General features: G+C 54.2%; 105 protein-coding genes and 1 pseudogene (1 of these 106 running past the window's edge). 16 read left to right on the top strand and 90 right to left on the bottom strand.

Annotation, left to right across the window (positions count from 1 at the left end):
• The 3 genes from PVA01S_RS09755 to PVA01S_RS09745 form a co-directional block, all read right to left on the bottom strand.
• A protein-coding gene (locus PVA01S_RS09755) for a helix-turn-helix domain-containing protein (protein WP_127607191.1) crosses the window boundary here: on the bottom strand, nucleotides 1-311 show its 5' end (the start). It extends 1,906 nt beyond the left edge of the window; the window shows 311 of its 2,217 coding nt (coding positions 1-311); its start codon is at nucleotides 309-311; the stop codon falls past the left edge of the window.
• 130 nt (nucleotides 312-441) lie between these two features.
• Nucleotides 442-2,202 carry an acyl-CoA dehydrogenase family protein gene (locus PVA01S_RS09750; RefSeq protein ID WP_054797134.1) on the bottom strand — a complete coding sequence of 587 codons (1,761 nt, stop codon included), beginning with the start codon at nucleotides 2,200-2,202 and terminating at the stop codon, nucleotides 442-444.
• Nucleotides 2,203-2,222: 20 nt separating this feature from the next.
• Nucleotides 2,223-4,364, bottom strand: a complete 2,142-nt coding sequence (locus tag PVA01S_RS09745) for a (Fe-S)-binding protein (RefSeq protein ID WP_127607189.1) — start codon at nucleotides 4,362-4,364, stop codon at nucleotides 2,223-2,225.
• 138 nt (nucleotides 4,365-4,502) lie between these two features.
• Here PVA01S_RS09745 and PVA01S_RS09740 point away from each other — a divergent pair, with 138 nt between their 5' ends.
• The 4 genes from PVA01S_RS09740 to PVA01S_RS09725 all read left to right on the top strand — a co-directional run bounded on the left by PVA01S_RS09740 (nucleotide 4,503) and on the right by PVA01S_RS09725 (nucleotide 7,771).
• The gene (locus tag PVA01S_RS09740) at nucleotides 4,503-5,084 is read left to right on the top strand and encodes a TetR/AcrR family transcriptional regulator (RefSeq protein WP_127607187.1); all 582 of its coding nucleotides are present in this window, start codon (nucleotides 4,503-4,505) and stop codon (nucleotides 5,082-5,084) included.
• 25 nt (nucleotides 5,085-5,109) lie between these two features.
• Entirely contained in the window at nucleotides 5,110-5,877 is a 768-nt protein-coding gene (locus PVA01S_RS09735; protein ID WP_127607185.1) for an electron transfer flavoprotein subunit beta/FixA family protein, read from the top strand.
• A gap of 23 nt (nucleotides 5,878-5,900) precedes the next feature.
• Nucleotides 5,901-6,875: an electron transfer flavoprotein subunit alpha/FixB family protein gene (locus PVA01S_RS09730; protein ID WP_127607183.1), complete on the top strand. Its 975-nt coding sequence runs from the start codon at nucleotides 5,901-5,903 to the stop codon at nucleotides 6,873-6,875.
• Between the two features lie 80 nt (nucleotides 6,876-6,955).
• Nucleotides 6,956-7,771: a methyl-accepting chemotaxis protein gene (locus PVA01S_RS09725; RefSeq protein WP_127607181.1), complete on the top strand. Its 816-nt coding sequence runs from the start codon at nucleotides 6,956-6,958 to the stop codon at nucleotides 7,769-7,771.
• Nucleotides 7,772-7,978: 207 nt separating this feature from the next.
• Here PVA01S_RS09725 and PVA01S_RS09720 read toward each other — a convergent pair whose 3' ends face one another.
• From PVA01S_RS09720 to PVA01S_RS09640, 17 genes are all read right to left on the bottom strand, one after another.
• Entirely contained in the window at nucleotides 7,979-8,929 is a 951-nt protein-coding gene (locus PVA01S_RS09720) for a 3,4-dihydroxy-2-butanone-4-phosphate synthase (protein ID WP_127607179.1), read from the bottom strand.
• Nucleotides 8,930-8,962: 33 nt separating this feature from the next.
• Entirely contained in the window at nucleotides 8,963-9,496 is a 534-nt protein-coding gene (locus PVA01S_RS09715) for an NADPH-dependent FMN reductase (RefSeq protein WP_054797129.1), read from the bottom strand.
• A 90-nt stretch (nucleotides 9,497-9,586) separates the two neighbouring features.
• On the bottom strand, nucleotides 9,587-10,225 hold the full coding sequence (locus tag PVA01S_RS09710; protein ID WP_054797128.1) for an alpha/beta hydrolase: 639 nt from the start codon (nucleotides 10,223-10,225) through the stop codon (nucleotides 9,587-9,589).
• A 21-nt stretch (nucleotides 10,226-10,246) separates the two neighbouring features.
• Entirely contained in the window at nucleotides 10,247-11,209 is a 963-nt protein-coding gene (locus tag PVA01S_RS09705; RefSeq protein ID WP_127607177.1) for a ring-cleaving dioxygenase, read from the bottom strand.
• Nucleotides 11,210-11,378: 169 nt separating this feature from the next.
• Nucleotides 11,379-12,185, bottom strand: coding sequence for an alpha/beta fold hydrolase (locus PVA01S_RS09700; protein ID WP_127607175.1), 807 nt, complete (start codon nucleotides 12,183-12,185; stop codon nucleotides 11,379-11,381).
• Nucleotides 12,186-12,198: 13 nt separating this feature from the next.
• Nucleotides 12,199-13,461 carry an LLM class flavin-dependent oxidoreductase gene (locus tag PVA01S_RS09695; protein ID WP_127607173.1) on the bottom strand — a complete coding sequence of 421 codons (1,263 nt, stop codon included), beginning with the start codon at nucleotides 13,459-13,461 and terminating at the stop codon, nucleotides 12,199-12,201.
• 214 nt (nucleotides 13,462-13,675) lie between these two features.
• Complete coding sequence (locus PVA01S_RS09690) at nucleotides 13,676-16,447, bottom strand: AfsR/SARP family transcriptional regulator (protein WP_127607171.1); 2,772 nt, start codon at nucleotides 16,445-16,447, stop codon at nucleotides 13,676-13,678.
• Nucleotides 16,448-16,592: 145 nt separating this feature from the next.
• On the bottom strand, nucleotides 16,593-17,306 hold the full coding sequence (locus tag PVA01S_RS09685; RefSeq protein WP_127607169.1) for an ABC transporter ATP-binding protein: 714 nt from the start codon (nucleotides 17,304-17,306) through the stop codon (nucleotides 16,593-16,595).
• Nucleotides 17,293-18,054: an ABC transporter ATP-binding protein gene (locus tag PVA01S_RS09680; protein WP_054797121.1), complete on the bottom strand. Its 762-nt coding sequence runs from the start codon at nucleotides 18,052-18,054 to the stop codon at nucleotides 17,293-17,295. Before PVA01S_RS09680 ends, PVA01S_RS09685 begins: the two co-directional genes overlap by 14 nt.
• Nucleotides 18,051-19,070, bottom strand: coding sequence for a branched-chain amino acid ABC transporter permease (locus tag PVA01S_RS09675; protein WP_127607167.1), 1,020 nt, complete (start codon nucleotides 19,068-19,070; stop codon nucleotides 18,051-18,053). The genes PVA01S_RS09680 and PVA01S_RS09675 overlap by 4 nt, the downstream gene beginning before the upstream one ends.
• Nucleotides 19,067-19,936, bottom strand: coding sequence for a branched-chain amino acid ABC transporter permease (locus PVA01S_RS09670; protein WP_127607165.1), 870 nt, complete (start codon nucleotides 19,934-19,936; stop codon nucleotides 19,067-19,069). Before PVA01S_RS09670 ends, PVA01S_RS09675 begins: the two co-directional genes overlap by 4 nt.
• 52 nt (nucleotides 19,937-19,988) lie before the next feature.
• Nucleotides 19,989-21,227, bottom strand: a complete 1,239-nt coding sequence (locus PVA01S_RS09665; protein WP_127607163.1) for an ABC transporter substrate-binding protein — start codon at nucleotides 21,225-21,227, stop codon at nucleotides 19,989-19,991.
• Between the two features lie 14 nt (nucleotides 21,228-21,241).
• On the bottom strand, nucleotides 21,242-22,129 hold the full coding sequence (locus tag PVA01S_RS09660) for an SDR family NAD(P)-dependent oxidoreductase (RefSeq protein ID WP_218029633.1): 888 nt from the start codon (nucleotides 22,127-22,129) through the stop codon (nucleotides 21,242-21,244).
• Nucleotides 22,130-22,250: 121 nt separating this feature from the next.
• Entirely contained in the window at nucleotides 22,251-23,453 is a 1,203-nt protein-coding gene (locus PVA01S_RS09655; RefSeq protein WP_127607161.1) for a thiolase family protein, read from the bottom strand.
• Between the two features lie 18 nt (nucleotides 23,454-23,471).
• Nucleotides 23,472-24,125 (bottom strand): 3-oxoacid CoA-transferase subunit B, encoded by a 654-nt coding sequence (locus tag PVA01S_RS09650; protein ID WP_127607158.1) that lies wholly within the window; start codon nucleotides 24,123-24,125, stop codon nucleotides 23,472-23,474.
• Nucleotide 24,126: 1 nt separating this feature from the next.
• Nucleotides 24,127-24,807: a CoA transferase subunit A gene (locus PVA01S_RS09645; RefSeq protein ID WP_127607156.1), complete on the bottom strand. Its 681-nt coding sequence runs from the start codon at nucleotides 24,805-24,807 to the stop codon at nucleotides 24,127-24,129.
• Nucleotides 24,808-24,838: 31 nt separating this feature from the next.
• Nucleotides 24,839-25,474, bottom strand: a complete 636-nt coding sequence (locus PVA01S_RS09640) for an MBL fold metallo-hydrolase (RefSeq protein ID WP_412760932.1) — start codon at nucleotides 25,472-25,474, stop codon at nucleotides 24,839-24,841.
• Between the two features lie 332 nt (nucleotides 25,475-25,806).
• Here PVA01S_RS09640 and PVA01S_RS09635 point away from each other — a divergent pair, with 332 nt between their 5' ends.
• Nucleotides 25,807-26,784, top strand: a complete 978-nt coding sequence (locus tag PVA01S_RS09635; RefSeq protein ID WP_054797155.1) for an aldo/keto reductase — start codon at nucleotides 25,807-25,809, stop codon at nucleotides 26,782-26,784.
• 209 nt (nucleotides 26,785-26,993) lie between these two features.
• Here the strand turns inward: PVA01S_RS09635 and PVA01S_RS09630 are convergent, their stop codons facing one another.
• Both PVA01S_RS09630 and PVA01S_RS09625 read right to left on the bottom strand, forming a co-directional pair.
• Complete coding sequence (locus tag PVA01S_RS09630) at nucleotides 26,994-27,941, bottom strand: NAD-dependent epimerase/dehydratase family protein (protein WP_127607154.1); 948 nt, start codon at nucleotides 27,939-27,941, stop codon at nucleotides 26,994-26,996.
• A 233-nt stretch (nucleotides 27,942-28,174) separates the two neighbouring features.
• On the bottom strand, nucleotides 28,175-29,020 hold the full coding sequence (locus PVA01S_RS09625; RefSeq protein WP_127607152.1) for a DUF429 domain-containing protein: 846 nt from the start codon (nucleotides 29,018-29,020) through the stop codon (nucleotides 28,175-28,177).
• Between the two features lie 140 nt (nucleotides 29,021-29,160).
• Between PVA01S_RS09625 and PVA01S_RS09620 the strand changes: the two genes are divergently transcribed.
• Complete coding sequence (locus PVA01S_RS09620) at nucleotides 29,161-30,024, top strand: hypothetical protein (protein WP_127607150.1); 864 nt, start codon at nucleotides 29,161-29,163, stop codon at nucleotides 30,022-30,024.
• Between the two features lie 122 nt (nucleotides 30,025-30,146).
• Here the strand turns inward: PVA01S_RS09620 and PVA01S_RS09615 are convergent, their stop codons facing one another.
• The 5 genes from PVA01S_RS09615 to pdhA form a co-directional block, all read right to left on the bottom strand.
• Nucleotides 30,147-30,905 carry a GNAT family N-acetyltransferase gene (locus PVA01S_RS09615; RefSeq protein ID WP_127607148.1) on the bottom strand — a complete coding sequence of 253 codons (759 nt, stop codon included), beginning with the start codon at nucleotides 30,903-30,905 and terminating at the stop codon, nucleotides 30,147-30,149.
• Between the two features lie 134 nt (nucleotides 30,906-31,039).
• Nucleotides 31,040-32,458 carry a dihydrolipoyl dehydrogenase gene (gene lpdA, locus PVA01S_RS09610; protein WP_127607146.1) on the bottom strand — a complete coding sequence of 473 codons (1,419 nt, stop codon included), beginning with the start codon at nucleotides 32,456-32,458 and terminating at the stop codon, nucleotides 31,040-31,042.
• Between the two features lie 6 nt (nucleotides 32,459-32,464).
• Nucleotides 32,465-33,835 carry a dihydrolipoamide acetyltransferase family protein gene (locus PVA01S_RS09605; RefSeq protein WP_127607144.1) on the bottom strand — a complete coding sequence of 457 codons (1,371 nt, stop codon included), beginning with the start codon at nucleotides 33,833-33,835 and terminating at the stop codon, nucleotides 32,465-32,467.
• A 32-nt stretch (nucleotides 33,836-33,867) separates the two neighbouring features.
• Nucleotides 33,868-34,848 (bottom strand): alpha-ketoacid dehydrogenase subunit beta, encoded by a 981-nt coding sequence (locus tag PVA01S_RS09600; RefSeq protein ID WP_127607142.1) that lies wholly within the window; start codon nucleotides 34,846-34,848, stop codon nucleotides 33,868-33,870.
• An 18-nt stretch (nucleotides 34,849-34,866) separates the two neighbouring features.
• Nucleotides 34,867-35,937, bottom strand: coding sequence for a pyruvate dehydrogenase (acetyl-transferring) E1 component subunit alpha (gene pdhA / locus PVA01S_RS09595; protein ID WP_054798678.1), 1,071 nt, complete (start codon nucleotides 35,935-35,937; stop codon nucleotides 34,867-34,869).
• 224 nt (nucleotides 35,938-36,161) lie between these two features.
• Here pdhA and PVA01S_RS09590 point away from each other — a divergent pair, with 224 nt between their 5' ends.
• The gene (locus PVA01S_RS09590; protein ID WP_127607140.1) at nucleotides 36,162-36,887 is read left to right on the top strand and encodes an alpha/beta hydrolase; all 726 of its coding nucleotides are present in this window, start codon (nucleotides 36,162-36,164) and stop codon (nucleotides 36,885-36,887) included.
• Here the strand turns inward: PVA01S_RS09590 and PVA01S_RS09585 are convergent.
• From PVA01S_RS09585 to PVA01S_RS09575, 3 genes are all read right to left on the bottom strand, one after another.
• A complete protein-coding gene (locus PVA01S_RS09585; RefSeq protein ID WP_127607138.1) occupies nucleotides 36,870-37,757 on the bottom strand; it encodes a lipoate--protein ligase family protein in 888 nt (295 codons plus the stop codon). The two genes, PVA01S_RS09590 and PVA01S_RS09585, sit on opposite strands and share 18 nt — an antisense overlap.
• A 90-nt stretch (nucleotides 37,758-37,847) precedes the next feature.
• Nucleotides 37,848-38,402, bottom strand: coding sequence for a GDYXXLXY domain-containing protein (locus tag PVA01S_RS09580; protein ID WP_230875898.1), 555 nt, complete (start codon nucleotides 38,400-38,402; stop codon nucleotides 37,848-37,850).
• Nucleotides 38,395-39,624, bottom strand: coding sequence for a DUF2157 domain-containing protein (locus PVA01S_RS09575; protein WP_127607136.1), 1,230 nt, complete (start codon nucleotides 39,622-39,624; stop codon nucleotides 38,395-38,397). Before PVA01S_RS09575 ends, PVA01S_RS09580 begins: the two co-directional genes overlap by 8 nt.
• A 232-nt stretch (nucleotides 39,625-39,856) precedes the next feature.
• Here PVA01S_RS09575 and PVA01S_RS09570 point away from each other — a divergent pair, with 232 nt between their 5' ends.
• Nucleotides 39,857-40,900, top strand: coding sequence for a metallophosphoesterase family protein (locus PVA01S_RS09570; RefSeq protein WP_127607134.1), 1,044 nt, complete (start codon nucleotides 39,857-39,859; stop codon nucleotides 40,898-40,900).
• A gap of 87 nt (nucleotides 40,901-40,987) precedes the next feature.
• Here PVA01S_RS09570 and PVA01S_RS26560 read toward each other — a convergent pair whose 3' ends face one another.
• On the bottom strand, nucleotides 40,988-41,149 hold the full coding sequence (locus PVA01S_RS26560; protein ID WP_164751785.1) for a hypothetical protein: 162 nt from the start codon (nucleotides 41,147-41,149) through the stop codon (nucleotides 40,988-40,990).
• A gap of 183 nt (nucleotides 41,150-41,332) precedes the next feature.
• On the opposite strand from PVA01S_RS26560, the gene PVA01S_RS09565 reads away from it, so the two are divergent.
• Nucleotides 41,333-42,616, top strand: a complete 1,284-nt coding sequence (locus PVA01S_RS09565) for a sensor histidine kinase (RefSeq protein WP_127607132.1) — start codon at nucleotides 41,333-41,335, stop codon at nucleotides 42,614-42,616.
• Here PVA01S_RS09565 and PVA01S_RS09560 read toward each other — a convergent pair.
• The 17 genes from PVA01S_RS09560 to cymR form a co-directional block, all read right to left on the bottom strand.
• On the bottom strand, nucleotides 42,610-44,433 hold the full coding sequence (locus PVA01S_RS09560; RefSeq protein ID WP_127607130.1) for a peptidoglycan D,D-transpeptidase FtsI family protein: 1,824 nt from the start codon (nucleotides 44,431-44,433) through the stop codon (nucleotides 42,610-42,612). The genes PVA01S_RS09565 and PVA01S_RS09560 overlap by 7 nt on opposite strands.
• Nucleotides 44,434-44,611: 178 nt before the next feature.
• Complete coding sequence (locus tag PVA01S_RS09555) at nucleotides 44,612-46,633, bottom strand: methyl-accepting chemotaxis protein (RefSeq protein WP_230875897.1); 2,022 nt, start codon at nucleotides 46,631-46,633, stop codon at nucleotides 44,612-44,614.
• Between the two features lie 443 nt (nucleotides 46,634-47,076).
• The gene (locus tag PVA01S_RS09550) at nucleotides 47,077-48,372 is read right to left on the bottom strand and encodes a peptidase U32 family protein (protein WP_054797866.1); all 1,296 of its coding nucleotides are present in this window, start codon (nucleotides 48,370-48,372) and stop codon (nucleotides 47,077-47,079) included.
• 29 nt (nucleotides 48,373-48,401) lie between these two features.
• A complete protein-coding gene (locus PVA01S_RS09545; RefSeq protein WP_127607128.1) occupies nucleotides 48,402-49,343 on the bottom strand; it encodes a peptidase U32 family protein in 942 nt (313 codons plus the stop codon).
• A gap of 36 nt (nucleotides 49,344-49,379) precedes the next feature.
• Nucleotides 49,380-50,396: an endolytic transglycosylase MltG gene (gene mltG / locus PVA01S_RS09540; protein ID WP_244932930.1), complete on the bottom strand. Its 1,017-nt coding sequence runs from the start codon at nucleotides 50,394-50,396 to the stop codon at nucleotides 49,380-49,382.
• A gap of 129 nt (nucleotides 50,397-50,525) precedes the next feature.
• The gene (locus tag PVA01S_RS09535) at nucleotides 50,526-50,837 is read right to left on the bottom strand and encodes a DUF1292 domain-containing protein (RefSeq protein WP_127607124.1); all 312 of its coding nucleotides are present in this window, start codon (nucleotides 50,835-50,837) and stop codon (nucleotides 50,526-50,528) included.
• 24 nt (nucleotides 50,838-50,861) lie between these two features.
• Nucleotides 50,862-51,188: a DUF1292 domain-containing protein gene (locus tag PVA01S_RS09530; protein WP_054797870.1), complete on the bottom strand. Its 327-nt coding sequence runs from the start codon at nucleotides 51,186-51,188 to the stop codon at nucleotides 50,862-50,864.
• Nucleotides 51,189-51,195: 7 nt separating this feature from the next.
• The gene (gene ruvX / locus PVA01S_RS09525; RefSeq protein WP_127607122.1) at nucleotides 51,196-51,618 is read right to left on the bottom strand and encodes a Holliday junction resolvase RuvX; all 423 of its coding nucleotides are present in this window, start codon (nucleotides 51,616-51,618) and stop codon (nucleotides 51,196-51,198) included.
• 35 nt (nucleotides 51,619-51,653) lie between these two features.
• A complete protein-coding gene (locus PVA01S_RS09520; protein WP_054797872.1) occupies nucleotides 51,654-51,917 on the bottom strand; it encodes an IreB family regulatory phosphoprotein in 264 nt (87 codons plus the stop codon).
• Nucleotides 51,918-51,995: 78 nt separating this feature from the next.
• Nucleotides 51,996-54,620 carry an alanine--tRNA ligase gene (alaS, locus tag PVA01S_RS09515; RefSeq protein WP_127607120.1) on the bottom strand — a complete coding sequence of 875 codons (2,625 nt, stop codon included), beginning with the start codon at nucleotides 54,618-54,620 and terminating at the stop codon, nucleotides 51,996-51,998.
• Nucleotides 54,621-55,113: 493 nt separating this feature from the next.
• The gene (locus tag PVA01S_RS09510) at nucleotides 55,114-55,404 is read right to left on the bottom strand and encodes a hypothetical protein (protein ID WP_127607119.1); all 291 of its coding nucleotides are present in this window, start codon (nucleotides 55,402-55,404) and stop codon (nucleotides 55,114-55,116) included.
• Between the two features lie 15 nt (nucleotides 55,405-55,419).
• Nucleotides 55,420-56,700 carry an ArsB/NhaD family transporter gene (locus PVA01S_RS09505; RefSeq protein WP_127607117.1) on the bottom strand — a complete coding sequence of 427 codons (1,281 nt, stop codon included), beginning with the start codon at nucleotides 56,698-56,700 and terminating at the stop codon, nucleotides 55,420-55,422.
• Between the two features lie 191 nt (nucleotides 56,701-56,891).
• Nucleotides 56,892-57,962 (bottom strand): AI-2E family transporter, encoded by a 1,071-nt coding sequence (locus tag PVA01S_RS09500; protein WP_127607226.1) that lies wholly within the window; start codon nucleotides 57,960-57,962, stop codon nucleotides 56,892-56,894.
• Between the two features lie 252 nt (nucleotides 57,963-58,214).
• Nucleotides 58,215-58,412 carry a hypothetical protein gene (locus PVA01S_RS09495; protein WP_014371928.1) on the bottom strand — a complete coding sequence of 66 codons (198 nt, stop codon included), beginning with the start codon at nucleotides 58,410-58,412 and terminating at the stop codon, nucleotides 58,215-58,217.
• Between the two features lie 10 nt (nucleotides 58,413-58,422).
• Nucleotides 58,423-58,944, bottom strand: a complete 522-nt coding sequence (locus tag PVA01S_RS09490) for a PRC-barrel domain-containing protein (protein WP_127607115.1) — start codon at nucleotides 58,942-58,944, stop codon at nucleotides 58,423-58,425.
• Between the two features lie 26 nt (nucleotides 58,945-58,970).
• Nucleotides 58,971-60,122, bottom strand: a complete 1,152-nt coding sequence (locus tag PVA01S_RS09485) for a cysteine desulfurase family protein (RefSeq protein ID WP_127607224.1) — start codon at nucleotides 60,120-60,122, stop codon at nucleotides 58,971-58,973.
• Between the two features lie 38 nt (nucleotides 60,123-60,160).
• Nucleotides 60,161-60,583 (bottom strand): cysteine metabolism transcriptional regulator CymR, encoded by a 423-nt coding sequence (gene cymR, locus PVA01S_RS09480; protein WP_054800160.1) that lies wholly within the window; start codon nucleotides 60,581-60,583, stop codon nucleotides 60,161-60,163.
• 168 nt (nucleotides 60,584-60,751) lie between these two features.
• On the opposite strand from cymR, the gene mnmA reads away from it, so the two are divergent.
• Complete coding sequence (gene mnmA, locus PVA01S_RS09475) at nucleotides 60,752-61,834, top strand: tRNA 2-thiouridine(34) synthase MnmA (protein WP_127607113.1); 1,083 nt, start codon at nucleotides 60,752-60,754, stop codon at nucleotides 61,832-61,834.
• A gap of 146 nt (nucleotides 61,835-61,980) precedes the next feature.
• Here mnmA and PVA01S_RS09470 read toward each other — a convergent pair whose 3' ends face one another.
• From PVA01S_RS09470 to PVA01S_RS09445, 6 genes are all read right to left on the bottom strand, one after another.
• Nucleotides 61,981-63,321 carry a TrkH family potassium uptake protein gene (locus PVA01S_RS09470; RefSeq protein WP_127607111.1) on the bottom strand — a complete coding sequence of 447 codons (1,341 nt, stop codon included), beginning with the start codon at nucleotides 63,319-63,321 and terminating at the stop codon, nucleotides 61,981-61,983.
• 248 nt (nucleotides 63,322-63,569) lie between these two features.
• Nucleotides 63,570-64,130 (bottom strand): cell shape determination protein CcmA, encoded by a 561-nt coding sequence (locus PVA01S_RS09465; protein WP_127607109.1) that lies wholly within the window; start codon nucleotides 64,128-64,130, stop codon nucleotides 63,570-63,572.
• 191 nt (nucleotides 64,131-64,321) lie between these two features.
• Nucleotides 64,322-64,552, bottom strand: a complete 231-nt coding sequence (locus tag PVA01S_RS09460; RefSeq protein ID WP_127607107.1) for a hypothetical protein — start codon at nucleotides 64,550-64,552, stop codon at nucleotides 64,322-64,324.
• 60 nt (nucleotides 64,553-64,612) lie between these two features.
• Nucleotides 64,613-65,248, bottom strand: a complete 636-nt coding sequence (locus tag PVA01S_RS09455; RefSeq protein WP_127607222.1) for a YhbD family protein — start codon at nucleotides 65,246-65,248, stop codon at nucleotides 64,613-64,615.
• 106 nt (nucleotides 65,249-65,354) lie between these two features.
• Complete coding sequence (locus PVA01S_RS09450) at nucleotides 65,355-66,698, bottom strand: hemolysin family protein (protein WP_127607105.1); 1,344 nt, start codon at nucleotides 66,696-66,698, stop codon at nucleotides 65,355-65,357.
• A 112-nt stretch (nucleotides 66,699-66,810) separates the two neighbouring features.
• On the bottom strand, nucleotides 66,811-67,329 hold the full coding sequence (locus PVA01S_RS09445; protein ID WP_127607103.1) for a PCYCGC motif-containing (lipo)protein: 519 nt from the start codon (nucleotides 67,327-67,329) through the stop codon (nucleotides 66,811-66,813).
• Nucleotides 67,330-67,523: 194 nt separating this feature from the next.
• On the opposite strand from PVA01S_RS09445, the gene PVA01S_RS09440 reads away from it, so the two are divergent.
• Entirely contained in the window at nucleotides 67,524-68,780 is a 1,257-nt protein-coding gene (locus tag PVA01S_RS09440; protein ID WP_127607101.1) for a replication-associated recombination protein A, read from the top strand.
• Between the two features lie 32 nt (nucleotides 68,781-68,812).
• Here the strand turns inward: PVA01S_RS09440 and PVA01S_RS09435 are convergent, their stop codons facing one another.
• From PVA01S_RS09435 to isdC, 13 genes are all read right to left on the bottom strand, one after another.
• On the bottom strand, nucleotides 68,813-69,283 hold the full coding sequence (locus PVA01S_RS09435) for a hypothetical protein (RefSeq protein ID WP_127607099.1): 471 nt from the start codon (nucleotides 69,281-69,283) through the stop codon (nucleotides 68,813-68,815).
• Between the two features lie 6 nt (nucleotides 69,284-69,289).
• Nucleotides 69,290-70,072, bottom strand: coding sequence for a hypothetical protein (locus PVA01S_RS09430; protein ID WP_127607097.1), 783 nt, complete (start codon nucleotides 70,070-70,072; stop codon nucleotides 69,290-69,292).
• Between the two features lie 122 nt (nucleotides 70,073-70,194).
• Nucleotides 70,195-70,947, bottom strand: coding sequence for a tRNA threonylcarbamoyladenosine dehydratase (locus tag PVA01S_RS09425; RefSeq protein ID WP_054799938.1), 753 nt, complete (start codon nucleotides 70,945-70,947; stop codon nucleotides 70,195-70,197).
• 29 nt (nucleotides 70,948-70,976) lie between these two features.
• Nucleotides 70,977-72,761 (bottom strand): aspartate--tRNA ligase, encoded by a 1,785-nt coding sequence (gene aspS / locus PVA01S_RS09420; RefSeq protein WP_127607095.1) that lies wholly within the window; start codon nucleotides 72,759-72,761, stop codon nucleotides 70,977-70,979.
• A 106-nt stretch (nucleotides 72,762-72,867) separates the two neighbouring features.
• A complete protein-coding gene (hisS, locus tag PVA01S_RS09415) occupies nucleotides 72,868-74,127 on the bottom strand; it encodes a histidine--tRNA ligase (RefSeq protein ID WP_127607093.1) in 1,260 nt (419 codons plus the stop codon).
• A 655-nt stretch (nucleotides 74,128-74,782) separates the two neighbouring features.
• A complete protein-coding gene (gene srtB / locus PVA01S_RS09410; protein WP_127607092.1) occupies nucleotides 74,783-75,613 on the bottom strand; it encodes a class B sortase in 831 nt (276 codons plus the stop codon).
• A 161-nt stretch (nucleotides 75,614-75,774) separates the two neighbouring features.
• Entirely contained in the window at nucleotides 75,775-80,022 is a 4,248-nt protein-coding gene (locus PVA01S_RS09405) for an NEAT domain-containing protein (RefSeq protein WP_127607090.1), read from the bottom strand.
• Nucleotides 80,023-80,159: 137 nt separating this feature from the next.
• Nucleotides 80,160-80,552: a hypothetical protein gene (locus tag PVA01S_RS09400; protein WP_054799933.1), complete on the bottom strand. Its 393-nt coding sequence runs from the start codon at nucleotides 80,550-80,552 to the stop codon at nucleotides 80,160-80,162.
• A gap of 566 nt (nucleotides 80,553-81,118) precedes the next feature.
• Complete coding sequence (locus PVA01S_RS09395) at nucleotides 81,119-81,889, bottom strand: ABC transporter ATP-binding protein (RefSeq protein WP_127607088.1); 771 nt, start codon at nucleotides 81,887-81,889, stop codon at nucleotides 81,119-81,121.
• A complete protein-coding gene (locus PVA01S_RS09390; RefSeq protein ID WP_127607086.1) occupies nucleotides 81,879-82,862 on the bottom strand; it encodes a FecCD family ABC transporter permease in 984 nt (327 codons plus the stop codon). Before PVA01S_RS09390 ends, PVA01S_RS09395 begins: the two co-directional genes overlap by 11 nt.
• An 85-nt stretch (nucleotides 82,863-82,947) precedes the next feature.
• A complete protein-coding gene (isdE, locus tag PVA01S_RS09385; RefSeq protein ID WP_412760967.1) occupies nucleotides 82,948-83,850 on the bottom strand; it encodes a heme ABC transporter substrate-binding protein IsdE in 903 nt (300 codons plus the stop codon).
• Nucleotides 83,851-83,968: 118 nt separating this feature from the next.
• Nucleotides 83,969-85,504, bottom strand: coding sequence for an NEAT domain-containing protein (locus tag PVA01S_RS09380; RefSeq protein WP_127607084.1), 1,536 nt, complete (start codon nucleotides 85,502-85,504; stop codon nucleotides 83,969-83,971).
• Nucleotides 85,505-85,543: 39 nt separating this feature from the next.
• A complete protein-coding gene (gene isdC / locus PVA01S_RS09375) occupies nucleotides 85,544-86,326 on the bottom strand; it encodes a heme uptake protein IsdC (RefSeq protein WP_127607082.1) in 783 nt (260 codons plus the stop codon).
• A 518-nt stretch (nucleotides 86,327-86,844) separates the two neighbouring features.
• Between isdC and isdG the strand changes: the two genes are divergently transcribed.
• Nucleotides 86,845-87,183, top strand: a complete 339-nt coding sequence (isdG, locus tag PVA01S_RS09370) for a heme oxygenase (protein ID WP_127607080.1) — start codon at nucleotides 86,845-86,847, stop codon at nucleotides 87,181-87,183.
• Nucleotides 87,184-87,269: 86 nt separating this feature from the next.
• Here isdG and PVA01S_RS09365 read toward each other — a convergent pair whose 3' ends face one another.
• From PVA01S_RS09365 to PVA01S_RS27625, 12 genes are all read right to left on the bottom strand, one after another.
• The gene (locus PVA01S_RS09365) at nucleotides 87,270-89,225 is read right to left on the bottom strand and encodes an FAD-dependent oxidoreductase (RefSeq protein ID WP_054797608.1); all 1,956 of its coding nucleotides are present in this window, start codon (nucleotides 89,223-89,225) and stop codon (nucleotides 87,270-87,272) included.
• Nucleotides 89,226-89,495: 270 nt separating this feature from the next.
• Complete coding sequence (locus tag PVA01S_RS09360) at nucleotides 89,496-91,040, bottom strand: coproporphyrinogen III oxidase (protein WP_127607078.1); 1,545 nt, start codon at nucleotides 91,038-91,040, stop codon at nucleotides 89,496-89,498.
• A gap of 104 nt (nucleotides 91,041-91,144) precedes the next feature.
• Nucleotides 91,145-91,321 (bottom strand): hypothetical protein, encoded by a 177-nt coding sequence (locus PVA01S_RS26555; RefSeq protein ID WP_155613771.1) that lies wholly within the window; start codon nucleotides 91,319-91,321, stop codon nucleotides 91,145-91,147.
• Nucleotides 91,322-91,405: 84 nt separating this feature from the next.
• On the bottom strand, nucleotides 91,406-91,855 hold the full coding sequence (dtd, locus tag PVA01S_RS09355) for a D-aminoacyl-tRNA deacylase (RefSeq protein ID WP_054797607.1): 450 nt from the start codon (nucleotides 91,853-91,855) through the stop codon (nucleotides 91,406-91,408).
• A 27-nt stretch (nucleotides 91,856-91,882) separates the two neighbouring features.
• The gene (locus tag PVA01S_RS09350) at nucleotides 91,883-94,081 is read right to left on the bottom strand and encodes a RelA/SpoT family protein (RefSeq protein WP_127607076.1); all 2,199 of its coding nucleotides are present in this window, start codon (nucleotides 94,079-94,081) and stop codon (nucleotides 91,883-91,885) included.
• A 142-nt stretch (nucleotides 94,082-94,223) separates the two neighbouring features.
• Nucleotides 94,224-94,397 carry a hypothetical protein gene (locus tag PVA01S_RS26550; RefSeq protein WP_164751784.1) on the bottom strand — a complete coding sequence of 58 codons (174 nt, stop codon included), beginning with the start codon at nucleotides 94,395-94,397 and terminating at the stop codon, nucleotides 94,224-94,226.
• A gap of 223 nt (nucleotides 94,398-94,620) precedes the next feature.
• Complete coding sequence (locus PVA01S_RS09345) at nucleotides 94,621-95,133, bottom strand: adenine phosphoribosyltransferase (protein WP_054799929.1); 513 nt, start codon at nucleotides 95,131-95,133, stop codon at nucleotides 94,621-94,623.
• Nucleotides 95,130-97,583, bottom strand: a complete 2,454-nt coding sequence (gene recJ, locus PVA01S_RS09340) for a single-stranded-DNA-specific exonuclease RecJ (RefSeq protein ID WP_127607074.1) — start codon at nucleotides 97,581-97,583, stop codon at nucleotides 95,130-95,132. The genes PVA01S_RS09345 and recJ overlap by 4 nt, the downstream gene beginning before the upstream one ends.
• 26 nt (nucleotides 97,584-97,609) lie before the next feature.
• On the bottom strand, nucleotides 97,610-98,515 hold the full coding sequence (locus PVA01S_RS09335) for a cation diffusion facilitator family transporter (protein WP_127607072.1): 906 nt from the start codon (nucleotides 98,513-98,515) through the stop codon (nucleotides 97,610-97,612).
• 111 nt (nucleotides 98,516-98,626) lie between these two features.
• On the bottom strand, nucleotides 98,627-99,550 hold the full coding sequence (gene secF, locus PVA01S_RS09330) for a protein translocase subunit SecF (RefSeq protein ID WP_127607070.1): 924 nt from the start codon (nucleotides 99,548-99,550) through the stop codon (nucleotides 98,627-98,629).
• On the bottom strand, nucleotides 99,540-100,772 hold the full coding sequence (secD, locus tag PVA01S_RS09325) for a protein translocase subunit SecD (RefSeq protein ID WP_127607068.1): 1,233 nt from the start codon (nucleotides 100,770-100,772) through the stop codon (nucleotides 99,540-99,542). The genes secF and secD overlap by 11 nt, the downstream gene beginning before the upstream one ends.
• 166 nt (nucleotides 100,773-100,938) lie before the next feature.
• Nucleotides 100,939-101,535, bottom strand: coding sequence for a post-transcriptional regulator (locus PVA01S_RS27625; protein ID WP_306439340.1), 597 nt, complete (start codon nucleotides 101,533-101,535; stop codon nucleotides 100,939-100,941).
• Nucleotides 101,536-101,705: 170 nt separating this feature from the next.
• On the opposite strand from PVA01S_RS27625, the gene spoVB reads away from it, so the two are divergent.
• Nucleotides 101,706-103,274, top strand: coding sequence for a stage V sporulation protein B (spoVB, locus tag PVA01S_RS09315; RefSeq protein ID WP_127607066.1), 1,569 nt, complete (start codon nucleotides 101,706-101,708; stop codon nucleotides 103,272-103,274).
• A 19-nt stretch (nucleotides 103,275-103,293) separates the two neighbouring features.
• Here spoVB and PVA01S_RS09310 read toward each other — a convergent pair whose 3' ends face one another.
• Nucleotides 103,294-103,977 carry a DUF421 domain-containing protein gene (locus PVA01S_RS09310; RefSeq protein WP_054797604.1) on the bottom strand — a complete coding sequence of 228 codons (684 nt, stop codon included), beginning with the start codon at nucleotides 103,975-103,977 and terminating at the stop codon, nucleotides 103,294-103,296.
• Nucleotides 103,978-104,129: 152 nt separating this feature from the next.
• On the opposite strand from PVA01S_RS09310, the gene PVA01S_RS09305 reads away from it, so the two are divergent.
• Complete coding sequence (locus PVA01S_RS09305; RefSeq protein ID WP_054797603.1) at nucleotides 104,130-104,489, top strand: TIGR04086 family membrane protein; 360 nt, start codon at nucleotides 104,130-104,132, stop codon at nucleotides 104,487-104,489.
• A gap of 108 nt (nucleotides 104,490-104,597) precedes the next feature.
• Here the strand turns inward: PVA01S_RS09305 and yajC are convergent, their stop codons facing one another.
• The 8 genes from yajC to PVA01S_RS09265 all read right to left on the bottom strand — a co-directional run bounded on the left by yajC (nucleotide 104,598) and on the right by PVA01S_RS09265 (nucleotide 112,774).
• A complete protein-coding gene (gene yajC, locus PVA01S_RS09300) occupies nucleotides 104,598-104,918 on the bottom strand; it encodes a preprotein translocase subunit YajC (protein ID WP_372813111.1) in 321 nt (106 codons plus the stop codon).
• A 44-nt stretch (nucleotides 104,919-104,962) separates the two neighbouring features.
• Nucleotides 104,963-106,096, bottom strand: a complete 1,134-nt coding sequence (gene tgt, locus PVA01S_RS09295; protein ID WP_127607062.1) for a tRNA guanosine(34) transglycosylase Tgt — start codon at nucleotides 106,094-106,096, stop codon at nucleotides 104,963-104,965.
• Between the two features lie 17 nt (nucleotides 106,097-106,113).
• Entirely contained in the window at nucleotides 106,114-107,166 is a 1,053-nt protein-coding gene (gene queA, locus PVA01S_RS09290) for a tRNA preQ1(34) S-adenosylmethionine ribosyltransferase-isomerase QueA (RefSeq protein ID WP_127607060.1), read from the bottom strand.
• Nucleotides 107,167-107,183: 17 nt separating this feature from the next.
• Nucleotides 107,184-109,316: a SpoIID/LytB domain-containing protein gene (locus PVA01S_RS09285; protein WP_236595820.1), complete on the bottom strand. Its 2,133-nt coding sequence runs from the start codon at nucleotides 109,314-109,316 to the stop codon at nucleotides 107,184-107,186.
• Nucleotides 109,317-109,418: 102 nt separating this feature from the next.
• Nucleotides 109,419-110,423 carry a Holliday junction branch migration DNA helicase RuvB gene (gene ruvB / locus PVA01S_RS09280; RefSeq protein WP_054798585.1) on the bottom strand — a complete coding sequence of 335 codons (1,005 nt, stop codon included), beginning with the start codon at nucleotides 110,421-110,423 and terminating at the stop codon, nucleotides 109,419-109,421.
• Between the two features lie 51 nt (nucleotides 110,424-110,474).
• Entirely contained in the window at nucleotides 110,475-111,125 is a 651-nt protein-coding gene (ruvA, locus tag PVA01S_RS09275) for a Holliday junction branch migration protein RuvA (RefSeq protein WP_127607058.1), read from the bottom strand.
• Nucleotides 111,122-111,625, bottom strand: a complete 504-nt coding sequence (gene ruvC / locus PVA01S_RS09270; RefSeq protein ID WP_054798592.1) for a crossover junction endodeoxyribonuclease RuvC — start codon at nucleotides 111,623-111,625, stop codon at nucleotides 111,122-111,124. Before ruvC ends, ruvA begins: the two co-directional genes overlap by 4 nt.
• 432 nt (nucleotides 111,626-112,057) lie before the next feature.
• Nucleotides 112,058-112,774: a BofC C-terminal domain-containing protein gene (locus PVA01S_RS09265; protein ID WP_127607056.1), complete on the bottom strand. Its 717-nt coding sequence runs from the start codon at nucleotides 112,772-112,774 to the stop codon at nucleotides 112,058-112,060.
• A 129-nt stretch (nucleotides 112,775-112,903) separates the two neighbouring features.
• On the opposite strand from PVA01S_RS09265, the gene lepB reads away from it, so the two are divergent.
• Nucleotides 112,904-113,452 (top strand): signal peptidase I, encoded by a 549-nt coding sequence (gene lepB / locus PVA01S_RS09260; protein WP_054798587.1) that lies wholly within the window; start codon nucleotides 112,904-112,906, stop codon nucleotides 113,450-113,452.
• 90 nt (nucleotides 113,453-113,542) lie between these two features.
• Here the strand turns inward: lepB and PVA01S_RS27490 are convergent, their stop codons facing one another.
• Complete coding sequence (locus PVA01S_RS27490; protein ID WP_258313386.1) at nucleotides 113,543-113,677, bottom strand: hypothetical protein; 135 nt, start codon at nucleotides 113,675-113,677, stop codon at nucleotides 113,543-113,545.
• A gap of 127 nt (nucleotides 113,678-113,804) precedes the next feature.
• Here PVA01S_RS27490 and PVA01S_RS09255 point away from each other — a divergent pair, with 127 nt between their 5' ends.
• Nucleotides 113,805-114,050 (top strand): hypothetical protein, encoded by a 246-nt coding sequence (locus tag PVA01S_RS09255; RefSeq protein ID WP_127607054.1) that lies wholly within the window; start codon nucleotides 113,805-113,807, stop codon nucleotides 114,048-114,050.
• Between the two features lie 196 nt (nucleotides 114,051-114,246).
• On the opposite strand, the pseudogene PVA01S_RS26545 reads toward PVA01S_RS09255, so the two are convergent.
• Nucleotides 114,247-115,343, bottom strand: a pseudogene (locus tag PVA01S_RS26545) (hypothetical protein); the annotation flags it as partial.

Below are 115,343 nucleotides of genomic sequence, written 5' to 3'. Positions count from 1 at the left end.
CAATTGTCTTCTTCTTTAATCAAATCAAACGTACAGAGCGGCTCGCCATAAACGCGGGGCAAACAGGCTTCACTGCTCAATGGAAAATGCTGCTCAAACTGAGGGGCCTCGCCCTTCTTCGCTTTAATCTTCAGCGTATGCCCGTCCTTGATAATAATCGCCATATAGTTGCAAGCGAACTGCTCGTGAAACGAATCGATTAAGTAATGCAGCGTTTCGTCCAGCGTATCAAACTGAACCATCCGCCTTGCCGTTTTTCGAAGATGGTGATCGATTTTTTCTAATAGGTGTTTTTGTTTCTGGGTATCCAACCGTTCGCTCCCCTTTCGAATTCATCGCTCATCCACATTTTCTGCCAATAAAGAAAAATAATATCTTTATTATAGTTAGAAAATCGCCTCATGGAAAGTAATGCAATTAGAGAGGAGAGCCGACCTGCCATTAAACGACGTATTTTTCCGCGTCGATCACTCGCGAAGCGACGCTCCTTTTCAAATCAATAAGGTTGACGGCGGGTACGGAGGCCGTTGCCTTGGTCAACGCCGCCAACGCGGCAAGCAGCGCATCGCCGGAAAGGACGGCGCATATCATTTCCTTGGCCCAGGATGCGATCCTGTCGACGGTTTCATGCACGAAGGCGATCGTCATCTGAATGGCATGGCGGGCTTGGTCTTCACGAGTCCGCGCCATCATTTTCTTCGTCCGAAGCAGCACGCTCTCCATGGCGTAGATGGAAATGACGATATCGGCCAAGTTGCCGGCGATCTCCTGTTCCTGGCTCAGCTTCTTGTCATATCTTTGTACGGCTTGCGCCAGCAGCCATTGGAACGTATGCTTGGCGTTTGCAATTAGCCGTGCTTCGAGTTCCAACGTTTCGCCGGCAGAGGAGCTGGGCACGGATTGCAGCTCGCCCGGCTTCTCCAATAAAGGCAGCTCGCCTTTGAACGCCCGCTTCACCAGGGTATCCGGAATCAGCATCCGGTTAATTTCATTCGTTCCCTCAAAAATGCGGAATATCCGCGAGTCCCGGTACATACGCTCAATCCGGTATTCCTGAATGTACCCATAGCCCCCATGAATTTGCAATCCTTCATCCACGACAAAATCGAGAACCTCCGAGCCGAACACTTTATTGATCGAGCATTCCAGCGCATATTCGGAAATCGCTTTGGCCGACAAGGAATCGACATTCGGATGGCTGTGATCGAGGACGCTCAAGCCCTCGTCGAGCAAGCCGGCCGTTCGGTAAATCATACTTTCAAGCGCGAAGGTCCGGATATTCATGTCGGCCAGCTTTTTGCCGATGAGCGGGAAGGAAGCAATGGGCCGGTCGAACTGCTTGCGTTCATTCGCATAGGCAGCCGAAATTTCGATCGCCGCCTTGGAGAGCCCCAGGCCTCCCGCCGCCAGCTTCAATCGCCCGAGATTCAAAATATTGAACGCGATCAGGTGGCCCTTGCCGACCTCTCCCAACAAATTTTCAACCGGAACCTTCACATCCTCCAAAGTTAACGAGCAGGTGGAAGAGCCTTTGAGTCCCATCTTCTTCTCCTCCGGTCCGATATGCAGCCCGTCGAACGACCGTTCCACGATAAACGCGCTGAAGTCCGTCCCGTTCACCTTCGCAAAGACGATGAACACATCCGCAAAGCTCGATCCGGAAATAAATTGCTTCGTTCCGTTCAATATATAATAAGCGCCATCGCCGGATAATTTAGCATGCGTCTTCGCTCCCAGTGCGTCCGTCCCGGACGAGGCTTCCGTCAGCGCATAGGCGGCCAGCTTCTCTCCGGCTGCAATACCCGGCAAGTATCTCCTCTTTTGCTCGTCGTTGCCGAAAAACACGATCGGCAGCGAACCGATGCCCGTCTGACCTCCATACGAGATAAAGAACGAGGTCGCTCTGACGATCTTCTCATTGATTAACAGCGCGCTGACTTTATCCACATCGAGGCCTTCATACCGCTCCGGCACTTCTGCGCTGAGCAAGCCCAGTTCACCCGCGGTCCGCAGCTTTTCCTTTGTTAACTCGACGTTCAATTGATGTTCCATTTCCTCTTCCAGCGGCTCTAATTCATTCGTTACAAAATCGTCCGCCAATTGCGCGATCATACGCTGCTCTTCCGTGAAATCCTCCGGTGTGACGATTCGATTCAAATCCGCTTCTTGCACCAGAAAGCTGCCGCCCACAATTTTATTCATCTTACTCTCCCCTTCATCATTTAGTTCAATCCGAAGACGGATTGTTCCAATATTTCGGCAATATCCTTCGCTTTCACCCGGTCTTCCATTTCCTTCATTTTCGTACCGTCCTCCATCATCGTCAGGCAGTACGGACATGCGCTGCTAATGACCGTCGGATTGACCTGCAGAGCCTGCTCTGTACGGGCTACGTTAACCCTTTTGCCTGCCGTTTCCTCCATCCACATCATCCCGCCGCCGGCACCGCAGCACATCCCGTTCTCGCGGTTTCGTTCCATCTCGACCAATTCGACGCCCGGAATCGCTTTCAATATGCGGCGGGGCTGTTCGTAAACGTTATTGTAGCGGCCCAAATAACAGGAATCGTGATAGGTGATGCGTTCTTTTATTTCATACTGCGGGTTCAGCTTTCCTTCGCGGACCAGCCGATCCAACAGCTCGGTATGGTGAAGCACTTCCACATTCTCCAGCCCGAATTCCGGGTATTCGTTTTTCAACGTATTGTACGTGTGCGGGCAAGCGGTTACAATCTTTTTAACCCCATACTTTTGGAAGGTTTCGATGTTTTCCTGACAAAGCTGTTGAAATAAAAATTCATTCCCCATCCGCCTCGGCGTATCCCCGGAGTTTTTCTCCTCGTTGCCGAGAATGGCGAAGCTGACTCCGGCTTCATGCAGCAATCTGACGAAAGCCCGGGAAATTTTGCGGCTGCGCAAGTCATAAGAGCCCATCGATCCTACGAAGAAAAGAATGTCAAAATCCGGATTGTCCTTCACCGTCGGCACAGCCAAGCCTTCGATTTCCCCCGTCCACTTCTCGCGGTCGTTCCGGCTTAAGCCCCATGGATTGCTTTGTCTTTCGATATTTTGCATCGCACGCTGGCCTTCAGCCGGTACACTGCCCTGCATCAAGACGAGCTGCCTGCGCAGGTCGATGATCTTGTCGACATGCTCGTTGCCGACCGGACATTGATCCTCGCAATTGCGGCACGTGGTACACGACCAGATTTCGTCCTCCGTCATGACGTCTCCGATCAATTCGAGCTCTTCCGCCTTGCGCTCCTGCACAGCCCAATGGCCTTTCTGCCATTCGAGGGTCGGCCCAATATCGGTCACTTCCGGCGAATCCCAGTTGGTTCCGTTCGCGCTGATCCCGGACATCGCATGCACGCCGGACGAAGAGAAAGCAAATCCGGGCACCCAGGGCGATTTGGACGTAATCGCGGCGCCTTTTTCGGTTAAATGATCCCGCAGCTTCATAATCATATGCATCGGAGACAGCGCTTTCCCCGTATTCGACGCAGGACACACATTCGTGCATCTGCCGCATTCCACGCAAGCGTAAAAGTCCAGCATCTGCTTTTGCGTAAAATCTTCGATTTTGCCTACCCCGAAGTTATCGGCCTCTTCATTGTCCAGATCCAGCTTCTTTAACCGGCCTGCCAGCTCAGCCCGGCGAAACCAAATGTTGAGCGGTGCGGTCAGGAGATGAAAGTGCTTGGATTGCGGGATATACACGAGAAAAGCGAGAAGAATCAGCAAGTGCGCCCACCAAAACATATAAAACGCGGCTTTCGCAGCCGTTTCGGACATTCCGCTGAAGACCGCAGCGATCAACGATGAAAGCGGAGCGTACACGGATGCCTCGTGCATGAGCCAGATCCGTTCGAACCCGAGAGAGAACAGGACCGTCATCATCAGGAAAAAAATTAAAAACAGCACCAGGCTCGGCTTCCAGCCTCTTTTCAAGCGGGGCAGTTTCTCCACATATCTGCGGTATGCGGCATAACCCGCCGCCACAAGAATAACGAACACCGTTATTTCCTGCATCAAGCTGAATGCATCATAGCCTGGAATCGGCAAAGCGCCCCCGCCTGTCAAACCTTTCACTATTAAATCCAGGGCGCCGAATTGCAGAATGATAAAGCCGTAAAAAATGACGATGTGCATCAAGCCGCTCTTCGGATCTTTCATCAGCTTCTTCTGGGCAAATACCTGTGATACAAATTCCTGAAGCCGTCCGCCCTCCAGACTCGAATGAAATTCGGCGGGCTGGCCGAGCTTTACATATAAATATCGATGAAACACAGCTTTGTAAAACAGATAGAGTCCATACCCGACTACCGCCAAAAACAAGATGAAGTTAATCCACTGCCACGTCATGCATCGTTCCCTTCCTTCCTTGGTCTGCAAGCTATCTTCCGGTTCTTGCAAGCATTGACAATTCATATGGCGTCATCTACAATAATTAATGAATGGAGATTCATTAATTGTGAGTTATTCTATCATGACGGAGGTTTCATGGCAAGAAAGAAAATTGACAAAACGGATGCCATCTTACAGGCAGCTTTAAAGGTATTCGCTGAACACGGCTTTAACGGAGCGCAAATATCCAAAATTGCCAAGGAGGCAGGTGTTGCCGACGGTACGATCTATTTATACTTCCAGAACAAGGAAGACATCCTGACGACCGTGTACCGCACAACGTTAACCGGTTTTACCCAGCTCTTAACCGATCGTCTGAAGGAAACCTTGAATGCGGATGCAGCGATACATGCCATATGCGAGATTTTATTTACGTTCATGGAAGAAAACGTCCATATCGCCTACTTAAACATCGTAGAGCTGCGCCAACATCCGATGGAACTACGCAAAGAAATCAGCCAGTATACGAGCCCGTTCTTCAGGCTCATCGAAGATGTGCTGCAGAAAGGTAAGGAGGAGGGGGCATTTCGCCCTAACCTTGAAGTCAAGCACGCCCGGAGGCTGTTGTTCGGGGCCATGGATCAAGTCATTTCCTCTTGGCTGATATCGGGCCGAAAGTATTCCCTGACGTCGCTTATTGAAAGCACCACTGAATTTTTAATCAAAGGTTTAAAATAATACATCCAAAGCAGGAGGGATTCCGATGAATATTTATGCCATCCTCAAGCAAACCTTCGATACCGAGGAAAAAATCGTAATCGAGAACGGGAAAATAGCCGACAACGGGGTCAAATTCATCATCAACCCGTACGATGAATATGCGGTGGAGGAGGCCATCCGGTTAAAAGAGCAGCACGGCGGCCATGTCGTTGTCGTATCCGTCGGTCCGGAGCGTTGTGCCGAAGCGCTAAGAACCGCTTTGGCCATGGGGGCCGACGAAGCGGTTCTGATCTCGGACGAGCGCATCGGGAATGACGAATTTAGCGTCTCCAACGCTTTAGCCGCTTATTTCGGCAAGCAATCGTTCGATGTTATCCTTGGAGGAAATTTCTCCGTAGATCACGGTTCAGGCCAAGTCGCCGTACGGCTGGCTCAGCTGATCCATGTTCCACACGTATCCTCCATTACGAAGCTGGAAATTTCGGGTGACAAAGCGGTCGCTCTTCGCGATGCCGAAGGAGATACGGAAACGGTGGAAATCTCGCTCCCGGCACTCTTTACCGCCCAACAGGGCTTGAACGAGCCCCGTTATCCTTCTTTGCCCGGCATTATGAAAGCCAAGAAAAAGCCGTTCACCCTCATCGGTTTGGATGAGCTCGGGTTAACGCCGGCACAGATCGCCGCCAAAACCGTTCAGGCCTCCCTTTCCCTTCCGCCGGCCCGAGGCGCCGGAAAGCTTCTGCAGGGGACCCCGGCAGAACAAGCCCATCAATTGGTACAACTGCTTCGCACGGAAGCGAAAGCCATCTAACATTCAATCGAGGAGGAATACCTATGAGCCTAACCTATATCGTTATCGCCGAAGCACGTTCCGGCAAGCTGCGTCAAGTTACTTTGGAAGCGCTTCACGCTGCGAAAATCGCTAAAAATGACGCGGATCGCCTCGTTGCCGTTTTTCCCGGGCATCAAATCACTTCTTTGGCCGAAGAACTGGCCCAATACGGCGTAGAGTCCGTCCACGTGCTGGATCATCCCAGTCTGGAAAATTATAATCCGGATACTTATTTTCCTGCCATAGCCGAGCTCATCGACGGCATCCGCCCGGATGCGGTATTCCTCGGTCATACGGGCATCGGGCGCGACCTGGCTCCGATGCTGGCAGCCCACTTAAACGCAGGACAAATCTCCGATGTCACGGCCATTGAGAAGTCCGGCGCCAACGTCTTGTTTACACGTTCCCTCTATGCCGGAAAAGCGTTGGAACAGAAACGGTTTGTTCAGGGGCCGTCGATCGTTACCGTTCGCCCGAACAATGTGCCTCCCGCGGAGAAAACCGGCTCCCTGGCCCCGATCGTTCCCGTAAGCTACAGCCCTCCCGCAGCGCTGCGCTCCATCGTGAAAGACGTCGTGCGCAAGGCCTCCGGGAAGGTCGACTTAACCGAAGCCAAGATTATAGTGGCCGGCGGCAGGGGAGTAAAGAGCGCAGAAGGCTTTAAACCTTTGGAGCAACTGGCCGAGGCGTTGAACGCGGCGATCGGCGCCTCTCGCGGCGCTTGCGACGCAGGCTACTGCGACTACTCGATGCAAATCGGACAAACCGGCAAGGTCGTTACGCCCGAAATTTATATTGCGTGCGGCATTAGCGGCGCCATCCAGCATCTGGCCGGCATGAGCCAATCCCGGATTATTATCGCGATTAACAAAGATCCGGAAGCTCCGATTTTTCAAGTGGCCGATTACGGCATTGTCGGCGATTTATTCGATGTGGTGCCGCTATTGACCGAAGAATTTAAAGTAACGCTCACCTAGCGCCTTCACCGCAAATACCCCGAGAGCCGCAATTTGTTACGGTTTGCACATACTATGAACAAGTTAAGGAGGGCTTCGCTTTGAACAAACTTGAGCAACTGGCCGGCCTGCTGGATATTATCCAATTGGCTTTTCCCGAGGATGTCAGACTAACGGTGTTCAATAAAGAGAAAGTAATCGCGGAGCTGCCTGGGGGAACCCTGGATTGGCCGACTAAAATCGGGGAGCCCATGGCAACATTCAAAGGGACGGTCACTTCCAAGGCCCTGGAGGAACAACAGGTTTTCCGGGAAGAACGCGGGCCCGAAAGATTTGGAGTCGCATACATTTCTACGGCGGTGCCTGTATTTGAAGAGGGCGAGCTGCTTGGCGTGCTGACCGCGCTCGTTTCCACGCATAGACTCGAAATGTTAAGAAACGGGACCTCCAAAATATCGAACGCTCTTGAAACGATGGCGATTTCCACGCAGGAAATAAGCCAGACCTCAACTGACTTGGCCACGCAAATTCAAATCATTCAGGGGCAATCCGAAGAAATCATCAAGGATGTGGAGCGGAGCTATGCGATCTTGAATTCCGTCCAGGAAATTGCCGAGAACTCCAAGCTGCTCGGTCTGAACGCTGCGATTGAAGCGGCACGACTCGGGGAACAAGGCCGGGGATTTGAAGTGATCGCATCGGAAATTAGGAAAATGGCCGATTATTGTAAACAGTTTGCGCAGGATGTTCAATTCCAGATGGATAAAATTCAAAAGAACGTGTCCATGATGCATCATTCGATTGAGCATGTAGCGGCCTTCTCGGAGGAACATACGGCCGGCTTGCAAAAAATCAACACGGTGTGCGAGGGCATTCACGTTACGTCGGAAGAATTGCTGGCCTCCGCCAAAGTTTGAAGCAATTTGTGCTCCAAACGAATTCCTACGAAACGACAAGGATGCCTCCATACATCGTGTGCCTGCGGGGAGCAGGTTCACGATGTATGGAGGCATCCTAAGGCTTCAACATGAACACGAGATGAGCCCCTTCCTGAAGGAGGTGCGCATGTCAGGTGCGGCGCTATTTCTGCGGGGATGGGTTTCTTAATGAGACTTTCCTTCCTTTCACAGGTTGAGAGTCCTCCTGTTCAATAGATCGTTGACCGTAAATTCGTCCAGCTTTGGGACTAACCCTCTGTGGCCAAACTTAAGCTTTCGGTTATTTTCCCGATTGCTTCCATCGACAAATTGGAGAAACCGAAGCACGGTCTTTCTTCGTTCTACAATGTCAACATGCCCTTTCTTGTAAAACCAGGATTCGATGGTATTGTAAATTCCTTTATTGACGCCAAATTGCTTCTCGCAATAATCGACGAACAAAAGATCGGTGAAATGGACGATTTGATCTTCGGAATAATTTTTCCTCGGCTTGCCGGAAGTTTCACGCTCCGCATAACGAACCATGCTTAACCGGCAATGCTCTTCCAATTTCTTGCGGATCAGCTCGCTCAACCAAACAATAGGAACATCATGCCGGCGAGCCAGCTGTTCGATTTCCGTTATGCTTGCTATTTCCCCGTTATCATCTAAAATTTCGCACATATAGCCGACCGGCTGGCCGGATATCTCTTCGGATAATTCGAGAACGCCTTCAACAATGCTTTGCCGCTCAAGCAGCCCGTTTGCTTTGCCTACCAAAGGAAAGATATGCCCCGGCCTTCTATAATCAAGCGATTCGGTTGCATCGTCGGCCAAAGCTTTAATGGTATCCGCCCGTTCATAGGCGGAAATACCGGTAGAGGTCGTTTTATAATCAACGGAAACTGTAAAATTTTTAGTTGATCCGCTGCTTCCATGGCTCGTCATGAGAGGAAGGTTTAATTGCTCTGCCTTCTCCTCGGTTATGCATACATAGACTAGCCCTTTGCCCGTTTTGATCATAACATTCACTTGCTCCGGGGTCGCGTATCGGGCCGCCCCCATCCAATAACCCGTTTTTTGCTCTACATCGTCCACAATAATCAAGGGTTTGTCATTCGATCCATTCCCCTCCTGATAGCCGCTTTTATGACCCATGATCGAACATCCCCTTTCCCATAATGGTGCAGCCTATTTGAGCGCTTTTTGCATCATGATCAATTCTTCAGCCAAATACGAGATTCGATCGAGCACATCCCGGTCCGTAATCTCATTGGCCGCATTAAAGTGATCGTTATGAACATAGACGTAGCTAGGCGCCGTATATGCGCGAAAATAACCTGCAATCGGCTTCAACTGATTTTCTATCACCAGGTAGTGCTGGTAGGTTCCGCCGGTCGCTATGAAGCCCATCACCTTGTGTCTGAACGCGGAAACGGGTGCCAAATCAAAAAGATTCTTCAGGACTCCCGTAATGGAGCCTTGAAAGATCGGGGTGCCGATAAGAAAACAATCCGCCGAGCTGACCATATCGATCACTTGTTTCGTATCCCCTGTGTAGGCGTCCGGAGAGCGCCCGTCGCAAAACTGCACATCGTATTGCTTCATGTCCAGCAGCTGGATTTCAATGGCCGGGTCGCCGTTCTTCACTTCTTCCAGCACCTTGTTCAGAACAGCGAGCGTTTTCGATCCGGTTATCGTCCCGCAGATCGCCAATAATTTCATGTAGTCACAGTCTCCTTCCATACAACTTCGCGAACCATAGAGAAAGGGGCAACCTCTACAATTGCCCCTTCCCGACGACCAACCTGGCGCTTAGGCCGATTGCACCTGCCGGATGAGCGCTCTTGCAAATGCAATTTCATCGTCGTTGACAATATGGTCCATATCTTTATAAATCCGGGCTACCGTATCCGCCCCCATCTGCTTATAGAGAGCTGCCGTTTCAAGCACACGCTGCTCGGGCACCCAACCGTCGATGTCGCTTGACCCCAGAAAAACCGGCGTGTCCAGGAACGATCCTTCAACGTTCCGCTGCATGCCTTCGGGACCGATCACACCGCCTGTGTACAGCACGATCCCCCCATATCGGCCAGGCCGCCGCACGGCATATTCGGCCGTCAAGCAGGCTCCCTGCGAAAAACCGAGGAGGACCAGCTTGGTTACGGGAATCCCCTGCTCGAGCAGCTCGGAGATCCGCGTATGGTAACAGTCCAGCGCGAAGCTCAAGTAAGGTTCATTGTCGTTGAGCGGGGACATAAATCCGTTCGGATACCAGCTGTTGCCGGCCGCTTGCGGCGCAACATAATGAACGTCAGGAAGGCTGATTCGGTCCGCAAGCTCAAGGATATCGTTCGTCGTTTGATTACGTCCGTGCATCATCATAACTACCGCGCTGCTCTTATCTAGTGGCACACCGCGCGTAACGACAGGCTGCTGCAAATGAATATTCATCAACTGTATTCCCGCAATCTTCTAGACGGCCTGCGGATTTGTAATCGGTTCAAGCGTAGCGAGAACCTCTTGACGACGATGCTCGAACCAGGGCGGGAGCAGCAAGCTTCGTCCGAGCCCATCCAATGGCTCATCCGTTGCAAAGCCGATATCGCTGGTCGCAATTTCGCACAGGATGCCTCCGGGGGAGCGGACGTAAACCGAGTGGAAGTAGTTGCGGTCTTTCACCTCGGAAGCATCCGTGTACCCCAAGCCTTCGAGATGCAGCTTGAGCTTCGTCGCTTCTTCGTCATTCTGGACGGCAAATGCAACATGATGTACCGTCCCTTGACCAAGAATCCAGCTGCCTTGCGGAACATCCGGCTCATGGAGGAGGAATACCGTGTTCTTCGCCCCGCCCTCTCCGATTTCGAAGCGATGATACGGACCTTCCTCTCCGGTCTTCTTGAAGCCGAGCCCTTCGGTAAGGAAGCGTTCCTGTTCCGGTACTTCGCGAACCGACATCGTGACGCTGTGGAAGCCGCGAACCGCTTCCGACTCGGAAATTTCGTCCGTAATCCAGCCTTCGCGCGTATCGTTATCGTCGCCGACGATTTCGAACTCGAGGCCGCTCGGGTGAACGAAATGAACCCGCTTCTGACCGAAACGCGTTTCTATCGCGCCGTGCTTCACACCATGCTTGTCAAAATGCTTTTGCCAAAATTCAAGCGACGATTCAGGAGCGGTATACGAAGTAATCTTGACCTGCCCGGAGCCTCTCCGGGCGAGAACGCCGGCCTGCTTGTAAGGAAAGGTTGTCATGACGGTTCCGATCTCGGCGTTGCGGTTCGCATAATAAAGGTGGTAGATGCTGTCCGCGCCGTCAAACAGAATCGTCTGCTTGACCATGCGCTGGCCGACGATTTGCGTAAAGAAGTCGACATCCTCCTGTGCGCCGGCGACGCCGGCCGTAACGTGGTGAATACCGGTGATAAAATTTGTCATATTTCTTTTCCTCCTTCTTATTGTCGCGATGGTATCGCTTACATGAATGTGTTTAGCTTCTGCATCCTTAGAATAAAACGCATACCTAACTGTATTCTTACAGGATCTTTATCATTTCTAACATACGGCAATCCGGGCCGCCTTGGCTTCGCATATCCTCATGATTCACCTAACTTGACGAGCCTACTTCCTCATACCTTTCAGGAGCCAGCAAGGTTAAGGTCGTTCGGAGAACTTCCGGCAATTGCTCTAACTGCGGGAAGTGGGACGACTCTTCAAAGACCGCGAGTTGCGAGTCCGGAAGTTCTTTCTGGAATTCATAAGCATACGCGACAGGAATAACTTTGTCGTGCTTGCCCCACACCAAGCACGTATTTGCCCGGATACGATGCAGCCGACGGCGCAAACCTTTATCGGGAATCGGCCATAAGTAGCGGTTTGCTTCCGCCATTGCAAGCTGTTGATCCATAAAAAATTTCATCCGTTCGTCCGGATCTTCCGGGACCGCCATGGCGGCTTGGGCTACGGGCGATTGGGCATCGTAGTATAAATCCTCAGGGAAAGATGCCTGCGGCATGGGAATATCTTCGTTCCACAATCCGGCTGCGCAGATGAGAAGCAGGTTGTTGACTCTTCTCGAATCGGTTGCCGCTAATTCTGCGGCCAGCATGCCGCCAAAGGAATGCCCGATAAGATCAATGCGCTCCAATCCTAATAAATCGAACAGATCGTAATAATACAGAACAACATCCCATAAGTTCCGGAGATCAAGCTCATTGCTGCCTGACGTTCCTTCCAAGCCGGGGAAGAAGGGAGCATACACTTTATATGTTTTCGCCAGTTCGTCTAAATAGGAATCCCATTTCAAACCACCGGCACCGTGCAAGAAGACCACCGGTTTTCCTTCCCCTGCTACAAGCACCTTGGCTATATGACCATCTCGTATCGGAATAGCCGTCAATTGAGGCGTCGCCATATTCCCTTCCCCCTTAAGATAAAACTGCAGCTTTGGACGAGGCTGCTTTATTGATGTCGTTATGAGCAACGTCCGGCCATCCCACAACAGGCCATTGATCGTCCCAAATGCCTTGCAAGTGCGGCATGACTTCTTTGGTGAACAGTTCGATGTTTTTTACGGCCAGATGGTGCGGCATAGATCCGACATTCAGGTGCGCCGTAATACTTCCGACGCGAAGTGTTTTAATTAAGTGCTTGAGTCTGTCGCGAACGGTTTCAGGCGAACCGGCAATGACATTGCCGGCTTCAACCAGCTCCTGCCAGCTGATATCCTGTTTTCTCGCATACCGGCTCTTGCCGTGTACGGCAAACTGACTCACCGCGCTCTGGGCCACGCTTTTGGCGCTGCGATACCCTGGCGCTTCCGCATACTTGCCGGGTATATGCATGAGCGTTCTTATAAAATAGCGATAATGCTCTTCATAGTCTTGCTGCGCTCGTTCATCCGTTTCGGAAACGAAGATCATTTGATTGTAGCCGAGCCAATAAGGATTTAAATCCTTGCCGGACTTTTGACGGTGCTCCCAGAAGGATTCCGCAAATTTCTTGCCCGCTTCAAAGCCGCTGTAACTGAGATGATAATAGGGGTGATCGTTCCGGATACAATAGTCCCAAGTTTCCACACTTCCGCTGCCGGGAATCCAAATCGGAGGATGCGGGTTCTGATAAGGGCGCGGCCACAAGTTGACATGCTTGAGCTGGGTATACTTCCCGTTAAAAGAGAACACCTCGCTTCGGCTCCAGGCTTGTTTAATGAGATCAAGCGCTTCATAAAACCGGGGTCTTAATTCGGCCGGCGGAATTCCATATACGAAATTCGTATCCATGGAGGTTCCGCTTGGAAAACCGGCAACGACGCGGCCGCCAGTCACGGTATCCAGCATAGACAGCTCTTCAGCCACGCGGATCGGAGGATTGTATAAAGCGATGCTGTCTCCTACGAGCACAAGACACGTTTTCTCCGATTGGCGAACTTTCCCCGCCAGCATAGCCGCCATAATGTTCGGAGAATTATCCAATCCATAGGCGTTGCTATGATGTTCATTAAAGCCAATCGCATCGAAGCCCCCGTCAACGGCAAGCTCATATTGTTTGATGTACTCGTTAAAAATCTGATGGCCTTTCCGGGCATCGTATAATTCACTCGGAATGGTGATCCATACACTTTCATGATTTTCTACGAAGTCCTCGGGCAAATCCCGATACGGCATGATGTTTACGAAAACAAATTTCACGGCTTATCCCTCCCAAGTCTTGGTTACATCATTAGCATAAACTGCAAACCTAACTGAGTTCTTACACGATCTTTACAAGTTCTAACAATTTCAGTGATAACGGTCGGCCCCCGTGTCAATTGGGGAACGGAGCAGCTACGGAAGCACAAAAAAGCCCAAGCCTCTTTTCATCGGAAGAGGCTTGGGCGTATGGTTTCCTGCAGCGTCAAGAGACTTACGTGGAATGAAACATTTTTTGCAATTTGGCCTGGACAGGAATACCCAGTTCTTTTTCAATATATTTTTGATACAGTTCGGATACTTTCTTGGCTTGCAGAACCAGATTGGCTTTCATCAACCGCTCCATATATTCCAAATATACGCTTTCTTCATAAGGCTCCTTACGCAGCGCTTTCTCAAAGTAAGAAATGCCTTGCTCGTAATCGGCTTGATCCCAATAATATACAGCTAATTCCTGCAGCACTTTTAAATAATAAACACGAAATTTTTCCCGAACCAGTTCAAGGAAGCTGACATAAGGATATTCCTCGAAATAATCTCCCCGATACAAAAGCTCCGCTTTTTTTAATTTGCCGAGATGCTCCAGCGAGGAGTATTCCCCTTTATGAATAAGCTGCGTGAATTGATGAATATCCAGATCCATATGATCCAAACTTAACGTATAATGTTCGCCGGACTGCTTAATGAATAAGGAATCCCGGCCCGATTTTAATTGAGGCTCCAACGTTTTTCTAAGATACGACAACGTTACATAAAATTGATTATTCACCGCTTCAAACGAGCCTTCGGGAAAAATTTCATCGATGATGCTGTCTTTCGTCAGCTTGCTTTCCCGATGTGTAATGAAAAATTGCAGCAGCCTTAAGCTCGATTTTCTTTTTAAGGTGACGATCTGATCCCCCGATTGAATCTCAAATTTACCCAAGACGCGTATCGATATTTTGGCATGTTCGGGTTCCTGCACGACCAGCGGACGGTGCGCTTCCAATTGGGGTGTCGGGGCGGCCATGTCGACGGCCGATGTAGAAGATCCCCTTTTTTCCGAAAGGGCTTGCTGCATTTGCTTGACTTTATTGGATAAATAAATATTGTGTGTAAAAGACAGGCTCGATTTCGATAAATACAGCTCCGCCTCTTCCCATTGTCCGGTTTCCATGTAGGCGGCAACCATCTCTAAATAAACATTGCCAAGATCGTAATCCAAATGGAACTGAACCCCGATATCCTCGGCTTTCCTGAACCAGGCAAACGCTTCTTGATAGTCCCCTTGCAGACGGTAATATTTGCCCATCAACCGGTAAGGAAACAGGATGGCACAGTCAAAGCGTTCTTCCGATAGCTTCAGTGTTTCTTTGATCAAAGAATCCGCTTTCAACAATTTGTTTTGATCTAGATAAATTTCCGCCAATACGCACAATGACATGTGATGAGGATGATAATTACTATACGTGCCCCGGTACGATAACGCTTCTTGAGCGCATTGCACCGCTTCCTCCTGCCTCCCGGTTTTCATGCAAAGCATCGCTTGCAGCGATAAATTTTTACAAATCATCTCTTGATCCTTGATGCTCAACGATTCGTTCAAGGAATTGCTGCACAATTGCTCCGCCTTGTTCATTTCACCGACAAAATAATAGATGGCTGCAAGCTGATGCTGAAAATGAACCGATAATTTAGGGTTCATATTGCCATTCATACTTTTGAAATTGATTTCGAGCGGCGTGATTAAATCTTTAATCATATCTAATGGGATGCACCTGAACAGGAACAGGCTGATACTGGCGAAAGTAAGATCCGGGGAGAAATTTTCCGATAACTTATCGATCAGTGTTAGAAACTGGGAACGGGTGAAGCGCTCTTTCATGCTTTTCATTAAAGTCGCGGCGTTAATGAATTGACTGCCCATCACCGAATGGACAAAAGCATGAATAAAATCCGATTTCTTTTCATAAATAAGCGAAAGCTTCTGGTGAAACTCGTCGATTTCCGTGCTACTGTGCCGCTTGGATAATTCCCGGTACAAAAATGACCGGAACAGCTTGTGATATTTAATCATGCCCAAATTGTTTTTATATATAAACAGATGATTTCGAAGTAAATGTTCCAGAATTTCGTCCGCATTATGAATGCCGAGAAACTTGTTAATCACATTGGAGTTGATATCCGTAAGCAGACACGTTTTATACAGAAAGTCGCGAATCTCTTCCGATTGGGAAGCCAGTATCTCGGCACTTAAGTAATCGTTGATGTCAGGGGTTCCGTTGAACTTCAGCCAAAATGAAGGACGGTCGGCATCATTCACTTCTTTGATCAAATCCTTCAGAAGCTGCAGGCTGGTCACCCAGCCTTCCGTCTTATGATAGATGAGATCTATTTCATTCTCCTGCAAGGCAATACCGTGCAAATCAACGAAAAACATACCGATTTCATCTTTGGTAAACGCTAACTCGTTGGTGTGCAACTCAGCCAGGCGGTTCTGCAATTTTAAACTTACGAGCTGCAAGCTGGGGCGGGTCCGGCTCGTGATAATAAAAGTAACCGATGGGGAAGCGTTTTCAATCAATCTGGTCAAGATGTGCTGGATCTCTTCGCATTGATCGACGGATTGGTATTGGTCCAGGATGATGATCAGCCGGGTCGGCCAAGTTGACAGCAAGGCGGAGAGATGGTCAAGCTCCTCATCGATTTGTTCCGGTCTGACGTCGTAAATCATTTGTTCACCGGAAATTCTACGCAAGATGGCCGTCTTCATATAGGAGAGAAAGGTATGCGGGTTTCGGTCCTGCTGCGATAACTGATACCAGACGGCCGGAAGCTTTTTTTCCTTAACAAAACTTGAGATTAGCGTTGTTTTGCCATACCCTCCATCGCTGGTCAAACAAATGAGCGAACGATCAAGATGATTTTCAATAAACGATAATAAACGATTTCTAACGAGGTAAAGAGAGTAATTAGGCACGCGAAGTTTAGATTCAAGGATAATCACGGCGTTCCTCCCTGTATAATATCGAAAACTTATGATATTCAAAATTTTACAGGAATTTGGTGATCTTGGCAATTACAACTCATGGACGCCTCATACGAGCGGATGCGATGAGACGCCATGGAATGCCGGCGCCGGTCCGAATTTCTTACACACCCAGATAGCGGTGCTGAATATCGTTATCCGCCAGCAGTTCTTTGGGACTCCCTTGCCACACAATTTGCCCTTTATTCATGACCATCACTTCATCCGCAACACCGCATGCCAAGAAAAAATTTTGTTCCACCAGGAGAATCGATAAACCCTTTTGCTTCAAAGTTCTAATAATTTCGCCCACCTGCCCGATAATAACCGGTGCAAGACCCTCGGACGGTTCATCCATCAGCAGGAAATGGGGATTGGTCATAAGCGCTCTTCCGATAGCCAGCATTTGCTGCTGCCCGCCCGAAAGCTGGTTGCCCATATTGGTTTCCCGTTCCTGAAGAACCGGAAACAGCTCGTATACTTTCTCCAAAGTCCACGGGTCCAGCTTCGTATCCCCTGAATTTTGCGGCTTCCTTGCAGGCATCGTCAAATTTTCTCTGATCGTTAACGATGGAAAGATACGTCTTCCCTGCGGGACCAAACCGAAGCCCAGCTTGGCAATACGATAAGGAGCTTCGCCTAATATCTCCTTATCCCCGTATCGGATGCTTCCTTTACGGGGAGGAGTCAGACCGGCGATGGAATGGATCGTTGTCGTTTTGCCCGCACCGTTGCGGCCGAGCAGCGCAACACACTTGCCTTTCGGAATTTCGAACGAAACGCCTTGCAGAATGTGGCTGTTCCCATAGTACGTATGAACGTTCTCAAGCTTGAGCATGTTCCCGTGCACCTCCGCCGAAATAAATCGCCTTCACTCGTTCGTCTCCGCTTATTTCATCAGGGCTGCCGGTTAAGAACACTTCCCCATGATGCAGCACGGTAATGCGGTCCGCAATCGAAAATACGACTTCCATATCGTGTTCGATGACCAATAGCGAAATGGAGCGGGGCAAGCCTTGAATCAGCTTCGTTGTCTGGACCGTTTCGGCCGGCGACATGCCTGACGTCGGTTCATCCAGCAGCAAAATACGCGGTTTCGAAGCGATCGCAAGCATGATCTCCAGCAATCGCTGCTCCCCGTATGACAGCTCGTTCACCACACGTTTCCGGCGCTCCCACAGATTCCACTGGGTCAGCAGCTCTTCCGCTTCTTCCATCATATCGCGATATTGGTTCAGCGGTTTAAATAAACGGTTCCGATAAGGCTTGCAGGCCGTAATGGCTAAGTGCAAGTTCTCCTCAATCGTTAATTTGCCGAACAAATTGTTTTTCTGAAACGTTCGCGCCATGCCGGCCGATACCCGGGTATGGGAAGGCATCCGGCTTACATCCTGGCCATGAATTCTCACGATTCCTTCATTCATGGGCACGACTCCCGTAATACAGTGAAACAGCGTCGTTTTCCCCGCTCCGTTCGGCCCGATGATCACATGCCGCTCCTCGGGCTTCACCTCCAGATGAACCTGCTTGAGCACCTGCAAAGCTTTATACGATTTCGATAAACGTTCCACCTGCAGAAGACTCATGGCCGGTTCCCTCCTACGCTGTCGCTTTCCGTAACTTTGGGCATTGCATAGGACGGCTTCTGATTATCCGCGTCAACGTCCGTGCGAGGCAGGGTCAGCTTTCTCCACAGGCCGATCAGCAAATGAGCCACGCCACCGCGTCCTAGCAAAACAAGAATGAGAAACAGAGCGCCCATAATAATCGGCCATCGTTCCGTATAGGAACTAATATAGCTTTGCAGGACGACGAACACCGCAGCTCCGATCGGAGGTCCGAGCAACGTTCCCGAGCCTCCGATAATGACCATGATCAGCGCTTGTCCGGACAGCCCCCAGCTGATGATTTCCGGACTGGCGAACTGGTTGGAGAAGCCGTATAACGAGCCCGCTAATCCCGCCATCATTCCAGAGAGCGTGAAGGCAAGCACTTTATAGCTTTCCGTGTTATACCCCAAAGCCCGCATACGGGAAGTGTTCTCTTTCACGCCAATCACAATTTTGCCTGTCGGAGAATTGATGAAATAGTGCAGCACGATATAACATAAGATAAAAATGACAGCCATTACATAATACCGGCCTATCGGAGTCGTAACAGGACCGAAACCAAAGTCAGGTCTTACGCTGATCGACATGCCGTCCGCGCCTCCGGCCAAGCTTTTAAATTTATAGAAAAACACGTAAAGGAGCTGGTTGAACGCAAGCGTCAGCATGAAAAAGTAAGATCCCGTTATACGCACGAACATAAGTGCAGCAATCCAGGCAAGCAGCCCGGTAATCACAATGGCAGCCATGATCAGCACATACGTGTTGGTCACAAACTGGCTCAATATCGCGACCACATATACGCCCGTTCCGAAAAAAGAAGCATGTCCGAACGATGTAAGTCCTGCATATCCCATGAGCAGGCCCAAACTGAGGGCAAAAATGGACATGATGAACAGCTCGCCCGCCAACCGGATGCCATAGGTGGAAAGTATGAATGGAAGGGCAAGAATTGCCGCTACGGCAACAATCGCAAGGACCTGATTTTTATTCATGCTCCCACTTCCCTTCCAAACAATCCGGTCGGTTTAACAATTAGGATGGCGATCATAAAGATGAAAATAAGCGCCATGGAAACGGAAGGGAAATACACCTGACCCATGCTTTCGATCAAACCGATCAAAATCGCAGCGATAAACGTTCCTTTCCAGGTTCCCAGTCCGCCGATAACGACAATGACCAGAGAAAGAATTAAAACTTCAATATCCATCCCGTTATATAAGCTCAGGATCGGTCCGGCCAATACGCCGCCGAATGCCGCCAAAGCTGCCCCAAAAACAAATACGCTGGCAAACACGAATTTCACGTTGATCCCTAGTGCGCCCAGCATCGTCCTATCATCAACGCCCGCCCGAATAATCGCGCCGGTTTGAGTGTGATTTTCCATATACCACAGAACGAAAGCCAGCAGGATTCCGATGATAATGACGAACAGCCGATACGACGGAAACATGACAGGTCCCATCGAAATGGAAAAGTTAAGAATGGGAGGCACGCCTAACGTTAGCGGATTGGAGCCCCACATCCACTTCATCAAATCGGCAATAATAAACATGAGTCCAAAGGTCATCAGAACTTCTTTATCATGCGATCCGTAAACAGGGGCCAGCAGCACGCGTTCAATAAACAGGCCGATCCCGCCAACCACAATGACAGATAAAATCAACGAGACCCAAAATCCGAAGTGCTGACTCGTAAATGTATAGGCGAGATATGCACCGAGCGCAAAAAATGTACCATGAGTCATATTCACCACATTCATTAAGCCGAATATAATAGACATTCCCGATGCGATCATAAACAAGAGCATTCCATAAGCCAAGCCTGTTAGAAGTTGTAGTAATAATGTGGATACATTCAAGTTATCTCCTCCAATGAATGCGCTTACAAACACATTCCTTTACGGGTGTGATTTATTTTTTGAATGGATTTTTTTCAGGCATCCCTACATCTTTCATCGTATCCAGATACTCGAATCCGAGCTTTCCGTCTTTCACTACAAATTTCTGCACAAAAAAGTCGGATATCGGATTGTTTGTTTTAGGATCCATTTGAAATTTACCGCGAGGACTGTCGAGGCTAATGTTCTTCATCACTTGAATCAGATCCTCTGCCTTTGTGCTTCCGGCCTTTTCGATCGCTTTGTCGGCCAGCATAGCGGAATCGTATCCCATAATTTCAATGTTAGGCGGAATGTTAGGATGCTTCTTCGTGAAAGCTTCCATAAACTTTTTAGTCGCCGGATTGTCCAAGGAATCTTTGAAAATTTTGATCCCGTATACGCCATCCAGAGCGGCGATCATTTCCGGCGTCGTGGCCAAATCCGTCGGCACTGTAGAAATTAACGCGATTTTATCCTTCAAACCGAATTCCTTGAATTGAACAGCAAACCTCATCCCGTCCGTGCTCGGTCCCATATTGTACACGACATCCGGCTTGGCTTGGGCGATTTGAGTCATGAACCCGGCAAAATCGTTCGTGCCTACTTTAGGAAATTCCATTTGCATCACTTGGCCGCCCGCAGCTTCATAGGCGCTCTTGAAAGCTTCAGCCTGCTCGCGACCCGCAGGATTGTCATATGAAACGATATACGCCTTCTTCCCGACATTCTTGGCTATATAATCGGAAATCGCAGCACCTTGCTGATAGTTGGAAGCGGCTGCTCTGTAAATGTAGTCGCTCTTCTTGTCCCACGAGCTGTCGTTCCCGCCCGCATTGGCAACGATCAGAGGCTTCTTATCCCTGTCAATCTGGTCCCTCAGAGCGTATAAAGTCGTACTGGTCGTCATCCCGATAAGCAAATCAATCTTGTCTTCGTCAACCAGCTTGTGATATTTACGCAAGGCCACTTGCGGATTGTTCTCGTCATCTTCATAAACAAGCTCTACTTTTTTGCCGCCCACCGTATGGTTATTTAACTCGAAATAAAGCTCCAGCCCGCGCTTCAAGCCTTCTCCGACCGTTGCGAACGGACCGCTGAAGGTCAGCAATACGCCGACTTTAACCGAATCTGCTTGATTGCCAGCCGGCTTTTCCGTACCTGAGCTTGCCGGCGCGCTGCCTCCATTGCTTCCACAGGCAGTCAGAAATAGGAGAAAAGCTGCTATGACAACAGCGAGTGATCTTTGCATACCTTTGTTTGTTAATCTCATGAGAATCCCTCCGGCTACAGGTTATGGTTGCTCTTACTATGCTTGTTCATCGTCTCAACGCGCTTGATCGCATCCGGGTCATTCTCGGGAAGCGGCATCGCATCCAGCACCACGTTGTGCAAGCGTGTCAACAGCCCGCGGAATTCCGAATAAGGAATAATGTAAGGGGCATTGTTCTCGACCGCCTCCAGCACCTTCTCGCCTAATTTGACGGGGTCCATCCCGCCCTCGCTGAACGCTTTCATTCGATTCATCGTTTCGGCATCCACCTGGGTCTTCGTGTCGGAAAGCTGCTGCGGACGGGTGACCACCGACTCGTGAATATTCGTATTGACCGCGCCTGGACAAAGCACCGATACGCCAATACCACGGGGCTCCAGATCGAGGCGGAGCGCCTCGCTCATCCCCCGTACCGCGAATTTCGACGTCGTATACACGGTGCTGCCTTGAATCGCGTAAAAAGCGGACATGGATGCGGTGTTCACGATGTGTCCGCCCTTGCCGTACTCGATCATGCGCGGAACGAAGGTTTGAATCCCGTTGATGACGCCGTTCAGATTAACGTTCATTAACCAGTCCCAATCATCGTAGGTCACCTTCTCGATGTGGTTCAGCAGGTTGACGCCGGCATTATTGCATAAGAGCTGCACCTTGCCGAATACGCGCTCCGCTTCATCCGCCGCCTCGGCCATCGCCTTCCGATCCGTAATATCGAGATGAATGGCATGAACTTGAGCGTTCCGTTCGTTGAAATACGCCATCGCCTGATCCAGATGATCCTGACGAATGTCGGCGATGACCACGTTCATGCCGGCGGCCGAGAACACTTTCGCCATGCCCAGCCCTACTCCGCTTCCCCCGCCGGTAATAAATGCGACCTTGCCTGCTAGATCCTTCATCATCGTTTCCTCCATATTTGCGGTGCGTATCGATAGCATGATCTAATCCCTATATCACTATATCAATAACATGCACACGCTTTCAATTTGTAATATAAAATTTACTTCGCATAATGAAATGTATTCATGTATTTCGAACCGCGCGGAATATCGTGGAAATCCCCTGACCTCCGGCAATGCATAGGGTGGCGAGGCCCCAGGTCACCTGTCTTTTCAGCATCGCATGGATCAAGGTCACACTAATTCTTGCACCGCTGTTCCCAATCGGATGTCCCAGGGCGATTGCCCCTCCGTTCACATTCGTCTTGTCCAGCGGTAAGTTCAATTCCTTGATAACGGCTAACGCTTGAGCGGCGAATGCCTCGTTCAGTTCAATCAGATCCAGATCCTGGAGCGTCAGACCGGCCATAGCCAATGCTTTCTTCGTAGCCTCTACCGGTCCGATCCCCATCCGCTCCGGCTGCACGCCCGACACCCCAAGGCCCGCTACTTCAGCCAGCGGCTCCAATTTATACCGCTTCAACATCTCTCCGGAAACCAGCAACAGCAAGGAGGCGCCGTCATTTAAACCGGAAGAATTGCCGGCGGTCACCGTTCCATTCTTCTTGAAAACCGGCTGCAGGCTTGCCAGTTTCTCCAAATCCGTTAGTCTTGGATGCTCGTCAGTATTAAAAATGGAAGATTTTCCTTTTGGCTGCGGTACGGCAACCGGGACAATTTCGTCCTTAAAATCATTTCCTTCTATGGCGGCACGAGCCTTGATCTGGCTATCGTAAGCAAAACGGTCTTGTTCTTCGCGGGAAATCGAGTACTCCTCGGCCAAATTTTCCGCCGTCATGCCCATGACGAGACGGCCATACTTTTCTTCCGGCTGCGAGCCCGGCTGACTTTCTTTATTGGGGTCCAAAATCTCGCTGTTTCCGGAAAGAAAGCCAAATCGGGCGTTTCGGATATAATAGGGGGCGTTGCTCATACTTTCCACCCCTCCTACGACATAGGCGTGTCCGGTGCCGGCGCGGATGGACAAATACGCATTATGGATAGCCTGCATGCCGGAGCCGCATTGACGATGGACCGTATACCCGGGAAGCGATTCCGGAAAGCCTGCCTTTAGCAGAGCCATTCTTGCAATATTCGATTGATCCTGACTTTGCTTCGCTTGGCCGATAATGACTTCATCGATGGCTTCGTCGGGAATCAGGTTTTTCTCCTTCAAATTCTGGAATAAAGGGAGCAGCAGAGCATCCGGCTGCATATCCTTAAGCGCTCCGCCTAATTTGCCCACCGCTGTCCGATGAGCGCTTACTACATATACGCGGTTATCCATTTGTTCGGGCACCTCCGTTCATTGTGTGACAGAGTCGGCGATTTCAAAGGATGCCTCCGTCTTGTCCTTCACTTCGTTCAGGTCGGCTCCAGGCATCAGCTCTGTCAATACCAACCGCTCGTTCCGATAGGCAAACACGGCCAGCTCGGTAATAATGACATCCACTTTCCGTACCGAGGTGATCGGATAGGTGCACGATTTCACGATTTTGGCAGCTCCGTTCTTGGCGGTATGGTTCATCGTGATCACGACCTTCTTCACCCCGCTCAGCAGATCCATCGCTCCCCCGACTCCCATAATGCTTTGTCCGGGTATGGCCCAATTGGCGATATGCCCGTGTTCGTCGATCTGCAAGGCGCCTAGAAATGCCATGTCCACATGCCCCCCGCGAATCATGGCGAACGACTCCGCGCTATTAAAGTAAGAGGCGCCGATTTGCTCAGCGATCGGCAGCTTCCCGGCATTGACCAAATTCGGGTCGAGCTCCTCTTCGCTCGTCAGCTCCTTGACACCCAGCATCCCGTTCTCAGTATGGAAATAGCCGCCGTCCGGCTTCACATATTTGGCTATTAACGTAGGAATGCCTATCCCCAGATTAACTATCGAATAAGGCTGAATTTCCACCGCAGCCCGCTTGGCAATCAACTCTTGGATCTCCTGATTCGAACGCATATTAAGATTCAACTCCTTCTTTTCCCAACACCAGCGTGCTCTTCACAATGGCGTCTACAAATAAATGAGGAGTTACAATTTCTTCAGGCGAAAGCTCTCCCGCTTCGACGATTTCATCAACCTCTGCGATCACGTAGTCCGCCGCCGTCGCCATCACCGGGTTAAAATTGCGCGCGGTCTTGTAATAAACCAAATTTCCGAGCGTATCGGCCTTCGCCGCTCTAATTAAGGAGACATTCGCCCACAAGGGCTTCTCCAGCACATATAACTGGCCGTTGATTTCCTTTACTTCCTTGCCTTTGGCCAATTCCGTGCCTACACTCGTCTTGGTGTAGTAACCGCCGATACCCGCGCCTCCGGCCCGGATCGATTCGGCCATCGTCCCTTGGGGCAACAGCTCGATCTCCAGCTTGCCTTCGTTAAAGCGGTCTCCTACTTCCCGGTTGCTTGTGAAATAAGACCCGATCGCCTTCTTGATCTTGCCTTGTCGCAACAAGAGGCCCAGGCCTTTTCCCGGTTCGCCCAGGTTATTGCTGATCACCGTCAGCTGTTCGGCATCATGACGGGTCAGGGCGTCGATCAGGCTTAAAGGAGCGCCCACCAAGCCAAATCCTCCGACCATGATGGTGTTGCCGGATGTAATGACGCGTATTACCTCATCGGCCGCTTTCCGTTTTTGCATCCTCATCCCCTCCTAAAGACTGCATCCGGTGTTACGTGTTTGCCAGCATGGCAAGACGCTGCTTCACCTCATGCCGGCAAATCCCCCCATGGTAGCAAACCACCGTCTCGATGTCGTACGACAATAACTTGGAGAGCGAGCGGATCGCTTCATCCATATCAAGCGTGTGCTGCTGCGCCGGTCCGAGCAACCGACCCTGAACGGCGATGGCCGCGTCACCGGCGAGCAATGTTCTATATGCGTGCACGTAGAAACTGGTGTGATCCGGCGTATGCCCCGGAGTCGATATCACCGTGATTCCTCCGCAATAGGGCAATACTTCGCCATCCTTAAGCACGGTATCCACCTTCGCAGCAGGGGCCGGCGCAGCGGCAGGCAAGCGGATCAGCCGTTTGTCGCCTTCCAGATACGGCTTCGTCATTTCGTGCGCCAGCACTTCAATTTTGTGGTCAGCCGCGCCGAGCAATTCCGGCAAGCTGCCGATATGATCCAGATCTTGATGGGTTACGATAATTTTAGTGAGCTTACGAAAAGGTACCCCCAGTTTTTCCATTTCATTCCGGATCGCTTCCAATTGTCCGGGCGTGCCGGTATCCACCAAAATAACATCTTGTTCGTCCCAAATCAGTGCAGGATGAATGATCTTGCGATCTCCGCCAAATACCATCGTTAAGTCAAGAGCTGCCAGCCCGGCTGCCTGCATATCACCATTCTCCTTGTGAAAATGATCTTCGATGGGTAGTTTCTTATTCATCGCAACGTCTTCCGTCATCAGCCTGGTCAATGAACTGTGGCTCACCTCGTTTCTCCGAAGCGTTTCTTGCGGCTCATACCCCGTTACAAGAGTAAAACAAAAATCTAACTGGATCCTTACAGGTTCATCTGAATATCTTACAAATCTATGCCTATAACGAAGAGTTTCAACGATTTTATCCCTTTTGTTAAGCCGGCAGATCGGCTATGATGGATTTGTTAGTGTACATCATGAAGGAGGATACGATGAAATCACAACCGTTATCGCATTGGGGCTTGAATACGAGCAGGCTCGTGCTGGGATGCATGGGGCTTGGCGGAGGCTGGAACCGCGACCCCATTACGAATGAACACCTGAAACATGCCGAGTCGGCGGTCGAAGCGGCGCTGGAGGCCGGCATTACGATGTTCGACCACGCCGATATCTATACGATGGGGAAAGCGGAGACCGTCTTCGGACAAGTGTTGAAAAAGCGGCCGCAGCTTCGCGACAGTATCGTCATCCAGTCCAAATGCGGCATCCGATTTGCGGAGGGCGACGTGCCGAGCCGGTACGATTTTTCAAAATCGCACATTTTGAATGCGGTGGACGGCATTCTGCAAAGGCTCGGGATCGAGACGCTGGATATTTTGCTGCTGCACCGGCCCGATCCGTTAATGGAGCCTGACGAAGTTGCGGAAGCGATCCATTCGCTGAAATCGTCAGGCAAAGCGAAGCGGTTCGGCGTTTCCAATATGAGCGCCGGGCAAATTCGTTTCCTGCAGCAGGCGTCGTCCGAGCCGATCATCGTCAACCAGCTCGAAATGAGCTTGGGGCATTTGCACTGGCTGGAGCAGGGCATTCTCGTCAATCAGCACGCAGGCACGAGCGTCAACTTCGCCGAGGGCTTGTTGGAGTTCTGTCAAACGGAACGCATCCAAATCCAAGCGTGGAGCCCGCTCGCCCGCGGGGTATTCACCGGACGTGCGGCGGACAGCGAGCCGGAGCACATCCGGCAAACGGCCGCGCTCGTCGCCAGGCTGGCGCAGCAGAAGGAAACGACGCCGGAAGCCATCGTCCTCGGCTGGCTGATGAAACATCCGGCGCGCATCCAGCCCGTAATCGGCACCGCCAATCCGAAGCGGATCGCCGCCTGCCGCGATGCGGAGCGCCAAGCGGAGCTGATGACCCGCGAGGAGTGGTATCAGCTGTATGTCAGCGCCAGAGGCGCGAACATGCCATAAGAGGCTAAAAAAAGTTCGGCCTGCAGGGGGCCGAACTTTTTTTGGGCCTTTCACGAACATGGATGTCCAGCATGCTCCTTGCCGAAGCGCGGAACATGCATGCGGACATTCCCCAGGAAATAAGTGCCCGTAACGAAGAACGGGCAGACGGCGTCCTTCGCTTCGTTCATTGGAGCGCCCGCCCGCCTGGCCTCAGGGGCTCCCCGGCTCTAGACGTGTTCGGGACGGCTTCGCGCCCAAGCGATCGAGCGGGCCAGCCCTTCTTCGATGCTCACCTTCGGACGATAACCGAGCAGCGCTTCCGCCTTGGACGTATCGGCCCACGTCATCTTCACGTCGCCGACCCGTTCCGGCTTGCGCACAATTTGCAGATCGGGAAAATACGATTGCAGCCCGTCCAGCAAACGATTCATCTCAACCGGCCGCCCGCAGCCCAAATTATACACGCCGACATCCTCCGGACTGTTCAGCGCCGCCTTCAGCCCGTCCGCAATGTCGTCGATATACGTGTAATCCCGCGCCGATCCTTCCCCGAACACTTCGATCGCCCGGCCGTTCATCGCGCTGCGGATGAATTTGGCAATCGCCATGTCCGGACGTCCCCAAGGCCCGTACACGGTAAAAAAGCGCAGTATCGTCATCCGGTACCCATACAAATACTTGTACGTATGGCACAGCGACTCGCCCGCCACCTTCGACGCCGCATAAGGGGAGATGACGCGGCCGTTGGCGGCTTCTTCGCGAATCGCCTCGCCTTCCCGTTCCCCGTATACAGAGGACGAGGAGGCGAACAGCACATGATTTACGCCCGTTTCCCCGGCTGTTCGCAGCACATTGATCGTCGCATGAATGTTATGGTCGACATAACCGTGCGGATCGGCGATCGACGGCGTCACGCCGGGAACTGCCGCCAGGTGATACACCGCATCGAAACGTCCCGCCTCCATGATGAGGCGCAGTCCTTCCTCATCGCGCAAATCCGCCTCGATCCAGCGGCAAGCCCCGCTTCCGACCACTTCCTCCAGATGAGCCCGCTTTCGTTCGGGCGAATAGTAAGGATGCAGCATATCGACGATCGTCACGTCGTGCTCGGCGAGCAGCTTGGCCGCCAAATGACTGCCGATAAAGCCAGCCCCTCCGGTAACTAAGATGTTCATAACGCGTTAGCCCCCGTCCCTTCTTCCTAAGTCAGTTTCTACCATCATACCGCTAACAACCCGTTTCCCGCCATAGACAATCGCTTCGCCAAACTTGACGACAGCAGCCCCTGCCCGAGCGCGCAAGCCTTCTTTCACGCGCTGATGAGCGAATCAGAGCGCTCCGGGTACGGCGATTCCCAGCCACGTCTTCAACAGCGCCATACAGCCTCAGGGGATGCCGGGAGTCTCGTTCAAAGAGGCGTCGGAATTTCCGCCCAGCCGGGCTTTGACCTGCGGACCCGATCGACAAAGGAAATCGTCCGCCGCAAACCGGCGCGATCCGTGTCGCCCGTCTCGGGCAGCTCGTCCGGCGTCCCGCCGCACAGCCGTGCGGCAGCGGCCAGGACAAGCGCGTCAACGATATCGTCGCGCCGTACCGTACGCCTCGGGTAACGGGCGAGCGTCTCCTCTACGATCCAGCCGGAGGACGGGAATACGCTCTGTAAGAGGCTCATCCTCTCCGCATACCCGTCTTCCGTTTTTTTGCCGTGTTCCATCGGCCGGCCGGACAGTCCGGCGAAGACAAGCTCCGGGTGCGCTTCGCGGAACGCTTCCCGCGCTTGCGGGTCGCGCCGCAGCAGCTCGTCGAGCTCGCGGATTTTTCCGACCAGCCCCCAGGATTGCCGGGACAACCCGCGTCCGCTTACTTCCCGCTGCACACGGTTCGCCTCCGCGTAATCGGCGGCTTCCAGCACTTCGCGAACGGGCGCAGGAAAAATACTTGATGCTCGTCCGGGCTTTAGCCGCTCCCTGGCGAGCGCATCGCACCGCCGGTCCAGCGGCCCGTCCGCCAACCCGATCGGCATGTCGATCAGCAGCAGCCGGGCATGCCCATAAGCGGCCCACAGCTCTTCGACGGTCGCATACAACGATGTCAGCCAGCCGCCGTCTTCCCCCGTCAAGGCGACGGCGAACCAACCGTCCGGACATCCGTCGATGCCGACATATACCGCCGCGCTTCCTTGCTTTTCCGGAATATGTTGCAAACGATTCGCCCCCGCTTCTTCCCATAAATGGGTATATTCCGATTGTATCATACAGGCCGCCGCATTCCCTTACGGCTCGCGTGAGGAGCCCGATATATGCGGGCAGGGACAGCCGTACAAGCGGAAATTCAGCCGCTGACATACGTTGTAACGGATTGAACCGGACTCTTGACGAAAGGGTAGGATGTAAGATGGGCAGAGACGTCGTCGATGTGTTGATTTCCGACCGGCGGAACGAGCATGAAATCACGCTTGTCGTGGAATGTTACTGCAAAGTTGCGCATGACTTGGAAGATCTGTACAACCGAACGAACGTTATTTTAATAAACGAAGGCGCGGAACGGATGGTGCAAGTTCATAGGGAAGACGGCGACGAGTGCGCGTACCCGTATATCGAAGTCGGTCCGCAAACCGCACTGGCGCTCGGACTGCAGGATCAAAGCCGCTATCTGATCGATTATAACTCGCTGCTGAATGCGATCACTTTGACCCGGATTACGTTAAGCAGCGGTGAAGCCGTGCTCGGGACGGATCGAAAGCGCGGCCGGGAACCTCGCATTACGCTCGGCCCCGCGCTGATTGCCACCCTTGGAATGGGCGGGCACACGAACTCCAGACTGACCGTGAGCAAAAACGGCGTGAAACTTAAGGCCAAGCTCGTCATTCCCGAAAACCAGTTCAGCGATGAACTCCTTCTGTCGCCTCACTTAATCAGGAAGCTCCGCCTAAGCGAAGGGAAACAGGTGCCGCTTTCATATCATCAACGAACCAAAACGTTATACATGGGGAAATTTACGGCTTCCAGCCCCGGAATGCCAGGCAATGACGAACTCCGCCCCGATGCTTCATCCCGAGCGCCTGCTTCCGCCATACGAACGGCCAAGCCACGCAAATCATCCGCTGGAGGCGTGCGGAAACCATTCAAGACCGCCTCCTCCTTGGCAAAGCCGGCATCAACCACCGTCACCGGATTCGGATTCGGACTCGTGGATCGCTCCATATCTATCGTCAAAGCTGCGCTGGCTTACTGGTTAAGACAGAAAGGCTCCAGATAAAAGCTGATGCCGGGCCTAACGAATGACGGTTGTATCCTTGTGGCGAAAGGCCGCCAGGTCGGAGCAAGCCCTGCAGCAATCCCATGCTCGAGCTTGACGAACGTTTCGTCCTGTTTTTCCTCCTAAGGCTTTATCCAGTACCGGTGACCTGAAATCCTGTCAAAACCAAGCTGCCGATACAGCGTCACCGCCGGCGCGTTGTCGTCGATCACCTGCAAATACAAGCGGTCGGCTTCGTGGTCCTGCGCCCATACGGCGAGCGCGCGAAGCAGCTGCTGGGCTATGCCTTTGCGCCGATGCTTCGGGTCCACGATAATATTGCTGATCCCTGCGAAGCCCCGCTCCGCTACAACCGTGCCGAGACCAACCGTTGCGCCGTCCTCCAGGACACGTACGAACGACTTCTCCGGCCCGACGGCCGAAAATATATGACGATACCCTGCGAACCGTTCCTGAGGAAAAGCTTCCAGCCGCATGAAATCGTGAATCCAGGAGTCATCGGCTTCCTCGGCACAATCGAAAGTAAACCGGCCTCCGTCCGTTACCCGCTCCAGCACCTCCCCCGTACGTCCGAGCATGAGCGAGCAATCCATCTCCAGCCGGTAGCCTTGTCCGGCCAGCTCCGCATCCAGCCCATCCGGTGACACGTCACTGACATAGAAACAAACGGGCAGTCCGCGTCTTTGGTAGAACCGCTCGATCCGGCGCAGCCAATCCGCATCTTCCGGCATCGGACCGACCGTGAACACGCTGTTTGCCCGTTTGGTCGTTCCGAAGGTCGCCCTCAGTTTCCAAGCGCCGTACGATTGCTGCGTGTAAGCCGGCCAAGCGTTCGCGACCAGCTCTTCGATTAATGCGACAATCCGAACGTCAGTTCCCATATACCATTCGCCTCCTTTCCAGTTGAACGAATTATAGTCGAATCTGCTTGCGTGCAATTGTCCCAGCTCGACAAAAAAGGGCCTTGCCGCGGAGGCAAGCCCTTCTCTGTGCTGCTTCTTCTTCTCGATTCGGTTTACGCTTTACCCAACTGATGAATCGGATGGCCGAGCGCGCCTTCGGCGGCGTCCATCGTAATTTCACCAAGCGTCGGGTGCGCATGAATCGTAAGCGCAATGTCCTCGAGCGTAGCGCCCATCTCAATTGCAAGCGTAAGCTCGGAGATCAGGTTCGACGCTTCCGCGCCGACGACGAATCCGCCGACGAGCAGGCCGCTGTCTTTATCGCCGACCAGCTTAACGAAGCCGTCGGTTGCGTTCATCGATTGTGCGCGGCCGTTCGCCCCGTACGGGAACTTGCCGACTACGACGTTGATGCCTTTCTCTTTCGCTTCGGCTTCACTGAGGCCTACACCCGCAATTTCCGGGTCGGCGAACACGACGGCCGGAATGGCTTTGTAATCGACGACGCTAGGCAGTCCGGCGATCGATTCCGCCGCGACCTTCGCTTCGTACGACGCTTTATGCGCCAGCGCCGGACCGGCGACGATGTCGCCGATCGCGTAGATGTGCGGCACGTTCGTTTGGCACTTCTCGTTCACCTTGATCAAGCCGCGTTCGCCGACTTCGACGCCCGCGAGCTCCAGCGACAATTCGCCGTCGGTGTTCGGGCGGCGTCCGACCGTAACGAGCACGTAATCGGCCGTCACTTTCTTCTCTTCGCCTTTGACTGTATACGTCACCGTCACATCGTTCTCCGTCCGCTCGCACGATTGCGCCAGCGCTTCGGTGACGATGTCGACGCCGATTTTTTTCAAATTGCGCTCGACGAGTCGAGTCAATTCTTTCTCAAAGCCCGGCAGGATGAAATCGGAACCCTCCAGCACCGTAACCTTCGTACCGAACTTCGCGTACGTTTGGCCAAGCTCGATGCCGATATAGCCGCCGCCGATGACGATCAGGCTCTTCGGCACTTCGGACAGCTTCAGCGCTTCCGTCGACGAGAGAATACGTCCGCCGTAAGGGAACGCCTTCAGCTCGATCGGACGGGAGCCTGTGGCGATGATGCAGGCGTTGAAACGGTAACGGGCCGTTTCGTTATCGTTAAACAAGCGCGCTTCGTGTTCGTTGATGAACAACGCTTCGCCGTTGAAATATTGAATTTTATTGCCCTTCAGCAGCATGCCGACGCCGCCGGTTTGCTTCTTGACGATTGCGTCCTTCCATGCTTGCACTTTGCCGAAGTCGACCTTGACGTTCTCAGCCGTAATGCCGATGGACTCGGCATGGCTGACAACCTCGTATTGATGCGCCGCGGAAATCAGCGCCTTGGACGGAATGCAGCCGCGGTTCAAGCACACGCCGCCGACTTCCTCTTTATCGACGACGAGCACGCTCTTGCCGAGCTGCGCCGCGCGAATCGCCGCCACGTAACCGCCGGGTCCTGCGCCGATGACCAATACGTCAATTTCTACCGATGCGTCACCTACTACCATAGCGGGTTACACCTCCATTACAAGCAGTTCCGGATCGGAAAGCAGCTGCTTGATGTAATTCATAAAGTTTTGCGCCGTCGCGCCGTCGATAATGCGGTGGTCGAAGCTGAGCGAAAGCGCCATAACCGGAGCAATCACAATCTCGCCGTTCTTCACGACAGGCTTCTCGGAGATACGGCCTGTACCCAGGATCGCCACTTCAGGGAAGTTGATGATCGGCGTGAAGAACATGCCGCCCGCGGAGCCGATATTCGTAATCGTCAGCGTGGAGCCTCTCAGCTCGCTGCCGCTAAGCTTGCCTTCGCGGCCGCGAGTCGCCAAATCTTTGATCGCCGCTGCGATTGTCCAAATGTTTTTGCGGTCCGCATCCTGGATTACCGGTACGATCAGGCCGTTGTCGGTATCCGTAGCAATGCCGATATGATAGTACTTTTTGTACACAATTTCTTGCTTCTCTTCGTCGATCATCGCGTTCATCGCCGGGAATTGACGAGCCGCTGCGACCAAAGCCTTCACGATGAAAGGCAGGTAGGTCAGCTTGACGCCCTTCTTCTCGGCAACCGGCTTCGCTTTCTCGCGCAGCGCGACCAGACGCGTCACATCGACTTCGTCCATCAGCGTTACGTGCGGAGCCGTGTAGGCGCTCTTCACCATCGCGTTCGCGATCGCTTTGCGGATGCCCTTCAACGGCACGCGCTCTTCCTCGCGGTCGCCGCTGACAGCGCCCGCTGCGGACGAAGCCGCGCCAGGTGCCGCTGCAGCTGCCGCCGGCGCTGCTGCGCCAGCCTCAGCCACAGGCGCAGCAGCAGCCTTGCCGCCGCCAGCTGCAAAGCCGAGCACGTCTTCCTTCGTGACGCGGCCGTTCTTGCCTGTCGCCGGCACGTCGGCGATGTTCACGCCTTTCTCGCGCGCCAGCTTGCGCACGCTCGGCGTCGCCAGCACTTGGCCTGCCGCCGCTGCCGGCGCAGACGCCGGGCTTGCCGCAGGAGCGCTGCCCGCCATCGGCGTGTCGATCTTCGCCGCCGCAACATTGGCCGCGATCGCGCTGCCGACCGGCTCAACCGCCGCTGGAGCAGGCGCCGCTGCCGGAGCCGCGGCTGCTTCGCCGTGGCCGTGGGCTTGCTGAGGTACTTCGCCGACAACATCGATGATCGCGATGACGTCGCCAATCGTACATACAGTACCTTCGGAAACTTTCAGTTCGACGATTTTGCCTTCTACCGGAGAAGGAACCTCTACTGTCGATTTATCGTTCTGCACATCCATCAATATCGTTTCATCGTTTACGGAATCACCGGGCTTTACATGCCATTTGACGATCTCGCCTTCATGAATGCCTTCGCCCAGCTCCGGAAACCGGTATTCAAACGTTGCCATCGATCACTCACCGTCCTTGTCGCTTCATCGTTTTAGAAATCGAGCACTTTATTCAAGCCGGCAACGATTTTCGCCGGGTTCGGAAGCCATTGATCCTCGACTTGCGCAAAAGGATACACCGTATCCGGCGGCGCCACGCGCAGTACCGGGGCTTCGAGGTGCAGGATCGCTTTTTCGTTAATTTGCGCGATCACTTCAGCCGCGATACCGGACGTTTTTTGCGCTTCTTGCACGACGATAGCACGGTTCGTTTTCTTGATCGACTCGACGATCGTATCGATGTCAAGCGGCATCAGCGTACGCAGGTCGATCACTTCGACTTTCGCGCCGCGCGTTTTCTCGATTTCTTCCGCTGCTTTCAAGGACGTATGCACCATCGCGCCGTACGTGATGATCGTGGCGTCCGAGCCTTCGCGAACGACGTTCGCTTTGCCGATCGGCACCGTGTACTCGCCCTCCGGCACTTCCGCGCGGAACGAACGGTACAGATTCAAGTGTTCCATGAAAAAGACCGGGTCGTTATCGCGAATCGCCGAAATCAGCAAGCCTTTGGCATCGTAAGGGTTCGAAGGCACAACGACCTTGATCCCCGGCGTTTGCACCAGCAGGCCCTCAAGCGGGTCCGTATGCAGCTCGGCTGCTTTCACGCCGCCGCCGAAAGGCGTTCGAATCGTGATCGGAGCCTGGTAACGGCCGCCGGAACGGTAACGCATCCGTGCCGCTTGCACCGCGATTTGGTCGAACGCTTCGAAAATAAAGCCGACGAATTGAATTTCCATAATCGGACGGAAGCCTTGAATCGCCATCCCGACAGCCATACCGCCAATCGCGGACTCGGCCAGCGGCGTATCGAATACGCGCTCTTCGCCGAATTCGCCCTGCAGCCCTTCCGTTGCCCGGAACACGCCGCCTACTTTCCCGACGTCTTCCCCGAAAATGACGACGTTAGGATCGCGCTGCAGCTCGACGCGCATCGCGTCTTTTATCGCTTGAATCATTGTCATTTGAGCCATGGCTGAAAGTCCTCTCCTTTACGCTAAATAATCCGCTTTTTGCTCTTCCAGGTGCTGAGGCGTCGTCTCGAACATGCTGTCGATCAAGCCCGCAACCGTCATTTTCTCGGTCGTTTCCGCCTTCTTGATCTGCTCGGCTACCGTATTTTTCGCGTCTTCCACGACAGCCGCTTCTTCTTCCTCCGTCCAGAGGCCTTTGCTCGTCAAGTAGAGGCGGAAGCGGTTCAGCGGATCTCTAAGCTCCCATTCAGCCGTTTCTTCTTTGGTGCGGTATTTGGACGGGTCGTCGCCGGACATCGAGTGCGGCAGGAACCGGTAGGTGATCGCTTCAATCAACGTCGCGCCTTCGCCGCTGCGGCCGCGTTCGGCAGCGTCCTGTACGGCTTTGACAACCGCAAGCACGTCCATGCCGTCCACTTGCACGCCTTCGATACCCGCAGCTACCGCTTTATGAGCAACGGACAAAGCCGCCGTTTGTTTCGAGAATGGCGTGGTAATCGCATAACCGTTGTTTTGCACCATAAAGATCGCCGGCAATTTGAACGCGCCCGCAAAGTTCAGCGCTTCGTAGAAGTCGCCCTCGGATGAACCGCCGTCTCCCGTATACGTGATGGAGACGCGTTTCTCGCCGCGCTTCTTGAACGCCATCGCTACGCCCATCGCATGCAAATATTGAGCGCCGATGATGATTTGCGGCATGAGCACATGCACGCCTTCCGGAATTTGTCCGCCGTGCTGGTGGCCGCGGGAATACAGGAACGCTTGGTACATCGGCAAGCCGTGCCATACGATTTGCGGCATATCCCGGTAGCCCGGGCAAATGAAATCGTCTTGATTCAGCGCGAATTCGCTGCCGATCATCGTCGCTTCCTGACCGGATACCGGCGCATAGAAGCCGAGACGTCCTTGGCGTGTCAAGTTCACGGCACGTTGGTCCCACGTTCTGGTGAATACCATGCGCCGCATCAGCTCGCGCAATTGCTCGTCTGTCAATTTCGGCATCGCTTCCGGATTGACCACTTGGCCGTCGGAACCGAGAACGGATAACGGCTGCACTTCTTGTACGCCAACGATATATGGCTTACTCATCAGATAAGTCACCTCTTACAGTTAATGTTGGAACAGGGGCAATATCGAAAAAACACAAATTCTGTTATAGTAGTATTATAAACCTGTTTTTGCAAATAACACAAGAACTATCCTGATAAATATGATTTTTTTCACAAATACTAACTATAACAGTTTCACAAAATGAATAGTACAGTGGGTGAAAATTGTGAAAACTATTATAATACAAACGGAGGTATCGACCGATGGAAGAAGACGTCTACTATAAACGAACGATCGTCAAAGAGCTTGTCCCGTCCACATATTTAGGCGAAAACCGCGCGCTGCGCATCTATCTGCCGCCCGGTTACAATGAGCTTCTGTCCTATCCCGTTATTTACTGCCAGGACGGCGAAGATTTTTTTAATTTCGGGCGAATCGCCACCGCCATGAACCGGCTGATCTACGATCACAACGCCGATCCAGCGATTATCGTCGGCGTCGACGTCGACAAAAGCGTTCGGACGAGCGAATATGCGCCGGGCGGCGAACGTTTCGCGGCCTACTGCCGGTTTTTCGCAGAAGAGCTGCTGCCCTTCACTGAACATCATTACCCGGTACGCACCGATTCAAACGAACGGATACTTGCCGGCGACTCGCTGGGCGGAACGGTCTCGCTGCATCTTGCCTTAGATTATCCTAGCCTATTTAAGCAAGTTATATCCTTATCCGGAGCATTTTTGCAGTCAACCCAGGCACGGATCGCCGAAGAGCGCGATTTGTCCTGGCTGTCTTTGTCCATGCTCATCGGCACGGAAGAAACAGAGGTCTCCACCGGCCGCGGCACGTTCGACTTCCTCGAGGCAAACCGCATAACAAAACAGCTCCTCGTCGCGAGGAGCTGCCAGCTTGAATATATGGAGAAGCCCGGCAAGCATCTGTGGGGCTTCTGGCAGCAGGAGCTGCCTGCGATGTTATTGCGGTTTCTCTAGAATGCCGTAACGCGCGCGCATCTGTTCGGCCATCTCCCGCACCTCGGCGGCTTGCGGAAGCCACAGCTTGGCGGAAGCCGCGGCCAGCCCGGCCTCGCTTTGCCGCTCGCGAACGACGCGTTTCACCGCATCGGCGAACGCCGCGGCGCCACCGAACCGCTCGCCGAGCAGCTCGGTCAGGCTCGCCATGCTGTCCTCCGTCACCCGCGGATAGGCCGCATCGGCCGCTGCGCCTTCGGCCGCCCGCTCGTAGAACGCACGCGCGAGCCGCGCTTTAGCGGCACCCGCGCCTTCGGCCACTACGAACGCCTGCACGACATACGCGTGCTGCTGTCTCCGCTGGGCGATGCCGCAAAACTTGCGGCCGCCGATGCTGAGGTCGAAATCGCCGGGACAGTACGCTCCGACGATTTCGCCCTTATCGACGCCGCCCCCGGCTTCGCGGAGCGCAGTCGCGATCAATTCGTACATCGTCTCGAAATCGTCGCGGAAATCAAGGTCTCCCTTTCTCCGCTTGGCACGGATGAACGAGACGTTCACCACCCCAAGATCCAGGGGCACAGCCGCCCCGCCGGAGTTGCGCACCGCGACGTTGTAGCCCTGAGCCTGGAGCCAACGGGTCGCTTGCGGCGCCCCCGGCAGCCGGCTGTCGCGCAGCCCCATCACGAACGCTCGCGGATGCCGCCACAGATGGACGATGGAAGGCCCTCCTTCGCCCGCATAACGGCAAAGCAATTCCTCAAGCGCGAACGGATACAGCACGTCCGCTTCGCCGAGCTCGTCGGTGCGGTCCAGGACCAGCACGCCTTCCCACCCGCTCGGCTGATGGCCCGTATCGTCTTTGTTCAGTGGTTCGTATGCGCGTTCCATGCCCGTTCCCCTTTTCCCCATCTTGTTCCTCTCATTGTAAAGAGGATCCTCTTGGGATTCAAGGGAAGCTTACCAGAAATCTGTGCCGCATCAGCTTGTCGCGTCTTCCAGCCCTTCGATCTTCGCCTGTCCCCAAGGGGCCACTTTCACATGCACGATCAGCTGCGCGGCTTTTTCCTCAAGCTCTTTGCCCGTATTCTCCGGGACGTAATACTTCTCAATGCCGTAGCTCACCCGGAAGCCGCCTTCGTATCTGTTATCCCACGTGTACAGGGCGCGCGCTTTCAGCGTCACCTCGCCCGCTCCGACCGGCGGCTTCGCATCGTAAGCCGCCACGGGCTCGTATACGCCGTCGGCCCCCGGCTTCACGACGACGTATACGGCGTCCCCGCGCTTGACCTGCCGGTCCGAGCCTTTCCACATCGCAGGCGTAACCGTATTGATATCATATGCCAGCGTGACGTAATCGCCGTACAACAAATCGCGCGGGTCGACGGGTACGGTGCGGATCCGGATGTCCTGGCCGTACCAGCCGACGGCGTAGTACGAGATCGCGATGCCGGCGAGCACAAGCGTTTGCAGCAAGGCGAACAGCGCGACCAGCCGCGACCGTCTTTTCTTCAAGTTCATCGCCCCGTTAGGCATCCCGGTTCCCCTCCCCCGCATCGTGTAACACCTGTTTGTTTTTTCGGTTCAAGAACCAGCTCAAGCCGATCAGGAGAACGCCCCCGATGATGAAAAAGAGCGATTTGTCCATAAAGTCCCACGTCAGCTTGCCGTAAGCGACGAGCGTGCTGCAAATGAACAGCGCCGTCCCGAAGTTGATTTTGAACCGCCAGCTTTCGGCATAGCCCCGCCACAGCACGTACAGCGAGAAGAAGAACAGCGACAGCAAATACATCACGTATATACCGGCGCTCAAGTAGAAGAACGGAACGAACAGCACCCATTCGTATGCGGTCGACAACCGCCCCCGCATCGATTTGCCGGCCAGCGAAGCAGCGAACAGCACGCCCAGCGCGCTCAGGTAGGCCAGCGGCTCCGGACTTAGCCCTTCGCGCAGCGAACGTTCGCTCCACTCGCCGCCGATCAGCACCATGAACACGCCGAACACGAACGCGGCGGCGAGCGGCGCAGCTTGAAGCGCGTAGGCGCCGCGGCGCTCCTTCAACCAGTCCCCCAACACATACAGCGCAAGCGCCGGGATAAACATCCACATGAATTTATACTCTTCCGACAGCACCCACATGAGCGCATGCGCCGTGACACTTAAGCTGAAGCACCATACGAGCAGATCGCTGCGGAACTTCCAGCCGTAATAGCCAAGTCCCGCCGCCATGAGAAGAAAGGCGGTATAGCTGAAGCTGCCGAACGAAGCGACGCTGTAGACCTGCGCCGCATCGAACAACAGCAGCGCCAGCAAGTACAAGTAACGGCTGCGGTACATGTACGCGGCCAAAGCACCCGCCGCCGCCCATAGAATGAACGACCCGGCATTGTAAGCGACCAAATGGAACATTTGACCGATCAGGATGATGCCGCCGCCGAAGCTGACGACCCCGAGACCGGCGAGCGCAATCCCCAGCTTCTGCGCGCCTCGCCGCGTCGCCGCCTCGCCGCCAGCGTAAAATCCGCACATGACGAGCACGATCAGCAGAAGCCGGAGCAGTTGGGGAATATCCTGCCAGTTTGCTGCAATAAAGCTCAAAATACCGAGACCGACCAACACGCTTCCCAAAATCGGAAGCAGGCCGACCGCATGCTTTTTATCCTCATAGAGTCCGATAATCCGATCGGCCTGCTCACGGGTGACAATTCCTTGATCGACCCAGGCCGACGCTTCGCGTTCCACCCATTTTTTGCTCAAGCGTATCACCTCTTGTCCGGACCGCATTCCAGTATGCCGTCCTGATACTTTCAGTATAGCGAAGAACGAGGCCGAGAACAGTACTAACTTCGGCTAGTACCTGCCCATTTTTCCATCAGTGGGTGCAGGAAAACTCCGAACTATCTTATTCAAATTTACCCTCTGCTACATTATAATGAATCTAGCTTCTTATTTTTCTATTTGGCGTTGCCCCCGGAGGGATTGTTCCTATATGATGTCCAGAAGACTTTTTGTCAAGCAATTGCTTGGCCTGCTTGCCTTAATGACCGGAGGCGCAGCCGCTACCCGGTTATTCGGAAAAGCCGCCCCCGGCGATCCAGCCGCTCCGCCGGTGCAGCCCGAGCTGCCGGTCCCGGCCCCTGCGAGCCAACCCGCAGCTTCCGGCGCGCCGCTGCTGTCCTTCTTCCTGCTCAGCGATCTGCATATCAGCGCAGCCGATTCGAGCATAGGCGATAAGCTGCACCTCGCGTTGAAAGACGTGAGCAATTTCGAATCAAGCGTCGATACGATCGTCTTCGGCGGCGACTTGACCGACTTCGCCCGCGATATCGAGTACAATCAGCTGAAAAAAATATTGGGCGCCTACAAGCTGCCTCCTTATTACGCGAATATGGGCAATCATGACTATTACGATATTTGGTTGACGGACCGCGGCGCTTTCTCCACCGAGACGATGCCCAACGGCAAGACGGATGCAATGGCGCGGGAGCGGTTCATGCGCTTTTTCGGGTATAAGGATAAACCGTATACAGACGTATGGGTGAACGGCGTACACCTCATCTTGCTCTCACAGGAGGCGTACGTGCAGGAGAAGCCCGATGTCGGCGAGGGCGCCTGGTATTCGGACGAACAGCTCGCCTGGCTGGAGGATAAAATGAAGGCGCACGCGGACGGCAAACCGGCGCTCGTGTTCATCCATCAGCCCCTGCCCGCACCCGGAACCGACGGCGGCACGCACCGGCTCATTCGCGCCAAACGGTTCCGCGCCATTCTCGAACCGTACCGCAACGTCTTCGTGTTCTCCGGACATTCCCACCGGACCTTTGTGAACGAGAACCATTACAATCAGGAGAACACGTTCCACTGGTTCAACAACGCCTCCGTCGGCAAAACCAGGGGCGGCACGAGCGGCACGCCGACCGTTCAAGGCATGTACGTGCAGGTGTACCCGCACCAAGTCGTCGTGAAAGGCCGGGAGTTCACCGACCGTTCGTGGATTCCGGGCGCGGAATGGACCGTGCCGTTGCGCGTGTAGACGAAGCGGGCGCGGTGTTCAAGGCGATCAACGCCTCCAACGCTTTCGACACAAAATGGGCTTCGCTCCTTCGAGCCAGCCCGTCATCTATTCATGCAATCGATCATACCCGTAAACCGCATCCCCGTGCACATACTTGAGCTTGGCGGCTTCGTTCCGGCCTGACGGATCCTCCGCCGGCGTAATGACCGAGAAAACCGCAAGTCCCTTCTTCTGCTCCCGGGCCAGCCATCCTACGCGCTCTTTCATCGCGGTTGGTTCACCCGGCTGGGGAAAAAGCGGAACGGTGGTTGTAAGCCTGCTTCTGGAATCTGTCCGATCTTCGGATAGATTCTTTTTTTATCCATGTAGGAAATAGGCAAATGTTGTCGAATGTAAATATGAATTGAACTATCGATGTATCGAATTTGTTGCAAAAGGTGATGAACGGTCGTGGATTTTGTTACCCAATTACTATTGAATATGCTCCTTGTCGTAACTCCGGTCATGATGTACCCCTTGTTCTGGATCGATCGTCTGCAGCACATCGACGACACCGGAAACCGGTGGGCCGCCGCCGCTCTCGCCGCCCTCTCGGCCGTGCTCAGCATGACGTATCCGGTTCAACTGGCCGACGGCTTCCAATACGACATGCGCTTTATCGCGCTTACCGCCTGTTTCATGTATACAGGAACGCTTCCTACGCTGGCGGTCTTCGCCGTCGTTGTGCTCTACCGGTTTATGGAGGGGGGCGCCGGCGCTTACGTTTCGCTCGCCATCACCGCAGTCGTCTTCCTCTTCTTGTGGGCCGTGAAGCGCAAAATTCATCCGTCCGCGCTGCTGCAAAAGCCGCTTGTCGCGGGATGGATCGGCCTGGCCGTTGTCGCCATTACCGCGGTCTTATCGATACCGTTCGCGGGACTCGGCCGCATGGTTTATAGTCCGGAAATCGCGCTTTTTTTTGTCGCCTATGCGCTGACTTATATGGGGACTTCGGTCATTATCGTATGTATCGTCCGGCAAATTCGCATCAATCTCGATTTGCGCAAGCAAATCCAGCAGCGCGACAAAATGAACCTGTTGAGCGAGCTGGCCGCTTCGTTTGCCCACGAAATCCGCAATCCAATGACGGTTGCGCGGGGATTCGTGCAGATGATGAAGCAGCGCGAGCTTACCGAAGAGAAGCGGCAGGTCTACAACCAGATGGTGCTTGACGAACTGGATCGCGCCCAGTCGATCATCAACGACTACTTGTCGTTCGCCAGACCGCAAATGGAAGCGCTGGAGCTGCTGGACGCCAAGCAGCTTGTGCTTCGGGCGCTGGAGCAGCTCGACACCTTCGCTCAACTGCGGAACGTCCGCATCGAAGTCGATCTGCAGGACAAGCTGATGATCAGCGCGAACGCGGACAAATTGACCCAGTGCATCGTCCACTTGTGCCGGAACGGCATCGAATCGATGCCGGGCGGGGGCATCCTGCGCATCATCGGGTCCGTGCAATCGTCCCGCGTCAGCATCGACATCATCGACCAGGGCATCGGGATGACCGAGGATGAAGTCGGACGTCTCGGCACTCCTTATTACACGACGCGGGGGAAAGGAACCGGACTCGGCATGATGGTGACCTACCGCGTCATTCAGAACATTCAAGGCCGTATCGATGTCACGAGCGAGCAGGGGAAAGGCACCTGTTTTACAATCACGCTCCCTTCGCTGCAGCCGAGCAGCTATCATTGATCAGCCTCCGCCAGTATGTCCATCGCTTCTTGAAAAAGAAGGATGGACTTATTTTTCGTTCCTGCCGGCACATGCCGAATGAGGACGGCAACGGCGTATTTCGGATGGTCCGCCGGTCCGTATCCGATAAACCAATGATTCTCGCCGGGCTTGCCGCCGGCCAGCTGCACTTGCGCCGTCCCGGACTTGCCGGCCACCGGCCACTTGGCGGCTTGCAGCGCGCTGCCGGTGCCGTGGTCCACGACTTGCGTCATCCAGCCCAGCATCGTCTTCGCCGTCGCCTGATGAATGGACGGGAACGCTTCCGCATCTGCTGCATGACGCGAATCGAACCGCTCGTATAACCTTTCGTTCCGGAACCGAACCTCTTGCACGACCCGCGGCGACAGCACCTGGCCGCCGTGGAACAGCGTTACGACAAGATTGGCCGCCTGCAGCGGGGTGAGCAGCACGTCACGTTGGCCGATCGCCGTCTGGACGAGCGCCCCCGCGTCTTTACGGTCGGTCGATGCGGCATACACTTGACCGGCTTCTTCCCCGTCCAGCTGCCGGAATCCCGCCGCCGCTGACGTATCCCCGAGCCAGCCGACCCGGTTCGTCAGGCCAAGCGATTGCGCATAGCGCTCCAGTCGTTCTCCGCCAAGCCGCTGCGCGACTTCCGCGAACACGATATTGCACGACTGGGCGAAGCCCTCCTCAAGCGTAAGCGTGCCGTGTCCCTCCTTCTTCCAGCACGTAAAGCCGAATTTCCCGAGCTCCCCGTCGCAATGAAACGTTTCGCCGGGCTTGACGACGTGTTCGTCCATCGCGGCCGCAGCGGTCACCGTCTTAAATATGGAACCCGGCGTCTCCGCCTTTAAAGCGCGATTGCCCCAGCCCGCCTCATTCGCCATATCGACGTGTTCCGGCTGAAAGCTCGGGCGGCTGGCCATCGCGATAACGTCGGCGTTTTCGATATCCATCACAACGACAGCCCCGTCGCGAATAGCCCATTGCTCCAGCTTGCCTTCGATACGCTCCTGCAGCTTGCGGTCCAAGGTTGTGACAATTTTCAACGGATAATACGGGTTGCCCGGCGTTACGGTGCGAATATCCAGCCCCGGAAGCGGCCGCCTTGCCGCATCCGTAAACAGCGACACCGAGGTTGCGCCGATCCCGCGCAGCCACGGCTCGAACGTTTTCTCCAGTCCGGCGTTGCCGATTTTGCTCGTCAATTGCAGCTCGCCCTTATGGAACTGGTCTGTGAATTGCTTCGTGATCCGTTCCGGGTTTTGCCCGATATACCCGATGACCTGGGCTGCAGGCTGGCGCCTGTCGTACCGTTCCTTATACGTCGTCACGCGTAAATCGGGAAGCCCTAGCGCGTCAAGCCGCTGCGCCTGATCCTCGGTCAGGGCAGCCGCTCTGCCATCGACCGTCCAAATTTGAGGCGCCGTAAGCGAATCCAAAAAAACGGTCAGCTGCCGCTCCGGGACGCCAAGCACCTTCGCCGCTCGGGCAAGTGATGCTTCTCGTTCGGCGGCGCCGCTCGGGTCCGTTTCAATCGGAAATGCGGTCAGCACCCGCATCGTCTTCCCCGTGAGCGATACGCCGTTGCGGTCCACAAAGTCACCCCGTCCGCTGTCGAGCACGATTCCCTGTTCCCGCTGCACAACCGAATTTTCAACCAGATCGATCCCCCGGTCGGTCAAATGCGTAGCGGAGGCGACCTGGATCCAAAACAGCCGTACGTTCCAGCCGATCAAAACAAGAACGATGCCTATCAAAACGGTAAAAATACGGTTTTTTTTCAAGGTTGACGATTCATGCTCGCTCATGGCACTCACCTGCTCGCTTCGCGCTTGTGCTGTTTTCTTCCAGTATGCGCATATACAAGCTTCGACAAACGCGGCAGAGCTTGAAGTCAAAGCCGCCACGCCTTCAATCCCATGAAATGGAAAAAAGCGCCCGCCTCTCCGCAGAGGCAAGCGCCGTAACGTGAACCGATCACTCGGTCTATACTTGGAATTTGGATAACGATTCTTTCAAGGAATTGGACAGCTCCTCCAGCTTGTCGGACAGCTTGACGAGTCCGGTGGAAACGTTGAGCTGCTCCGAGCTGAGCGATGCCACTTCCTCCGAAGTGGCCGACGACTGCTGCGCCACCGCGCTGACGTTAGCCATCGCATCGCTAAGCACCGATTGGGACGATTCCAATTGACTGATCGACTCGGTCACTTCGGACAGGCGCTCGATAAAGCCTGCCATTTGCGTATCAACCTGCTTGAAGATGGAATCCGCTTCCTTAACCGACGAAATTTGCTCTTGGAAAATCGGATACGCTTGCGACAACACCTGCACCGTCTCGTCAATTTCCTTCTGAATTTGCTCCGTGATTTGCCCGACGATCGCAATCGACTGACGGGATTGATCGGCCAGCTTGCGGATTTCATCGGCCACGACCATAAAGCCTTTGCCTGCCGCGCCGGCTCGAGCCGCTTCGATGGTCGCATTCAAGGATAGAATGTTCGTTTGCTTCGTCATATTGCCGAGCACGTCGAGAATTTTACGAATGGAGCGCGTGCTTTCTTTTAAATTATCGACTTTCTCCACCATGGAGCGGGTCATCGATTCCGTTTCGTTCGTTTTGCCGATCAGCTCGCTCATATAAGTGATCCCTTGCTTACTCGAGCCTTGTACTTCGCCGGCTGACGTGCCCATGATCACGTTCGCTTCCACGACACTTTTCATCTGCTTGGCGATGTTGTGCGTCAATTCGTTGCCTCGCTCGGACTCGACCGCCAAGCTGGATGCGCCGTTGGCGATTTCCTCGGTCGCGATCGAGATATCTTTGGCGGACATCGCCGTTCTCTTCGACGCATCGGACAAGTCGGCCGCCGTCTGCAGCACCTCTTGCGCGGAAGCGTTCGTTTGCTGCACAAGCGCCGTAATTTTCTCCATCATTTGGTTGAAGCTGACGCTAAGCTGCCCGATTTCGTCCTGGCTCTTCACATCCATACGGACGCGCAGATTGCCCTGCTCGCCTTCCTTCATCAGGTTGCGCAGCAGCACGAGCGGACGCCCGATCATGCGGGCGATGAAGTAACCGATGATAACGGCAATGACCATCGCCCCGAGCGCCATGCCAAGCGTCAGGTTGAAAATGACCGAAGCGTCTCTGACCAATTCGTTGACCGGCATATAACCGATGAAGTTCCATCCGTTAACCTGCGATTTGTAGTACACGATCTGGTAATCGCCCTTAATGCTGGTCAGCTTGCCGTTCCCCTCTTTGAAAGCGTCTTCGGGCACATCCAGCTTGCTTTCTTTGCCGAGCTGTTCCTGATTCGGGGAGTACACGTATGTATTCGTATCGGAAACGATGATCGTGCTTCCGCCTTCGCCCATGCTGATGCTTTCGGTTTCCCGGCCGATCGTATCGACGCCGATTTCGATCAGCAGCACACCGGTAATTTGACTCGTCGACGGGCTTTTCAGTATGCGGCCCAGGGCGAACGTCGGCTGCGCGTTCCCCAGAACGCCGTCGGTGAATCCTTTCTCCTGTGTACTAAGCCAGACCGCCTGACCGTTGCCCTCGATGATTTTCTTGAACCAGTCCTTCTCGGCCCGGCTGTCGTTGCCCATCGTATTGGCCGTCGAACTTATAGGTTCGCCCGTTTCCGTCAGCAAATGCACGGCTTTAATGCTTTTATTAGAGAAAGCATAAACATTCAGCTTCTCGTTCACTAACCGGTTCAAGTTCATATAATCGTATGTATCTCGTCCTGTTGCGCGAAGATTCGTGATCGTTGCCCGCAAATCTTCGTTCAGCATCATCTGCATGGTCAAATCTTCGAAGGTCGAATAGATCAGGTCAAGCTTCGATCCCGCTTGAATGATTGTTTGCTCCGAAGCGTCCGCCACTTTGTTCTGAAGGACTTGCTTGGACTTGTAATAAGAAGTCAAGCCAACCGTCAACACAAAAAACAAGATGCAGAAGAAAAAAATCAAGAACAGCTTCGCCCCGACGGATTTCATAAGATGGGTCATCCGCATGTTCTGTAAGGATTCGGCGACAGAACCGGCAGCGCTTGTGCCAGACCGCTTAGACCGGGATGTTTGTGCAGCAAGTTTCATTTGTGCGCTTTTGCCGAATTTTTGCAGGCTTACAAGTAGTGAAGACAACCTATTCTTCACAGGAAACACCACCTAATTCATTTTGGTTTCAAATCATTTTCTTGTTGCTTCTAGGTACAAGAACCTATTCGACATATTAAGCCAAAATCCTCCACCTTTTATGTATTCCTTTCCAATAAACATAGTGCTTGGTGATTAGCCTATGAAAAGGTTTTATAGGCATGTTTATATATATCGGGATAAAGCCCGTCCTTTTGAAGTACTTTTTTGTTCGAATTTCCGGACACGCAAAAAGGCCCGCGAGCGTGAAGCTTGATCGCGGGCCTTTCTTTTTCGCATTTCCGTTATTTGCCGACTCGTTTGCGCATCATATCGAACGGACGAACCGGCTGCTCCACTTTCATCCGAATCAATTGCAGCGGATGGCGGGCGGCGTCAAGCGCCTCTCCGGCCTCGTTCGCGATGCTGGGCACCTGCTGCTTGAAGAATGTGCCGCCCGGGCCGAAAAACTCCACCTCTTGTCCCGGTTTAAAGTGGTTGCGCTGCTGGATGAGCGCTATGCCTTCGGCCGGATCGTAGTCCATCACGACGCCGACGAAGTCGTAAGGCGCCGCTTTGTCCTCCGGCTCGAAGATGTGATCCTCGTGACCCGGTTCGTCGTAGAAAAAGCCGGTGTTCAGCGGACGGTTCGCCGCCTTCTGAATTTCGTACAGCCATTCCGGCTTTAACGTATAATTTTGCGGATCGTCGAAGTACGCGTCGATCGCTTGGCGGTACGCATTCACGACCGTCGCCACGTAGTGGACGCTCTTCATCCGCCCTTCGATCTTGAAGCTGTCGACTCCGGAGCGAATCAGCTCGGGGATGTGCTCGATCATGCACAAGTCTTTCGAGCTCATCGAGAACGGATTGTCACCCTCCTGGAACAACGGCAGCTCCTTGATGCCGATCTGAGACGCAGACGTCCCGCCGAGCTCCTCTTCCGTTGTAAACAGGTCATATTTCCAGCGGCACGACTGCGAACAGCCGCCCCGGTTCGAATCGCGGTCCGTAAAATGGTTCGACAGTACGCACCGGCCTGAATAGGAGCTGCACATCGCGCCATGCACGAACACTTCGATTTCGATGTCCACGTTGCGCTTGATGTCGACGATCTCCTCCATGCTCACTTCGCGCGCCAGCACGACGCGGTCCACGCCGTCTTCCTTCCAGAACTGCACGGCCTGCCAGTTCATCGTCGACTGCTGCGTGCTCAAATGAATTTCCAGCTTCGGCGCCACCCGCCGGCACGTCTCGATAATGATCGGATCGGCTACGATGATCGCGTGTACGCCCGCATCCTGAATGCCGCGCAAATAGTCCTCCAGGCCGTCGATATCCTCGTTGTGCGCAAAAATGTTAGTCGCGACGAACACCTTGGCGCCGTATTTTTCGGCAAACTCAACGCCCTCGCGCATTTCTTCGAATGTGAAATTATCCGCGTTGGAACGCAGCCCGTACTGCTGCCCACCGATATATACCGCATCCGCGCCGTAATGCACGGCGAACTTCAGCTTCTCCAGGCTGCCCGCAGGAGCCAGCAGCTCCGGTTTATCCAGACGCACGCGTTTGCCCAGCAGCTCTTGATTGATTAATGTCATCGCACTCACCCCATTTCGTGTAACGCTTCTTAGTATACTTGCTCTTTATAGAAGAACCCGTACGACAGCTCGCGCCGCGGATCCTGCAGCTTGCGAATCGCCTCCAGCCACTCTTCCTGGAACCGGTAACCGCCCGGGTCCGCCGTATAGGCGTCGATCGCTTGTCTGTAGCTGCGCAGCACCGTTTCGTTGTAGGCCGGCGTCTTCAAGAGCGACTCCACCTTCAAGCAGTCGATGCCGCCTTCCAGCAGCTCGTGAAGGCTGTCCAGCATGCAGACATCGTCCGAGCTCATAATGTGCGTGCCGTTCACATCCTCGTACACCGGATACCGCTCGTTCTGACGCTCCTGCTCGATCAGGAACAAACCTTCATCCATGCCGAGATCCAGCTGTTCCAGCTCTTCGGGACGGCCTTGATGTTCCTTGTAATTCGTCAGCAAGCTCCGCTTCGAGTGGTAAATGTTCGTGATGCCGTGCACCTGCACTTGAACTTCCAGCTCGGGCAGCTGCCGCTTGATCTCCAGCGTCTCCTCGAGGTTCAACTCGCGCGCCAGCACCATCCGGACGGCTCCCTTGCCCGCCCAATACCGGGCCGTCGCGTAGTTGGTCGACGTCATCTCCGCATTCCAATGCAGCTTCATGCCGGGCGCCGCTCTGCGAACGGCGATTAGTACAGCAGGGTCGCCGAAAACGAGCCCGTCGACCTGCACACGGTCCAGCTCTTTCAAATACGTTTCAAGCGGGGCCAGCAGCCCGTTATCCATAAGGTTGTTCACCGCCACATACACACAGGCGTTGCGTGCATGCGCCCAAGGAACAAGCTCTTCAAGCCCGGCTATGGAGATCTCGCCCGGTAAGCGCAGGCCGAAGCGATGCTCGCCTACGACAACGGCGTTTGCACCCGCCTCGATATAACGCTGCGCCTCCCGGACCGTACCGGCCGGGATCAGCAATTCCGGTTTTTTCGTCATGACAGTCACACCTTCTTTCCTTGAGACAACTTTGATCTACTTGTTGCTCTCGGCAATATTTTTCTTATGCTGCTCGAACGTTTCCGCAAACAAGTGCGTTCGGCTGCCGTCCTTCTTCGTCACGTAGAACAAATAGTTCGTCTCGGCGGGGTAAATCGCCGCGTGAATCGAAGCGAGCGACGGGCTGGCGATCGGCCCCGGAGGCAGCCCTTTGTTCAAGTACGTGTTATACGGGCTCTCGATACGCAAATCTTTCTCGAACAGCCGCTCTTTCGGCTTATCGAACAAGTATTGAATCGTGGCGTCAATTTCCAGCTGCTTGTTTTGCTTCAACCGGTTGTGAATAACGCCGCTGACGAGCGCCCGCTCTTCCTCTACCGCCACTTCCCTCTCCACCAAGGAGGCGAGCGTTAACATTTGGTGAAACGAAAGGCCGCGTTCGGCCATCGCCTGCCGCCAGCCTTCGGGCAGCTCCTGCAGCCGTTTGTCCAATTCGCCGACCATCGTGGCGATCATCTCCTGCGCCGAGGCGTCTTTCTTCCACTCGTAGGTTTCGGGGAACAAGTAACCCTCCAGCCGCACCTTCATATTCGGGTCCGCCGGTATGCCCGAAGCCACCGAGTCCCCGGATCCTTGGAATTGCTGCGCCGCCGCTTCGAACGCCTGCGCGTCGACGCCGAGCTGCTGCAGCTTCTCGGCTGTTTGCTTCAGCGTAAAGCCTTCCGGAACGGTGAGGCGTATACCTGCCGACTTCACCGTCTCGCCGCGATTGAACAGCGAGACGATCGCTTCCTTCGACAAGCCGGGCGACAGCTCGTATTCGCCCGCTTGAAACTTGCCGCCCTCGCCCTTCAGCTTCAAGTACCACCTGAAGAGCCGCGCATCGCGGATTAACCCTTTCTCTTCAAGCTGCGAGGCAAGCTCGCTGATCCCCGTTCCGGGAGGGTACGCCACCCGCTTGAGCTCGCTTGACGCCGGAAGCGGCGCAAGCCCGCGGCTGACGTACAGCATCAGCCCTAGCGCGGTCCCAAGGCCGATGAGAATTATGATCATGATTGCTACAATTCCAACACGTTTCAGCGACATCGCCTGCTATCTGCACCTGAAAGGGCGCCGCTCCTTTCTTCTATTCAAACGAAAAAGAGCGGAGAATCTCCGCTCGTGGTATACGGCCAACCTACATTACAACGATTCATCCGCCGGAAACGTCCATTCGTCGAAAAGCTCCGAGACCTCTTCCCACTCGTCGTCGTCTTCGATCGTCTCCAGCGCAAGTTCCCCGTCTTCATTACGCGTTACGCGAAAAACTTCCGGTTCATCCTCTTTGCCCGGCTTCGCCTTCTCCAGCATGGCATAGCCTTGGCCGTTCCTGACAAGCTCCGACACAATGCGGTACACGACGGATTCTTGATGCTCATCATATAAAATAATATCATCTCCGTACGCTTCCCGCAACTGGCGCGTCGGCACCGCTTCCGAGGCCGAATTCGACATGGGCCTCCTCCTTTGCACCTAAGCTTACTTGGACTCTTCTTCGTCTTCCTCGAATTCGTCCATCAGCGTGTTGAACGTTTCTTCGACAATGTTCCATTCTTCTTCATCGTCGATCGTGTACAGCTGCAGATCGTCGCCGTCTTCTTCATAACGGAACGCATACACCTCGTCGGATTCCTCGTCGGCGTCCACAGGGACGACCATCATGTACTTCTTGTCCGAGCCGTCCACTTCGAACTTCATAATCACTTCAAATTCTTCTTCGTTGCCTTCATCATCCGGAATGAATATAATTTCGGGCTCTTCTTCCTGCAACAGCTCTTCGTTCACGTTCTGGTCGTTCTGAGACATGAGTTCTTCACCTCTTCGAGTTGGAGTTGGCATCCATATATCCTTGCAATATGAGCGCGGCCGCCATCTTATCGATGACCTGCTTTCTTTTCTTGCGGCTGACGTCCGCCTCGAGCAGCGTACGCTGCGCGGAGGCGGTGGTCAACCTTTCGTCCCACAAATGTACGGGCAATTGTAGTTTTTCATGTAAACTTTGGGAAAATGCAATGCAAATTTCCCCACGCGGGCCGATCGTGTTGTTCATGTTCTTCGGCAAGCCGACCACGATCTCCGACACGCCGTAATCGCGGATAATTTCGCGCAGCCGGTTCGTGTCCCTCTCTTCCGTCGTACGACGGATGACTTCCAGCCCTTGCGCGGTCCAGCCCAGCTCGTCGCTTACCGCAACGCCGATCGTTTTGTCCCCGTAATCCAAGCCCATTAAGCGCATAACTTGCTCCTGTCCGTCCCTCTTGCGTCCCGCTTCTAAGATTTGTACTGCTGCAAATAGGAACGAACCAGCTCTTCGATCAGTTCGTCCCGTTCCCGTTTGCGAATGATGCTCCGGGCGTTGTTGTGACGCGGAATGTAGGCCGGATCGCCGGAGAGCAGGTAGCCGACAATTTGATTGATCGGATTGTACCCTTTTTCCTGAAGCGCGTCGTACACCGCGAGAATGACTTCTTTGGGCGAGGTTTCGATTTCTTCCGCTTTCATGTTGAATTTCATCGTTTTATCCATAGAACTCATATCTGCGAAGCACCCCCCTGCAAAGTTATTACTGACTTATTCGCCATCGGCCATAAAATTCCTGTTGACAGCGAACATTTATTTGGATGCGACCAGCCGTTCGACCGTTCCGAGGGCTTCCTTCAGCTTGGAGGCGTCTTTACCGCCCGCCTGCGCCATATCCGGACGGCCGCCGCCGCTGCCGCCGCAAGCCGCAGCGACTTCTTTAATCAGCTTGCCGGCATGATAGCCTTGCCCGACCAAATCCTGTGAAACGGCCGCTACCAGATTCACCTTATCTTCCGCCGCAGCGCCGAGCACGATGATGGCCGAACCGAGCTTTTGCTTCATCTGGTCGACGATATTGCGCAGCGATTCCATATCGCCCGCGCTTACTTCGGCCGCAAGCACGTTAACCCCGTTCACGGCTTTGACCTGATCGGTCAGGGAGCCGGCTTCAATGCCGCCCAGCTTCGCTTTCAACGATTCGTTCTCGCGGGAAAGCTCCTTCAATTGGGTGAACAAGCCTTCCACCCGTTTCGGCACGTCCGTAATATTCGACTTCAGCAGGCTTGCCGCATCGCGCAGCAGCTGCAGCTGTCCGTCCAAGTATTGGTAGGCCTGACGCCCGGTCGTCGCTTCGATCCGCCGTATGCCGGAGCCGATGCCGGACTCGCTGACGAGCTTGAACAAGCCGATTTGGCTCGTATTGGACACGTGGCAACCGCCGCACAGCTCCAGGCTGTAACCGCCGATGCGAACGACACGCACAACATCTCCGTATTTTTCCCCGAACAACGCCATAGCGCCCATCGCTCTCGCTTCGGCGATCGGCTTGAGCGAAATGTCCACCTCGAGGCTGTTCCAAATTTGCGCGTTGACCCGCCGCTCGATCTCCTGCAGCTCTTCGGCGGAAATGCTTCCGAAATGCGAGAAGTCGAAACGCAGACGTTCCGGCGCAACGAGCGAGCCCGCTTGATTGACATGGTCGCCCAGCACTTCTTTCAAAGCTTTATGCAAAAGGTGCGTCGCCGTATGATTCTTGATAATGTCCTCGCGGACATCCTGAGTCACGGTTGCCTGCACCGTCTCTCCGCTGCGCAGCACACCGGCCTGGACGACGACGGTATGCACGTGCTGGCCGTGGGGCGCTTTGCCGACCGATTCGACTTTAAGCACGGTATCGCCCGCTGTCATGTAGCCGTGATCGCTGACTTGACCGCCGCTTTCCGCATAGAACGGCGTCCGGTCCAGGATAACCTGACACGTTTCACCCGTTCCGACCAGATCGACGAACTGCTGCTCATGCACGATTGCGATCACTTTAGCACTTGTTACCAAATCAGTATATCCAACAAACTCGCTTTTAACCGTAAAATCAGCCAGCGGTCCGCCCTGCACCTTCATGCTGTCAGACTCCTGGCGTGCCGCGCGGGCGCGGTCCCGCTGCTCCTGCATCGCACGGTCGAACCCTTCGCGGTCCACCGTCAGCCCTTGCTCCGAAGCATAATCCTCCGTCAGATCGAACGGGAATCCGTAGGTATCGTACAGCTTGAAAGCGTCCGATCCGCTGATCGTGGTCAAACCTTCCTTGCGGGCCTTCTCGGTCAACTCGGCCAGAATGGCGAGACCGCCGCCGAGCGTCTCATGGAAACGCTCCTCTTCGGTACGGATCACCTTCTCGATAAATTCGCGCTTCTCCACCACTTCCGGGTAGTACACGCCCATAATTTCGCCTACGACCGGCGTCAACAGGTACAGGAACGGCTTATCCATACCGAGCACCACTTTGCCGTATCGGACCGCACGGCGAAGCAAACGGCGGATGACATAGCCGCGTCCTTCATTGGACGGCAGTACGCCGTCGCCGACGGAGAACGCTACCGTCCGGATATGGTCGGCGATAACTTTGAGCGCGACATCCTGCTCGTCGTTTTCTTTGTATTTGACCCCGGCCAGCTCGCACGTTTTTTGAATGATCGGCTGGAACAGATCGGTGTCAAAGTTCGAATCGACATCTTGCAGAATCGAAGCGAACCGTTCGAGTCCGGCGCCGGTATCGATGTTTTTGTTCGGAAGCGGCGTATAGCTGCCGTCCTTATTATGGTTGAACTGCGAGAATACGAGGTTCCACACCTCGAGGAAGCGCTCGTTCTCGCCGCCCGGCCAGCATTCCGGATCGTTCAGGTCGCCGTATTTGTCGCCGCGGTCGTAAAAAATTTCCGTACACGGTCCGCAAGGCCCTTCGCCGATATCCCAGAAGTTTTCCTGGAGCTTGTAAATTCGCTCTTCCGGAATCCCGATTTTCTTGTTCCAAAGCTCGAACGCTTCCGTATCTTCCGGATATACGGTAACGGAGAGACGCTCCGGATCGAAGCCGATCCATTCTTTGTCGGTCAGAAACTCCCACGCCCACGTGATGACTTCTTCCTTGAAGTAATCGCCGATGGAGAAGTTGCCGAGCATTTCGAAAAAAGTGTGGTGGCGGCGCGTCTTCCCCACGTTCTCGATGTCGTTCGTCCGGATACACTTCTGCGAGTTGGCGATCCGCGGGTTCTCCGGTACGATGCGGCCGTCGAAGTACGGCTTCAGCGGCGCCATCCCGGCGTTGATCCAGAGCAACGACGGGTCGTTGTGAGGCACGAGCGGGGCGCTCGGCTCGATTTTATGGCCTTTGCTTTCAAAAAACTTTAACCATTTGGAACGAATTTCACTAGCTTTCACTTTCGTAAGCCCCCCCTGAATTGAAATGAAACGGGAAAAACAATAAAAAAACGCCCCTGAAAACAGGGACGATTGCTCGCGGTACCACCCTGGTTATTGCACGGCCTTCGCCTGCGCTGTTAACGCTCGGCGGTTCGGTGCAATCTCCTCTTCGCGGACGATAACGGGTCCTTCCGGCGGAGTTTATCCGCGCTCCGAAATGAGCGTTCAGTCGCCCTTCATTAGGAAGACTCTCGCAGCGGACCGCACCCAAGCCCGGCTCTCGGACATGGCCTGCGCCTGCCTTCTCGCCGTATCGGTATGCATCCGAGCCTTCTCTCTGGCTAATGGACTACAACCTACTGAATTTCTTCAACGCTTTCTTGTTTGGAAGCCAAAGCTTTACAAAGCAAAATTATACCTTTCCGACGGCGGGCCTGTCAACCGAGATCCGCCCTGTAGAGCCCGGCATTTGGGCGTATCCCGTTCCCGTGTCCCGTGCGGGGCCGGGGCCCTACTCCCAAACGAGGGAGGTCAACAGCTTGTGTTCGAACGCCCGGATGACGAATGCCTCGTAGAAGTCGCGGCGGACAATCCATTGGTACACCGCATTGTGGTGCGCATAGACCAACACGTCGGTCAGAACGTCGTTATGGCCAAAATAATCGCGCACCGCCTTCACGCCCTTCTCGACATTCGCATCCGGCACGGATAGACGCAGCCAAAATTCCACGTCCGCCTCCCCGTCGTTCTGCTCCTCCCAAGATAAGAGCTTCTCGTCATATGTATAGCGAAGCTTTGTCATCGCAGCCTTTCCCCCTTACATCAAATATCTTACATAAATATATACGTGCGCCAGCGCCACCGAAAACAGCATCAAAGGAAACGCGATTATCATATATTTCATAAACGATATCGGATATCCTTCCCTGGCGGACATACCGGCGACGATCAAGTTGGCGCTGGCCCCGATCAGCGTCCCGTTACCGCCGAGGCAAGCCCCTAGCGCAAGGCTCCACCAGAGCGGCTCCAAATCGGATACGCCCATCGTTCCCATCTCGAAGATCATCGGAATCATAGTGGCCACGAACGGGATATTGTCGAGGAACGCCGAAGCGAGCGCGCTAAACCACAAAATCATGATCGACGTCTTCGTCACATCCCCGCCGGTCAACTTGATCGCCTGCTCGGCCAAAGCCGCGATGACGCCGGTTTCAACTAAACCCGATACGAGCACGAACAATCCGATGAAGAAAAATATCGTCATCCACTCGACCCGGCGGAACGCTTCTTCCAAATAATGCTCCCCGGTTAACAGGAGCAACAGGAACGCGCCGGCCAAGGCCACCGTGGCCGATTCCAGATGGACGATCTGATGGATGAAGAAGCCGCCGATCGTTAAGCCCAGCACGACCAAACTTTTGCGAAGCAGCGCCGGGTTCTGGATTTCCGACTTTTCATCCAGATCCATGACGCCGCGCCGCAGCTCCTCCGTTGTCTGAATGTCTTTGCGAAACAGCAGGACGAAGACCGGGATCGTCGCGATCAGGATGATGATCACAATCGGCGTCAGGTTGTTGATGAACGCCATGAACGTCAGTTCCTTCACCGCGCTGCCGATCATAATGTTCGGCGGATCGCCGATTAACGTCGCAGTCCCGCCGATGTTGCACGCAAATATTTGTGAAATAAAGAACGGGATCGGATTGACCCGCAGCTGTCGCGTAATGCTGAAAGTGACCGGCACCATCAGGAGCACCGTCGTGACGTTGTCAAGGAACGCCGAACCGAACGCCGTCACGATCGCCAGCGCGACCATGATGCGCGCGGGGTGTCCGCCGACTTTTTTGGCCGCCCAAATCGCGACGTACTTAAATACCCCCGTCTCCGCCGTAATGCTGACGATGATCATCATCCCGACGAGCAGTCCGAGCGTGTTAAAGTCGATGTGATGGAGCGCCGTTTCCTGATTAACGATTCCGAGCACAACCACTAGAATGCCGCCGGTCATGGCGACGATCGTTCGGTGGATTTTCTCCGAGATGATGAATCCGTAGGCGACGAGAAATAACCCGATAGCGATGAGCGCTTGCATGTCCATATAGATAGTCCTCCTGCGATGTCTGGTGAGACCCTGAAAAAAGACAAAGAGGAGCCCTTGGTGACAGGCTCCTCCTATGAAACGATTGCTGAATATGCAGTTGTAGACGGGCTTCAGGGTCTCCCGAAAAAAATTCCATCTGTATATACGCCGGAGGTTGCAATTTGTTGCGCCCATGACCAAATTTTTTTTTAAACGGTTCGTTTATGCACGTAATATAAAAAGACATGCTGCAGAATAACCTTGATTACCGCAAAGAACGGAACCGCCAATATGAGCCCGACCACACCCGCCACCTCTCCTCCAACGAGCAGCGCGAACATGATAAATAATGGGTGCATGTTCAAAGAACGGCCGACTACCTGCGGTGAGATGACGTTGCCCTCGAGAATTTGGCAGACGGTATTGACCACGATAACCAGCAGCAGCATTTTGATCGAAATCGTCGAGGCGACGATGAGCGCCGGAGCCGCGCCGAGAAACGGCCCCAGGTACGGAATGATGTTGAACACCGCGACCACGCTTGCCAGCAGCAGCGCATAGGGGATGCCGATTGCCCAATACCCGATGTAAGCAAGCAGCCCGACAATCAGACAAACCGTAAACTGTCCGCGAATGTAGTTGCCGAGCGCCGTATCGATATCGGTCAGCATCGACACAATCTCTTTGCGGTGCGTTCTGGGCACAATGGCCAGCGTCGTTTTTTCGATCAATTGAAAATCTTTCAAAATATAGAATGCGACGAACGGGATAATAAAAATCATAAACAGCTTATTGATCGTATTGCCGATCCCGTTGATGTAATCGGCGATCGCCAGCGAGATGCCGTCCTCCAGCTTCGCCAACGATTGATGGATCCCGATCCGGACGCTGTCCGGCAAAAACTGCAGGCCGTTCAAGTCGTCGACCAGGCTCTGCGCCTTGAACGAAACGTCCGGCATGTGCTCGTTCAGCTCCGCCAGCTGGCGAACGAGCATCGGAATCACGTTCATCAGGATGACCGTCATGGACATGATGAACAAGGCGTAGATCAGAAGCACAGCGATCGTACGCGGCACTTTGCGTGCGCCCAGCAGCGAGACGACCGGATTCAAGACATAGGAAATAATGAGCGCGATGATAAACGGTGTCAAAATTTCGCGCAAAAACCAATACACCCCTGAAATCATCGGCCGGAGCTGCATCAGCAAATATAAAATAACAAGAATGAGCAAGGTATAAACCATCCCGAGCAGAACGCGGTTTTTGGGCAGCCGTTCCAGACACGTCCCCTCCTTCGGCATCTTTCGGTACCGGCTTCGTCAGTACGAACGAACTTCCATATACTACAGTATATGTACAACCCCTGGTTCTTAACCCAATATTCGGACGTCCCCCGCACATAAAGCCGGCACGAGCCGAATACAATGAAGAAGGACGAACGGGACAAAAAAACACCGCAAGCGAAGGAGCGACGCTCCCTGCAGCGGTGTTCATAGGCGTTATATTGTAAGTCGGCTTGCCGGTCCGAACCGTTAGTTGGCGTGAACTTGCGGCATTTCCTCTTCAAAGAAGAGATCATCCAACGAACTTAACGTGCCGTCTTCCTCGACTTGGAATACGGACATCTTCTCCCCGTTCACGGTCAGTTCGATAAAGCAGCCCCAGCAATAAAATTGATGCGAGCCGATTTTGCCGATATCTTTGGAATTACAGTTTGGACAACGTAACATCTGTATCACCCTATTCTTCTTTTGGTACGAAGATTTCCTCCAACGCCTCGCTTGCGCGTACGGGAACAATTAAGGCGTCCTCGCCGACTTTCACGGAATCCGGCATGGGCAGCCATTTGCGCCCTTCTTTGAGATCTGAAATGAAACCCTCGGTCAATTCGTATCCTATTACTTTTTTACCCGTTTTTGCATCTAAATAAACATCCTCGACGACGCCGAGTTGTTGACCGTTCACGGTCAGCAGCGGAAGTCCCTTGATCCGGTGTCTCCCGCCAAGCAGAAGCTTCCAGGTATTCTTCGCTTCAAGCGGCTTAATCGCGTCCTCCCGCTTGATCGTAACGGCGTCTTCGCCTAGTGCGATAACGTCTTCCCATTCCACGCAAGTCGCTTCTTGAAACCAATGTCCCGCCCCTAGCAGAAACGCCTGCACTTGCCAATCCTCGTCGAGCAGCAGATCCGTAACTTCACCGACTTGTTTGCCGGTATGCACGCAGATCACAGGCAACCCGATCACATCCCGCGTACGTCTCACCAAACTCTCTCCAATCGTGAATTGGCTTAAACGATACTACGTAAACGGCGGATGACGGTTTCAACCCGTGACGCGGTTTCGCGAATCTGTGCGGAATCATTCGAGGCGCCGAAGCTGAACCGAATCGCCGACGAAGTTCTCGCTTCGGATAACCCCATCGCTTTCAGCACATGGGATACCTCCAGCGATCCGGAGGTACACGCCGATCCGCTTGCCGCCGCGACTCCGGCCAAATCGAGATTCATCAGCATCGATTCTGTCGAGACGCCCGGGAAGCTGACGTTCAAGATGTGCGGCAGCCGCTCGCTCGGATGTCCGTTCACGATGAAATCGTCCGGGCTGAGCCGCTTTTCCAGCTCGTTTACCAGTTCTTGACGTAGTGTTTCCACGTGATGTTTCTTTTCATACCTCGCGCGGTCAAAAAGTTCAACCGCCTTCGCAAAACCTGCGATCGCCGGGGTATTCTCCGTACCTGGGCGCCGTTTGCGCTCCTGGGAGCCGCCGTAGCCTAACGGCACGAACCGAGCGTTCTTCGCTATATACAACGCGCCGACCCCTTTGGGACCGTTCAATTTGTGCGCGGAAAAGCTCATAAAGTCAACAGGCAGCGCATGCAAATGAAGCGGCATGTAAGCCAGCGCCTGAACCGCGTCGACGTGAAAGGCGATTCCCTTCTCGCGAGCCAGTGCGCCGATCGCTTCGATCGGCTGCAGCGTGCCGACTTCGTTATTGCCGTACATGACGCTGATCAATATCGTATCCGGGCGAAGCGCGGATTTAATGTCGTCCACCGAGACCCGTCCGTATTCGTCGACCGGCACGTAGGTCACTTCGTAGCCGAGGCGCTCCAATCTCTCGCATGCATGCAGAACCGCATGATGCTCGATCTGCGTCGTAACGATATGGTTGCCGCGAGCGCGGTTCGCTTCAGCGGCGCCGAACAGCGCCATATTATCGCTCTCCGTGCCTCCGCCGGTAAAGACGAGCTCAGACGGCGCACATCCGACGAAAGAGGCGATCCGATCGCGCGCTTCGTTCAGCGCGCTCTTCGCGTCGCGGCCGGCCCAATGCGTGCTGGAGGCATTCCCGAAGCTATTCGTCCAATATGGCATCATGGCTTCCACCACTTCCGGATGAACCGGGGTTGTTGCGGCATGATCCAAATAAATCAGGTTCAATGTACTCACCACATCGTTCATAAGAAATGTAAAGACACTTAGATATAAAACATATAGCTGTCGTGATGGCTTCCCTCGTCATGATAGGAGATCATATCCTGCAGCGAGGTCGAATCCAGCACTTGTGCGATGCCATCGCGAATGCGTATCCACAAGTTCCGTTTGGCAGGGTCGTCTTCCTCCGTAAAATCGACGGGGCTGATCGGACCTTCCAGTACCCGAATGACATCTCCAGCGGAAATCTCCTCGGGCGATTTTGATAATATATATCCACCGTAAGCGCCGCGAATGCTTTTGACTAACCCGGCATTACGCAGCGGGGCAACCAATTGCTCCAAATAATGCTCGGAAAGCTGATGCTTTTCGGCGATGCTTTTCAGTGAGGTGGGGCCTTCTCCGAACCTGGTGGCAAGCTCCATCATGATGGTCAGCCCGTAGCGGCCTTTAGTTGATATCTTCAAATCGAGCACCTCATTTACATATCATACATTTTGGTATCTTTTCTATGGTAACACAAAACCTTCTATTGTGGGAGAAAAACAATGACGATATGTTGAAATAATTTTATTTATGAGCAAATCTATGTATAATACTAAGCAGGCCACAAGAGCAAAGCGAGGGGATTAAGAATGAGTAAACCACGTGTTGTCCTCGGCATGTCAGGCGGCGTCGATTCGTCCGTTGCGGCGCTGCTCCTGAAAGAGCAAGGTTACGAGGTCATAGGCGTATTCATGAAAAACTGGGACGATACCGACGAGTTCGGACACTGTACGGCGGAAGAAGATGCCGAAGATGTGCGCCGGGTATGCAGTCAAATCGGTATTCCTTATTATACGGTAAATTTTGAGAAACCATACATGGACAAGGTGTTCGCCTATTTCTTGGACGAATATCGCAAAGGTCGCACGCCGAACCCGGACGTCATGTGCAACCGGGAAATCAAATTCGGCGAGTTTCTGAACAAGGCGCTCGAGCTTGGTGCAGACTATATTGCGACCGGCCATTATGCACGCGTCGAGCAAGTTGACGGCGTATATCGGCTGCTGCGAGGCGTCGATTCGAATAAGGATCAGACGTATTTCCTGCACGCACTGAGCCAGTACCAGCTCTCCAAGGCCATGTTCCCGATCGGCCATCTGCCGAAGCCGGAAGTCCGCGCGATCGCGGAGAAATCGGGTCTTGCGACCGCGAAGAAAAAAGACAGCACCGGCGTTTGCTTTATCGGCGAGCGAAATTTCAAAGAGTTTCTCAGCGGTTATTTGCCGGCCAAGCCGGGTGAGATGCGCACGCTGGACGGGGAATTGAAGGGCCGCCACGACGGCCTGATGTACTATACCCTCGGACAACGCCAAGGGCTCGGCATCGGCGGCTCGGGCAGCGGCGAGCCTTGGTTCGTCGCCGGCAAAGACCTGGAGCGTAACGTGTTGTACGTCGTTCAAGGCGAGAAACATCCGGCGTTGTACTCGAAGGGCTTGCTGGCCACCGACTTGACCTGGATCTCGGGAGAACCTCCGCAAAGCCCGTTCCGCTGCACGGCCAAGTTCAGATACCGCCAGCCGGACCAAGGCGTCATCGTTCATTTCGAAGCGGACGGCAGCTGCCGCGTGGAATTCGATCAGCCTCAGAAGGCGATTACGCCGGGACAATCCGTCGTGTTCTATGACGGCGATGTCTGCTTGGGCGGAGCGGTCATCGACAAGATGGTGAAGTGACGCGGACAAGGTTTGGCTATACCGCATCAGGCACCGGAGATCGGCTGACTTGAGCGTTCGGCGTCCCATATACAAAAACCGTCAAGGTACTCCACCTTGACGGTTTTTTTGTATAAAATTATTTCCCGGGCTATAACGCAGACCGCTCAACCGATCGTCAGCTTGCCTTCCGGATACCGATAGCTGTCCTTCTTAAGCTTCGGCTGCAAAGCGAACGCCAGCGTGATCAGACCGACTCGGCCGATATACATCATGACAATGATGTTTATTTTGCCGGCGAAGCCTAGCTCTGGCGTCAGTCCCGCGCTTAAGCCCACCGTCCCGAAAGCCGAAGCCGCTTCGAACAAAATCATCAGGAAATCTTGCCCCTGCACGGTGGATAACGCCATCGTGGACAGCACGAGGCAAAACAAGCCAAGCAAGGAAAAGGTCGTCGCTTTATATATATCTCTCTTCGGGACCCGGTAACGGAACAGGACCATGTCTTGCTTCCCCCGCACCATGGTCAGTACGGCGCCGACCAGAATAACGAAGGTTGTCAGCTTGATCCCGCCGCCGGTGGAGCCGGGAGCCGCGCCGATAAACATCATGATGACCATCAGGAACTGCGTAGCCGACCGCAATCCGGTAATATCGATCGTATTCACTCCTGCGGAGCGCAAGGTGATCGATTGGAACAACGAGGCGAGAATTTTCGTGTCGAGACTGAGCGGGCCGAGCGTACGCGCATTCGTATATTCGAATATAAAGATGAGCAGTGCGCTTAACAGCGTCAAAATGCCGGTAGCCGTCAGCACAACCTTGCTGTGCAGCGACAGGCGCCGCGAGCTCGGGTAATCCACGAGCTCTGAGAGCACGATAAATCCGATACCGCCGAACAAGATAAGCAGCATCGACACAAGGTTGATTCCCCAGTCCGCCACATAAGGCGTCAGGTTGCGGAACCCGCCAAACAGCTCAAAGCCCGCGTTGTTGAACAGCGATATGGCATGAAACACGCCGTAATAAAGCGCATGGCCGAGCGGCATCTCCTGCGACAAGCGATAGGCGAAGTACAGCGCGGCGAAGCTCTCGATGACGACGGAATAGATCAGCACCTTCATAATAAGCCGCACGACGCCTTCGATGCCGAGAAGATTCATCGACTCCTTCAACATGAGCCGATCGCGCAGCGAAATCCGTTTCTTCATCGCGATTGCGAACCATGTGACCGTCGTCATAAAGCCCAAACCTCCGAGCTGCACCAGAATCAGGATGACGACTTGACCAAACTTTGTAAAATAAGTGCCCGTATCGACCACGAGCAATCCTGTCACGCAAGTAGCCGAGGTCGCCGTGAACAACGCGTCGACCCACGGGGTAGCTTCCCCGCTTACGGCGGCGGCCGGCAGCGACAACAACAGCGTGCCGACCGCAATAATAAGGGCGAAACCGCCGGCAAACACGCGCGGCGGCGTCAGTTTGAACCATTTGGACTTGCGTTTCACTCGTATGTCATCTCCTTGCACCGGGCTCCTTCTTATGAGCTAGTATACCACGACGCAACTAGGCGGCAAACGTCATCGTCACCTTTCGTCAAGCAGCGGACTTTTCCGCATGGCGAAGCTTCAGCCGGGTTCAAGCGCCGATACCGAGCGCCGTCAGCACCATATAGATCGTCACGACCCATCTCGGCATATCGGGAGATACCGCCCGAAAGCTGTGTAAGAAATTCGTCCATGCAGGCCTCCTGCGGTCATAAGCTTTTACGGCTCTCTCCGACACGCGAATCCGGATGGTGATTGAACGTATCCGCGTATTCCACCAATCCGATGTCGCAGCCGGGCCCCAGGCTCACATTCTTGGCCCGGACGATGCCGGCGCGGGTGTGCTCCAGATAAACCTCGTCGCCTTCAATCGTATCGAAGATCAGCGCATCTTCTGCGAACATCAGCGCCCGTACCAGCTTGCCGAGCGCGCCGGCAAGCTCCGTTTTGCGGACAGATATCGTTTCGCCGCCGATTTCTTTAGCCCGGCATTCCGTGTACAAGTCGACTTCGATGCTCCCCGCATTCAGCAGACCGTCCACGCGAAAGCAGCCGCGGGAACGGAACGATTCCGCTTCGCAAGCGCCCTGAACCTTCAAATAACCGTTCACCACGATGTCTTCTCCGGATAAGCCGGCCTTCACCTTCAACTGCCCGTCGACTCTCAGCTCGCGTGCGCTTAAGCTTCCTTCCACGTCCGCTTTGCCGTTAATTTGCATGCTGCCGGTATCCACCTTCGCTTCAAACGAAGTCGAGCCGTTGACTTCCACCGTTTGAGCCTTCACCTCGCCGTGTATGCTCGACCTTCCGTTACAGACGAAGCTCACCAATCCAAAGGACCGTTCACGTTCCCTTGCCCGTTAATCTTAACGTTGTTATACGCGCCTCCGCCCGCGCCGCCCATTACGCCTGAAATATTCAAATCGCCGCGTAAGCCCATCGTTATCGCTCCATTCCCCCATCAAATTTGCACAGCGTCGGTAACATCCGATCCCGCCGTATGCTCGAGCTTGTTCGTATATTCAATCCGGCCGATGCCGCACCCGGGTCCGACGACTACGTTCCGCCCCCGGATGACCTCCGCCTGCGTGTACTCCACATAAACGTCGTCGCCCTCGATCGATTCGGCCGTCAGTGTGCCTTCATAATAATCCGCCGGAAGAAACAAGGAGCCGAGCAGCTTCTTCAGCATCGTCCCGGTCCCGCGCCGCCCGTCCCGGTGACCGTCAAATTGTTGCGCGATTCCATTGGGTCATCCCCTTCCATCGTTCATCTTCATCTTCAGTTCTTCCATGCACGCGGCAAAGCTCAACCGGGCCACGACTTTCGTACCCGGGTCGAACATAACGGAATCCGTACCGCCGATCATCAGGAACGAAGAGATGCCCATCTTGCGAATGAACACCAGCACCCAACTTTTGTTCTCTATTGCCGACTCGTGGCCATGCAGCGTCTGCAGCATCATAACGCCTTCGTCCAGATTGATATCGCCAGCTTGCAGCAGCTTATCGAGCATATAAGCGATCAATATGCGTCCGAACGGGAGCACGGGTCCGTCGCCGAACGTGTTCGTGAACAACTCCAGCGATCGTTTCGAAACAATGTTACGTTCCAAAAGTTCGCTTTGCCCTACCGCCATGTCCGCCACTTCCGGCGAGAAGACGTCCGCCAACTCGTCAAGCGATAAATCTTCCTTCATATTGACGATCTTATCGATACGAGCCAAAATGCTTTTCTTCGGAAAAAAAGTTTCCTGCCCGGTAAACGTCGATTTGCGGATGAACCAGTCTTCGGGAATTAAATTTTTCCGCTTCCAGCGGTACAGTTGGCCATACGAAATACCCGTCAATTCCAGCAATTCTTTCTTGGATATGAGCTCTTGCTCGATCATAACCGCACCACCTTATACGAAACAATGTAATATAACATTGTTACGTTGTAAACTCAAAAAAAAATGACCTTCCCGCAGGTCAATTTTTCCGGCATTTATCGGCTTACATCCCATGGTCTCCGGATGCCGGATCGCTATGCTTCGCATTCTTACTCGGCGTCACGAGAATGCGGGAGATACGTAAATGGTCGATTTCCTCTACGGTAAACACAAACCGTTCATTCCACTCGACCTGCTGCAGCTTGGTGGGCGGCATCTCAACCTGCGCGTACATCCATCCCCCGATCGTATCGTAATCGTCCGATTCGATTTCGAGACCGAAATACCCGTTCACTTCTTCGATCAACAAGCGCCCGTCGATCGAATGCGTCCGTTCGTCCTTCCGCTCGATCTGCGGGCGTTCTTCGTCGAATTCGTCCTGGATTTCACCCACAATTTCCTCGATAATATCCTCGAAGGTAACAAGTCCGCTCGTGCCGCCGAATTCGTCGATCAATAGCACCATCTGCGCTTTGCGCTTCTGCATCAGCTTCAATAAGGCGCTGATTTGCATGGATTCCGCGACCTTCATAATCGGCCTTACGATCGTCAGCAACTCGCCTTCGCCATCCGTCAGCTTCAATAAATCTTTAATATGGACAAAACCGATGATCGCGTCCTTATCGGGATCGCATACCGGGTACCGCGTATGCATTTCGCTGATCGCGATCATTTTATTGTCCTCATAGGAGCGCTGGGCGTACAAACATATCATTTCCGTACGGGGAATCATAATCTCACGCGCATTCGTTTCCGTAAATTCAAAAATGTTATCGACAAGCGTCAGCTCCGTATTGTCGATTAACCCTTTCTGGTTGCTTTCTTTCATCAGCACGCGTATTTCGTCTTCCGTATGGGCGCTGCGATGCTCCTCCGTCGGTTCGATGCCGGTCAGCCTCAGCAGCGCGTTCGACAGCCCGTTCAGCATCCAAATGAAAGGGTACATGATCTTGTAGAACGCCGCCAAGGGAACGGATGAAAGCAGCGTCACACGTTCCGACTTGCGAATCGCATACGTCTTGGGAAACTGCTCGCCGAGCGTAATGTGCAGCGTCGTGATGAGCGTAAATGCCAGAACGAAAGCCGCCATGTGAACGACGGACTCCGGCAGCCCGAACGGGCGCAAAAGCGGCGCCAGCAGCTTGGAAACGACCGGTTCCCCAAGCCACCCGAGCCCGAGGGAGGTTAATGTGATTCCGAGCTGACAGGCGGATAAATACGCGTCCACATTGCTCAGGACCAAGCTCGCACACCGTCCGCTTCGCGAGCCGGCGGAAGTGAGCTTCTCGAGCCGGCTGCGGGACGCTTTGACGATGGCGAACTCGGCAGCGACAAAAAAACCGTTCAAACACACCAGCAGCAGTACAAACCCGATGTTTAACCAAAGGGGGAACGGATCGCTGATCAAGCCCTTTCACCTTCCCAACCGCAAGAAGTCTAGTTTGAAACTATACTAATACCCTATACATCCAAGGGCACGGCTAGAACGGGAAAGTGCGACGCTTCGTCTTCCTTCCGGGTTACGACGGCATCGGCGTAGGGGTCGGTTTGGCAAAGCCTTGCTTGTACGTTTGCTCGATCGTTTGGCGTATTTCCTTCAGCGTCTTGCCGTCCTGCTTCATCTTGATCGACTTGACTGCAATTTGCAAACATACGCCGCAGCGCGTGCCATGATCGTCCCAGACGACGGAGCCGTCCGCTTGCACTTCCTTAATAAAACAGTTCATGTTGCTCATATGACCGGCACTCTCCCCGCAGCCGCAGTAACAGGGCATCCACTTCAAGAGATCGGCCGCTTTGCCGGCGGCTTCATAGACGAGGCGCACATCCTCGGGTTGTTTGTCCAGAAAACGCGGCAGCGCGTCCGCGGAAGCTGTTTTTTCTTGAATATCGCCCTGCGGCGTTGGATGTCCTTGCTGAGTGTGCCCGGCATGCGCACTGCCGTTACCTTCGGCAGAAGGGGCCGTCTTCGGCGCGCAGGCCGAGACGACGGAGGCCAGCAGCAGAAGCGCGATTACCGGTTTGACCGCTTGTTTCATACGTTCCCTCTTTTCCTTCATTCGTTTACCTTCGATTGTACATCAATAATGGCCGCGGTGCCAAAACTTACCGTGTGGAGAGCTTTCGCCGCTGGAGCTGCGTTGAAATTCCATGTTTGCCGCTCATGTGGTAAAATAACTTTATGAAATAGAAACATCCGTTCTAATTTCCATATGTAAAGCGAGAGTTAGCCATGGACCTATTCGATTACAACTACGAAGAGCGGCGGGAAGTCGTCGAGCCGTTGTCGGAACGGTTTCGCCCCCGCAGCTTGGATGACATTGCCGGCCAACAGCACCTGATTGGCAAAGGGAAGCTGCTGCGCAATCTGATTGAGCAAGACCGCGTGTCGTCGATGATCTTGCAAGGTCCGCCCTCCTCGGGCAAAACAAGTCTGGCCGCCGTTATCAGCCGTCTGACGTCCGCCCACTTCGTCAAGCTGAATGCCGTCTCCTTGACCGTCGCCGAGCTGCGCGGCGTATTCGCCAAGGCGCTTGACGACTTGAAGCTGTACGGTCACAAAACGATCGTGTTCATCGATGAGATCCACGCGATGAAATCGAATGTGCAGGAAGCGCTGCTGCCCGTCGTCGAGAACGGCACGATCACGCTGATCGGCGCCACGACCGAATCGATCGCGCACGACATCATCCCCCCGCTCGCTTCCCGCTGCCGGATATACCGGCTCGAGGCGCTGTCTGAGGCGGAGATCAAGCGCGTGATTCTCGAGGCGCTTAACGACCCGGAGCGCGGCCTCGGCAAGCTGAAGGTATCGATCGAGACAGAAGCGCTCGATTATTTGGCCGACATTTGCAACGGCGACATCCGCAATGCGTTGAATGCGCTGGAGAATGCCGTGTACAGTCTCTCCGATGCGGATACGGTCGATTTGGCGACCGTGCAGCAGGCGTTCCAATTCCGGCTCAACGCCGTCACGACGAACGACATGTACAACTTGACGTCCGCCTTCTGCAAGAGCATCCGCGGCAGCCAAACCGATGCGGCGCTCTATTGGATGGCCCGGCTGCTCGAATCGGGCGTCGACCCGCTGTATATCGCCAGACGCATGGTCGTCCATTCCAGCGAGGACATCGGCATGGCCAATCCGCACGCGCTGCAAATTGCGCTCGCCGCGAAGGATGCGGTGCTGTTCCTCGGCATGCCGGAAGCTCGGATCCCGCTTGCGCAGGCTGCGGTTTACTTATGCGAAAGTCCGAAGTCGAACTCCGCATACAAGGCGATCGCGCGCGCCTTCGACACCGTGAAGAACAACCGGGCATACCCGGTGCCGGATTCGATCAAGGACGGCTCGAAGACATATGTCAATCCGATCGACCATCCGGACCGTGCCGGCAAGGTCCAGTATATGCCGGAGCCGCTGAAGGACGCGAAATTTTACGAGCCCCAGAACAGCGGCGTCGAAGCGAAAATTTATATGAAAAAGCAATAAGACAGTCCCAAGCGGGACTGTCTCTTTTCGTCTCATGCGTATGATCCCCACTGGCCGACCGCCATCGCCATCCGGTAGCGGAGCATCTGCTTCACCAGCTCTGATTGCTCTTCCGAGCATTGTACGATCAATACAACCTGGCCTTCATTCTGTGACGAGCTGGCTTCACGGTTTCTTTTTTTCCGGTTTACCCAGTAATCGATTCCCATCCCGAGCAGCGCACCCAGCGCAAGCCCGAGCAGCCCGCATATAATCGGCCCCCATGTCCAGCTGAACCCGAGGGAAGCGCCCAGAACAGCTAACACGGTCCCAAGCACAGCGGGGCCGTCTAACAGGCTGACACCGTCCGATCGATGCATCGTATCCATAAAATGAGCCCGACCCGGCATTTGGCGATCCAGCGGAACCGCCGCGATCGAATCCGCTCCGATCCCTGTGCCGTGCAGGTCGCTGATCGCAAGTTCCAATTCCATGGAGTAACGGAAGGTCGCTACGATATACATCGATTACTACCCTCCTGCGCCTGATTTGATCGAAAATCCCAACGTTTGGTACTCTTCTTCCAGCCACTGCCGCTGCGCTTTTTCAAACAGCTTGTTGTTTTCCACGGCATACACATAGGCGTCAAAGGCCGCAAAGCCATAAATCGACGGCATAAACAACGACCATTGCGGGTCCATGGGCGAATGAATGCGGCCCCAGCTCTCTATCGTAAGCAGAAGGCATTCCATAAAATTGGAGTTGATAGCCATTACAATCCAGCCGATAAGCAGCAAAAAACCGGTCGGAATCCGGTGCAGATACATCTGCCCAAGCCCGGGCATGAGCAGCGACCAGACCATCGCCAACCATGGCGAACGAAGGTCCAAATATTGAACCGCCAGCGAGTTCATCTGAAAACGGATGATCGGCGCATTCTCCCGTTCCGCAAGCGTGAACACTTTGTTTTGTTCGATCGTCGTTCGGTAGCTGTCCCATATGGCATAAATGTAGACCGCAATGTATAAGAGCACCCAGCGAGGATTTATAATGAGCGCCGCTTGCTTGTATTTGCCGTGAATCGATAACACCATCGCTCCATTAATGTGCGATTGCATGTTGATCAGCACTTCCCACACGATGAGGATAGCCCCCTTGAAATGGTTGCCGAGCAGCAAATGCCCGAAGCCCGGAAAAGCGGCCGACCACCAGGCAGTCACCCATGGCTTGCGGAAATGCAATATGTTGACATTCAGCGTGCTCATATGAGCCAAACTGCGACGGTTGTTGCGGTTTTTCGCCTTGCCGTTCATACGACTCACCCCGATAAGGTTGCGATTAAATCAGACACCAGGTAGCTTGCCCCAATTCTGGAAATTTTACAAATACAAAAAAACCGGCATCCGCATGAAGCAGAGATGCCGGTTGGCAGAAGTTAATTGAGGCCGGCTTTAGCCAGCAGATCGCGCACCGCAACGCTAACCATAATCAGGCCGGCCACTGGCGGCACGAACGCGTTGCTCGCCGGAGGCTGCTGCGCCTTGCGGATTTCCGGCGCGTTGTCCGGTACGATCCGCTGGGTGACATCCTCCCGGGGCTTTATCGGCTCTTCCGTGGAGAAGACGACTTTAACCCCCTTGTGGATGCCTTCCTTGCGCAGCTTGTGACGAATGACGCGAGCAAGCGGATCAACCGTCGTTTTCGAGATGTCCGCCACCTGAAAACGCGTCGGGTCCATCTTATTCGCCGCCCCCATGCTCGAAATGAGCGGGATTTTGCGGCGCCGGCACTCCTTGATCAGGTGAATCTTGTAGCTGATCGTATCCGAAGCGTCCAGGACGTAATCAAGCGGATATTCAAACAGCTTCTCGTACGTTTCCTCGGTATAAAACATGCGCAGTGCAATGGCGTCGCACTCCGGATTGATTTGCAGAATGCGGTCGCGCATCAGCTCCGCCTTCGGCTCACCAACGGTCGATAGGAGAGCGTGGATTTGACGGTTCACGTTCGTGATATCCACCACGTCCTTATCGATCATAACGATGCGGCCGACCCCGGTGCGGGCCAGCGCTTCGGCGGCAATCGAGCCGACGCCGCCGATGCCGAGCACCGCAACCGTACTGTTTCTCATGACGTCCAGCCCTTCCGGGCCGATCGCCAGTTCCGTTCGTGAAAATTGATGCAGCATCGAGGGTACGCTCCTTTCAGCAAATCCTCTTATTTCGTAACCGGCGGCTTGACGGCAATGCGAATGGACAGCTGCTCCAACTGCTTATCGTCCACCGTACCAGGTGCATCGGTAAGCAAATCGGTCGCGCTGGCCGTTTTCGGGAAGGCGATCGTCTCACGCAGGTTGGTGCGGCCGGTTATCAGCATGACCAACCGGTCGAACCCGAACGCGATCCCGCCGTGCGGCGGTGTGCCGTACTCGAACGCTTCCAGCAGGAAGCCGAATTTCTCATTCGCTTCTTCCGGCGAGAAGCCGAGAGCGGCGAACATTTTTTCTTGCACTTCGCGCTTGTAGATCCGCATCGAGCCGCCGCCGACTTCGTACCCGTTAAGCACGAGATCGTACGCTTGCGCGCGGATTTGGCCCGGATCGGTATCGAAGAAGTGAACGTCCTCTTCCTTCGGACGCGTGAACGGATGGTGCTCGGCCACGTAACGTTTCTCGTCTTCGTCGTAGCTGAGCAGCGGGAAGTCGACGACCCAAGCAAACTTAAACTGGCTCTCGTCGATCAGGCCGAGCTGTTTGCCGATCTTCAGACGCAGGTTGCCGAGTACGTCCGCAACGACTTTCTTCGTGTCGGCGGAGAACAGCAGCAGGTCGCCTTCTTCGGCTTCCAGACGCTCTTTCAGCAATTCGAGCTCCTGCTCGTTGAAGAACTTCACGATCGGGCCTTTCAGCTCGCCGTCTTTGTACGTAATCCAGGCCAGCCCTTTGGCTCCGTAACGGGCGGCGAACACGCCGAGATCGTCGATTTCTTTGCGGCTCCAGACGCCGCATCCTTTGGCGTTGAGAGCCTTCACCTGGCCGCCTTTGGCGATGACGCTGGCGAATACTTGAACGCCGGATTGGGCGACGATGTCGGACACGTCTTTCAGTTCAAGACCGAAGCGCAGGTCAGGTTTATCCGAGCCGTATTTGCCAATCGCGTCGGCGTAGCTGATCCGCTGGAACGGGGTCGGGATTTCCGTGTTGGCGGTTTCGCGGAACAAGCGTACGACGAGCTTCTCCATCAGATCAAGCAGCTGATCCTGCGACAGGAACGACGTCTCGATGTCGACCTGGGTAAACTCCGGCTGGCGGTCGGCGCGAAGGTCTTCGTCGCGGAAGCAGCGGGCGATCTGGTAGTAACGCTCGAGGCCGCCGACCATCAAGAGCTGCTTGAAAATTTGCGGCGATTGCGGCAGCGCGAAAAATTCGCCCGGATGGACGCGGCTCGGCACCAGGTAATCGCGCGCGCCTTCCGGCGTGCTCTTGGTCAGGATCGGCGTTTCCACTTCGATAAAACCGTTCTCGTCGAGGTAATCGCGGAACACCTTCGCCGCTTTGGAACGAAGCTGCAGCGTGCGCTGCATTTCCGGACGGCGCAGGTCGAGGTAACGATACTTCAACCGCAGCGACTCGTCGATATCGATGCCGTCTTCGATGAAGAACGGCGGGTTTTTGGCCGGGTTCATAATTTCGAGTTCGGTAATTTGCACTTCGATTTCGCCGGTCGGCAAGTTCGCGTTCACCGTTTCCGCATCACGCTCGACGACTTTACCGCGAACGGCCAGCACGTACTCGTTGCGCGCACGATCTGCGATGCCGTGCGCGTCGCCGGAAAATTCCGGGTTGAACACGATTTGCACAAGTCCGCTCCGGTCGCGCAGGTCAATGAACAAGACGCCCCCGAGGTCGCGGCGGCGCTGTACCCAGCCGTTCAAAGTGACGGTTTCACCGACGTTGGCTTTACTTAACGTTCCACAGTCATGCGTTTTTAACATTTGTGTCATGATTCGTACCTACCTCCAAAGTGTGGTCAACAAGGATTGAACTTAGTACTGCCCGCAAATTGCGGAACTGCGGTGCGCGAATATCCGGGTGCGCGCCGGCAGCTTATTACGCCCGCAGCCGGGCGGCCAGCGCTGCTGCAAAGCCAGCGAGCGGCAGCGTCTCCTGCTCGCCCGTCGCCATCGCTTTAACGGTGATCTCGCCTTTCGCGAGCTCATCTTCGCCGAGAATGGCGACATAAGTGGCGCGGTGGCGGTCAGCCGACTTCATCTGCGCTTTAATTTTACGCGATTGATAATCCCGCTCTGCGGACAGCCCCTGCATCCGAAGCTGCTGGAGCAGCTTCACAGTTTCCTTCTCGGCCGCTTCGCCGAGGCCGATCAAGTACACGTCGAGCGGCTTCGCAGCCGGAATCTCGACACCCTGCGCCTGCAGCACGAGCAGAATGCGCTCGAGGCCGAGGCCAAGGCCTACGCCCGGCTGGTCGTTGCCGCCGATTTGGCCGACAAGGCCGTTATAACGGCCTCCGCCGCCAATCGTATCGATGGCCCCGATGCCCGCCGCCTTATACTCGAACGCCGTGTGGGTGTAATAGTCCAATCCGCGCACAAGGCGAGGATTGAGCCGGTAAGGGATATCCATCGCCGCCAGGTGATCCTGCACCGCTTGGAAATGCGTCCGGCATTCTTCATCCAGATGCTCGACGATCGTCGGCGCGCCCTCGCAGAACTTCTGGTCGATCTTGCAATCGAGAATCCGCATCGGATTGCGGTCATACCGCGATTGGCAGTCTTTGCAGAGCTGGTCTTTCACCGGCGCAAAAAAGCGTTGAATGTGCTCGCGATAAGCGGCGCGCACGGCCGGATTGCCGACCGAATTGATCTCCACGGTGACGTCCTTCAAGCCGATCTCCCGGTAGAACGAATACCCAAGCGCGATGACTTCCGCATCAATGCCGGGATCGACGGAACCGAACGCCTCGATGCCGAACTGGTGGAATTGACGGTAGCGTCCGGCCTGCGGCTGCTCATAGCGGAACATCGGCCCGATGTAGTACAGCTTGCTGACGTCCGGTTCGCCGTACAGCTTGTTCTCTACGTATGCGCGAACGACGCCGGCCGTCCCTTCCGGACGAAGCGAGATACTGCGGTCGCCCTTGTCCTGAAACGTATACATCTCTTTCTCCACGATGTCCGTCGTTTCGCCGACGCCGCGTTGGAACAGCTCGGTGTGCTCGAAAACAGGCGTGCGAATTTCGCGGTAATTGAACCGGCGGCACAGCTCGCGGGCTTTATTCTCGAGATACTGCCACTTCTCGATCTCGCCGGGCAGCAGATCTTGCGTGCCCTTAGGTTTCTGTATACTCATCTGGGTCTGGCTCCTTTCTCCTTGACACGAACACAGGTGTGAAAAATAAAAAATCTCCCGCCCCTGTCGATAAAACAGGGACGAGAGAATCGGTTCCGGTTCTCCCGCGGTACCACCCGCGATTTGAATGCATCGGCCGCCGCGGCAAGCCGGACGGAAGAAGGACATTCACACTTGAGGCGGATAACGCCCGCTACACGCAGCACGGCTACTGTCCGGCTTCCCTTGTCTTTCGGCTGTCAGCACGAAAAGCGCGGGTAGCGCCGGGGTTCCCCGACTGTCCTCCGGGAGGTCTGTTCATCCGATTCGCATAAGGAAGCTTGCAGCCTGGGCTTCCCTCTCTGTCCTATGCAAGGTTCGAATTACTTGTTCCCATCCATGGATCGCATCAATGACTTTCAATGTTCACATTTTAACTGCGAATTTTGGCAAAGTCAAGCATACACTGCTGCGCATAAACGGCAAGCCCGAAATTGAAGGCGGGTGGCGAAAACCGTGTCCACCGCCCGCCCAGGCGTCCTGGGGCGACACTCCGCTCTGATTGCGTTCTGCCCGTGATCAGACCCGGCCGGGATGAAGCATGCTGATGAAGACGTTTAACGATTACCGGGAAAACATAACATATACATTCCATAAACCTGACACGTATATTACTTTATCGAGTCTGCGAAATTTCGGCTGTTTCATGATCAGCATGAAGGGCTTTGCCCGCTTCATCCTTCACCAACCGGGCATGTACGACAAATCTGCCTGCCACCGGGTCCAGCAAATAATCACAGGTGGACAAAGTTATAATCCGGTCCTCGGTGCCAGGCTCCACATCCCTCGGATACAGTGATTTTTTCTGAATATTCTCCAGAAAGGCCGCATAAGCCCCCTCATCGTTAAATTCCGTTTCTATATAATTAAAATCCGTTGTCGTATAATAAGCCGCAAAAACCTCAGCCGTATAAGATTCATACAAGGTGTCGAAACGGATTTTCCGATGCGTATCATAGTAGTCCCGATTCACATACTGCTTCAATTCGCCAAACATGGTACCATCCTTCATCCGGTGGCCGTAAATAATCGTATTGCGGTCGTCCGCTCCAATGTTATTGCGAAAATCGAGGAAAATGCTGCCCGCCTTGGATGCCTCTCCTTTATAGTTGCGATATAAGTAATGCTCGTTATCAGAACCTTGAACCACGGGATAATCGATCCGGCTGCCCTCCAGCCTGATCCACCCCACTACGTCTGGATTCAGCTCCAGCAGCGGCTTGAACGAGCTGCGAATCGGACGCTCGCTCCCCCCACCGTAGACGCTCTCCGCTACGGCACTGGCTCCCGCAGAAGAGAACGATTCCTTAACTTGCTCTGCTGCGAACATTCGGCTCGCCTCAGCGAGCACCTTACGGTTCTCGTAGTATCCCCAACCAACGGCCGTCAATCGAATCGAGGCATACATAAACACAGCAACCGCCAGCAGGGTCCAGACCCGATGCATGTGCCGACGCCTCCCCCGCTCCAAAGTTAAACGTCTCTATTCTTCGGTTAAATTCTCCGTAAGTATCCTCTGCCGGCCTTGTTCAAATCGGATTAAAAATACCTGAGGACGCCGGGGTTCCGGCATCCTCAGGTTTTTGCAGCTATGCTAGTACCAGCTTATTACTTTACATAATTGTTCAGAGCCAGGATTAGGGTGACCGCTTCTGCGCGCGTCGCGCTTTCATTAGGAGCAAACAGGTTGTTGTCCCGTCCGCTAATTATACCCAGCTCATTCGCTGCCGCCACTTCGGCTTGCGCCCACTGCGGAATGCTGCCTGCGTCCTCGAAAGTCGACTGCGCGTTCGCCTCTACGTCCAGCTTCAACGCACGTACGATGATGACCGCCAGCTCCGCACGGCTGATCTTGCGCTCGGCACGGAACGAACCGTCTTCATACCCCCCGATAATTCCGGCTTGCACCACAGGAGCCAGATGCGGTTTCACCCACTCCGGAATGTTCTCCAGATCGGTGAAGCTCAGTTCTTCCGTGCTTGGGACCAGCTTTAACGTCCTGCTCAGCAGCGTCGTAAATTCCGCACGGTTAATTTCGGCATCCGGACGGAACGTACCGTCTTCGTAGCCGTTCACGATGCCGAGCCCTACGGCTCGTTCAATGGCCGCCTTCGCCCAATGGTCTTCAAGATCTGCGAAGCTGCCGCTTACGCCCTGCTGTTTGCCCGGCTTGATTTGTCCGTTATCCGAAGGCTGCTCCTTATACGGCTTCACGCTGTTTCCGTCCAGTACAAATTCTACGTTGTACTCTCCATTGTATTTGCCTGGCACCGCAAGAATGAATTGGGCGAATATTTTCGTCTTGGTGTCCTTCACTTCGAACTGCAGCGTTCTTTCATTCCGCTGCTCGTTCGTCGAGACGACTTCCGCATCGGTCAAGACGCCGTCCTTCTCGATCTTCAATCCCGTAACTTCCTTGTTTGACACCGTGACGACCAGATAGCTCTTCCCTTCCTTCAGCACCAGCTTGGCCGGGTGCTTCACATAGTCATTCGTTACCGATGTTTGCTTGGAGCCCCGTAGATTCAGCGCATACTCGATGGCATATTCTCCCTCTGTGTATTTTTCCAAGAACGGCTTATTCGCATCATCTTGCGCTGGATTTGCCCCGCTCGCGATCGCCTTGATCGTAGATTTGTCGAAGGTCAGGTGAACATCATACTCATGATCGTACAAGAAGTCCGGGCTCACCTGCCAGTAAATCTTGACCCAGCCTTTTAATTTTTCCGTCAGGTCATTGACCTGGAACTTTACGGTCCGCGTATTTTTCTCTTCGTCCGTTTGGCTCACTTCCGGAGTGGACATACCTCCGCCATTGTCAATTTTAAAATCCGTGACTTCCTTGCTTTGCTGTAACGTAATCTCGACGAACATCGTTCCATTCTGGACCGTCAGCCTTCCCGGTGTAATGACATAGTCCTGCATCACCGAAGTTTCGTTCGTGTTATACTTCAGGAACCTGTAAGCGATGCTGTACGTGCCATCCGGAATTCCATGAATATTAGGTGTCGTGCCTCCACCGCCGGGTCCTCCACTGCCAGGTCCGCCTCCACCAGGCCCCTCCGGATTGGTTGTCGGAGGTGGAACAAGCGCTACTTCAGCGAACGCAATTTCAAAGGCACGCTCCGTCTGATCGGCATCCACGAGGCTTAGCACGTACACAGCCGTACGATCCTTCACTTCAAAGCTGATTGCCGATGCAGCGCCGTCCGCGCTTAACACGGTCACAACTCCCGCTTGCTTGGCAGCAGCTGCAACCTTTTCCACGTCTTCCAGACTGCCGTCTGCTTTTTTCATTTGAATCTTTTTAAGCTTCACACCGGCTTTCAATTCGAAAGTGGCTACCTGCTTGCCGCTGCTCACCTCAAACTTCGCACCGCTGGAAACATAATTGCTGATTGGCGCTCCCGTTGCATCGGTAATCATGGCAGGCAAGCTGAAGGTGTAGCTTGCATCCGCCAGAATCTCGGAAGCGTTAAAGATGACCAAAGCTTTTTTCAGAGCATTCACAGCTTCATTCACAGCTTGTTGTGTCGCTGTCGTACTAGAGGAAACGTCTTTAGCCGTATCAATTGCCTTTTGCAGGGCAGCCTTGGCCCCTGCCGCATATTGGCCGGGCGAACTGCCCTCTGCGGCTGCTTGATACTTAGCTTCAGCTTCTGCGATTTTGCTGTTCAGCGTCGTCTTGCTCACAGGAAGCACAGGCAAGTTGCTGAAGCCCAGTTCTACGTCATATTCATGGTCATACAGGTAGGAGTCGGTGATCTGCCAATAAATTTTGACCCATCCATCCTTGCGAGCCGTTAAGTCTTCAACTTCAAAGCGGACTGTACGCGTATTGGCTGCCTCATCGGTGCTTACAGTCTCTGTTTCCTGTAGTACGCCGTTTTGCTTCGTTTTGAACGATACGACTTCCTTGCTTTGCTTCAACGTGAAGGACACATAGTACTTGCCGTTCTCCAACGTCAGCTTGCCGCTGTTCCGATCCACATAATCATACATCACGGAGTTTTGATCGGTGCCTTTTTTATAAATCGTAAAGCCGATCGGATACTCGTTCGGATTTCCTGTTCCAGGATCAGGGTTGGCAGGGATCACCGATGCTTGGAACGCATCGACTGCCGCCTGCAATTTCGCAGAAGCGTCGGCGATTTGCGGCCTTGAAGCGGCAAGCTTGCTTCCGGTAACCGCCGCAAGCTCAATAGCCTCTAACAGCGTCGCTTTGGCTCCGGCTTGATATTGTCCCGGCTCCGTGCCTTCCACCGCACCTTCATGAAGCTGTCTGGCGTAGGCAACGGAATTGTTTAAGGCTGCAAGCTGATCCGCATTGAAGCTGATGTAAACGGTTTTGGTCACACCGTTCACCGTGTACCTCAAACCTGTTAACCCCCGCCACTTGGAGTCATCTGCAGAAGCATACCGAATAGCGGGTTGATAAACCTTGTTCTGCGCATCCGACTGATTCTTCACGGCAGACGCGGCGAGCGAATACGACGTTCCATAGGAGCCTGCGGCATTAGGAGAAAGTCTTTTCACATCAAGCTCACCGGCAGGATTTACAAAAGTAATATTCGCATACGCCTGATAATACGGATCTTCCGCTTGCTGCAGGATAGTGGCTGTATGCTTGAATTCATTCGCATAAACCGATTCCGTAGCAGTATCCGTATCCGAATCCAGAATCAGGATGTTAACGGCAGACGCCACAAACTTCCGCTTTTGTATATCTTTAAATCCAGGTGTGAGGGAATCGCCATTATACAAATTATTATATTGTTTGGATACGTCTTCGGGAGAAGCGTAGACATCAGCTACAACATTCGATGCAGCTTGGGTCCTATTAACAAAACCTTGAACCGTGGGGTAGGGATACTCGTTCTCCGAGAAGGCATAGACAACCTGATTGCCCGGCCCTCCCTCAGCTGCCCCGCCATCCTTGGCCGTTTGCGTAAAAGCTCTTATTTCTTCAATTAACTGGATTAAAGGCGCCTTGTCCACAACAATCTTCAGGGCATTGTATTTGTCTAGAGCCGCCTTAAGTTTATTATAGGCCGCCTTGATGATCGTCGGTTCTCCGCCCGCATTAGCTGCAATGGTTTCCGATTGGGTGATGCTGAGATAGAACTCCGCTTTCGAGCCGACCGGGTAGTATCCGTCCCCGGTTCCTTCATAGGTACTGGCATAAACAGAACGCGCCACTGTAGCCAGTTCGTTAAACATGGCCAGCGTAACCGGTTCATTACCGTTATCCCCGCCATTACCAGGGTCCCCGCTCCCGCCCTCGCCATTACCGGGATCGGGAATGACGATTTGGCTTATATCCAGTTCCAATCCGACATGATACCAATAGTTATAAGGTACAGGTAATTTGAAAATATTATCTTTATCATCAACATGAAGTAAAAGATCCTGGATCTTACTGATATCCTCGATTTCCATTTGCACGATGACATTCCTGCCGTCTTCCGTCAATCGGGTCACAACCGGCTTATAGCCTTCAATTCCAGTAACGACCGGTGCTTTTCCTACCTCTTCATGAATGACCGCCTTGTCTCTGCCTGCCATACGCGAGCCGAAATAGGCGAATGTAGCGTAGTTTTCCTTCGTAATCTGATTCTCGAATTTCGCATGACCATTCTGTATAATCAGCTTTCCTGTATTCGGCAGCATATAGGCGTTGGCAGCCGATACTTCCGAATGGTTTGTATCCTTAACATACCGGTATCCGATCGCATATTCCCCATCAGGCACGATAGAGGATGTTTCCGCCGCCGATACCGACCCGATTTGCAGGGCAGACAGCAATAATACGAAGGCAAGCCAAATTGCCATTGTTTTCTGAATTTGCTTAGTCAATTGATCGTCTCTCCTCAAACAGATTCCATTTATCGATACAAAAATGGTTATTCAACCTTGTAAAAACAGTAAATGTCTTTATTGCAAGTGAAGAATGGCCCCTGGTGCTGAGCCATTCTTCACTACTTATCTGTAAATTAAAGATTCCATTTAATTTGCAAATTCATATATCCGCTATGAGGACCCGCATTCACTCCAAGCTGAACCGGCAGATTTTCTTCAAAGTCAGCAACGTCAAACGTAAAATAAATGAAGTCGCCCGACACTGTGCCTGTAATGGTGTCGTATGCATCTGTTGCAGAATTATAGACTTTCAACCCGTAAATATAATCCGTGTCATAATGGACCGTAACTGTGCTTCCCGAAACAACCGCATCATTAGTGAAGGAGCTTGCATGTGGAGAAGGATTGCCGGCAGCATCCAAAAATTCATAGTTAGAAGCGGCCGCGAAAGCCGGTACGGCCAGAGCAAGCGCGAATACGAAAAGCATCAGCATCATCGAAAAAGTCTTTTTCATGGACATTCTCATTATTAACACACTCCTTGGTTTTTTTGGTTTTGTGCTTAGGACATGAACGCGTTGAACAAGCAGAAACTAATTAAACACGGGCGACCCTCGAAGCTGCAAAACAATGAACCGGACTTCCCGCCCTCCTTTCCTGCGTGTTTGAATGCCACAGAAAAAGCAGATTTTGTAGATAATGATAATCATTATCAGTCTGGATGTAAAAAAAAACTTCTGCGGCTGAGGTACATGATTTAGGCCTATAAACAAGTACCCCTTCTCTTCAGAACATCGATGACGTGTGCACCATCTTTCGACACCCCTATCTTATATTTGCGTTCTAAATTTTGTCAATATCTATTTTTCCTGCTATTTTTTCTTTAAATTTACACGAAAAACCCCTAATTTATTTTGCTTCCGAGGGACGCAAAAACAGAATGCAAGCCTTAGCAGATGCAGACTCTCTCCCCCTGAACGCTCAAATGGATGAACAGGGGGCCGTTCTTTGAGGGCATAGATGAACTAGACATAGAGACATGTCTTTATGCCTAATGGAACTATTCATCGTTTGTTATACACGAACATTACAATCAGATCCCCACAGGCAAAACAATCATCCCGGCCTCCTCATCCTGCCGGATGATAGACTGCACCCCATAGACAGATTGAATCGTCTGCGCCGTAATGATCTCCTGAGGCGCTCCCTGAAGCTCCACGCGACCATGCTTCATCACGACAATTTCGTCACTGTAACGAATCGCCTGATTGATATCATGCAGCACCATAATAATGGTCAATCCATGGGACACGTTCAAGCTCTTGACAAGCTCCAGCACCTCAATCTGATAGTAGATGTCCAGAAATGTAGTCGGTTCGTCCAGAAACAAAATTTGCGTCTGCTGGGCGAGCGCCATCGCAATCCACACCCGCTGCTTCTCCCCGCCGGAAAGCTGGTCCAGCGTCACTCCCCGCTTCTCCAGCAAATTGGTGCAGCTTAAGGCCCAGTCGACGGCCTTCTCATCCTCTTCCCCATGTCCGGAGAACAGCCCTTTGTATGCCATTCTTCCGAAGCTCGTCAGCTTCTCAACCGTTAAATCCAGCGGAGCCTCATTCTGTTGGTGAACGACAGCAAGCTTCTGAGCGAGCTCCCGGGGCTTGTAGCTGGCGATAGCCTTGCCGTCCAGAATAACCTCTCCGCTGTGCGGCATGTAATTCTGTGACATGACCCCGAGCAAGGTCGATTTCCCGCAGCCGTTCGGACCGATGATCGTTGTAATTTTGCCATGCTGAAACTGACAGTTGATCCCCATGAGCTGGTCTTTCTTTTTATCGTACGAGAAGCTCAGCTGCTTAATGTCCATAGACGCGATCACTCTTCCTGAGCAAAAATATTAAGAAGGGCCCCCCGATAACGGTCATAATGATGGAGGCCGGAATTTCCGCCGGAGCGAGCACGGTTCTGCCCAGCGTGTCCGCAGTCAGAATCAATAAAGCCCCCGCCAGGGCGGAGAACGGAATCAACACCTTATGATCCGATCCGACCAGCAGACGTGCAATATGAGGGACAAGCAGTCCGACGAAGGCAATAAGCCCGCCAATGGCTGTGGCCACTGCTGCCAGCAGCACGGCAATCGCCGAAATCCACAGCCGTGCCCGGGATACGTGAAGCCCGACATTCTTAGCCGATTTGTCCTGCAGGGCAAGCAAATTGCACCACGGACTGACCAGCCAGGCGAGCAGAAGCCCGATGGTTCCATAAACCAGCATAATATGCACATCACCCCAGTTCTTCATCGTGAGGATGGAGGTGACCGCCTGATTGATGCTCGTGACCGCGTAGCTGCCACGATAATTAAAGGATTGTCCCAATCCGCTGAAGGTTGCATTAATGGCAATCCCGACCAGAATAATCCGGATCGGAATCAGACCCGATTTCCATGAAAACGAATAGACCAAGAAACAAGCCAAAGCTCCCCCCAGGCACGCGAACAAAGGCATCCAGAAAAACAGGTTCGGGAAGATCGACACGGTCAGAACCGAGACAAAGCCGGCTCCTGACGAGATCCCGATGACCCCTGCGTCCGCCAGCGAGCTGCGCATCACAGCTTGCAGCAGCACCCCGGAAACGGCAAGAGCCGCCCCTACGAACAGCGCAACGATAATACGTGGAAGTCTCAAATCCCGGATGACCTCTACCTGTTTGTTCGTTCCTGTAAATAATCCTTGGATCAGCTCAAGTCCCCCGACTTTAATACTGCCCGTGCTGGCGGAGTAGACAGTGACCGCGATCAGGAGGACAATGACCCCCCATATGCTCCATACCTTTTTGTTCATCCCAAGCATCCTTTGTTAGGTGTAGGTTATCGTCATACGGTTCTGCACATGAATTCATGTGCGTTCATGCGGGTTTTTACGGCTTTTAGGGATACAGCATTTTCACCGTCGCTTCCAGCGCTTCGCTCACAGCAAAATTGCCCGTGGTCGGAAAAAGCTCCTCCGGCAGGTCATACACCCGATTATTTTGCACAGCGGAGAAATGCTTCCATATGTCATTCTTCTTGAATTCCTTCTCAAACATCTTTACGACTTCCTCAGGCATGCCGTGGGCTGCGCGCAAAATGACGTCGGGATTGGACTTCTGTAAATATTCCGTATTGGAAGCCAGATATTCAACGCTTTCCCCCTGCACGATGTTCTTGCCCCCCGCAAGCCTTACCAAATCTCCGATATAGGAATTTTCGGTAGCGACCAAATAGCTTCCGGGCACGCCGAGCAGGATCAGCACCGTTGGCTGAGGCTTGCCCTCGACCTGCTTCTTGATCTGCTCCACCTTGGCCTTATATCCATCCACAATAGCCCTTGCCTGATTTTCCCGACCATATCTGGTTCCCATATCAAGAATGGCTTGGCTCATCGTGTCCAGACTGGTGAAATCGAGAAATTTTGCCGTGATGCCCGCATTCTTAAATACCGGGGCCAAATCGTATTCCAAGGTCGTAACGGACAGCACTTCAGTCGGATCAAGCGACTTGACAATTTCCATATTCGGTGTCATCGGATTACCAACCTTCGTTACCCCATCATAGCGTTTAGGCAACACCTTGGAGCTGGTCGGAATGCCCACCAGATCGAGTTCCAGGGCATCTGTGAATTGAGTCGCTGCTACTGTCGTCGATACGACTCTGTAGTTCTCCGCTGGCGCGGGCTCCGCTGCCGGTGGTTCCCCAGTTGACAATGCGCCTGTTGCCACGTTGCCGGAGCAGCCGGTTACGAGGACGGCCAATGATACGAGTGAAGCGCCCATCCATGATTTCATGCGCATTTTATGCTTATCGCTCCTTTCAATCCAATTTGCCCTCTACACATAACGGCTTAGAAATACCCGAAGACACCGGGTGCCGGTATCCTCCAAGGTCTGCAGCCATGTTAGTCCAAGCTTATTATTTTACATCATGGTTCAATGCGAGGATCAGGGTGACCGCTTCAGCACGCGTCGCGCTTTCATCAGGGGCAAACAGGTTGTTATCCCGCCCGCTTATGATACCCAGCTTGTGCGCTGCCGCCACTTCCGCTTGCGCCCACTGCGGTATGCGGTCCGCATCCGCGAAGGTTGCCTGCGCGTTCGCCTCTACGTCCAGCTTCAACGCGCGTACGATGATGACCGCCAATTCCGCACGGCTGATCTTGCGCTCGGCACGGAACGAACCGTCCTCATATCCTCCGATAATTCCGTTTTCCACCACAGGGGCCAGATGCGGTTTCACCCACTCCGGAATGTCCGCCAGATCGGTGAAGCTCAACGCCTTCGTGCTTGGCCCCAGCTTCAACGTCCTGCTCAGCAGCGTCGTAAACTCTGCACGGTTAATGTCAGCATTCGGACGGAATGTCCCGTCTTCATAGCCGTTCACAATGTCTAAACCTGCGGCTCGTTCGATGGATGCCTTGGCCCAGTGATCTTCAAGATCGGCAATGCTGCCTGTGTCCGGTTGTTTACCCGTCTCGGTTAACCCATCGTCGGCCGGCTGCTCTACATACGGCTTCACGCTGCTTCCATCCAGTACAAATTCTACGTTGCTCTCTTCCTTGTCTTGGCCTGGCACCGCAAGAATGAATTGGGCGAATATTTTCGTCTTGGTGTCCTTCACTTCGAACCGCAGCGTTCTTTCATTCCGCTGCCCGTTCGTCGAGACGACTTCCGCATCGGTCAAGACGCCGTCCTTCTCGATCTTTAGTCCCGTCACTTCCTTGTTGGACACCGTGACCGCCAGATAGCTCTTTCCTTCCTTCACCACGAACTTGGCCGGGTGCTTCACAACGTCGTTCGTTACCGATGCTTCCTTCGAACCCCGCAGATTCAGCGCATACTCGATGGCATATTCCCCTGCCGTGTATTGTTCCGACAACGGCTTTTCCGCATGATCTTGTGCCGGATTTGCCCCGCTCGCGATCGCCTTGATCGTAGATTTGTCGAACGTCAGGTGGATATCATATTCGTGATCGTACAGGAAAGTTGGACTTACCTGCCAGTAAACCTTGACCCACCCTTTTAATTTCTCGGTCAGGTCTTTGACCTCGAACTTCACGGTTCGCGTATTCTTCTGCTCATCCGTTTGGGTCACTTCCGGAGAGTACAAGCCTTCGCCGGTGTCAATTTTAAAATCGGTGGTTTCCTTGCTTTGCTTTAACGTGATCTCGACGAACATCGTTCCATTCTGGACCGTCAGCCTTCCCGGTGTAATGACATAATCCTGCATCACCGAAGTATCGGTCGTGTTAAACTTAAGAAATTTGTAAGCCATGCTGTACGTACCGTCTGCAATTCCGTGTGGATTCGAGTTAACGACAGGAACGCCTCCACCGGGACTCTCCCCGCCCGTTAAGTTTCCATCCGCATAGACCGCAGGTGTCTGAACGGCTGCCAGCAGTGCAAACAACATCGTCCATACGAAAACTGCTTTTTGTATACGATTGCTCAAAATAGGCTCTCTCCCTCCGGCTGCCCTATTTTTATTTGATCAGGGCTGTTGACGACGCTTTCTTCCATGAATCTGATACGCCACAAACAAGCCGGATACAACCAGCATACCTGCCAGCATACCGATCGGGGCCTCGTCCCCGGTTTGAGGATTCACAACGGCCGATCCTTGACCCGCATTTGCAGATCCTGAAGATTTGGCGGCAGACACCGGAGCCGATTGGCCCGCTGCGGCCTTGTCCGCGCCAGACTTGCTGTTCTCGGCAGTTTTGCTTCCCGGTGAATTAGAAGCCGGTGCGCTGTTCTTCGTGGCCTCGGAAGGTTTGGCTGCTGCAGGCGGTTCGCTCTTGGCCGGTGCGGCTCCCGTGCTCTTGATCGTTTTTGGGTCAAAGATGAACCTGATCGTATAATCGTGATCATAATCAATATCCGGTACCGTCACGTGAATTTTCGAAATCAAAGGCTTGCTCAGATCATCGATCTTGAACTGAACCACCCGGGTATCTTCTTCCTTATCGCTTCTGATCACCTTCGCATCAGCGAAATCGCTGCCAGCCGGCGTTTTAAATACCGTGATCCATTTACTGTGGTTCAATTGAATCTGTGCCGTGATTTCTCCGCTTTTAACATTCAACAAAGCCGGCTTTTCGAAATAGTCGTTGGCCATGGATACAGAATCATTCTCCGCCTTCGTGATCACGTAGTCGATTCTGTATGCACCATCTGCCAAATCTGAAGCGGCTTGCGCAGCCGGCGAGATAACCAATTGCAGTGCCCATAGCAGCGCGATGACAAAGGACGGCAAAGCTAACCTTCTTTTCATTTATCGTTCTTCCTCCATTTTCCTAGGATTAATTAATAACAAGATAATGATTATCATTCTCAATGATAGCTCAAAAAAAATGACGACTCAACATGATTCGAATCATTTCTACATCTCCCCTACCGAGACCGCTGCTTCAGCATCACAACACCTCGAACCTAAAAAAATGTGTCCACACGAGTCCAAAATTTTCCCAACGGCTTGATGATAGCTTAAGCTGCTAGAAAATGTCAACACTTTTCAGCATGGCTTAACGCCGTATAAATCCTCAAAATCAGATGTTTTCTTGATCTAATCTTTATTAATCGCTCAATAAGAAACTGTTTTCTTGCATGTTTTTGGATAATCATACCATAAAATATGTTGACAATGATATTCATTCTCATCTATTATTTTTTTATCAAGGATTGTCACAATTTGGTCACCAATGCGAGTTATACCGCTAAAGTGAAGTTCGAAGACGATTATCCTGTCATGATCCCGCTTAAACCTGTATAAACCACAAGGAGGAGTTAACCATGATTATTGTTACAAACACCTCTCACATTACGAAGGGAGAAGCTCACAAGCTGATTGAGCGCTTTGACAAAGTAGGCAAAGTCGAGTATATGCAAGGATTTCTCGGTCTGGAAGTTCTTTTGACTGAAAACACGAAGGAATACGATGAAGTAACCGTCGTTACGCGCTGGAACTCGAAGGAAGACTTCAATGCGTGGACGCGCAGCGATGCTTTCCGGGAATCCCATTCTCATCGTGAGAAGCCCGATTACATCATCTCCAACAAAATTACGTTCTACGAGGTGAAAATTGTCCGCCATCCCATCGTTGCAGGAGACGCTTCTTTATCCGTTGGTTAATGCATAATGCACCCGTAACCGGGTGTACTGCAAAAAGGCCGAATCTCTCGATTCGACCTTTTTGTATCGCGGTTGATTGTCGTTATTTATTTGTCATTCCTTAATACCTGGTAGACATCCTTAATCATCATATACGTGTCGCCGTTCGTCAGCTCCTGCTTGTCCGCGATCGCTTCCACGGTAGCCGGAGTCAAGTAGCCTTTGCTCTGCAGCGCGCTGACTGCATTGTTCTCCGCGGCTTCAACTTTCAACAGCAGCGCCAGCATATAAGCGGCTTGATCCATCGTCACCGGCAGCTTCTTCGGATCGGAGCCCTTGGCGAGCGCGGCCGCCGGATTGCCCGTCATTACCGAAGGCTTGAATTTGCGCATGCCCTCGAGCATATTGACCATGCGCTGCTGGTTGCTCTTCGCATCGAGCGCAAAGTTGTTATCGTAGCCGCCCGTCGCCAAGCCAAGCGTGACGGCCGCCTTCAAGCCCTCATACGCTTTATGCTGCATGAACGGCTCCGGCTTGAGCTCGTACGGATTCAGTACCATGCCCTGCGCGCTCAACGTTTGGTGCAGCACGGCGATGGCTTCCTTAGAGGCGGCCATCTGCCGGAACGAAAGCTTCTGTTCGGCAGCGATCTTTACGGCCGCTCCGGCGGCTTCGCCGGCGGCCATGCCGACCGGAATGACGCGCGCCGTACCGTGCGGCAGCGAGTCATAGCTGGCAGCGCGGCCGACCACGAGCAGCCCGTCGACCTTCAGCGGCACGATGCTGCGGAACGGCACCGCGTACTGCTTCGGATCGGTAACGACCGCACCGGTATCCGCAGGAGACATACGCTGAATGTCGACCGGGTACTCGCCAAAAGCGATGCGATCCCACTGGTCGCGATTTTCCAGCACGTCCAGAATGCTCAACCGGTATTCCCCTTGAATGTGCCGCGTTTCGCGAACATACAGCTCCGGTGCCGTGGCATCGAGCTCGATGCCGGCGAATTCCGGATACTTCTCTTTCATGTAAGCGACGATGTTCGGCAGCTCGTTCTTCGCAAGCTCGAACGCTTCCGCTCTGGACTTGGCGTCCGTGCCGTCGATGCCGAAAACTTGCAGCGCATTGATCAGCATCGTATTGTCGTTCTGACGACCGATGTTCAGCCCCCGCATCGCGACCCGCTCTTTATTAAGCGGCGGATAATCCTTCATCTCCTTGTAGCCCCATGCGCTCATCGCATTGGCGCCTGTTCCCGCATCACCGTCATTCTCCAGACGCTCCTGCACTTTCTTCCACACATCCGGCGTAATGTTCTTCAGCCGGAACACGAGGGTTACCGCCATGCGCGCCTTCTTGTCGCCAAGGTCCTCGCGGCCCGTCGTATACGGAACGCCAGCCTGCGCGGCGATGTCGGCATCCTGCGTGGCATCGATCACCGCGCCCGCCTTAACGGTTTGCGTCGTGCCGTCCGCCAGCGTCAGCTTCAAGCCCGTCACCGTCTGAGCTGCGCCTCCCGCTTGCACGACCGGCTCCATCGCCTGTACCTTGAGCAGCACGTCGATATTTTTCTCCGCCGCCACCAGCTCGTTGAACGCATTCGCCGCCGTCACGACGTCGAACGAATCGCCTTCGATTTTACTGTACCAAGCGCTGAAAATACCTTGGTTCAGCACCTCGCGCTTGTGCAGAATGCTTTTCTCCGGTTCATAGTTCATGTCCAGACTGTTGAGCCAGCCCAGCGTCATTAAGCCGCCCAGCACGCCGCGATCGCGCCCGTCCACTAGCAGCGTCTTCAATCCGTTGCGCGAAGCCGAGACAGCGGCTGCGACGCCCTCCGGATCGGTGCCGGCTACGATGACGTCGTACTGCTCCTTCGGCGTTTTCACAGTTTGAACTTCCTGAAGCTTTTGTACTTGACCGGCTTTAACGTTCTGGACCGCCGCTTTCTTCTGCCATACGTAAAGTCCGCTTGCTGCCGCCGCGATCAATACGAGCGCCACGAGTACGCCTATGTAGCCCTTCAGACTTCCGCCCGAAGCATAATTGGAATTGCCCGCCATAATACACCTCTCGTACTAGAATAAAAAGTCCGTTTCAGCCCGGCTTCCGCCCCTTTTACATACGTAAGGCCACCGCAAAAGGTTTCAACATTCGCGCAAAAGCGACAACGCGCGGCCGCAAAGGGATAGGGCAGCCCTCAGCTCCCCTCCCTTTAAGCGCAACTTGCCTTCACGCCTTCAAGCCGTCAACTGCTGTTGCGCGCACTTGCTCATGCGCTTTCGAATCCCCCAGGCTTCGCCTTCCCAGTTTCGCCTTCCCTGCCGCAACTGTTACGATGGTGCGACGCCGAGCCCGTAGGCTTCGTCAAGCAGGCGAATTTTTTTCTCGATATACTCGCGGTATGCCTGGTTGTACGCCGCCGGCTCCTTGGGATTCGGGAAGCGCTCGATCCGCTGTTCGTACCCGTCCTCATGCTCCACCTTCGGAAACAGCACCTTGCTGACAGCGCCGCAGCCGAGGCCGATAATCGTCTGGCGTTCTTCCATCATGAGGATGTTGTACAAGCTCTCGTACCCTTTCAGCGCGTAGCCGACGTTCTCCTGATTGCCGAGAATGTTTTTCTGCCTGTACATGTAGTAAGGCACATAACCGCGGCGTTCCGTCCAATCCGATGTGAGCTTGATCATCTCGGTGATTTCGTCGCGCTCCGCCACCTCATACGCGTCTTTGTTCTTCGTCATGCGGGACGCCCGTTTGAACGACAGCGTATGGACGGTCAACGATTCCGGCATCAGCTTCCCGGTTTGTTCAAGCGTCCGTTCAAGCTCCGCCATCCCTTCGTTCGGCAATCCGATGATCAGGTCCATGTTGATGTTGTTCATGCCAAGCCGGCGGGCCAGATTGAACTTCTCGATCGTCTCCGTCACCGTATGGTGGCGACCGATCGTATCGAGCGTCGCCTGCGTGAAGCTTTGCGGGTTGATGCTGATCCGGTCGACGCCAAACCGTTTCATCACTTCGATCTTATCCTCGGTGATCGTATCCGGCCGTCCGGCTTCCACCGTCAGCTCCCGCACGCGATCCATACCCGGGAACGCTTCGCGCATCGTCACGAATAACGATTCCATCTGCTCCGCCGTAATGCTCGTCGGCGTGCCGCCGCCCCAATAAATCGTCGTGATGCTCACGCCCGCCGCGCGCATCCAGCGGCCCATCTCGCGGATTTCGACGTGGAGCCCTTCCAGGAAAGCATCCACCGACCCTGTGTTCCCCCGGATATCGTAGGCGGGAAACGTGCAGTACGCGCACTTGGTCGGACAGAACGGAATTCCGATGTACACGCTCACCTCGCGATCGAGCCGGAACAAATCCGGGATGACGTTCAATTGCCGCTGCGCAATTTCGGCCAGCAGCTCGACCTTCGGTTCCGTCACGAGGTATTCGTCGCGCAGCACCTGCTTGCACGCCTCGATACTGTTGTTCTTCATCATCAGGTTGTGCATCAGCTTCGTGGGACGGACGCCGGTCAGCGTGCCCCAAGGCTGCTCCATGCCGGTGTACTCGCCAAGCACCTGCAGCAAAGCGTAGTTGGCCGCCCGCTTCGCGGTTCGTTTGTACCCTTCATCCCGATGCGCTGCGGCGCGCGTGTGCGTCCATTCGCAGACAGTGCCGTCAGCCCGATCGGTCAGCTTCGCCTGCGCCGTCACATGCCCCCCGGCTTCGTCCACCCGCACTTCGATACGCAGATGCAGATCGGCGTCTTCCGACGGTTCGTACACCGTCTCCACCTCTTCAAAAAACAACTTGCCTATATGAAACGGCTCGCTCGCCTGCTCGCCGAATCCGACGCGTTCCAGCTCTATTTTCAACTTCATCTCGCCCTTCATTTAAAACTAGCCATAGTGTAGCACATTTGCCCCGGACTGGAAAAGAAATAGGCCGTTTTCGCAGCCTGCCTGCGAGAACGGCCTATTCGTCGTTAACGAAACGTCTTGCGCGGCGTTCGTTTCAATTGCTCGTGCGCGGAAGAGAATGTGGAGCTCATTTCGCCCGCCGTCCCCTCTGACGATAGAAGCGCCACTGCCTCTCCCATATGACCGAGAGCCGTGAACAGCTCCGGCATTGTCGCGATTTGTTCTTTCGGCGATCGGTACATACCGTGTGTCTCCTTCGGGTCCGTCTGGATGTGAGATTGCGTCCACACCTGTCAGGGTTCCCCAAAAGCGACTGCCTTATCCCTTTATGCCCCGGGCTTGCTCTCCACAATGAGCGTAACCGGCCCGTCGTTGACGAGCGATACGTCCATCATGGCGCCGAACTTGCCGGTTTCCACCTTCAGCCCTTGATCCCGCAGCAGCTCGTTAAATCGTTCGTACAGCGGTTCCGCCGTCTCCGGCCGGGCCGCCGCCATGAAATTCGGACGTTTTCCTTTACGGACATCGCCATACAGCGTAAATTGCGATACCGATAAGATTTGACCTCCGGTGTCCAGCACCGACAAGTTCATTTTTCCGGACTCGTCTTCAAAGATGCGCAGCCCCGCCACCTTCTCGGCGACATACCGGGCATCCTGCTCCGTGTCGCCTTCTGCGATGCCGACGAGCAGCACGAGCCCGGCGTCGATCCGTCCGACCGTAACACCGTCTACCGTTACCTGCGCCGCTTTGCTGCGCTGCAATACGACTTTCACTATGGTCTGCCCCGTTTCCTGTCCAAGTTAAGCCTGCATAATCCGCTGCACCGAATACACGTCCTTGACGCGTTTGATTTTCTCGACAACCGCATGCAGGTGATCGATATTGCGAATGAGAATCGTCATATGAATCATCGCCATCTTATTCTTATCCGAACGGCCCGACACGGCGGAAAGCACCGTCTTGCTTTCAGACACCGCCTGCAGCACTTCGTTCAACAATCCCCGGCGGTCGTGACCCGTAATTTCGATCTCGACGTTGTAGTTCGCCTCGACATCGTCCGCCCACTCCACGTCGATAACACGGTTGCCTTCGTCGCTGCATTCCGCCGAAGGAATGTTCGTACAGTCGGACCGGTGCACCGAGACGCCCCGTCCGCGTGTAATGTAGCCGATGATATAGTCCCCCGGCACCGGGTTGCAGCACCGCGCAAAACGGACAAGCACGTTGTCCACGCCCTTGACTCTAACGCCGTTGGTCGGGCGCCCTTTGCGCTCCTTGTCCATGCCCGGCGCCCTCATCTCTTTCACTTCAGACGTGAGCTGAAGCGCCTGCTGCTGGGCTTCTTCCGCTTCCCTGCGCACTTTCTCCGTCAAGCGGGTCACAATCTGCGCCGCCGTAATGCCGCCGAAGCCGACCGCGGACAACATATCTTCGACCTCGTGGAAGTTGAACTTCTTCGCCACCTCGAGCATCTCGTCGTCTTTCATAACCACAGACGGCTCGAAGCCGAGTCGCTTCACTTCGCGCTCGATCATTTCGTGGCCCTTGATTACGTTTTCTTCGCGGCGTTCCTTCTTGAACCATTGCCGGATTTTCGTCCGGGCGTGCGACGACTGCGCAATTTTCACCCAATCCTGGCTCGGACCGTACGAATGCTTCGAGGTGAGAATCTCCACGATGTCGCCGGTCTTAATTTTATAGTCGAGCGGCACGATGCGTCCGTTCACTTTCGCGCCGATCGTCCGGTTGCCGACCTCCGTATGAATCCGGTATGCAAAATCGAGCGGCACAGACCCGGCCGGCAGCTCGATGACTTCACCCTTAGGCGTGAAGACGAACACGAGATCCGAGAAAAAGTCCATCTTCAACGACTCGACGAACTCGGAGGCGTCCTGCGCTTCATTTTGCAGCTCAATAATTTCGCGGATGAACTGCATCTTGTCTTCATAGCCCCCGGAAGGGACGTTGGTGCCCTCCTTATAGGCCCAATGCGCCGCTACCCCGTACTCGGACGTGCGATGCATCTCGAACGTGCGGATCTGCACCTCCAGCGGCTCCCCCTTCGGCCCAATGACGGTCGTATGGAGAGACTGGTACATATTCGGTTTCGGCATCGCGATGTAATCCTTGAAGCGGCCCGGCATCGGTTTCCACAACGTATGAATAATTCCGAGCGTGGCGTAGCAATCCTTGATATTGTCGACAATGATGCGCAAAGCAAGCAGGTCGTAAATTTCATTGAACTGCTTGTTGCGCGCGGTCATTTTCTTATAGATGCTGTAAATATGCTTGGGACGACCGGAAATATCGCCGTCGATACCCATTTCGTTCAGCTTTTCGCTTACGTTCTGAATGACATCATTGATGTATTGCTCGCGCTCGGTGCGTTTTTTCTGCATCAGGTTGACGATCCGGTAGTACTGCTGCGGATTCAAATAACGGAGGGCGATATCCTCCATCTCCCACTTGATCGCAGAAATCCCGAGACGATGCGCGATCGGGCAAAAAATTTCCAGCGTCTCGTCCGCGATCCGCCGCTGCGCTTCTTCCGACTGATGCTTCAAGGTGCGCATATTGTGCAGACGGTCGGCGAGTTTGATCAAAATGACGCGTATATCCTGAGCCATCGCGACGAACATTTTACGATAGTTCTCGTTCTGGTGTTCTTCTTTACTCTTGAATTTGATCTTCTCCAGCTTCGTTAAGCCGTCGACGATCATCGCACAGGTTGCCCCGAATTTCTCACGTACGGTTTCGAGCGAGACGGTCGTATCCTCCACCACGTCATGAAGCAGCGCGGCAATAATGGAGATCGTATCCATTTGCATGTTGACCAAAATTTCCGCTACCGCGAGCGGATGCAAAATATACGGTTCGCCCGACTTGCGCACTTGACCGTAATGGGCTTGGTCGGCAAATTCGTAGGCTTCCCGGATTCGAGTGAGATCCTGTTCTTTGATATAACTGGATGCCTTCTCAAGAAGCTGCTCTATCCCCATCGGTCTATCCATTCCCTTAATTCGATTTTAATCCATTATGCCCTTGAACCGGGCCCTGCGTCAAGAATTTACGGGACAAACCGACATTTTGCGCGGATTCCGCTCAGCCTTGCCGTAAGCGGTCACAGTCCGCTCACTCGGCTCAGCCTTCGTCGATCTGCAGCAGCCGTTCGTCCAACGCGCGTTCGGCCGCATCCCCGCCGCCTGCTCCCGTCTGAACGGCAAAAAGCGCTTCCAGCTTTCTTCTTTCCTTCAGGAGGGCGTCATTTAACTGTATCGATGGAGCGTTTACATGGCGGCTCATGGTATTCATCATCGTCATGACTCCTTTGGCGGACTGGGGTAAGTTTTTTGTCTGGCTGACGCTCCAGGGCGCTTGTACTTTCTTACCCCATACCTATGGAAACTGACGCAGCAAGCTGCCTGTCACTTGCGCTGAACCCCTGCATGGGTGTGCAGAGCAGGACGGGTGCGAGGGGCCGGCCTGCGCAATACGACCTTCTGCGAGATCAAAAAAGAGGCCCCGGAGGGCCCCGCGATTAATATTGGATGAGTGAAAATATTTCCGCACCGTCCAGTTTTTCTCTACCGTTCAGTTCGAGCAGCTCGATCAGAAACGCTGCCCCTACCACTTCTCCGCCCAACTGCTTCACCAAATTGATCGAGGTCGCGATTGTGCCGCCCGTAGCGAGCAGATCATCGGCGATCAACACTTTTTGCCCAGGCGCAATAGCGTCTTTATGCATCGCCAGCTTATCTTTGCCGTATTCGAGCGCATAATCGGCTTCAATCGTTTCACCGGGCAGTTTACCGCTTTTGCGGATCGGCACGAAGCCGACGCCAAGCGCAATCGCGAGCGGCGCTCCGATAACGAAGCCGCGGGCTTCAGGCCCTGCGATCAGATCGATTTGTTTGCCCTGCAAACGCTCGGTCAGCTGCCCAATGACCTCTCGATAAGCCTGGCCGTTCTTCAATAACGTCGTAATGTCCTTAAAGCTGATGCCAGGCTGCGGGAAATCATTAATAACCCGGATATAATCTTTGAAATTCATACAATTTCCTCCAATAAGGTTTCTCTCGGTTGGTATTCCATTAATTTATCCAACAATTCTTTAGCGGATGAGTACAGCATCGCTTGCTCCACGTCCGGACGCTTCATCCGCGCGCGGTACAACAAGGAGGCGGATAAATCTTTCTTCGTCGCCGATGGGACTAAGCGGTAACCGTCGGCCGTCGGTTCGGCCAGTCCAAGCTCAGCGAAGACCTCCATCATAAACCGGACGAGCGCGGGCGAAAGCCCGGCTCGTTTGGCGATCGCCTGGCAATAACCGGTGCGCGGCGTTTCGTTCTTCTCCAGCCACACTGCGGCGCCGTACACCGTCTTGAACATATCCCGGCCTGGCATGACACCGGCCTGCCGGTCGCTGTCCGTATCGCCGTACACGGCGTAATATCGCTCGACCGCGCCGGCTTGCGAGCCGAGCGCTTCGATTTGTTCCATCGTATCGGGAATCGAGAACAGGACGATATCGCGCGCTTCGGATATAGAGAACTTGCGCGCAAGCTCGTTCTGCGGGTGAAATCTGGCTGAGATGTCGACCGTCCACAACGCCGTATCCGCGCTGAACGGCTTCAAAGCTTCGGGCAGCGAACTGCCGAACGAAACGACCGCAGCCGGCCAATTGCCGGACGCCGCCTGCGCGGGTTTACGCTTCAGTTTCTCCAGCAGCTCGGCTACTTTACGTTCAGGCTTGGCCGCACCCCGCCAATCGAACAGCTGAACGGTCGGCACTCTCAAATCCTGAATCATAATTTGCGGACGCCGGACGCCGTTCCATTCGTTGACCGACAGCTCGCCGAGCACATCCAGGGTGGCGGACGCCGGGGAAATCCATTCCGACAGCGACCCTTTCCCAAAGCCGACCGCTTCCACCGCAGCCGCCGATTCACGGGCGCCGCTTTGCAGCGACAGCTTCAAATGCTGATGCTCCTTCCCGATCGTACGCATCTCATTCAAGGCAAGCCCCGTGAACAACAAACGGGGAGACGGATTGCCTGCGCCGAACGGACCGAGCTGCTCCAGCTGGCGAATGTTCTCCAGGTTAATATCTTCAAAATCGCAAACAAGGTCGGCATGCAGCAGCGGCATGTAATCCTCCGCAGTCAGCCACTCTGCCGCCAGTTTGCACAACCGCTCGCCCAGTTCCGGTAAATTTCCGGCTTCCAGCGTCATTCCCGCAGCCATCTGATGCCCGCCGAAATGATCCATCAGATCGTCGCAGTGCGTCAAAGCCCGGTACATATCGAAGCCCGCGATCGACCGCGCCGATCCTTTGGCCATACCGGTTTCCTTATCGATGCCGAGAATGATCGTCGGCCTGTAGTAACGGTCGACCATCTTCGAAGCCACGATGCCGATGACGCCGACGTTCCAGCCTTCTTGGGCAAGCACGATCGCTTTGGGCAATTCTCCGGCCGCTGCTATAAGCTCCTCTACCATGGCGACGGCCTGCTTCGTCATGTCGTCAACGATGCGCTGACGCTCCTTGTTGAGCTGATCCAGCTCGTTCGCCAGCTGCTCGGCCTCCTGCTCGTTCGTGGTAGTCAGCAGTTGAACGGCCGCATCGGCGCTGAGCAGCCTGCCGCTCGCATTGATGCGGGGCGCAAGCGAGAACCCGATATGCGTCGAGTTTACTTCCTTGACCGCGACGCCGGCGACGCCCAGCAGTGCGCGAATGCCGGCACAGGAAGTCGCTCGCATACGCTCCAGCCCTTGCTTCACCATGATCCGGTTCTCGCCGGTTAGCGGCATTAAATCGGCGATGGTGCCGATCGCCACGTATTCGAGCAGTTCCTCCGGCAGACGGCCGAGCAGCGCTTGCGCGAGCTTGAAAGCGACCCCGACCCCGGCCAGATGCTTATACGGGTACGGACAATCCGGCTTCTTCGGATTGACCAGCGCATAAGCGGCCGGCAGCTGCTCGGGCGGCTCATGATGATCGGTGACGATGATATCGATGCCGAGCGATGCGGCATAAGCCACCTGCTCGACGGCGCTAATACCGGTGTCTACGGTCACGATCAAGCCGATTCCCTGCGCCTTTGCCGCATCCAGGGCAGCCTTATTCAAGCCGTATCCTTCATGAACACGGTGCGGGATATACGTATCGAACGAACAATCGAGCTGGTTCAGCAAGTGCACCATCAGCGACGTGCTGCTCACGCCGTCCGCATCGTAATCGCCGTAAACCCGAATCTTCTCGCCATCGCGAATAGCGCGGCGTATCCGCTCCACAGCCCGGTCCATGCCGTCCAGAAGAAACGGATCATGAGTGCGATCCGTCCCGCCATGTAAATACTCAGCCGCATGTTCGATGTCGGTTATCCCCCGAACCGCCAGCAAACGCGAGAGCAGCGGAGACAGCTGTAAGCTTTGCGCAATCGTCTGAGCTTGCTCCTCTTCCAGTTTACCGACGTTCCATCTTGCTTTAGCCTGAAGCATACGGGCTGTTCCTCCCTATCCCTCCGTTAATGAAGCAGCGTCGGCATGTCATCGTGCCCGGCATCCGTGCTCTTGTACGGATAGCCCGGATCGTACGGATTAACCTGCACGCAAACGTCCGATACGTGGATGAACCGTTTCATTAACGTTTGTTTCACTGTCTTTGCTATCTCATGTCCTTCAAGAATCGTAATTCTCGGATTGACGCTGATCTTCATATCGACGATTACGTAATGCCCGTGTTCTTTCGCCTGCAAATCGTCGATGGAAATGACCCCCTTCACCCGCTGCACCGTATCGAACAGTTCGCGCGAATCTTCCTGGCGCAGCACGCGGTCGGTCGAATGTTGCACCGCTTCCATCATATAGCGGTAGGCCAGGCGCATCACCAGCACCGCAATGAGCAGTCCGGCAATCGGGTCCAAATAATACAGCAAAGGCATCCCTATGTAATGGCCGAGCATCGCTCCCCCAATGCCGATGAAAGCGACGATGGACGAGTAAATGTCGGAACGGTGTTCCCAGGCTCTCGCGATCACCGCCTGGCTCCCGATTTTTTTGCCAACCCTGTATTGATATTGAAACATCGCTTCTTTAATGACAATGGATAAAGCGATAATGACGAACGCCAGCCGGTCCGGCGCTTGCGGAGCTTCTTGACTTAAAGATTTCACGGTGGCGATAACGATCTCTACACCGATCACCGTCGCAAGCACGGATAAAAGGATCGAAACGATCGGACCGCCCGCGCGATGTCCGCGGATTCCGGCGATGGCGCCGGCCGTATCCGATGCCGAATGCAAGGCGTCCGCCAGGAGCGCCTTGCTGTGCGTCGTCATTCCGGCGACGCCTTTCAACACCGTTAATCCCAGATTAACCCCGATTCCGACCCACAGGCCGATTGCAGCTCGTTTCTTATGTTCCTCCGTCATGGGGCACTCCTCCATGAAAGTGATTATCGTTCGATGAAAGACAAGAAATATGTACCGGATAAAAGGGCGAAGCCGCCGCATATTGCCTTGTTGCGGCGGCCATGGCATTGCTTACGCGGCGGCTTTCTTCTTGGATCCGACAGCTTTGTTTTTTAATTCATACCACAGCGGTCCGGCGATACAGACCGAAGAGTAAGCGCCGCTCGTCAAGCCGATAATTTTCGCAAGGGCGAACAGCTTGATCGCCGGGCTGCCGAGAACGAGCAAACACACCGCGGCAATCAAGACGGTAATAACGGTATTGATGTTCCGTTTCATCGTTTGCCAAATACTGTCGTTCAACAGACCGGCCACGTCTTCGGTCGATTTCAGCTTGGCAAAGCGGAGGTTTTCCCGGACGCGGTCGAAAATTACGATTTTATCGTTAATCGAATACCCGATCGTAGTCAAAATCGCCGCCATAAACGGCAGATTCACTTCAAAACGGAAGATCGCGAAGAAGCTGATAACCACAAACGCATCGTGCAGAATCGCAATGATCGAAGCGATCGCGAACCGCCATTCGAACCGTATGGTCACATACAAACAAATCGCAAGGCTGGCCGCGCCAATCGCGAAGAGCGCTTTGTTCTTCTGCTCGATCGCCATATCCGGCGTGACGGTGTTTACTTCTTGCGAGACGTCGCTGCCGTAAACGGCCACAAAGCTCTCCTTAATCTTCTTCACCGTATCGTCGGTCAGAATGTCGTTAAACCGGACGGACAACCGGTTGTTATTGTCTCCGCCAAGGGTCAGGATGGCCGGCTCGGTACCGTTCGACTTGAGCAGTTCTTCCGCTTTCGCCCGATCGATCGATTGGCTGGCCGATATATCCATCGAGGTGCCGGCCCGGAAATCGACACCGTAATTCAACCCCTTAAACATCAGCATGCATGCGCCCAGCGCGCAAATAATCAGGGAAGCGATATAAAAATATTTCCGGTTTTTGACAAAGTCAAAATAATTTTTAAATGCAGAGTTGTTTTTAAAGGGCACGAATTTCCGACTCCTTTACGCCATAGTAAGTAGGCTTTTTAAATACGTTGGCGCGAATCAGCAAGACGAGCAGGAACCGCGCAAGGAAGACGTTCGTTACGACACTCAAGGCGATGCTCAGCATATTCGTCAGCGCAAAGCCCCGAATGGCTCCGTTCCCGATGTAAAAAAGGACGGCGCCGGCAATAATATTCGTAATGTTCGCATCCATGATCGTCCGGAAGGAATGCTTCGAGCCCGATTTCAGCGAGGACAAGATGCTTTTGCCGCTGCGGATTTCTTCTTTGATCCGCTCGGCCGTAATGATATTGGCGTCGACCGCCATCCCGATCCCCAGGATGAAGGCTGCGATGCCGGGAAGCGTCAAGGTCGCATGAATCAGATTGAATACGAGCAGCAGCAGCCAGGCGTATGTAATAATCGTAATCGAGGCGACCAAGCCCGGAATCCGGTAAAAGAAGAGCATAAACAACAAGATGAGAACTGAGCCGACAAGCCCCGCCTTCACCGTCTCCTGCAGCGACAGCTGGCCAAGCGAAGCGCCTACGCTTTGTGTATATTTCTCGGTGAGCTTCAGCGGAAGCGCACCCAAATTAATCGTATCGGCCAGTTTCTTCGCTTCGTCGAATGTAAAGTTACCGGTAATCGTCGCTTTGCCGTCCGTCAGCACCTGCTGCACGATCGGAGAGGAAAGCGGCGTTTCGTCCAAATAAATCGACATCGGTTGACCGAGCAGCTTCTCGGTAACCTTGCGGAATTTCTCTTTGTCTTTAACCTCGATTTGAATCATAGCCCGGTTCGTTTGGTCGAACTGGACTTTGGCCGCGTTCTCGACGAAGTCGCTTCCGATCAATTCCTTCGTTCCGTCCGGACCCCGGAAAGTGAGCTGCGCCGGCTCTTTAATCACCTTGCGCACTTCTTCTTCATTGCTGACCCCTGGAAATTTAACGCGAATCCTGTCGGATCCTTCAGTTGTAACCTCCGGCTCCGTAACGCCCAAAGCGTTCGCGCGCTGCTCCAGGCTGAGCGCCGTTTGGTTAAGAGACTCTCTCGTTACCGGCTTCCCGGCCTCGATCGGCTCCGCTACATACAAAATCTCAAATCCGCCTTTCAAGTCGAGACCGAGCTTGATGTTCTTCACCAGCTGCGGGCTCGTCACTCCAACCGATGCAAATACGATCAGAACTATCGCGACAAATGCGACGATGCGTTTGATGTCCATAACGATCTCCTTCCACCCTCAATAGTCCTATTATACCCACCTGCGAAAATCGAGTCAATTTGCCATCGATCGCCAAAAAGCCCGTTAAACGGGCCCCGGAAAACTCGGGTACGCCTCTTATCTCAAGGCGGATGCGGAAAGCCTGGAAATCAGCAAAAGACTCCCGCTACCGGAAACGGGAGTCTTTGTATATGCTCATCGTCATCCAATTCATAAACGAAGTGACTTTTAACGACAAAATATCATTGACGATCCGGTGCAGCGGCGGCACGCCTTGCTTCTGATACTTATCGCTGACGCACTCCCAAACTTCTTGCCCGGTCACATGCTCATAGCCCAGCATCCGAAACTCCTGCGCCTTGCTTTTGCAAAGATCCTCGATCATCAGGTTAAGCTCGTTCTCGTCCATCTCTGCCGCCGGGTCGTCTTCGGCATAGCCGTCTTCACGCGTCCCGGCCGGCGGTCCGGCAAGCTCTTCCTCCGCGCCCGCAGCCACGCCGATTCCGGGGTCTCCCGGAGCTGGCTCCGGCTCCGCAGCCGCCTCCGCCGTCCCGGCCGTCAGCTCCTGCGCATCTTTAACCGATGTCGCGGCCGCCGTCTCCTGGGAATAGAACAGCTCCATATACGGAACTTCCTGGTCCTTGCCGATATCGCGATTCTCCTCAGGCTTCTCCATCGAACGATCCGGTTCGATATCCGGCGATTCAGGCGATTCCGGGTTCGTCCCGGCGCTGCGATCCTCATATTGCTTGCCGTCTGTCATCCATAACCCCTCCCGGTGCGCAGCCTGCTCATGTTGTATGTAATTCGCTGTGCAACGCTTATTTCCTTCTTCGTCTCCTACAGGGCTTGTATAAAAATGTGTGCATGCGCCCGGACAGGTCCGGCATATCCATTAATAAATAAACCGACGTGGGAAAAGAGGTTATGGCATTGACCAAACAATCATTTATCAAAGGGACGATGATTCTTCTCGCTGCCGGTATTATCAACCGCATTCTGGGCTTCATCCCGCGTATGACGCTGCCGCGGGTCATCGGGCCCGAAGGCATCGGGTTATACCAGATGGGATGGCCTTTTCTCATTGTCATTCTAACGATCGTCACGGGCGGCATTCCGGTTGCGGTGGCCAAGCTTGTAGCCGCTGCCGAAGCCGAGGGCAATGAAGCCCGGGTGAAAAGTATTTTTCGCATCGCGCTTGCCGTCGCCACCGTGTTAGGTCTCTTTTTCACAGGGGTCATTTATATAGGGGCCCGCTGGATTACCGATCATTTGTTCACCGACCCGAGAGTGTACTATACGTTTCTATGCATGACGCCTATCGTGCCGCTTGTTGCCGTATCCTCCGTGCTCCGCGGTTACTTTCAAGGGCGGCAGAACATGATTCCGACCGCCGTTTCGCAGGTGATGGAAACGCTCGTCCGCATCGTGGCCGTACTGGCGTTCGCCTATGCCATGCTGCCCTACGGCCTCGCCTATGCGGCGGCGGGAGCGATGGCCGGCGTACTGGCCGGGGAAATTTGCGCCACGCTCGTGCTTGTGTTTCTGTACAAAAGAGAGCGTCTGACTCCCGAAAGAGGACCGATTCGCGCCCAAATCGGGACAACCCGCCGTCTGTCCCGCATGACCAACCTGAAACAGCTGCTTAAGCTGGCGCTCCCGGTAACGGGGAGCAAGCTCATCGGCTCGGGTTCTTACTTCCTTGAATCGATTCTGATCGTGCAAAGCCTGGCGCTTGCCGGCCTTGCTACGACGGTCGCAACGGCGCAGTACGGCGCTCTGCAGGGGATGATCATTCCCGTGCTCATGCTGCCGGGCGCGTTGACATACTCGCTTGCCGTCTCTCTCGTTCCTTCGCTTTCGGAAGCCGCGGCGCGCGGCGATATGAAGACGATCCATATGCGCCTGCGCCAGTCGCTCAAGCTGGCTCTCGTCACGGGCGCACCGTTCGCCGTTCTGATGTATGTGCTCGCGGAACCGATCTGCGCATACATGTATGCCCAGCCCGGCATCGCCTCGATGCTGAGAATGATGGCTCCGGCCGCCTTGTTCATCTACTTTCAAGCTCCGCTTCAAGCCGCTCTGCAGGCGCTGGACAAACCCGGAGCGGCGCTCGTCAATACGCTGATCGGCTCCGCAGTCAAGCTCTCGTTGATTTATGTGCTGGCGAGCCGTCCCGAATTCGGTATTCTGGGTGCGATTGTCGCCATTACCGTCAATATTATGCTCGTGACGATTCTTCACGGTCACAGCGTTGTCAAGCTGCTGAAATTCCGGATGGTGTCAGGCGACTTTCTCAAGGTCGGGGTATGCATGGCGGGCACAGGCTGGGCCAGCACCGTGGTTATGCACTCGTCCTGGATCGACGACGGCCTGCTGCGATTTCTGGCCTCCTGCTGCACGGGCATGACGCTGTACGTGCTGCTCGCGTTGGTTACCCGCCTGATCGAACGCGACGACTTGTTCCGCATGATCTGGCTCGGCAAGCGTTTCGTCAAATAAGCGTACTAAGCGTCCCTCGTTATCTCTTCTTATCGATAAACCATTTGCCGCGATGGTCGACCGAGCAGAAGAACACATCTTTAAAGTCGTTAATCCCTCTCGACTGCAGTTCCCGCTTCAGCCAAAACCGGGTTTTGCCCAGCTTGGTTAAACTCTCGTCCTGTACCCGTCCGTCCATAATGAGCGGCAGCGGCAGGCCTTCGTAGCGAAAGACCGGCTTCCGATCGCCGTCGCCCGGCGAAGATGGGGGATCGGAACTTTTCTCGGTGACCGTCAGTTTTCCGGAAGGTTCCAAAATGGCGAATTCCACGTCCGCCAGGTTCATCACTTTATTTTCGCGAAGCTGCAGCAGCAAATCGTCCAGATTGTAGCGCTGACGCTTCATCTCCGAACGGTCCAGCTTGCCTTTGTCAACAATGGTGGCCGGGCTGCCTTCCACCCAGCGGCGAAGTTTCTCGCTCTTCAGCGAGAAGAAGGCGATAATCAATTGAATCACCACCAGCGTCGCCATCGGCAGAATGCCTTCGAGCATCGGTTTGCTGACGTCCTCGACCACGAATACCGCGATTTCCGCGATCATGATCGAGATGACGAGGTCGAAAACGGACAGCTTGCCGATCTCCCTTTTACCCATAATGCGCATCGTCAAGAACACAATGATGTAAACCAGTATGGTCCGTAGAAAAAGGATCAACAACTCCAAGCGACATTCCTCCCCGCAGTCGGTTCCATGGGTATTTTGACCTTGGAGAGGAACCCTCATTCGGGAGAAATGTTGGTAACGGGACCTGTACTATTTTGATAGCCAAGCCCATAAAATGGGACTAACCAATCCATCGGGAGGTTGCCATCCTTATGAAACGTTCGCCGCTCTTATCCGGATTGACGTATTCCACTGTCGTCACCTTAGTCGGCACGCTGCTTGCTTCGCTCCTTATGCTCGCCACTGATTTGTCCGAAAGCTCCTGGCTCCGGACCACGCTGTTCATTCACGGGCTGTCGTTGCTGATCGGAGGCTTCGTCACCGGCAAACGGTGCGAATCCAGAGGTTGGTACCACGGCGGGCTGCTCGGCCTGGTCTATACGCTTATTGTGTGGATGATCGGCTTTCTCGCCTACGACAGCGGGCTGACGCAAGAACTGCTGATCCTCTCCGGCATCGTGCTCGTAATGGGCGCACTCGGCGGCATGATCGGGGTCAATGTGAAGAAGTAAGTGAATAAGCCGGCAGCTGCGCAAAAAAGGCGTGCATGCGGCAGAGAATGGCTCTCTGGCGCAAAGTACGCCTTTCTTGTCTCTGGAATTGTTTAACAGTGCGCGCTACTACTTGTCTTCAACGGAAGGCGCCGGGGTTACCGCGTTAATCGCCGAACGTTCGAAGGTCAGTTTCGTCACATCATTGACGCGCAGGACGATCGTATCGTCCGTCAGCTCCACGATAGTGCCGTGCAAACCGCCAATCGTAACGATTTTGTCCCCTTTTTTCACGCTGCTCAACATCATGTTGCGGGTTTTCTGACGTTTTTGTTGAGGACGGATCAGCAGGAAATACAAAACAACAAACATTAGGACGAGCGGTCCATAGGTCATCAAATAACTTTCGATGCCTGCCGGAGCTTGGTTGGCCGTAGCCAAAATCATGATCGTTTCCTCCCTTTTTACCTGGTATATGTATATATGATGGTTGGTTAAAACCCTTTGCTGTTCTCGTCGATGCCGTATTTTGCAAAAAATTCGTCGCGGAAATCAAGCAGCCGGTCTTCTTGAATCGCTTGCCGAACCCCGCGCATCAGTTCGAGTAAGAAATGCAGATTGTGATAAGTCGTCAGCCGTATGCCAAACGTCTCGTCCGCCTTAATCAAGTGGCGAATGTAAGCGCGCGAATAGTTACGGCACGTATAGCAGGAACATTCCGGATCAAGCGGCTGGAAATCTTCGGCGTATTTGGCATTGCGCACAACCATACGGCCGGAGCTTGTCATCACGGTGCCGTTGCGGGCAATACGCGTAGGCAGCACGCAATCGAACATGTCGATGCCGCGAATCGCGCCTTCCAAGAGTGCATCCGGTGAACCGACGCCCATCAGGTAACGGGGCTTGTTCGCCGGCAGCAGCGGAACGGTGTAGTCGAGAACCTCAAGCATCAATGGCTTCGGTTCGCCTACGCTGAGTCCCCCAATAGCATACCCCGGGAAATCCATGGAAGTCAACTCTGCCGCGCTTTGCTTGCGCAAATCTTCGTACATCCCGCCCTGAACGATGGCGAACAACCCCTGATCATGCTTGCGCCCATGCGCCTCCAGGCATCGCGCCGCCCAGCGCGTCGTCCGCTCGAGCGATTGCTTGGCGTAGCTGTGCTCGGCCGGATAAGGCGGGCATTCGTCGAACGCCATGATGATGTCGGAGCCGAGCGCGTTCTGGATCTCGATCGATTTCTCAGGCGAAATGAACAGCTTGTCCCCGTTCAAGTGAGAACGGAATTGAACGCCTTCTTCCGTGATTTTGCGCATCTCGCTTAACGAGAATACCTGGAAACCGCCGCTGTCCGTCAAGATCGGGCGATCCCAGTTCATAAATTTGTGCAAGCCGCCGGCCGCTTTCACGACTTCGTGCCCGGGACGCAGGAACAAATGGTAGGTGTTGCTCAGAATAATGTGCGCATCCATCTGCTTCAGTTCTTCCGGGCTCATCGTTTTGACGGTTGCCTGGGTGCCGACCGGCATGAACGCCGGGGTCTCGATGACGCCGTGCGGCGTATGCACACGTCCGAGCCGGGCGCCGGATTGCTTGCACGTTTTGATAGGTTCATAGGTGATGGCCATTAATCAGTCACTTCTTTCTAATAAATAAACATGGCGTCGCCGAAGCTGAAGAAGCGGTATTCCCGCTCGACGGCTTCCTTGTAGGCCGCGAGCACGCGCTCGCGTCCAGCCAGCGCGCTGATCAGCATCATCAGCGTCGATTTGGGTAAATGGAAATTCGTCAGCAGCGCATCGACAATCTTAAACTCGTAGCCCGGGTATATGAAAATACCCGTCCAACCGCTGCCTGCTTCCAGCGTGCCGTCCAACCGCGCCGCCGTTTCCAGCGTTCGCGCACTCGTCGTGCCCACGGACACCACGCGGCCTCCGCGGGCTTTGGCAGCGCGGATGATGTCCGCCGTCTCCTGCGACACCTCGTAATACTCTTCGTGCATTTCATGCTCTTCGATCGTATCCGCAGCTACGGGGCGGAACGTGCCAAGCCCGACGTGAAGCGTCACATAGGCTAATTGTATACCTTTTTGTTCCAGCCTATGCAGGTAATCTTCCGTGAAATGAAGCCCTGCTGTCGGCGCCGCCGCCGAGCCCTGATGCTTGGCATACACCGTCTGATACCGCTCCCGGTCCGGCAACTGCTCTTTAATATATGGCGGCAGCGGCATCGAACCAAGACGGTCGAGAATTTCATTGAATATGCCCTTGTATGAAAATCGAAGAACCCGCGTGCCCATCTCGCCTTCGGATTCCACAACAGCGGTCAGCATCGGTTCGCCCTCATCGCGTCTCGAATCCGACGTCCCGAAATGAATAAGCGCGCCGGTCTTCAGCCGTTTGCCCGGACGAACGAGCGCCTCCCAGGCGTCTCCTTCGAGCTGCTTCAGGAGCAGCACCTCCGCTTTCGCACCGGTGTCCGGCTTCACGCCAAAGAGCCGGGCTGGAATGACCCTCGTGTCGTTAAGCACGAGCACATCCCCGGCTTGTAGAAAAGATTCCAATTGCTCGAACCCGTAATGCCCGATCTCCCCGGTACGCTTGTTCAGCGTTAGCAGCCGCGAGGCCGTACGATTCTCGAGCGGCGTCTGCGCGATCAACGATTCGGGGAGATGGTAATCAAACAAATCTACCTGCATGAACAACTTCATTCCCTTTACGGTAAAGTGGTGACGGTCACCCCGGAATAGTACGCTTGTAAAATTTTCACATAATCATAGCCCAGCTCGGCATAACCTTTGGCACCCCATTGCGACATGCCGAGTCCATGGCCGAATCCGGTGCCTTTAAACACGAATTGCGTGGTTTTGGAAACCGGCTTTACGTTTCCGTCGGCGCTTAGTACGAAGAACTGTTCCTGCTCGTAAGCTTGAGGCGTACCCGAGCCTCCCGCGAAGTAAAGCGGCGCATCGGAGGCGCTTTGCTCGCGGACAGCGCTTCCTGCTCCCCGTATAGTATACCGTTCCGATTGTTCAATTTCAAACCGCGTGCTGGGCAGCCCGCCGAGCAGCGAACGCAGCGCATCCGGATATGACGCTTTCACGGCTTGTCCGTTGACGGACACTTCCAGCGCACGTCCGGACGGCCCCCGCTTCGTTACCTCGAGGCGGGTAATGCCGCCGGCAGCGGAAGCCGGCAGCGAAGCGCCGAGCTTCTCCCTCAGCCTGCCCTCGTCGAACGGACCGCGAACCCATGCGAACGCGTTCGATTCCATCATTTGGCCGATCACAACGAACCGGCTGCCGGCATCGACTTTCGCGATAGCGGGATTGGCCGCATTGTCGACAAAGGGTGCCGAACGAATGTTGACCGCGTCCGTCGTCGACTCGTAATAAGGCAGGCCGATCTCATTCTTCGTACCGGTGTCGCGGGCGTAATCCGAATGAATATATCCGGTTAATCCGCTGGGCAGGACGATCCGATACCACGGCTTTTTGCCTGCTTGGGCACCTTCGTCCGGCGACGGCACGCTCTTCAGATAAGGGACGGGGTTGCCCCATACCTCGCTCGAATCGGCCGTCATGCCGCCTGCATTGGAATAGAAGAGCGGGTCGATCAAAGCGTTCTTGTAGGTCAGCACCTGACCTTTGGTCGAATCGACCGCTTGAATCGCAGCGGCGAATTCCGCTTCACGCCCTTTGTACACCTGATCCGCTGTCGAATCGGACACATTCGCAATTTGGTATTTGTCGCCCTGCTTCAACGCGTATGTACGGGCGGCGATCGCCTGCGCCTTCAGCGCTTCCGCCGGCCAAGACGAGTTTAACTCCGAACCGACGACGCTGTATAAATATTGATCAATGGCCAATTCGTTGATGACGGCAAGCTTGCCGTTCAACGTTGTCACCTCGATGCCGCCGCGGTACGAACGGTTCGATCGCTCAGCCACCTGCACGCCTGCTTTCGGATCTACAGGTGCCGCCCACAGCTTGGCTCCGCCGCCGACAACGAAAGCGGTGACCGGCTGTACGGCCCCATCCCCGCTCACGGAAAGCTCGCTGCGCTTGAGCACGTAGCCCGCCGTTTGATCCACGGCCGTCAAGCGGGCTGCAGGCAGTGCGGCGCTTACCTTGTCCTTTAGCGTCTTCAGCGAAGCGTCATCAGCCGCTCCGCCGACCATGACGGCGAAGCCGCCGCCGATGAGCGCCACGTCAGCGTCAAAGCCGGCCTGCACGATCGCATCCGCTTGCGCCTGCGCTTCAGGCTCCGTGGCGTAAACGCCGGCGTTCCAGCCCAGCGGTCCGGCAACTTGGGCGGTTGCATCCGCTTTGGCCGCCGCAGCGGCCGCTTCCTTCGTCGGAAACGGGCCGATATATGCGGCATATGCCGGCTTCCCCTGCTTCGAGCGCTGCACGATGCCCGTACCCGCTCCGCCAACCGCCAGCTTCTGCGCTTGAGCTCTTGCGACGGCTGCATCGGCGCTTTGCGGAAGCAGCGCATAATAGCCGTTCGCATAGGCGCGTACGACTTCTTTCGCATTCACCTGATGCAGCGGCTTGAAGCCGCTTGCATCGCGCAAGCCGAGCGCGAGTGCGGCCGTGTCCGCGCTCAGCGTAACCGCCGATGCCGGACTGCTGTAACGGCCGGTATCGATAAATAGCGCGACGCGGACGGAAGCCGGCATGGCAGCCGGAATTGCCGCTTGCGCGGCAGGCGCGAGCGGCGTGACCACCGGCGCTGCGAACACGCCGGTCCAGACAACGGCAGCGCACAGCGCCGTCTTGAGACCCGCTCCAAGCGGGCGCCGACCTCGTTCATGATCAACGTTATGACGTTTGGGACTCCCCATGCTGCGTGATTCTCCTCCCCTATTGCAACCGTTGCATCGAGCTGTGATGATGCCGGTTGTATGGTCTCGCTTCTGTAGCGGTAATGATCCCCTAGTAAACTTTTATGACCGGCTTGGCATGGGCAAGCCCAAATGTTTGCACGCGCTCGCCGTCACCATCCGCCCCCGCGGAGTGCGCTGCAAAAATCCGATTTGGAGCAAATAAGGCTCGTACACGTCCTCAATGGTCTGGCTTTCTTCGCCAATGGAGGCTGCTATCGTGTCAAGACCGACCGGTCCCCCTTGAAAGCTTAGGATTATCGCGCGCAGCATTTTGTGATCGATCTCGTCAAGACCGAGCGGATCGACCTGAATGCTCGACAACGCAGCTTGCGTTATGTCCAGCGTAATGATGCCGTCGCCCTTCACTTGGGCAAAGTCGCGCACCCGCTTCAGCAGCCGGTTGGCGATCCGCGGCGTTCCCCGCGACCGCATGCCGATCTCGTGAGCCGCTTCGCCGACGATCTGCACCTGCAGCAGGTCGGACGTGCGGCTGACGATGTACGACAGCTCATCTACCGTATAATACTCCAAACGGCTGACGACTCCGAAACGATCGCGCAGCGGCGCGGATAGCAAGCCGACACGCGTCGTCGCCCCGACGAGTGTAAACGGCGGCAAATCGAGCCGCACCGAGCGGGCGCTCGGTCCTTTACCGATAATAATATCCAGCGCGTAATCCTCCATCGCCGGGTATAACACTTCCTCCACCGTGCGGTGCAGGCGGTGGATTTCGTCGATGAACAGCACATCGCCTTCCTGCAAATTGGTCAGGATAGCGGCCAAATCGCCCGGCCGTTCGATGGCGGGGCCGCTCGTCGTGCGAAGATTGACGCCAAGCTCGTTCGCGATGATATTGGACAGCGTCGTTTTCCCGAGTCCGGGAGGGCCGTATAGAAGCACGTGATCGAGCGCTTCCTTGCGCATTTTCGCCGCCTCGATATATATTTTCAAGTTTTCTTTCGCTTGCGACTGGCCGATATACTCCGCCAAATAGCGCGGGCGCAGACTGAATTCCATCGTCTGATCTTCCATCATCAAGTTCGCCGATATAATCCGGTCATCCATGCTGCGATTCTCCTTTCTAACCGTCTTAACGCTGCGCCGGGAGCCGTAACGTCATCTCATCATCGACTGTTGAAACAGCGCCTGCAGCGCCAGCTTCGTCACGGCGTCCGTCGTCTCGCCGCCCTGCAGCTTCGGTTTGATTGCCGCTCCTGCACGGTCCGCTTCCGCCTCGGTGTAACCGAGCGCGAGCAGCGCCGCCTTCGCCTCCGCCCAAGCGCCTCCGCCCAGCGGAGCTGAGGCCGTGTCGCCCAGACTGAAGCCAGCCCCCGCCATATCGTCGTCCGCGGACGTCCAGGCGCCGAGCTTGTCCTTCAGATCAAGCACCATGCGCTGCGCCGTTTTCTTTCCGATTCCGGGCAGCTTTGTCAAGAACGCGACATTCTCCTGACGGATCGCCGAGGCGATCGTCTCCGGCCGCCCGCCCGCCAAGATGCCGATCGCGACCTTCGGCCCGATTCCGCTTACCTCCAGCAGCAGGCGGAACAGCGATTGCTCCTCGCGAGACGTGAAACCGAACAGCAGGTGCGCATCCTCACGCACCTGGTAATGGATATACATCGTCACTTCGCCGCCGTCCTTGCCGTCCTTCGGCGCAACGGCGAACGGATTCGCACAGAACACCCGATAGCCGACGCCCCGCACGTCGAGCACGACATACTCCGTTTCCCGGTGGGCGACGGTTCCTCTTAGAAAGTCGATCATCGCTTGGTTGCTCCATTCATCTTTTGTAAAAGTGTTGCCGAATGCGCGTGGCAAATCGCGACGGCAAGCGCATCCGCCACGTCGTCCGGCTTCGGCACGCTCGATAAGTGCAGGAACATCCTGACCATCTCCTGCACCTGCTTCTTCTCGGCTTTACCGTAACCCACAATCGCCTGCTTGACCTGCAGCGGCGTGTATTCGCCGATCGGCAATCCCTGCTGCACAGCCGCCAGCATCAATACTCCGCGCGCTTGACCGACGGTCAGCGCGGTCGTTACGTTGCGGTTGAAGAACAGCTTCTCGATCGCCACCGCGTCAGGTTTATATTTGTCTATCAATTGGACCATAGCTTCATAGACTTGCTTCAGACGCACTGAATCTTCGGTATGCGCCTCGGTTTGAATCGAGCCGTACTGGACGGGCACCAATTTATGTCCCTGCTTGTCGATAAATCCGAAACCGACGATGGCGATTCCCGGGTCGATGCCTAATATGCGCACGCGGCTTCCAACTCCCCCGCCCGCTCCTCCGTGAGCCTCAATGACGTTCAGAGGACACCAGAAAGCGAACATATGTATTCACCAGCCCATTATATCAGATTATCCCCCCTATGAACACGCTGTATGGAAGAAAACCATCCGTCAGGCGCCTCTCACCAGCCCTCCGGTAAGCATTAGAAGAAACTGCGGCGCGTTATGCTCGCCGACTCTGCCATCAGAGCAAAATAACGGCGCTGGATCAACCGCATGCGCACTCGGCCGCAAGCGGATGCTCTCCAAGCCCCGCAGCTATCCCCGGATGGTCATGCGCAGCCGATCCCGTCATCAACGCAAATAAACCTCCTGGACCACTTTATAACGTGGACCGGGAGGTTTATTCCGCTCTGACCCTCATCCAAACCGGGGATGAAACGGGCCAGCCTCTATCGTCCTTCAAGGGGAAGGCGCCCGCTGCATCGCATTCTCCGTCTCCTCCACCGCATAGTCGCTCAACGTGGACAATACGCTGTTGTAATCTTCAAGATCGTGAATACGTATGCCATGGTACAGCTGCCTGACCGTTTCGCGGGGCAGACTGCTTTCCAGGTGCTCAATGTTCAATTGAAAGAACGTGCGCATGACGTTCTCCGTTCCGGAGTTCGGGACGCCTTCGAACAAGGAAAGGTTGCCCTTCGCATCGAGCCCGAAGTACGCCTTTTCCTTGCAGGCCGGCGACAAGTCGTCGATCGACTCCGTGAAGTACACCGTGTTCGTCTCGCCCAGGCTGACCGTTATGGAAGGATGGTTGCGGTAATAATTCATAATGCCGTTCGAATCGAGCAGTCCGATCCGTTCGAGCTCCTCCCCGCACACATAGGCTTTCTTCGAGAATGCTTCCCGTTTACCCTCCATTCCGCTAATGATCTTCCGCACCTCTTCCTCGGGCTGTTTGAACGCCGTCACTTGACGGCTGAATACGGCCCGATCCTGCTGCCATTCTCCCAAATCCCAGGAAAGCGGAGCTTGTACCGCACTACGCGAGAACCAAAGCCACGAAGCAAACACGCCCATTGCGAGCAGCACGACCGCCAAATGCAGCCAGCCGCGTTTAAGGCGAAGCTTTCGTTTCAGTTGTTTTTTGAGCTGATTCCACCATTCTTTCACTTGCATAGGAGATCCCCTCTTGTCTATATCGTTATGATTTACTATTTTTCCCATGGGGATCGACGTTTATACGGAATGGATGTATACTGTGTCTTATGGTAAACAACCCATGAGGGGAAGGATGATGACTTACCTATGCAGTCGCTTTTGAAAGAAGTATGGGCTTGGATCCGTTCCATTGCCGCCGCGTTTGTCCTAACCATCTTGATCGGGATGTTCATATTCCAACCGACCAAAGTGCTCGGACATTCCATGGATCCGACGCTAAACGATCAACAGCGAATTTACGTTTCCAAACTGTCGCATACGTTCCGGTACGGACCGGATTACGGGGATATCGTCATTATCGACAGCCGGGTGGAGCGCCCCCGCACCTTGAAGGACGATCTGCTGGAGCATCCGCTGCTTCGCCTCCTTCGCGGTGAGGATGACCCGAACATGTACGTGAAACGGGTGATCGGGAAGCCAGGCGACATACTGGAGATGAAAGATAACAGAATGTACCGAAACGGTCAGCCTCTGGACGAGCCTTACTTGAACGAAACGATGGATACTCCCGTTTCACGGCAATGGACCGTGCCGGAAGGCCACGTATTCGTCATGGGCGACAACAGAAACCACAGCAAGGATAGCCGGGATATCGGCTTCGTGCCGATCGACCATGTGCTTGGCATTAAGTTTTAGCTAAATATAAATTAGCTCGCGAACAGAGCCTATCCGGCAAAATGTTCAAAAAGGCAAGCCTTGCAGCAAGGGCATTGCCTTTTTTTATCTTCATTTCAAAATCCACTGATTCAAATCAAAGCCCTTCTGCGCCAGCTTCTCTTCGACTAAAAAAGCTTTCGTCCCTTCCAGCAGCTTCACGCCGGAGTCGGTAAAAGGCACATCCTTGATCCATGAGACAAACACCAATCTTCGCCGAGCCATATTTTTTTATGGTGAATTGATTGCAGTAAAAAGACGGAGATTAGCTACAATAAACTTCTACCTTTGCAGATCATAAGTAACTGACGCTGTATACAGAGGGGGTTGAAGCTTGAACAGGTTTGTAGTCTATATAATTGCCAGTATCGCATGTCTGATCTTACTCATACTCGGTGTTATGTATGGAATATGGGATAGCAACCAATCTAAAACAGGACCAGTAGGCGATGGGAATGCAAATCCTACTATATTTCAATTGATACCAAGTTTTACGACTTTTCTTCTAGGAATCATAAATTTACCCATGGCTATTATCCGCTATAAGAAAAATAAAGAATCAAAAAGCAAAGAGAATTGAACATGAACTTACAATAAAATTGTTACGCTACCTGATACGATAGATTAATTAACTGCCTTTTCAGCGGGCGGTTTTTATTTGGGTCTAAAATCAATAATACACGGTAACACAGCCTTTAAATAAAGGACAAAAAGCCGCCCCCCGTACGCATTCGTTCCGGGAAGACGGCATTTGCTTAGTGAAAAACCGGACAGACTTAGTCGTTTAACCAAGGTCTTGTTCTTTTGACTTTCGGAGGATGATGAGCTTTGCGGCTGTTCCGTTCAATCAAGCTGCTGATGGCGGCGCGGGCCGATTTCCCACGGGCTGGACGCTTCGCCCTCGCGTCTTCTTTCGCAGCCGGAGCGGCGGCCGACTTGCCGTCCTTCGATTTGTGGATCGACAGCGCACGTTCCTCCGCAACCAGAGGTTCCGCCGTCGCAAACGGCATCGCCCCGAGGCCGGGATATACGTTCACCGCGATGCCAGGTTCCGGAAACGGGTAGCCCGCTACGGCATGCGGCAAGATCGGCGACCCGTACGGCGAAGCAGGGTATGCGTCGTACAGATCCCTACCGTAAGGCGTCGGATACATCTCCATCGGCTCCTGATCGTACGGCGTGCCCGGGTACATCCCCATCGGCTCCTGATCGTATGGCGTGCCCGGATACATCCCCATCGGCCCCTGATCGTACGGCGTGCCCGGATACATCCCCATCGGCTCCTGACCGTACGGCGTGCCTGGGTACATCCCCAGCGGCTCCTGGCCGTATGGCGCGTTCGGATATGCCCCCAGCGGCTCCTGGCCGTATGGCGCGTTCGGGTACGCACCCAGCGGCTCCTGGCCGTATGGCGCGTTCGGATATGCCCCCAGCGGTTCCTGGCCGTATGGCGCGTTCGGGTCCGTCGCGAGAGGTTCCTGGCCATATGGCGCGTTCGGATACGCCTCCAATGGCTCCTGGCCGTATGGCGCGTTCATTTGGGGCAGCGCATAAGGCAGATTCGGTTGACCGCAGCCGCAGCCTTTGCTTGCTGCCGGCGCTTCCCAACTCGGATACGGCGAGTAGGTCACGTTCGGCGTACTCATCGTATAAGGCATTTCTCCGTGCTTTGGCTGGTTCGGAAATACAGGCAGCTCCGGCTCCGTCGCCCAGGGACTTTGCATCATCACTTCCGTTGCCGGCACTTGGAATTGCTGGAACAAGTTCGCTACCGGCGGCATATTTCCGGCATACGTAGGCTCCATAGACGGCATTCCGACATTCGGTGTCGGCATTTCGATATTCGGAGTCGGCATCCCGATATTCGGTGACT

The organism is Paenibacillus validus NBRC 15382, from assembly GCF_004000985.1.
Lineage (GTDB): Bacteria > Bacillota > Bacilli > Paenibacillales > NBRC-103111 > Paenibacillus_G > Paenibacillus_G validus.
Note: the sequence above shows the minus strand (reverse complement) of the source record. Positions and strands in the feature narration are given on the sequence as shown.

Bases quoted from the DNA above. Each gene is read 5' to 3' on its own strand.
- PVA01S_RS09750 (WP_054797134.1), bottom strand. From the start codon at position 2,202: ATGAATAAAATTGTGGGCGGCAGCTTTCTGGTGCAAGAAGCGGATTTG.
- PVA01S_RS09745 (WP_127607189.1), bottom strand. From the start codon at position 4,364: ATGACGTGGCAGTGGATTAACTTCATCTTGTTTTTGGCGGTAGTCGGG.
- PVA01S_RS09740 (WP_127607187.1), top strand. From the start codon at position 4,503: ATGGCAAGAAAGAAAATTGACAAAACGGATGCCATCTTACAGGCAGCT.
- PVA01S_RS09735 (WP_127607185.1), top strand. From the start codon at position 5,110: ATGAATATTTATGCCATCCTCAAGCAAACCTTCGATACCGAGGAAAAA.
- PVA01S_RS09730 (WP_127607183.1), top strand. From the start codon at position 5,901: ATGAGCCTAACCTATATCGTTATCGCCGAAGCACGTTCCGGCAAGCTG.
- PVA01S_RS09720 (WP_127607179.1), bottom strand. From the start codon at position 8,929: ATGGGTCATAAAAGCGGCTATCAGGAGGGGAATGGATCGAATGACAAA.
- PVA01S_RS09715 (WP_054797129.1), bottom strand. From the start codon at position 9,496: ATGAAATTATTGGCGATCTGCGGGACGATAACCGGATCGAAAACGCTC.
- PVA01S_RS09710 (WP_054797128.1), bottom strand. From the start codon at position 10,225: ATGAATATTCATTTGCAGCAGCCTGTCGTTACGCGCGGTGTGCCACTA.
- PVA01S_RS09705 (WP_127607177.1), bottom strand. From the start codon at position 11,209: ATGACAAATTTTATCACCGGTATTCACCACGTTACGGCCGGCGTCGCC.
- PVA01S_RS09700 (WP_127607175.1), bottom strand. From the start codon at position 12,185: ATGGCGACGCCTCAATTGACGGCTATTCCGATACGAGATGGTCATATA.
- PVA01S_RS09685 (WP_127607169.1), bottom strand. From the start codon at position 17,306: ATGCTCAAGCTTGAGAACGTTCATACGTACTATGGGAACAGCCACATT.
- PVA01S_RS09680 (WP_054797121.1), bottom strand. From the start codon at position 18,054: ATGAGTCTTCTGCAGGTGGAACGTTTATCGAAATCGTATAAAGCTTTG.
- PVA01S_RS09675 (WP_127607167.1), bottom strand. From the start codon at position 19,070: ATGAATAAAAATCAGGTCCTTGCGATTGTTGCCGTAGCGGCAATTCTT.
- PVA01S_RS09665 (WP_127607163.1), bottom strand. From the start codon at position 21,227: ATGAGATTAACAAACAAAGGTATGCAAAGATCACTCGCTGTTGTCATA.
- PVA01S_RS09660 (WP_218029633.1), bottom strand. From the start codon at position 22,129: ATGATGAAGGATCTAGCAGGCAAGGTCGCATTTATTACCGGCGGGGGA.
- PVA01S_RS09655 (WP_127607161.1), bottom strand. From the start codon at position 23,453: ATGGATAACCGCGTATATGTAGTAAGCGCTCATCGGACAGCGGTGGGC.
- PVA01S_RS09650 (WP_127607158.1), bottom strand. From the start codon at position 24,125: ATGCGTTCGAATCAGGAGATCCAAGAGTTGATTGCCAAGCGGGCTGCG.
- PVA01S_RS09645 (WP_127607156.1), bottom strand. From the start codon at position 24,807: ATGCAAAAACGGAAAGCGGCCGATGAGGTAATACGCGTCATTACATCC.
- PVA01S_RS09640 (WP_412760932.1), bottom strand. From the start codon at position 25,474: ATGGTATTTGGCGGAGATCGCAAGATCATTCATCCTGCACTGATTTGG.
- PVA01S_RS09635 (WP_054797155.1), top strand. From the start codon at position 25,807: ATGAAATCACAACCGTTATCGCATTGGGGCTTGAATACGAGCAGGCTC.
- PVA01S_RS09630 (WP_127607154.1), bottom strand. From the start codon at position 27,941: ATGAACATCTTAGTTACCGGAGGGGCTGGCTTTATCGGCAGTCATTTG.
- PVA01S_RS09625 (WP_127607152.1), bottom strand. From the start codon at position 29,020: ATGATACAATCGGAATATACCCATTTATGGGAAGAAGCGGGGGCGAAT.
- PVA01S_RS09620 (WP_127607150.1), top strand. From the start codon at position 29,161: ATGGGCAGAGACGTCGTCGATGTGTTGATTTCCGACCGGCGGAACGAG.
- PVA01S_RS09615 (WP_127607148.1), bottom strand. From the start codon at position 30,905: ATGGGAACTGACGTTCGGATTGTCGCATTAATCGAAGAGCTGGTCGCG.
- lpdA (WP_127607146.1), bottom strand. From the start codon at position 32,458: ATGGTAGTAGGTGACGCATCGGTAGAAATTGACGTATTGGTCATCGGC.
- PVA01S_RS09605 (WP_127607144.1), bottom strand. From the start codon at position 33,835: ATGGCAACGTTTGAATACCGGTTTCCGGAGCTGGGCGAAGGCATTCAT.
- PVA01S_RS09600 (WP_127607142.1), bottom strand. From the start codon at position 34,848: ATGGCTCAAATGACAATGATTCAAGCGATAAAAGACGCGATGCGCGTC.
- pdhA (WP_054798678.1), bottom strand. From the start codon at position 35,937: ATGAGTAAGCCATATATCGTTGGCGTACAAGAAGTGCAGCCGTTATCC.
- PVA01S_RS09590 (WP_127607140.1), top strand. From the start codon at position 36,162: ATGGAAGAAGACGTCTACTATAAACGAACGATCGTCAAAGAGCTTGTC.
- PVA01S_RS09585 (WP_127607138.1), bottom strand. From the start codon at position 37,757: ATGGAACGCGCATACGAACCACTGAACAAAGACGATACGGGCCATCAG.
- PVA01S_RS09580 (WP_230875898.1), bottom strand. From the start codon at position 38,402: ATGCCTAACGGGGCGATGAACTTGAAGAAAAGACGGTCGCGGCTGGTC.
- PVA01S_RS09570 (WP_127607134.1), top strand. From the start codon at position 39,857: ATGATGTCCAGAAGACTTTTTGTCAAGCAATTGCTTGGCCTGCTTGCC.
- PVA01S_RS26560 (WP_164751785.1), bottom strand. From the start codon at position 41,149: ATGAAAGAGCGCGTAGGATGGCTGGCCCGGGAGCAGAAGAAGGGACTT.
- PVA01S_RS09560 (WP_127607130.1), bottom strand. From the start codon at position 44,433: ATGAGCGAGCATGAATCGTCAACCTTGAAAAAAAACCGTATTTTTACC.
- PVA01S_RS09555 (WP_230875897.1), bottom strand. From the start codon at position 46,633: ATGAAATCCGTCGGGGCGAAGCTGTTCTTGATTTTTTTCTTCTGCATC.
- PVA01S_RS09550 (WP_054797866.1), bottom strand. From the start codon at position 48,372: ATGACATTAATCAATCAAGAGCTGCTGGGCAAACGCGTGCGTCTGGAT.
- PVA01S_RS09545 (WP_127607128.1), bottom strand. From the start codon at position 49,343: ATGACGAAAAAACCGGAATTGCTGATCCCGGCCGGTACGGTCCGGGAG.
- mltG (WP_244932930.1), bottom strand. From the start codon at position 50,396: ATGATCATAATTCTCATCGGCCTTGGGACCGCGCTAGGGCTGATGCTG.
- PVA01S_RS09535 (WP_127607124.1), bottom strand. From the start codon at position 50,837: ATGTCGAATTCGGCCTCGGAAGCGGTGCCGACGCGCCAGTTGCGGGAA.
- PVA01S_RS09530 (WP_054797870.1), bottom strand. From the start codon at position 51,188: ATGTCTCAGAACGACCAGAACGTGAACGAAGAGCTGTTGCAGGAAGAA.
- ruvX (WP_127607122.1), bottom strand. From the start codon at position 51,618: ATGCGCTTAATGGGCTTGGATTACGGGGACAAAACGATCGGCGTTGCG.
- PVA01S_RS09520 (WP_054797872.1), bottom strand. From the start codon at position 51,917: ATGAGTTCTATGGATAAAACGATGAAATTCAACATGAAAGCGGAAGAA.
- PVA01S_RS09510 (WP_127607119.1), bottom strand. From the start codon at position 55,404: ATGACAAAGCTTCGCTATACATATGACGAGAAGCTCTTATCTTGGGAG.
- PVA01S_RS09505 (WP_127607117.1), bottom strand. From the start codon at position 56,700: ATGGACATGCAAGCGCTCATCGCTATCGGGTTATTTCTCGTCGCCTAC.
- PVA01S_RS09495 (WP_014371928.1), bottom strand. From the start codon at position 58,412: ATGTTACGTTGTCCAAACTGTAATTCCAAAGATATCGGCAAAATCGGC.
- mnmA (WP_127607113.1), top strand. From the start codon at position 60,752: ATGAGTAAACCACGTGTTGTCCTCGGCATGTCAGGCGGCGTCGATTCG.
- PVA01S_RS09460 (WP_127607107.1), bottom strand. From the start codon at position 64,552: ATGCTGAAGAAGCTGCTCGGCTCCTTGTTTCTTCCGGCGGATTATTAT.
- PVA01S_RS09445 (WP_127607103.1), bottom strand. From the start codon at position 67,329: ATGAAACAAGCGGTCAAACCGGTAATCGCGCTTCTGCTGCTGGCCTCC.
- PVA01S_RS09440 (WP_127607101.1), top strand. From the start codon at position 67,524: ATGGACCTATTCGATTACAACTACGAAGAGCGGCGGGAAGTCGTCGAG.
- PVA01S_RS09435 (WP_127607099.1), bottom strand. From the start codon at position 69,283: ATGTATATCGTAGCGACCTTCCGTTACTCCATGGAATTGGAACTTGCG.
- PVA01S_RS09430 (WP_127607097.1), bottom strand. From the start codon at position 70,072: ATGAACGGCAAGGCGAAAAACCGCAACAACCGTCGCAGTTTGGCTCAT.
- PVA01S_RS09425 (WP_054799938.1), bottom strand. From the start codon at position 70,947: ATGCTGCATCAATTTTCACGAACGGAACTGGCGATCGGCCCGGAAGGG.
- aspS (WP_127607095.1), bottom strand. From the start codon at position 72,761: ATGACACAAATGTTAAAAACGCATGACTGTGGAACGTTAAGTAAAGCC.
- hisS (WP_127607093.1), bottom strand. From the start codon at position 74,127: ATGAGTATACAGAAACCTAAGGGCACGCAAGATCTGCTGCCCGGCGAG.
- srtB (WP_127607092.1), bottom strand. From the start codon at position 75,613: ATGCATCGGGTCTGGACCCTGCTGGCGGTTGCTGTGTTTATGTATGCC.
- PVA01S_RS09400 (WP_054799933.1), bottom strand. From the start codon at position 80,552: ATGAGAATGTCCATGAAAAAGACTTTTTCGATGATGCTGATGCTTTTC.
- PVA01S_RS09395 (WP_127607088.1), bottom strand. From the start codon at position 81,889: ATGGACATTAAGCAGCTGAGCTTCTCGTACGATAAAAAGAAAGACCAG.
- PVA01S_RS09390 (WP_127607086.1), bottom strand. From the start codon at position 82,862: ATGAACAAAAAGGTATGGAGCATATGGGGGGTCATTGTCCTCCTGATC.
- isdE (WP_412760967.1), bottom strand. From the start codon at position 83,850: ATGCGCATGAAATCATGGATGGGCGCTTCACTCGTATCATTGGCCGTC.
- isdC (WP_127607082.1), bottom strand. From the start codon at position 86,326: ATGAAAAGAAGGTTAGCTTTGCCGTCCTTTGTCATCGCGCTGCTATGG.
- isdG (WP_127607080.1), top strand. From the start codon at position 86,845: ATGATTATTGTTACAAACACCTCTCACATTACGAAGGGAGAAGCTCAC.
- PVA01S_RS09365 (WP_054797608.1), bottom strand. From the start codon at position 89,225: ATGGCGGGCAATTCCAATTATGCTTCGGGCGGAAGTCTGAAGGGCTAC.
- PVA01S_RS09360 (WP_127607078.1), bottom strand. From the start codon at position 91,040: ATGAAGTTGAAAATAGAGCTGGAACGCGTCGGATTCGGCGAGCAGGCG.
- PVA01S_RS26555 (WP_155613771.1), bottom strand. From the start codon at position 91,321: ATGTACCGATCGCCGAAAGAACAAATCGCGACAATGCCGGAGCTGTTC.
- PVA01S_RS09350 (WP_127607076.1), bottom strand. From the start codon at position 94,081: ATGGGGATAGAGCAGCTTCTTGAGAAGGCATCCAGTTATATCAAAGAA.
- PVA01S_RS26550 (WP_164751784.1), bottom strand. From the start codon at position 94,397: ATGATGAATACCATGAGCCGCCATGTAAACGCTCCATCGATACAGTTA.
- PVA01S_RS09345 (WP_054799929.1), bottom strand. From the start codon at position 95,133: ATGAATTTCAAAGATTATATCCGGGTTATTAATGATTTCCCGCAGCCT.
- recJ (WP_127607074.1), bottom strand. From the start codon at position 97,583: ATGCTTCAGGCTAAAGCAAGATGGAACGTCGGTAAACTGGAAGAGGAG.
- PVA01S_RS09335 (WP_127607072.1), bottom strand. From the start codon at position 98,515: ATGACGGAGGAACATAAGAAACGAGCTGCAATCGGCCTGTGGGTCGGA.
- secD (WP_127607068.1), bottom strand. From the start codon at position 100,772: ATGGACATCAAACGCATCGTCGCATTTGTCGCGATAGTTCTGATCGTA.
- PVA01S_RS27625 (WP_306439340.1), bottom strand. From the start codon at position 101,535: ATGACAGACGGCAAGCAATATGAGGATCGCAGCGCCGGGACGAACCCG.
- PVA01S_RS09305 (WP_054797603.1), top strand. From the start codon at position 104,130: ATGAAACGTTCGCCGCTCTTATCCGGATTGACGTATTCCACTGTCGTC.
- tgt (WP_127607062.1), bottom strand. From the start codon at position 106,096: ATGGCCATCACCTATGAACCTATCAAAACGTGCAAGCAATCCGGCGCC.
- queA (WP_127607060.1), bottom strand. From the start codon at position 107,166: ATGCAGGTAGATTTGTTTGATTACCATCTCCCCGAATCGTTGATCGCG.
- PVA01S_RS09285 (WP_236595820.1), bottom strand. From the start codon at position 109,316: ATGGGGAGTCCCAAACGTCATAACGTTGATCATGAACGAGGTCGGCGC.
- ruvB (WP_054798585.1), bottom strand. From the start codon at position 110,423: ATGGATGACCGGATTATATCGGCGAACTTGATGATGGAAGATCAGACG.
- ruvA (WP_127607058.1), bottom strand. From the start codon at position 111,125: ATGATCGACTTTCTAAGAGGAACCGTCGCCCACCGGGAAACGGAGTAT.
- PVA01S_RS09265 (WP_127607056.1), bottom strand. From the start codon at position 112,774: ATGCAAGTGAAAGAATGGTGGAATCAGCTCAAAAAACAACTGAAACGA.
- lepB (WP_054798587.1), top strand. From the start codon at position 112,904: ATGCAGTCGCTTTTGAAAGAAGTATGGGCTTGGATCCGTTCCATTGCC.